This window comes from bacterium, assembly GCA_040755755.1.
Classification (GTDB): Bacteria; SZUA-182; SZUA-182; order DTGQ01; family DTGQ01; genus DTGQ01.
The window spans coordinates 173,015-286,156 of sequence record JBFLZW010000001.1; the positions used below are offsets into that span (position 1 = coordinate 173,015).

Below are 113,142 nucleotides of genomic sequence, written 5' to 3' on the forward strand. Positions count from 1 at the left end.
TTTCCGGAACATGGTTGCAACCGAAGATGCCCTGTACGTTGGTACAGCCAGTATGGCCAACCTGGTGCCTGATCCCGACAAACCGCACGGAGGATGGGAATTGATCAGGCTGACACCCAAATCCCCTGTTCCTGATGTGGATCCCCTTCCCGAGGTGATAGCCGAATGTGGAATAACCCTGGCACCACCAACTGCCACCGAATACTGCACGGGGAGAAAAATAACCGCCACGACCAGTGATACTCTCTCCTACACGAAACCCGGCGTCTACACCGTGACCTGGACCTATGGACCGGCCAGCAATCATGCAATCCAGACTCAGCAGGTCATTATCCAGGACAGTCAGCCACCTGTTCCGCTCGTCGATCCCCTTCCTGCGGTCACCGGAAAAGGCAAGGTTACCCTGGTTCCGCCCGCGGCGACCGATAGCTGTGCAGGCAAAATAACTGCCACGACCACTGATCCTACCATCTATAGTGTTCCCGGCACCTACACGGTAACCTGGACCTATGCTGATGGCCACGGCCACTCCATTACTCAGACCCAGCAGGTAACGGTTGACCTTGCCGTTGATATCAAACCGGGAAAATGTCCGAATCAACTGAGCATGACGAGTATTGCACCTTTTTCGGTTGTCGTCCTTGGCAGCAGCGGGTTCGATGTTACCAGCATCGATTTCGCGTCGATCAGGCTTGGCCGGGAGGGTGTGTCAGGAAAAGTCATCCCTGAGCGCCGAAGTTATGCAGACCTGTCTACACTGCCCTCGGATGGGGGAGACCCGTATGATTGCCCGGATCTGCGCAGAGATGGTTACAAGGACCTGATCATGGACTTTAATGCCCAGGAGGTTATCAGAGTATTGCAGTTAAAGGAGGTCAGGGAAGAAATGATACCTCTTGTCCTGAGCGGCTCCCTCAAAGCGGAACATGGCGGCAGCCCGGTCAGGGGTCAGGACTACGTGTCGGTCAACTTTCCCTGGCACCATATTTCCCGGGGTCCGAGTGCCAGAACAACCGGCTGGCAGGAGCGGGGAGGATCGATTCTCCCTGATTCACTGCTTCGTCTGCTGCAGAGAAGGGAAACGCCTTCGTTTCCCTATTGGGATCCTTTCAGACAGTGACTTTGAGATGAAATATCAAGTGCCAGATCGCATACGGTATTGGGTGGGGCGAAAAGCCCCGCCCCTGTAAATTTTTCTTGACAATGTTTTTAATAGTATGAAAAGATAGGAAGTTATAGAAGAAAGTGTATATCAATCAGTATATTGGTCAGTATATCGGTCGCACACTGATTACACTTGGAATGTTTTTTCCGTGAGTTAAATTCAATAACCCCTGTTGCAATATTCTTCTTGTAATGGTATCCTTAAGGGACTGCACCTATTCCGGGCCCGGCAATGAAAGGTCAGGAATATGTTAACTCTTTCCCAGTGGCTATTCTTTCCAGTGCAGTGGGGCTTGAGATGATGAAAGCAGGATTGAGTGGATTTCTTTTGTTAAAAAAATACCGGATTTCAAGATTGATCCGAGCCTCAACGGTTTTGAAGACGATGAATTCATAAAATACTCTGGAATTCAAGCCTGTCAAAATCAGGATAACCATTTATTCGTTTCGGAGGTTTAATTTCTATGAGCGAAGCAGAAAAGATTCAAGAAACTACAAACAATGAAGGGAGTGAGGAGAATATGGCCGAACTCCTGGAAAAAAGCAACACCAAGCCAAAGAAATACTCACAGGGTCAGAAAATCAAAGGCAAGATTGCCCGGATTTCTGAGGAGTGGGTTTTTGTTGACCTTGGCGGGGGTAAAAGTGAAGGAGTTATTGCTCGAAGCGAGCTCGAGGATGAGCAGAGTCAGGTCAAGGTAGCCGAAGGTGACGACATAGAAGCCCAGTTTCTCTACCTGCAGGATGGAGAGATTGTTCTGACAACCAAGGTTGGAGGGCAGGCCAAGGCCAACAAAAAACAGCTTGAGGATGCCTTCCGGGGCCACATCCCGGTAGAAGGATACGTGATGGGCGAGATCAAGGGAGGGCTTGAGGTGAAGGTTTCGGGAGTGCGGGCCTTCTGTCCATCCTCTCATATCGAGCTGCGCCGGGGAGCGAATCTCGCGAAATACCTGGGGAAGCGCATGATGTTTCACATCCTCGAGTACAAAGAGGGTGGGAGAAACATTATCCTGACCAGGCGGGAAATCCTCGAAGAAGAGCAGGGAAAGAAGATTGCCAGTCTCAAGGAAACCTTGCAGGTTGGTCAGGAGATTACGGGAGCGGTACGCTCTATTCAGAACTTTGGCGCTTTCGTGGATCTGGGCGGTCTGGACGGGCTCATTCCCGTATCCGAGATGAGCTGGGGCCGGATCGAGAATCCTTCCGAAGTACTGAAAGTCGGCCAGCGGGTTCAGGCCAAGGTAACCTCCATCGACTGGGATAAGCAGCGGATATCTCTTACCCTGAAGCATACGCAGGCTGATCCGTGGCTGACCGTCAGTCAGCGGTATCAGGAGGGAGCATGGCTCCAGGGCACGGTAGTGCGGTTGACCGAATTTGGCGCTTTTGTCGAGCTTGAGCCCGGAGTAGATGGCCTGGTGCACATTTCCAATTTAAATGCCGAGCAGCATGTAAAACATCCCAAGGAAGTCGTTGAGATAGGCCAGAAGGTGGATGTTCGTGTTCTTAAAGTGGACGAACAGGGCCGGAGGATATCCCTGACGATGGAACCGGAGCGGATAAATCCATTCAAAAAGGAAGACCTTGGTTTTAAAGAGGGTGACGTGCTGGAGGGCACTGTGGAATCGGTCAAACCCTATGGTGTGTTTGTTAAATTGCCCAGCGGGCTTACCGGCCTTGTCCCCAATGAAGAAATGGGAACTTCCAAGGGAACCAAACATGCTCAAATGTTTAAGGCGGGAACCCCTATGAACGTCGTGGTCCTGGGTATCGACCGGGAAAACGAGAAGATCAGATTGAGCCGGAAGTCTGCCCTGGAAACCGTGGAAAAGCAGAATGTCCAGGAGTACGTTCCTTCCAATGGGAAAAAAGGCAAAGAAGAGCCTCCTCTGGGATCTCTCGGAGTTATTCTCAAGGCAAAGCTCGAAGAAAAATGGGGTAAGAAACTGTAACACCAGAGGGCCTTTGGGTATTTTTTACACCCTGGTTTGTCGTTCGCTATGCTGGCAATATCCTGGGGTTAATTTTGGGCTTCGTCAATAAAAATATCTGACCTCAATAATTCAGGCCGCTTTCTATCTCAAAAAAACAACCTTTCTGTTCCTCATCTTCAGGACGATTTCACGAACATTCGGAACGGATAAAAACCTATACCTTATCTGTGTCCCTATCCAGAACAAGCCGGAAAAATAGCCTTGTTCACCTTGAACGAGATGACCGGAAACCAGAAGATGCACAAGAGCTCCAGGCTTTTTCTCAGGGCAAAGTCGATAAGGTGTCAAAAACCGATATGGTATTACAGAGGGAAAGGAGTACTCAAGGGAGGTCATGAATCATGAGTGAATTGCAGGGAAAGGACAATCTGCCCGCGAAGTTGAAATCGAAAGGAGAAATGGTCTGGAACCGCCTGAGCGAGCAGGACCGGCAGCAGGCTGCATCTTTTGCCCAACAGTATATCGACTTTTTGAATATCGCAAAAACGGAGCGGGAAGCGGTTGACAACATCCGAAAGCAGGCCAAAGAGCAGGGATTTCATGAGCTATCCTCCCCGGAGAATGGTACCAGATTTTATCAGGTCAATCGTGACAAGAATATTGCTCTCTGCTCACTGGGGCAGGAAGACATCCGTCAGGGGATTCGAATTATCATTTCCCATATCGATTCCCCACGGCTTGACCTGAAGCCTAATCCCCTTTATGAGGACCAGGATCTGGCCTTGCTGCGCACCCACTACTATGGAGGAATTAAAAAGTATCAGTGGGTGGCTCTTCCTTTGGCTCTCCACGGGATGGTGGTCCGTTCCGATGGCAGTAAGATTGAATTTCGCATTGGCGAGAACCCGCAGGATCCGGTATTTACGATCAGCGATCTTCTGCCGCATCTGTCTCAGAGAATTATGGATGAGAAAAAATTGAAAGATGCGATCGAAGGAGAAAAACTGACCATTCTCTTCGGTCATCACCCCATAGCCGGGCATCAGGAGGAGAAGGAGCGGGTCAAGTCGAATATCCTCTCCCTGCTGCACGAGCGGTACGGAATCATCGAGGAGGACTTCATCAGCGCGGAGATAGAAGCAGTCCCTGCCTGGCCGGCCCGCACAGTCGGCCTGGACCACAGCATGGTCGGCGGATATGGGCAGGATGACCGTATCTGCGCTTATACTTCCCTGCAGGCTATCCTTTCCCAGACCGCTCCCCCCCGGCACGCCTCAATGGTTTTCTTTATGGATAAAGAGGAAACCGGCAGCGAGGGGAACACCGGCTCCCAGTCCCGGTTTGCAGAGCTTGTGGTCAGCCAGCTTCTCCAGAAAGCCGGAATCAAGCCGGAAGAATACCTTGTGCGGGACCTTCTGTTTCGCTCCAAAGCCCTGTCAGCGGATGTAAATGCCGCACTCGACCCCAATTATCCGGATGCTTTTGAAAAACAAAACGCCTGCCGGCTCGGTTACGGCATCAACCTCTGTAAATACATCGGATCCAGAGGGAAGTACGCCACCAACGATGCCAGTGCAGAGTATATGGGGGAAATCAGGAGGCTCTTCAATGAGCACGGCGTGATCTGGCAGGCCAAGGAACTGGGCAAGGTGGATGAAGGAGGCGGCGGAAGCATAGCCAAATTTCTGGCTAAATACGGCCTGGACATGATCGATTGCGGCCCGCCCCTCCTGGGCATGCATTCCCCCTTTGAAATTGCCAGCGTTGCTGACCTGTACGAGACCTTTAAAGCCTACCGGGTCTTTCTGGAGAAAAGTTAAAGAAAAAAATTGCCGGTGGTTATCTGCGGGAGAAATACCAAGAAATAACAAGACTGCCATCTCATCTTTCCCCTAAGAAAGATCAAAAGAGATTCAGGGAGGGGGGCCTGCCCGGAAATAGTCGTCATTAATTGCTCATTACCAGCCCGGAGCAATATTTTTTCCCTGAGACATCTTTATCGGGCAGGCCCTTGGTGCGGGCAAAGGTTAAGGGAAAATCCTCACACTTCCAGCAGCCCGGTCAAATACCAAGCAAAAGCAGCGTCGAGGTTGAAACCCCTCCGCCAAGCAGCAGGGCTGTGGTTGTTCCAATGGTCGGCGTCGTGGTGACGGTCGGGACCGTCGTGGTAACGGGAGTAGTAGGCGCTGCCGCCGCCAGCAGGGCCAGGGTTGTAGTCGAAACTCCGCCGCCAAGCAGCAGTGCTGTGGTAACACCGACCGTTGTGGTTGGTACGGTGGTCGTAGTCGGAGCAGCAAGGGTGCTTGCCAGAAGGAGGCTCGTCAAGGTGACATCAGCGTGTCTGCCCGGATAACCATAAAAAGGCGGCGCTCCAATCGGAAAGCCTCCATAATAAGAGCAGGCAAAGGGAACAGGAAAGGCAGGGGGATAATACGGCATAAACTGAGCGCTGCCAGGCTGGGGGAAGAATGCTGCCAGCAGCAGAATACTGAAAATCATAATAGCTTTTTTCCCTGATTTGATTCCCGGAGAGTGGGTTTTCATGACTACACCTCTTTTCTTGATTTACAGGCTGCCATGAACCTGCCCAGCAGGTCAGGCTCATGGCAATCGCCGTTTACGGGGATACTCTTATGAATGCATGGTGTGATACGCTGTCTAAATCAATGTCAGCCCCGCGATGGCCCCGGTGGTCAGCAAAGGGGCGAATTGCGGGTAGGTGGTATAGTAGGTACTGTTTCCCACCGGAACATTTGCCTGGAGCCAGGTTGTGCTGGTCGGCAGCAGGGTACTCCAGAGGATCTTGCTCAGGTTGAGGGGAAGAGGCGTCCCCAGAGGGCTCAGGAGATATGATGGCGGCCAGAGATTAATACCGAACAACGGGTCGTAGTACACCATTCCGGAAGGAGTGTTATAGAGAAGCCATGGGTAAGTCTGATTGACCGGATCCCAGGTAAGCCCCGGCTGCACAGGGAGAACGGTATTTTTGGTCAGGCTGCTGACAATCGGAATTGAAATACCGATAGCATTCGGTGGAGAAAGAACAGGTGACCACAATGGCCACAGGGTATTATAAGGAGGCAGAGGCCACCATGTGGGAGTTGTTACTGCAGCAGCGTGACCAAAAGAAATCAGGCCGACAATCATGCCGAGGACAATAATAGTACCGAGTGCGGTTTTTATCAATCTTGGGCTTTTCTTGTAATTACTCATAGCTGTACATCCTTTTCCTTATATTTATGGTGTTGTAAGGTTGAAAACTACCCTGATAGAGATATCTTTATGCCTCGATCACTATTTCTATACGGGATATCCCTCCTTTCACAATTATATTGTCAAAGATAAATAAATAAGGTTAATGGTATAAAAACGAAATGTGCTATTCGATATTCGATAGTATTGGCGAAAGAGTTTGTGCGTGATCAGGAATTATGGAGAAGCGTTCTTCCCTGAATCGGCAGCACAGGAAGCTTTAAGCGGATTTACATCTACCGGCCATTGACTGTTGGCCATTTACTCCGATAATGGTGAATCCTCCATGACTCTGGAAAAGTACAGGGCTTTCTGATCCCGAAAATGAGATCAGACTGCCCTGTTGCGCAATAAGAGCATTAGTTTTGAGTTCAGTTCTCTAAGGAAGCATAATTTGTGCCACATGATCTTTTCAGCGAACCGGAGATTCAACTATGCCTGAGTGAGGCTGCTTGAGGCCATCCAGCCTGTATCCTTCAGGGCGGCATATCATTGCTGCCGCAAATTGCCTTGCCTGGAGAAGTAATGCCTCAGTAGCGAAAACGGACGCCATTTTTGGATCTTAGAAGCGAAAATAGACACTAGCCTTTCCATGTGCTCCTGTGGATACCCTGGAAGCACTCATAATCGAGAAAATACGGGGGAAGGATCGGCCAGGAACAAGCAGAATGACCAGGACCGACAATGTGATGATCTTTATGGTTGTCGCCTATTCATCCTGGTCATTCTGTGTTTCAAAAGTCAGGCCGCAGGCTTGAATGAATTCATCCAGTCAGATGGTCTCAAATTCCGAGCAGGAGGAGGGTCGAAGTTGAAACTCCTCCTCCGCTCAAGAGCAAGGCCGTGGTCGTCCCGATGGTTGGGGTGGTGGTGACCGTGGTGGGAACCGGAGTAGCTGCCAGAGTGGCCAGCGTGGTGGCCGAAAGCGAAGTTCCCCCCAGGGTAGCCAGAGTTATGGCCGTACTGACCCCAATTACCGGTGCTGCTGTGGTTGTGGTTGTCGGAGCAAGAAGAGTCGGCAGAAGGAGAGCGGTTGCCAGAGTAGTTGCGGCGGTTCGGGTAACAGGGTAACTATAGGCCGGATAGCCATAGAGGGGCGGTACGGCCACAAATGGCGGCACTATGGCCGCGAATACCCCGGTGTAGGCATAAGCAGGGGGATAATACGGTACGATCTGCGTATTCCCCTGCCTGACAAAGAGGATAAATACCAGTGATAGTGTACTGAGGGTCAGAATAAGCCCTCGGATAATTCTCATCTGATCGATTTTCATGGCTGAAAACCTCCTCCTGATTTTCGGATGGTCGTTCTTTACCCGCTGAGTTCTGGATGCTCCTAAATGAGCGTCAGTCCGGCGATCGAACCGGCAGTCAGGAGAGGAGCAAACTGCGGGTACGTAGTATAATAGGTACTGTTTCCCACCGGAACATTTGCCTGGAGCCAGGTTGTGCTGGTCGGCAGCAGGGTGCTCCAGAGGATCTTACTGAGGTCAAGAGGCAAAGGAGTTCCCCAGATAGTCAGAAGGTAGCTTGGCGGCCAGAGATCAATGCCAAACAGCGGATCATAGTAGACCATGCCTGAAGGAGTGTTATAAAGCAGCCAGGGATATTTCCTGTTGACCGGATCCCAGGTCAGACCGGGTTGTACGGGCAGAATAGTATCTTTGGTTAAACTGCTGACGATGGGAGTTGGGATTCCCAGTGCATTCGGCGGAGACAGGACTGGCGACCATAACGGCCACAGGGTGTTATAAGGAGGAAGGGGCCACCAGTTTATGGTTGTTGTGGTGGTTGGTACCAGGGCGGCCTGAGTCAAGGGAATTACGGCAAGGAGAACAATCATGAGAGCGATGATGCAGGATACAGCTTTTCTTACGGATACAGCTTCCTTTTTCATGGTTTGATTCCTCATCCAACAATATATATAGGTTATCAATGGCTGGGGAATGTCTCAACAAACAATGCAATATTCTCATCCCTCCTTTCAGACAGTTAATGATTGATCAACCCACAGCTACAGGGCATTGCTCGCCATCTGTAGCTTGAATAATGATATCACGTGAAGATCCAGGGAAAAAATCCACTCGGAGAATATGGCTGATAAGGCAGTTATCCTGATTGTGCGTTCTCAGGTCAGTTTTCGCGGAGAAATCGGAGTTTCTGAATTTCTGAAATTATAATTTAAGCATAAATCATGCCAAATAACCAACTTCGATCAGAGTTTCAAGAATCAATATTTTTCAGTATGATATCTGCGGCAAGGGAAAAAGCGGGGAAGATATTCCGGGTAAGAATAGTATCCTCATGTGCAAAAATTTACATGACCCAGAAACTCTATGATATAATACCTTGTTTATAAAAATATATCTACAGTTTAAGACTGTGAAACAGAATGCACCCTCAATCCGGTTTGATCTTAACTATCGGGAGAATTCTGGCACATCTCGATGATTAAATTTTCAAGGATTAACCGCGGGTGACAACTGCTTGATTTCAGGGTCAGGTCTGTCTCCAGGAGCCTGCCATACAGTTCTTGCAGTCTCTGGTAGCTGAAGAACCTGGCCTGTTCAGCTATCTGGCGGGCGAACATCGGCGCAAGGCCGAGAGCACGGTTCAATTCAGTCCCCCCCTTCCCCTGCTCCAGCAGAGACCTGGCCAGGTATATCTGACGGAATTGCCGGACAATCATGGCCAGGAGGAGAATCTGGCTGGTTCCCTCTTCCATCAGTTTATCGAGAATTTTCAGGGCAGGTTCAACATTTCGCTCTCCAAGGTTTCTGACCAGATCGAAGACGGAAAAAATCCGTGATTCTCCGGAAACAACTACGAGGTGCTGCCGGGTGATCTGGGTATCCTTCCCCATATACAGATAAACCTTGGTCAATTCCCGTTCGATCCGGTAGAGGTCATTGCCCAGCATCTGGGCCATGACCTGAGCCAGGGGGAGAGGAATAGTTCTGCCGCTTTCCCTGACTTTTTGCACAATCCATCCGGGAAGCCTGTCCTCGAACAGCCGGTAAAAATGGACCGCTGTGGCTTCTTTTTGGGTAACCTCACCCAGCCTGGTCCGCTGATCAATTTTTTCGGCCACCAGGATCAGGCGCACCGAAGGCTGTTTTTTTTGCAGGAGCTGCGCCAGACGGTCAGCATCCCCTTTTTTGATTTTTTCCGGCCCTTTCAGCACAATCAGCCGGTTCTTTCCCGAAAGAGGAATTGTTTGAACCAGAGCACGGAGGGTGTCAAAATCAAGATCATCACCGGAAAGAGTATGAAAGTTCCCCTTTTCTTCCTCTCCGGTCAAGGCGTGGCTTCTGACAAGGCTTACTGCTTCTTCAATAAAGTAAGGCTCATCCCCGGTGAAAAGGTAGAGATGGTCCACCGTCCCCTCTTTCAGCCGTCTGGTTAACTCTTCGGGTTTCAATTGCATGGGCCTTCAGGATCCTCCCCGGAATCGCTCATCCAGCAGTTTCCTGGCCATGTCCCGGGCAGCTTTCTGCTGCGCCCGGTTTTCCTGGGCACGGGTTGTAGCCAGATCGTTCTGAAAAAACTGGTAATCTCCCTGGATGGTAATGTCCTTTGCCTGCCAGAAAATTTTCCTGGTTGCGACCTCTTCAAGGTGCAGGTCCAGGTGAATGGTTAACCGGTATTCCCCGACGTTTCGGTCCCGGTCAAAGGAGAGCGGCTCATCAGCCCCGTATCCGGTGATTACTCCGGACAGGATGGCCTGGGCTTCCGGGCGGTTGACGATTCTCACCCTGTCCCAGTGCCAGAATTCCTGGATCAGAGCATTGGTTATCGTCTTATCCAGGCCGGGTTCGGTGGTCTGGTTGCTGATAGTCTCGATATGGACCCTGCGGATGCCCTCCGGCCAGGCAGGATATTGGTTTAAAATCCGGTATCCGCAGCCGCTCAAGGCCCCTATGGTCACCAGGTTAAACAATGCCAGGATGGACCACTGAGCAGCCAGCAGCTTCTTACTCCTTACTCCTGACTCCTGACTCCTGGCTCCTGGCTTCTGACTTCTGATTTTTTCCATCTTTCTCCCTGATTAAAAGGAAGTCTCCTACCGAAAAGAATTATAGCAAAAACTCCTGCAAAACCTCAAACTATTATTTGGCGTACCATCACAGCGCTCTTTCAGCAACTTGACCAGCCTTTCATGAAAGATTGTCAATTTGAGACAGTCATGTTTTCGAGCAAGGAGGCTTTTCATGGCTAAAGACCCCATATCCAGAACCAAGCGTGCTTTTTCCCTTACATCGATTCTCTTGCTGGCTGCAATACTTTTTTTCCCTCACCAGGCCAATGGCGTCAACCAGCGGCTTGAGGTCGAAAAGAGCCTGCCCTGGACAGTCCAGGTCATGTTTGGAATCCGCGGCCCCAAACCCCTGATCTGGGATGGAAAGGCAGAAGTGAGTAAAGGGCGGATCGAAGGAATCAAGGCCATCAATTTTACCGAACAGGATAGTCTCAAGGCTGATGAGAAGCGGTGGAAGTGCAGCATTGACCGGCTTCGCGGCAGTGAAATCGCAGATGACCTGGGAAAAATATCACCACGGGAATACCTGGAGGAGCGCGTGGCCAAGGGGATTATCCTCGATCTGAACACGGCACCCACCGACAGGGTGTCCATAACTACCGAGGGCGGTGTTTTTTCCTTCACCCTGGCTGACTTGAAATTCGGGAGCCCCCTGGAGAAGCTGGATGGAAATATCAAACTCCAATTGCTTCCGCGCTCATTTATCTTCGGCTCCAAAGGACAGATGAATAACTATCCAGCCATAGCCAAGGACAGCATGGAAAATGTCTGGGCCATCTGGACCAGCTATACAGGGGGCAAGGAGCGGCTGGTGATGCGTAAGTACGATGGCCAGCGCTGGGGTGATGAGATGGTGGTGGCAGACGCAGGCTGCTATCTGCAGCCCTCTCTGACTGGAGACAATGAAGGCGGTTTATGGGTTTGCTGGCCTGGCCGCGTTAATGACAACTGGGACATCTACCTGCGGTATTATAAAGATGGCAAATGGTCCCAGACGAGCCGCCTTACCGAGCACCCGGCTCCGGATACCGATCAGCAGATTTTTGTGGATGCAAGTAACCGCCTGTGGGTCTGCTGGCAGAGCTTTCAGTTCGGGAATGCCGACATTTTCATGAAATACCGGGACCAGGGGCAGTGGTCTCCGATCATCCGGGTTACCGATTATCCGGGGAACGACTGGCAGCCGGCCATTACCGTGGACAGGGTGGGGAATGCCTACCTGGCCTGGGATACCTACCGGAACAAAAAACATCTTATTCTTCTTCGTAAATTTACCAGTGAACGCCTGTGGCCGGAGGTTGAAGTGGAGTCCACGAATAATTACGTGGCTCATGCCAGTCTGGCCTGCGATGAGCACGGCAGGGTGTGGATTGCCTGGGATATTTCGGGTGACAACTGGGGGTTTGGCGAGGATGAAGAGAACCGGACCATTTCACTGAACAAATTTGAAGCTGTCGAGACGCAGATCAACTATGACAAAACGCCGATGGAGGGAAGACGCGGCCGGTACAATTCCCGAAAACTCGGCCTGGTGTGTTATTCCGGAGAAAAATTTTACCAGACCTACGAGGATTTCTACGCCAGACTTCCCGAAACCATGAAGATGTATTCTGACCTGCCGCAACTGAAGATCGACTCCAGCGGACGGCTGTGGTGCTTTTTTCACCACTATATCGGGAAGATTCCCTTCTACATTCACGATAAGCTCATGGAGGTGTGGAAGGTTTACGGAGTCTTTTACGACGGGCATTTGTGGTCATCTCCAATCGAGTTCTCGCAGACAACCTGGCGGAATATCTTTGCTTCGTCAGTGTGTGTCGGCCAGCAAAAAGGGGATGTCTGGATCGCGTATTCCGGAGACAACCGCCAGAGCGAATCCCGCGATCTCGATCCTGCAAGCATCTGTGTGGCTACCCTGACCATGGACAAGATATCGCCCCATAATATGGACCTCTTGCCCTGTGCTAATCAGCCCAGGGTCATTGATCAGGCATCGTATACCGAGTTTACGCCGGTGCCCAAAAAGCGCTATGAGTCCACGCTGGGCCTTGAGAAGTATCAACTGTTCTGGGGAACCCTCCATGAGCAGCATGATGTCCGGGGCCGGATGGCCATGGATGGCTTCGTGGTCGATGCCTTCAAGTATGCCCTGGATGACCAGCAGTATGACTTTTTAGGGATTTCGGATTATGCCTTCCGTCACAAGGGCTGGATCAACTCTGATAATTATCCCCTCTGGGAAGCCAACAAGGCTACTTCCCGCTATTCCAATGGGAAAGACTTTCTCTCTTTCTATGTGCCGGCAATAAGCCCCTATAAACGGGCCCCCGGACATTCTCTGCAAAAGAAACCCATTCCGAAGGGAATGCCGGTCATTACCGCCGTCTATGCCAAGGATTTTACGGACAAGTCCTTTAACGAGGCCCTTGAGAAAAAACGAAACTACGTGGCTACGGACTGGATTGTTCTCGACTTCACGGTTGAAGGCCACCCCATGGGCGATAAATTCCCCAGCCGCAACCGCTATCCCCGGATGCTGGCCAAAATTCTCGGCACCGATGATATTATCCAGGTGGACATTGTCCGGAATGCCAAGTGCATTTACAGCTCGACGAACATTAAAGGAAAAAACGCTGATATCACCTTTGTGGACATGGACCTGCCGATGGACAAAAAGGATGATTACCACTACTTTATCCAGGTGACACAAAAGAACGGGGCCATGGCCTGGACCCCGCCGATCTGTTACCATTTTATACCGTAACGACTCGGGTTGATAGAAGGGAAAAACCTGCATGAACAATAGCCTGAAAGACCGGAGAAACCTGAAGGACCGCTTGAATTACCGAGACTTTTTTACCAGGAGAAAGCAGCATATCCTGATTCTGGGTGCCGGAATCGTCTGCGGTGTTCTTTCTCTCTGGGTGTTAAACAACTATGTTCTGGACCGGCCCTCTTTTTGTATCACCTGCCATATGATCAAAAGCGCCAATGATACCTGGCAGAAAGCCAAGCACAAGCCGGAATACACCAAAAACAGTTGTAATGCCTGTCACGTCGAACCCGGTCTGACCGGCTCGATCAAAGCATCCATCTACGGTCTGGAAAATGTCTATGTCTTTTTATTCGGCCCCGGAGAGGATGACATTAAAGCCTCAAGGCCTGTCTACTGCACCCAGAAAGGATGCCATGATCGGATGGAAAAATCCATGCTCGGAAAGAATATCCGGGTGAATCACGGCATGCACATGAAGCAGGGCTATGCCTGTGTCATCTGCCATGATCGGGTGGCCCATGAAGAATTTGCCATGGTCAGTAATCTGTCCATGATGAAGGATTTCTGCTTTGCCTGCCACAATGACGAGGTAGCGCCCCGCAAGGATTGCAGTGTCTGCCATGTCTATCAGGACCGGATGATGAAAGGGACCGAGACGCCGGATAATCTGGTGGGGATTATCTCACCGCACGTGCAGCCGGATGAAGTCACCTGCCAGAACTGCCACGTTGACCTTGAGGAATCACCCCAAAAAAGCTGCATCAACTGTCACGATGAGACTGTCCTTCCCCAATACCGGCAGGATAAAGCGGATTTCAACCAGCGGCTTGCAAAAGTCAAAGCCCAGATTGACGAGATCCAGGACCTGCTGGCGAAAATCAAAAAGGCGGAGCCTGAAAAGTGGGCGGGATCAGGGAATCTGGGGAGCTCAGCAGGGAATACCGGCAGTTCCGGTGGGAACCCAGGGAGCTCAGGGGAGAATCCAGGGAATGCTGGGGGGAATATAGGAAACCCTGGCCAGAACGCACAAAGCTCAGCAGAATCAGGAGGGCCGGATCCTGCCTGGAACCAAACCCTTTCTCTCCTCCAGACGGTCCAGAAAAACTACACGTATCTTATCCAGGATAACAGCCAGGGTGCTCATAACAGAAAGCTGGCAGCGGCGATTTTATCCAAACTGGAAGATGATGTCCAAAGGGTGCGCTACTTCATGTATGGCTACCAGAGATTATGATCATGAGCAGAACATGAAGGGTGGGGCTTCTTTTTTGCCCCACCTGTTCCTTTTTCTCCTGTGTGCGCACATAACGATGAAAGACATCAACCGCTCGTGTTACTTCATCCTCAGCACGGACACGTTCACCCATGGTGAGGGCAGATCATATCTGAGTTGCGTAAGCTTATCGCCTTCAAACTCTCTGCTGATGGCCGTCTTTCCGGAGGGAGAGCTGCAAGGCTGGCCGGAATGAGCAGAATTCACTTCCTCATGGAAGCCGGGGCACAGACGATCATCCCAAAAGCATAAAAAGAGCATAGATTCACCCGCCCAATTGGTTTCGCTCACCGCACTATTAATCAACAAGTTTCCAGCCAAATCTTTCGCTGTGATTACTGACGAGCAATCAAAGATTGATTTTACGACACTATTTTGGTTATACTGGTACCTCAGATAAGCTATTGTGGAGATAAGCTGCATGAAGGCAATCGTAAGCTATATGGAGATAAGCTATCATGAAAGTCGCAATTACGGGACTTAAAGGGAGTGGTAAGACAACCATTTTTAATTCATTGACCGGGCTGGCTGCCAAAACGGGGGGATACTCCTCGGAGCAGGACATTAACCTGGGGCTGATCAAGATCCCGGATGAGCGGCTTGATGTTCTGACCCGCGTGTTCGAGCCGAAAAAAACCACGCATGCGGAAATCACCTTTGCGGACATTGCCATGCCTGCGGAAGAGAAGTTTTCGGCCAAAATACTAGAGAAACTTAAAACTATGGAGGCGATAGTCCTGGTCATCAAGGGATTTGATGACGGGAAGGGCGATTTTCACCCGCTGGAAGACCTGGCTTCTGTGGAGAGCGAGCTGCTTTTTTCCGATTTTGCCATTGCCGACAAGTCGCTTGCCGCTTTCCGAAAAGAGCGCAAGGATCAGAAGCTGATTCAGACCGTGGAGAAGGTTCATGCCTGCCTGGACGGGGAAAAGCCGCTGCGCCTCCTCGATCTGGACGAGGCCGAGCTCAAACAGCTTGCCGGGTTTGCCTTCCTGAGTATCAGGCCGACCCTGGCAGTGGTAAATATCCCGGAATCCGGGTTCGATCCCGGTCTTTATGCCTCCATCCAGGAATATTGCCAGACTCATGGGCTTCGGGTCATGCAGATCATCGGCTCCCTGGAGGAGGAAATCAGCCGGTTGCCTGCTGGCGAGCAGATAGATTTTCTGCGGGAGATGGGGCTTGAGGAGTCGGCCAGGGATAAATTCATCCGGGAAAGCTACGCCATGATGAACCTGATCTGTTTCCTGACCGTGGGCAAAGATGAGGTCCGCTCCTGGACCATCCGCCGGGGCACACCGGCAGTGAAAGCAGCCGGCAAGATTCATTCCGATATCGAGCGGGGCTTTATCCGGGCCGAAGTGGTTTCGTATGAAGATTTTATTAATTGCCAGAGTAGCATGGCCGAGGTTAAAAAAAGGGGGCTCATGCGGCTGGAAGGGAAAGATTACGAAGTGAAAGACGGCGATATCATTAACTTTCGGTTCAATGTATAGATGTCTTCTATCCACTTTATTTCTGTTGACTTAAGTGAGGGGTATCATGACACGTTCTTTTCAAACCAGGGGTATGATCAAAGACAGAACCAAAAATAGAACCAAAGATACAATCTTCGGCATGATCAGCGGCATGATTAAAACCAGGGTATTGCTCATTGGTCTTCTCGGTGTATTTATCCCGATATCCGGATGCCTGCGGACTGGCAGCGGTTTGTCCCGACAGGCAAAAGCCCCCCAATTCAATATCGTGCTGATCAGCATCGATACGCTGCGGGCTGATCACCTGGGGTGCTATGGCTATAAGGGCACCCAGACGCCGGTCATTGACCAGTTGGCCAGGGAAGGTGCTCTTTTCTCTCATTGCCTTACGCCTTCTCCGGTCACCATGCCTGCTCACCTGTCCATGATGACCGGTCTTTATCCTCTTTCCCATGGGGTGCGCAATAATGGAACTTTCGTGGCCGCTCCGGAGCTTGTGACCCTGGCCGAGGTGCTCAAGGATCAGGGGTATCAGACCGCCGCTTTTGTGGGCTCCTTTGTCCTGGACCGCCGGTTTGGCCTGGATCAGGGCTTTGATGTCTTTGATGATTACATGAACAAGGACCAGGAGCTGACGCTCCTTCTCTACAATGAGCGAAAAGCCGAGAATGTAGTCTCCGAGGCTGAAAAGTGGCTGAAGGCCAATGGCAGCAATAAGCCCTTTTTCCTCTGGCTGCACTGCTTTGATCCGCATGCTCCCTATGAGCCTCCGAAGCCCTTTGCCGATATATATAAGACTAATCTTTACGACGGTGAAATCGCCTATACCGATCAGACGCTGGGGAGGCTGGTGGTCTCGCTGAAGGAGATGAATCTCTGGGATCAGACCCTGCTTGTCCTCACTGCCGATCATGGAGAAGGGCTGGGAGATCATGGCGAAAAAACCCACGCTATCTTTATCTATGATTCTACTCTGCATGTGCCCCTGATTATCCGCTATCCAAAACTCCTCCCCCAGAACGTGGAAATTTCCCAGGAAGTAACGCTCCTTGACATTTTCCCGACAGTCCTGGAGCTTGCGGGAGTGGAAAAGGAAATGGATATTCACGGGAAAAGCCTGGTGGGACTGCTGAAGAACGGCAAGGAGGATAAGCCGATACGGCAGGAGTTTTTCTGCGAGACCTATTATCCTCTTTATAATCACGGATGGAGCCCGCTTGAAGGCATCAGGACCAGCGAGTGGGTTTATATCCGGGCACCGAAACCGGAGCTTTATCATATGATCGAGGACCGGGGGCAATTGAAAAACCTTTATACCACCCAACAGCAGGTGGCTGACAATCTGGACAGGCAGATGGAGGCGTTAAAAGCCAGGATCGCCCGCGTCAAGAGCCAGCAGTCGAAGAAAGTGGCTATGGATCAGGAAACAGCCCAGCGTCTGCGGAGCCTGGGGTATGTGGCCACCGTGCATGAGGCGTCGGGAAAAGAGCTTGCAACCACTTACCCTGACCCCAAGGACATGATCAATACCCTTGATTTTCTCAATATGGGTACCTATTATTTTGGCAAGGGAGAAACCGAAAAGGCCATCGAGCAGTTTCTGTCGGTGTTAAAAGTCAATCCCAACGATGTATTTACTCATTTCGTCCTTGGTTACATCTACGATCAGACCGGAAAAACGGACCTGGCCATAAGGGAATTTGAGGAAACCCTGCGCCTCGATCCCCGCTATGTAAGCGCCTACAATGACCTTGGCACGGTGTATAACCGGCTCGGCCAGTATGATAAGGCCCTGGAGCAGTTCCGCAAGGCGCTGGAGGTAAATCCGGAATACGCCGAGTCGGTCGAGAACATGGGGGTGGTCTACTTTGCCCTCAAAGACTATGACCAGGCACTGAAATATTTCGAGCAGTCATTGCAGATGAATCCGAAAAGTCATAAGGCTTACAATAATATCGGCAGTGTTTATCTGGCCTGGGGAGATTATCAGAAAGCCAGGGAATATCTTGAAAAATCCCACCAGATGGACCCCACCTATATCGATGCTTATAATAACCTCGGCAGTGTACTGATCAGCCTGGGTGAGTTTGACAAGGCCATCGAGAAGTTCCAGGGCCTGCTGAAGCTGAATCCGCAGCACCTCGAAGGCAGGGTCAATCTGGCCTCCGCTTATATCGGCAGGGGAAAGTATGATGAGGCGCTCAGGGAGCTGGAAATAGCCCAAAAGATCAACCCGAACATGCCAAAGATTTATAACTGCCTGGGGACCCTGTATGTGCGAAGCGAAAAGTTCGCCGAGGCTATTCCGCAATTTGAAAAGACCCTCTCTCTCGATCCCAATTCGTTCGAAGCCCACTATAACCTTGGTATTGCCTATTTCCGTCTGGGACAGTTGGATATGGCCGTGAAGGAATACCAGGAAGCTCTGCGTCTCAGCCCATCCAATGCTCCCTGCCATGTCAACCTGGGCATAGCCTACTTTAATCTGCAGAAGGTTGATGAATGCATAGCCGAGTACCAGAAAGCCATCCAGCTCGATCCCCGGAACATCGAGGCAACCATCAACCTGGGAGTTGCCTATTATACTCAGGGAAAATACGATCTGGCCCTGGAGAATTACCTCAAGGCGGAAAAGCTGAGCCCCAACAACCTCCAGGTGCATGTGAACCTCGGCATGACCTATTTTGCTCAGGGATTATTGGACCAGGCTGAGCAGGAATATAAGAAGGGCCTGGAAATTGCGCCCACCTGCCTGGAAGCGCTGGTCAATCTGGCTATCCTCTATGCGAACCTGGGCAAATACGATCAGGCCATCAGCTATTATCTGGAGGCAGTAAAACACTATCCCCAGAGCCACCTGGGCCATTACGGGCTGGGCTATTGCTATTTCCTGAAGGGAGAGATGGACAAGGCTATCGAATCCCTGCAGAAGGTGATTCAATTACAGCCAGGCTATCCTGACGCGCAGATGCTCCTCGATAAGGCATTAGAGGCCAGGGGCAAGAAGTAGGGGGAGTGGGAAGTGATGAGTGGTCGGTGGCCAGTGGCCAGTGGCCAGTGGTCAGTAAAAACTGTCAGCTTTCAGATATTCCTGAAGATGAGTCAGAAGTCAGGGGCGGCTCCTCGTGCCGCCTTGAGGAGCCAGGAGAAACATGAGGATGAGCATAACGGCCAAAAGCAGGAAATCGATATCCATCACCTTGTGCTGGATACTCATCGGCCTTTCGTCAGGCTGCGCCCGTCGAATCCGGCCGCTGAATATCGCCGCGGCGCGCGGAACAGTTGACCGCAGGCCCCATGTACTCCTGATCACCATCGACACGCTCAGGGCCGATCATCTGGGATGTTACGGATACTCCGGCGTGCAAACCCCGAATATCGATAATCTTGCCCGGACCGGAGTGCGGTTCACCCATGCCTATACCCCGGTGCCGATCACTCTTCCTTCTCACACCACCATCATGACCGGCCAGTACCCGGTACAGACCGGAGTGAGGGACAATGGCACTTTCCGGGTATCCGGGGACAGCACCACCCTGGCTGAAGTATTCAGGCAGCAGGGCTACCGGACCGCTGCCTTTACCAGCGCCTATGTCCTTGACTCCCGGTATGGGCTTGACCAGGGCTTTGAAGTGTATGACGATACCCTGGATTCAAAGGGACATATGACCTTCCTCGACAGCGAACGCAGGGCAGAGCAGGTGACCGGCTCTGCCCTGTCCTGGATCAGCAGAATGGCTGCTGCATCGCCATTCTTTGTCTGGGTCCATTATTTCGATCCCCATGCCAGCTATCACCCTCCCAGCCCGTTTGCCGAGCAGTATGCCGGGCATCTCTACGATGGAGAAATCGCCTATACTGATCACTGGATCGGGGTCCTTCTGGACCATCTGAAAAGCCTTGGCCTGCTCGATAATACCCTGGTGGTCCTGACCTCCGACCACGGAGAAGGACTCGGCGAGCATAACGAAAAGACCCATGCTATCTTTATCTACGACACTACCCTGCATGTCCCCCTGATTATGCGCTATCCGAAGAGGATTCCTTCCAATCGGAGCATTGCAGGGCTTGTCAGAACCCTGGACATTATGCCTACTATTCTGTCCCTGGCGGATATCCCCGCACTCCCATCCTGTGCAGGGATCGACCTGACCAAAGTCATCCGGGGCGAAGAAAATACTCCTGAGCTTTCGCTCTACTGCGAGACACTCTATCCCAGGATCAACCATGGATGGAGCCCCCTGGAAGGAATCAGAACCGGAGAGTGGAAATATATCCTGGCACCAAAACCGGAGCTTTATAATCTGGCCGAAGACCCGGCAGAGGTGAATAACCTCTGGGCTGAGCAGGCCGGGAAAGATTCCTCCCTTCCCTGGCCGATGCGTCTCGATGAATTGAGAAAACAGCTCGGCAGCCGCAAGTCTCCCCAGGGCACACACCTGGCACTGGATCAGGAGGCACGGGAAAGGCTTCGAAGCCTCGGGTATGTATGGACCAGGAGCCAGGAGTTAGAAGAAAGTAGTCAGCACCCCTCTCCTCCCCTGCCCGATCCCAAGGATATGGTTCAGGTGCAGGGGGAGATCGACCAGGCGGCATTCTGGATGAACGATGGGAAATATGAGCAGGCCAGAGAGATACTGGTGCGGATTGCCGGGGAAAATCCCGATGACCTGTTTGTGCGGTTTCTTCTCGGCCAGGTTTATATTTCTCTCAGGGAGTGGGATCATGCCAGAGAAGAACTCCTCCAGGTTATCGCCAAAAGTCCGGCGGATGCCGGTGGTGACTCATCGGCATCCGCCGGATATGCGGATGCACGGGTTTATCTTGGCATTGTCTATCTGGAGCAGGGTGAATATGAGAAAGCTGTCAGGGAACTTACGGAGAGTCTGCAATCAGATGCCGATCAATATCAGGTGTCCTATAACCTTGGCCTTGCCTATACCCGGCTTGGCCGGTTGGATCAGGCCCTGAGCTATCTCGACCAGGCCCTTTCCCTGAAGCCGGATCAGCCCGATATCCAGAATAACCGGGGAGTCATCCTGGCGCGGCAGGGCAGAATCAGGGAAGCGATCGAGGCTTACAGCCAGGCCGTCCGGATGGATGAAAAAAATCCCAGGCCCTACCAGAACCTGGCCGCTCTTTACCAGCAGGAAGGGGACCGGGCAAGGGCCAGGGATGTGCTGAATCAGGCACTCCTTCATAACCCCGATAATGCAGACCTGTACAACTACCAGGCATATCTGGCTATTCAGGCGGGAGAGGACGAGGAGGCATGGTCACTGCTGGACCGCGGGCTGGCTATAGCTTCCGGGCATGCGGCTCTCCATAATAACCGTGCTGTTCTCTACCTCAAACAGCAGCAGTACGGGCAGGCCCGGCTTGAGCTTGAGCAGGCCATCCAGAGTGACCCGAATTATATGGAGGCCCGCTACAACCTGGGCCGGGTTTTCGAGCAGGACTGGGAGAGGACCAAAGATCCCGGCCTGGCCCGCAAGGCACTGGATTGCTATGAGCAGATCACCCGGACTGACCCGAACCACACTCAGGCCCACCTGCAATTGGCTGGCCTGCGATGCCGTCTGGGGGAAACCGACGAGGCCATCAGCATCTACCGCACGCTCCTCGATCAGGACCCCAACAATATCAAGGTCAGGCTGAACCTGGGAATTGCCTATGGCCAGGGGGGGAGAATCGATGAGGCCATTGGCGAATACCGGCGCATCCTCCAGCTTGACCCCAGGAATGCTGAAAGCTGCTTTAACCTGGGCGTGGCCTATACGCAAAAAGGGGATTTCGCCAAGGCCACAGATGCCTGCCAGCAAGCCGTCCGACTGCGGCCCGACTACCCTGAGGCATCGTTGAACCTGGGCGTTCTCTACTGGCGGCAGGGACTGATAGACTCGGCCCGCAAAGAGTGGGAAAAAGTCCTGCACTATGATCCCCACAATGCCAAAGCCCATTGCAATCTGGGTAACCTCGCCCTCAGCCAGCAGGATTTCACCAAAGCCGGGGAGGAATACCGGCAGGCTCTGCAAACCGACCCGGACAGTGTCGAGGCCCACTTCGGCCTCGGAGCCGCCTGCATCAACCTGGGGAAAGAAGCGGATGCAGTCAGGGAATGGCAGGAAACCGTGCGCCTTGCTCCGGACAACATCCAGGCACGGATGAATCTTGCTGTGGCCTACATCAACCGGAAAAACCTCGATCTTGCCCGCACCATGCTGTCTCAGATCCTGCAATTGGATCCTGGCCTAGCCGCAGCCCATCAGCTTCTGGAAAAAATCACCGAACTTGAGAAAGACGGCAACAGCCGGTTATGACTCCATCTTTTCCATCTCTTTCTGGCAATCGATGCAGTACCGGACAAAGGGAAGAGCCTCAAGTCTTTTTTCCGGTATAAAATGGCCACACCTTTGGCAGGATCCATATTCCCCCCTGGTCAGCCTGAGCATGGCATCCTCGATATTTTTTACCCTCTCATTGTAGGTTTTGGCCAGAGCCCAATCGGTCGATTTATTTTCATCCAGAAACGATAGATCCGCATCATCAACTGCCATATCTGTGATGGTAGTTCTGATATCGGACACATCCTTATTGAACAGGCGGGCAATTTCCTTTATGGCCTTTTCTTTTTCGTTAGCCAGTATCTGGAGCAATTTCTGTTCACGATCCGTTAGTTTTCTTTTGATCTGCATAATCAATTTCCCTTAAAAAATACTCCATGACTATCTTATCAATCATCCTCTCCACCCCCTTTGCCCTTCTCCTCCCCACAAAGGAAGAGAGATGGGATAAGAGAACGGTCAGGAAATTTCGAATTCCCGGATATGATTTCTTAATAAGTCGGACTAAGAGGAAATAATACACTTGCCGGACTGTGGAGAATACAGGAATTTCGAAGGAAAGATCAAGTTCGGACGGGAGAGGATCCTGGCTGTTGATTCCAGCCGTTATATTCTTGATCGGTTTTCTACCCAAGGGCCAAGCCTACACTTCTGATACTGCTTAAACCTCGTCAGGCTGAAAAAAATCCCTTATCAAAAGTGTAGACCTGACCCTTCCCCTGGCCTCTCTTGGGCCGGTTTGACCTTCGGTTCATGGCCAGGAACAAAAAATGAACATCTCATTTCAAAGCTCGAGTAATTATAAGTGGTCAGGTCTTGAAGTGCAAAGTGCCGACTCAAGACCTGACCATTATTGTTTGTCACTAAGAATAATACCAGTACTGGTACTCAGGCTTAGTGTCCTGCCGGAGCTTCTGCCGGAGCCTCCGCTGGGGCTTCTGCGGGTGCCGCTGGGGCTTCTGCTGGTGCCTCTGCGGGGGCTGGAGCTTCTGCTGGTGCCTGAGTACCCTCAGCAGGTGCCTGTGCGCCACCTTCAACTGGAGCACCGGTCACGTTCTCGTCTGGTGCGGCAGGTGTCTCAGGTTGCACAGCCTCCGGGGCTGGAGCCTCTTCGGCAGGTGCCGGAGCAACAGCTTCTTCCTTAACCTGCTCCTCCACCTTGGGCTCCTCCTCAGATTGCTTGTTTGGGAGATTGCAACCGGTGGTTCCGATCAAGATCAGGCCTGAGATTACTAAAGCCGGCCAAAATTTCCTCATAACTAATTCACCTCCTTTCTTCCTTTGCCTCGCCTCAATCCATTTATCATAAAATGCAGGCGAGTTTTTTGCAAACTTCCTGCCTGTCAGCTTTCAGCCAATATCCCGTGGTTTGCTTGACAGGTACTGAATTATTGAGATTTTCTCTTATTACCCTCTTCTATATCCTGTTTATAATCTTGTTCATCTATTTAAAAAGCAATTTCTGTACCTGATCTCAAAAATTCCTGCTTCAGGACGTGCACACCAAACAAAAGTCTTTTGCCTATGAACTAATATATGATATTATTGAAAATTTCACCACGGCCTCTTTTTTATCCAATCCCAGGTTTACCACTCAAGACAGTTCTCGATCACTCTGGTGAGCGATCTCTTGATTAAGGTCAGTTCATTTTGTGACTGCCCGTGTTCAAATTCTGATCATTACGTCGGCCCGATAAAAGTTGTTCCATCATCCCCCTCTTACCGGCCATCTACCTTCACAATATTTAACTCTAAAACTTTGGTAAATAACTAAACAGATCGGTCACTTGCAGAAAAAGGCTCGCAGTTATTCTAACTAATATAGCCAAATTAATGACAATTGTCAAATGATCATTCGATTTTAGCGCATCGGAGCCATTTTATCAAGAGAATGTGTGATAGAGAAGCTTGACCACGGATCACCGGTCCTCTTCCCTGGTGATAGTGGTTTGCGATTGGACCAGGCCGAGCAAGGTGCATAATATACCATTCTTTTGTAAAATGCGAGTAAAAAATACATAACTGCTCAGGCACAGAGGCAAAGGCAACTTTGTGCCTGAGGCATTTTAGCCCCACCCTGCTGTTGCTGGAAATTTGTGACCATGTTTCAATTTTTCTGAAAAAAAGATTGACGGCAATATCCTGGCAAGTATACGATTACAATACTGCAAACGGGCTAAAACTTTACTTTTTGTTGAGAATTCAGGAGCCAAGGAGTCAGGAGCCAGAATAAAGGCTATCTTTTCTTCTGACTTCTGACTCCTGACTTCTGACTCCCAAACTGTTATTTTAACCCTTATCGGGCAAAACTCATGAGTAAGAGAAGACACGGTAAAAACAGGGCAGGATCAAAGAGCCAACCTCTTGCCGGCGAGAAAATTCCCACCCTATTTACTCCAAAATACCGGGACGGGATTTCCGGGGAAGAAAGGCAGCTCTTCCTGGAAGCGGTAGAATCATTAAAAGAGTATCAGGGTGATTTAATCGGCGAGAAATTCGATTCTTCTGAAACCCGGCCCCTCCTTATCAGGCCAAAAAGAAAGTCTTCCTCCCGGCAGCCAGGAAGCCAGGTAACCGCTACCCTGGACCTGCACGGCTTTGCCCGCCCGGAAGCCATAAGGCATCTCGAGCGGTTTTGCCGGCTGGCAGCCTGTCGGAGCATTCACACTCTGACGGTCATTACCGGCAGAGGCATCCATTCCCGGAGCCGGAAACCGGTCCTGAGAGAAGAAGTAATCCGCTGGCTGAATTCCGACCGGGGCCGAAAACTGGTGGAAGCCTATCGGTCAGGCTTTCCGCAGGAAGGAGGAGAAGGAGTCCTGATCCTTTACCTGCACCATCCGGTCGGTTGAGAAGGCATTCCCCAATCTGCATTTCAAACTCTCCCATTCTAATGGCATTTTTTCAAGTTCATAAATTTTTTTAGTCATTCCCCTATTTTTTTGTAGATAAATTTTTTATTCAAGCCGAATAGAATATCACACTTTTTTTAACATCAACTTTTCGATATCTGCACCTTGAGATTGTGCACCCTTAAGTTGTAACACCCGATTTAAAATTCTACCATGATAAATTTTTCTCTTTAGTTGTAATCGCCTGACCCAGGCGAAGAGCACTATCCACAAATAAAAACGATCAAATCAGCCATTCCGGTATTGAAGAAGGGAGGGAGGAGCCAGGTAACTATTAAAAAACCCGCTGCGCTTCAAAAAATCCATTTGCTTGTCTTCTATGATAGACCAGAAAGGAGCTAAAAAATATGACCAATTTTCACCGAAAGATTTGGGGAGTTTTTTTCACCGTCAGCCTGTTTTTTCTGCTTTGCTCCCGCATTTGGGCAGACACGATAACGGCAGGCCCTTTTTCTTATTTTGGCACTCCCTACTTTGCCACTTTTGCCGGAACCCTGACAATCGATGGACAGGGATCACAGGCTGGCGATATTATTGGTGTGTTTGATAACAGTGTCGGTGCATACGATGGCTGTATCGGAGCTGCAGAAATTACCCAGGATATAGCAGGAAGCTATCGCGTAGATACTTATGGAGATGATAATCCCAACGATACGGAAAAAAACGGTGCTACGGCTGGTGATACACTGACTTTTAAACTGTGGCGCCCGAGTACGAATACCCTGTATATTCTTGGCCCGGTCAACGGGAACTCTACATGGCCTGGTCAGGATATAAACACAGTGCTTAACCTTATCTCCACGGGAGTCGAGCCGGGTGATGCTCCGGTAGCCCGCTTCACCGCTTCCGCCGCCAGCGGCTGTGCCCCGTTGACCGTTCAATTCACCGATAGCTCGCTCAACAATCCCACAGGCTGGAGCTGGAATTTCGGTGATGGCTCATCCGCCAGCCAGGAGCAAAGCCCAAGCCATGTCTTCAGCCAGGTAGGTACCTATACCGTCAGCCTGACCGTAACCAGTGCCGCCGGCACAAGTACCCCCTATACCCAGACTATCCAGGCGCTTGCTCTGCCTGATGCCAATTTCAGCGTTAATACAACCAGTGGACACGGGCCGCTCGAAGTCAGTTTCACCGATCTTTCCACCAATAATCCCACCAGTTGGGAATGGAACTTCGGTGATGGCACGGCCACCAGCTCCATCCGCAATCCTGTTCATACCTACTCTCGGTCGGGGACTTATACCGTAAGCCTGAAAGTCACGAACGGATGTGGCGAGGACACTATGACCAAAGCGGATGCGGTTACCGTCACTGCTCCTGCCTCAAGTCTGCGGGCTGCATTTACCGTTGCCGCCGGCGTCCTGCTGGAGGGATGTTCCCCCCTGGAGGTATCCCTGGTGGACCAATCGACAGGCGACCCAGTCAGTTGGGAATGGAACTTTGGTGATGGTGAAATCAGCACTTCCAGAAACCCTGCTCATACCTTCACCCGCTCAGGCTACTACGACATCACCCTGAAGGTGAAAAATGCCGAGGGAGATGAGCATAGCCGGACCGAAAGGAAATGGATTCACGTTTTTTCCAAGCCCCTGGCTGATTTCCGGGCAGATAAAAATGTCGTTTGTGCAGGTGAGACCGTGAAATTTACCAATCTCTCGACCGGTGAGCCCACGATGCTGAGATGGAATTTTGGAGACAACTGGATCAGCAGCAAGGAAAATCCGGAGCATACGTATGAGAAGCCTGGTATCTACATGGTCCGCCTGATTGCAACGAATATGTGCGGATACAGCATGGAACAAAAAACGAGCTTCATCCAGGTACGGGCACCCGAGGTAGACTTCGATACCCGGCAAACCGGCAACTGCTCCCAGTTAACCATGCAGTTTACCGCCAAATCGACCCAGGGCAGCGTCAGCAACTGCCGATGGACCTTTGGCGGTGCCGGTGCCGGCGGTACCAGTAATCAACCGAACCCGACCTATGTCTATCCCAGTCCGGGAACATACACGGTCACGCTGACTGCCGATACTCCCTGCGGCCAGGCCACAAAAGAGAAGCAGGTGGTAGTCAGCGGCACACCGGTTGCCAAATTTGCTCCATCGCTCAATCCGGGCACGGTCAATCAGAGTATCAAGTTTACCGACAGCTCAACCGGCGGACCGACAGAATGGCAGTGGGATTTCGGAGATCCTGATCAGGGAACCAGCACGCAGAAAAGCCCGACCTACAAGTTCAAAACAGCAGGTGAATACCGGGTAACTCTGACGGTCAAGAATAACTGCGGAAGTGCCACCACCACCCGAAACATTATCATCGTCAATGCAGGCGACAACGTCAACCCGATTTTTACTGCGGATAGCACGGCCTGTGCCGATGCGCCGGTCAGTTTTGTCACTGCCGCTCCTTCCGGTGTCACCATCAACGAATGGCAGTGGGATTTTGGTGATGGTCTGGCAGGTACCGGAAGCAATCCCACCCATACCTATCCCTCCTCTGGAACGTATGAGGTCACGCTCACCGCTTCCGCTGCCAGCAAATCCTACAGCCTCGTAAAATCGATCGAGGTTCATGATCCACCGGCTATCAGTGCCGATGTAACCAGCGGCTGCGCACCTCTGACCGTTCAGTTCCACGATAACTCCTCTCCTGACGATACCTCCACTGCCTGGCACTGGTCTTTCGGCGACGGGAACCAGAGCACCGTGCATGACCCGGTTCACACCTATGCCCAGGAGGGGAATTATGTCGTACGGCTCACCAACGAATGCGGTGAAGCTGTCCCGGTTACCATCGAGGTCAAGAAACCCCTCAAGGCGGATTTCACGATCAGCCAGACATCCGGCCCGGCTCCCCTGGTGGTAAACTTCCAGGACAAATCAACCGGGGCGACCGATCTGACCTGGGACTTCGGGGATGGCGAGACTGGCCAATCTCCGGATGGCTCCCATATCTACAACCGTCCCGGCTCTTACAAAATCCGCCTGATTGCCGGTAACAGTGAATGTGAGAGTGAAAAAAGCCTGCGGGTCGATGTCTATACCCTGAATTCCATCCAGGGAAAGGTTCTGAATTCAGCTACCAACGCGCCGATTTCCGGTGCACGGATCAGAATTCTGGGAGAGAATCAGGATTATTGGTCAACTCCCAGCGGGGATTATACTATTTCCAGCCTTCGCCCCGGCCTCTATGCTCTCCTTGTTTCGGCGAGCGGGTATGAAGAAACTCTCATCCAGCAGATCCGGGTAAGGATGGGCAAGGATACGACCCAGAACCTTGCTCTGAACAGAAGCCTCGGTACCATTCACGGACACGTTACCGGACCCTCCGGAAGCGGACCGGTTGCCGGGGCGAAGGTGGTAGCCGTAACCCTGGATGGAGGACTACTTCCGTATATTCAGCAGGCGACTACGAATAGCGAGGGGGAATACACCCTTTACCTTGGCCGGGAAGGGAACTACAAATTGATGGTTTCAGGCGAAGGTTATCTGCCCAGGGTGGAAACCAACCAGGGTGCAGGCTACGAAATTACCGATAACGCAAATCAGCAGGTAGACATTGTCCTGGAACGAAGATCCTGGCAGCCGAAAGTGACCATCTCCTCACGGGAAACTCTCGGCACCCAGAATGACAAGCGGATGGAAATATACATCTATGCGGATCAGAATGTCTCGTCGATATCCATCGATTCGGACGACCAGGCAGGCAGTTTCAGCGCTCCGGAGCCGGTGACCGATCCCGGAAACCGCCCCTGCTATAAAGTGATCTATTCAGGCTACTCTGGAGAGAACATCGACAAGCTCGTAGCCCAGATAACCTTCAACCGGCGAGGTCAAGGTGTTGCCACGCTGCCCTGTGCTTTCACTATTCAGCCGAATGGCCTGCCTGGTCAGGGCAAGTGCCTGAAGAGCACCAGCCAGTTGATTACCCCGGCTGCCGGCGGCAGGATCAGCGGCCTTGGCTGGATAGACCTGAATGGAGACGGTGAAGAGGATTTGTGCGACAACAGCTTTGTCGATATCCCGCCTGGCTTCATTTCCGAAAGTCAGGGAGCCCCTGGTTCTGCATCCTCTCTGATAGCCAGCCTGGAACGGCGCTCGGATCCGGTATGGAGCTCGTTGTTTGCCCTCTACCGGCTTAATCTGATGGATGAGACCGGAAACAGGATTGAAAGCGAGGATATAGCGATTAAAGAGGACAATCCTCTCGTTGTTCATCTGCAATTCGATCCAACCACTTTTGGGGGAAGCCTGGGGGATCTGGTCATCAACTACCAGGATCAGACCGGATCCTGGAAGAGCGGCCTGAAAAACGTCCACCTCATCGGCAACACCCTGGTCTTTACGGCTACCGATCTGACCAGCTTTGCCCTGCTGTCGGGCAATTCTGCGCCTTCCCACCTTCTGGCTAACCAGGACATCTCCATTCCGACGCGATTGAACCTGATGTGGGATGATAATGCAGATTATGAGCTGGCTTACGAAGTCTGGCGGTGCGTCGATGAGTCGGATCCTCGAAGCGATATCCGCTACGCCCTCCTGACCACGATCAATCCTGACGCTACGCAATATACCGATGCCACCTGCCAGCTCGACAGGATGTATGCCTATAAAATACGGGCAATCACCGACCTGGGGGCCACCGATTACTCCGATTATGCCAGCATGAGAGTCGTTGAGTGCGGATCCGTGCCCGTGACTCCTGCAAATCTTCAAGTCCAGTCGGTGTCGAAAGATCAGGTGACCCTGGTATGGACCGATATGTCTTCCTGTGAGAGCGCTTTTGCTATCTACCGCCGGGATGGAGACACCGGAGAATACCGGATAATCAATACCAGACCGGAAAACAGCTATATAGACAGGGCAGTAAAACCAGGATGCAAATATTTCTACAAGGTCACGGCCAGGAGCAACCTGGGAGATTCGGGACCCTCAAATGAAGTAGTCATCACCACAGCCCGAAAGAGCAAAAAGAGCAGCGGAATGTGCTTTATTTCCAGCATCTCCTCCTCATGGTCAGCCTTTGTACAATGGATAACGGGTAAATGATAACCGTTCTCGCTCCCCTTTATTCTGATCCCTCTCTCCCACATGGGGGAGAGGGCGGCGGGGTGAGGAAGAGTGGAGATTCGAGATAAAAATGAGGATTGGAATGAATGACATAAGGACAGGAAGGTCGGCATTTTTCAACCAGGGCATGCGTGTTCTGATCATGATCATGGGAGCACTGATCATTCAGGCAGTCTGCATTTTCAACTCCTCCGGCGACTTTGTCAGCAGGGCTGAAGGGGCGGACAGCGGTTCCTGGGAAATCCAGTCTCCCCAGATGAATGCAAACTGGCTGAATGATATCTGGGCCACCTCTGACAGCAACGTCTTTGCAGTGGGCTTTGGGATGAATGGAGCAGTTATCGGGCATTACGACGGCCAATCCTGGAAAACCATGGAGGCATATCTTCTGGAAGAGCAGGCAGCGGAATTGACGGGCATATGGGGAAGTTCCGCACAGGATATCTTTGCCGTTGGCGGCACTACGGGTCAGGAGGATGGCCAGACTCTCATCTATCACTATAATGGAGCTGCCTGGTCGATAATGAATGCTCCTTTTTCCGGGTGTCTGCTCGATGTCTGGGGAAGCGGACCGGGCGATGTTTTTGCTGTCGGCATCGCGGGCCTTGTTCTCCACTGGAACGGAATATCCTGGACTGAAATGAGCCTGAGTCAGGCCATCGGTGCCGCAGACCCCCTGCCTGACCTCCAGAGCGTCTGGGGGAATGGGCCTGATAACGTATTTGCCGTTGGCATTTATTTGGACGCCGGCACCCAGCAGCCGGTATCTACCATCCTGCATTACCAGAACGGCCACTGGACCCTGATGCTGGAAATACCTTCAGTCTGCCTCTACGATATCTGGGGAGCACCGGGAGGAGATATCTGGGCTGCAGGCGATCGCATTTTCCGGTACCGCAACAGTGTCTGGCAGGATGTAACACCAGATGATCTTCAGGAATTTTGCCTGAATAAGATTGCCGGAAGGTCCGCCAGTGACTTCATAGCTGTGGGAATAGCTGACCTGGCCGGAGAGAAAGGAGTCATACTCCGTTGCGACGGCCAGACCTGGAGACATGCCGAAGGCCTGGTCGCACCCGGCTACCTCTGTTCAGCCTGGGTCGGTCAGGATGGCAAAATCCTGGTGGTCGGCGGAAACTTCCTGTACGATTACCCCAGCCTGGGAATTGTCCTGGCCTACGACGGGACTTCCTGGTCCAGCCAATCGGCACGGGCATATGAGGGAACCTGCCTTCAGGTCTGGGCTGCCAACAGCCAGAACGCCTTTGTAGTAGGTGGACATCCATCCCCGATGACCGAGGAAATGGCCAGGGTTTTTATTGCCCGCTATGACGGTCACACCTGGACTCCCCTTGACGTGCCGGAACAAGGCGTTCTCTTCGATATCTGGGGCAGCGCCGGCCAGGAATTGTTCGCGGTAGGGGGGAACTGGTGGAAAGACGATAATGACCAGACAATTACCGAATCCCTGATCCTGCACAGCACGAATGGCACTGACTGGACCAGAATGCCGGATTCTCCGGGGATCGAAGATATCCTTGAAGGTGTCTGGGGCTCTTCCTCAAGTGATGTTTATGCAGTCGGAAACAGCATCTACCACTATAATGGATCGGGATGGTCGAAAATGAGCTCGCCCCCCGCCGGAAGACTCCGGGGAATCTGGGGATGCGATTCCCTCAATGTATTTGCTGTCGGAGACTGGTCGGAAATCGGGGGACAACGGGCAACCATTTTACGCTATAATGGCCAGACGTGGTCAGCCATGAGCCATAATATCCAGGATAACCTGTTCAGGGTCTGGTGCAGCTCACCCTCCCATGTTTTTGCTGTCGGAGAAAACCATATCTATCATTATAACGGCACAGGCTGGTCCACCATGGATTGTCCGGCTGTCAGCGGATATTATGACATCTGGGGAACATCGGCAAATGATGTCTATGCCACCTACGATGTAGCTACCGAAAGACAGTCAGCCAATGGTTCAACCGGTGTTTATTATCAGTGCGGAATACTTCATTATAATGGACAATCCTGGCAGGACGAAGGTTTTCTCCCCGCCTGCGGACCCCTTTTCGGGATCGGAGGAACTTCCGCCCGGAACCTCTTTGTAGCCGGTGAGCTGGGAACCATCCTCCACCGGGAAACCCAGGGGCCGGCCAGCATGCAGAAGATCCCCTTGCGGCAGGGATGGAATCTGATCAGCTTTCAGGTCAATGTCTGTATGCACAGCCAGCAGCAGCCACCTTCGGATATATTCTTCCCGCCGGGAATTGAATTTCGCCGCACGGGTGATCTGTGCACCTGGCTTTCAGACAGGACCAACTCTCCGATCCGGGATGCGGCCGATCCGACCCAGGCAGGCGACTGGCAGCGGATTACCTCTTTCGATAATAGAGCGCACCTTTTGGATAAAAGTGCGCCAGCCATTTTCAATAACCTGACGTATATCTCGGCAGGGTATGGTTATTGGATCAAAATGAACAAACCGGGATACCTCGTCCTGACCGGCACTCCGCTTCCCTCATCTGCATCCCTGCCTCTTCAGAAGGGATGGAACCTGGTGGGAGCCGTTTCTCCCGATTCCTGTTACTACCAGGGGGCGGTGCCTCCCTGCCCCCTGCAGGAAACACCATCGGTAAACTTTATCCCGGTAGCCGGTCCGGTCATTCCGGAGCTTTTCTCTTCAATTACCGGAAAATATCTCCGGGTAACCAGTTTTGACTGTAAGGGGGGCAAGGTCTATGATCCCTATGCAGATCCCATTTTCTGCAACCTGAAATATTTTGCTCCAGGATGCGGCTACTGGATAAAAATGTCCGAAGAGGCGTATCTTACTCTTCCCTGACCTTGCTCTTGATACTCGTGGGGGGATTTTGGGGATGGCGCATCATGCCTTCCCCAGAATCCCCGCTTTCTTTTCGAAGCTATCCCTGATTCTGCCGGTTCCTTCATTCAGCAAGCTGTCAAATACTCAATCGATGTACTAAATTTACGTGAATCTTGACGATTACATTCATAGTCACTTATATGGGATAAATGGCATACATCTGATGGCACGCATGTATTTAAGGATAGAAGAATGATCTCCCGCAGAGGCGCAGAGGCGCAGAGAATGACCGAAAATAATATCCTCTGCGTCTCAGCGTCTCTGCGGGAGAAATACAACACTCCCGTGTCGTCTTCCCATAAGAGCGATCATAGTATTGCCATATCCTGAAATATGAGGGTATGGTCTTTAATCTTGATCTTGTTGGCTGAATTTTTCGGAGGATACCGATGGATACGCAAAATCTCAGGAAAAAAAGAATGACCCTTGCTTTTAACGGAGATCTCCAGCTCATTCCCAGGCTTGCCGCTTACCGGGATGTAGAAAGCATCTTCGGCAAATTGACTCAGGATATACTGGGAGGGGGCCGGGCATCAATGTATCTGGCCAATATCGACTTTGGCCGCATCAAGGAAACCATTACCGAAGCCCATCGTCATGGGATCAAATTTATTTACCTCTTAAACTCCATCTGCCAGTCTAACAGGGAGCTCACCCGGGATTACAATACGAGGCTTACCCGGTTCATGGAGAAGATTGTCAATGCCGGTACGGATGAAGTCGTCGTTGCCGCTCCCTATATGTTGAGGCTGACCAAGGAAAACTTCCCCCATGTCAAGGTCATCATATCGACCTTCTGTCTGATCAATGCCGTAAGCAAGGCCAGAAAATGGGAGGACCTTGGGGCAGACCGGATCATGCTGGGCTCTGACATCAACCGGAATTTTCGCGTCATTCGCAAGATCCGGCAGGCGGTCAAATGTGAGATCGAGATCTTCGCCAATAACGTCTGTCAGAGATACTGCCCCTACAGCGTGCCCCATGTATGTTCCATGGCCCACTCATCATCTTCGGAGGACAAGAGCAAGGGATTCGTCATGGACTATCACTCGTGCTTATGTGCCCGGACCCGCCTGACAAACCCGGCGGAGTTCATTTCCATGGGCTTCATCCGACCCGAAGATATCCAAACCTACATCGATTTAGGGATCGATGTCTTCAAAGTGGCAGGACGCACCAGGTCATCTGACTGGCTTTTACGAACTGTCAAGGCTTATTCCGAGGAGAAGTTCGACGGAAATCTGGCCGACCTGATCGTTTATCCCTATATCATGAGTAAGGATGAGGGCCTTCTGGCAAATGCCGAACAATGGATTTTGCGGCCCCGGCATGTCAACTTACGGGTTCTCTCCATATTCCGCCAAATGGAGAAAAGGAACGGAATAGTCTACATTGACAATCGCAAGCTTGACGGCTTTCTCGATTACTTCAAAAACCACGACTGTGAGGGCTCGATTTGCGATGTTGACTGCAAATATTGCAGCACAGTGGCCAAAAAAGCGATCACCTTCGATCAGGAGAAATTAGCCCGGCATATCGAGGATCTGGAAACGCTGATTCGAATGTTCGAAGATCGAAGCGCTTTCAGGAAAAATCCATTGGGTGTGCAGATCGGGGCCAGTATCTGGCGGCTGCTGGCACCAAGGAAGACCAACTTTCGGCAGCACGGCCCCAAAGAGGAGATGTCTGACCGGTTGTTAAAAGTTCTTTTCAATGATACAATGGACCGCAGGGAAAGTCAGAATAAGGAGAGCTTAAATCCCTAACAGAGAATTGCCTATATTGCCCTTATCCCGGATACCCCAGGGTGAACCGATATCCTTTTCTTTTGTGGCTGGTTATTGCTATTATGTTGTTCGATCTTCAGGGGAGTGTCACTCGCTCTGCGATGAGCCCCTCTGCCCCTGCGTCCTTTCCTTTTCAGCTCGTGGATGCCACCGGAGAGTCGGTCTCCTTCCCCGCCTGCCCTGCAAGGATTATCTCTCTGGCCCCTTCAATCACCGAATGCCTGTTCAGCCTGGGCCTGGATAAAGAAATCATTGGAGTAACCACCTACTGCGATTATCCGAAAGAAGCCGGAAAAAAGGAGAAGGTCGGCAGCCTGCTCATCCTGGACACGGAAAAAATCCTTTCACTGACACCCGACCTGATTCTGGCCATTAAGGAGGGAAACCAGGCAGCACAGGTCTTTCGGCTGCGCAAACTTGGCCTTCGGGTATTTGTCCTGAACCAGGCCAAAGAGCTGGGGCACGTCTATCGGGATATCGGGCTCCTGGGCTGCCTGAGCGGCCGGAAGACACAGGCTCAAGAGGTGATCAGGAATATGCGGATCAAAGTACGCGAGGTGGAGCAGGCCCTTTCATCCGTCAGAAAGAGGCCGCTCTGCTTCTGGCAACTGGGTATCAACCCCCTGATAACAGCCGGGAAGAATACCCTGGCCCATGACCTGATCCGCTTGGCTGGAGGGGAAAATCTGGCTGGCGGCCAGCAGGGGTACATCCACTACAGCCTGGATGAAGTGATTGCCAGAAACCCTGAGATAATCCTGATGATCGGCATGGGGGAAGCCCTCCAGGGATACCAGGCTCTGTGGGAGAAGTTTCCTCAGCTTGCGGCCAGAAAAAATGGAAAAATTCTGGCTCTCAATCCCGATCTGGTCAACCGGGCATCCCCCCGCATCGCCGAAGGCTTAAAGAGCCTGGCAGAGGCTTTGCACCCGCAGGCCTTTGTTTCGCCGGGACGATAGAACTGCCTGGGTTCAAGGACTTTTAAGGAAGTCCTCCCTTCCTCATTTACACTCAATATGAAGCTCTTTATCCTGTCGGATCTGAGGAGTGTAGCGCACGGCCCGCATGATATCCTGAAACCTCCATATCTCCTCATAGCCCAGGACAGCCACGTAATCACCACCCTGCTGGTAAGGATCCCAAAAGTAAACCGAGTAAGTACCCGGTTCCTTCAGCATCTGATCAAACTTCGGTCCCTCATAATAGCTCTTTCCCCCAAAAGGCTCATAAAAGCTCGTCCGCTCCTGTCCGGGCTCCAGGTTCTTGACCACAATCGCTCCCTGCCCCTGGGGGAGAGCAAAAGGCAGGCTATCATACTCCGGCTCCGGCAATCCGGGGCCAACGACGGCAAACCAGGGCAGAAAATTCTCGTAACCGGAACACTCCGGCACCAGAGATTGGACAAAGACCCTGCTCGGTTCAGGGAGGTTGAAAGTATAGACATCGACATCATCTGAAAAACCGTTTTCGAATTCCAGCCAGGCATAGACCGCGATTGACTGCTCGATTGATCCCGCTACCCGGAAGGGCTGTTCTTCTGAAAAGTCGGTTTCCTCCAAGTATGGCACATGAGAAAAAGCCTGGCCATAGCAGAAAGAAATTACCACAAAAGCTCCTATCCCTATGAAAAATAACCTCTTCATTCTCTTCTCCTCACTTGCTGGATGTTCCTGTATCGAGGGATTTCCTAAGAATCCCCTATCTGTCCAGAGAAAAGATTCGGATATTTTCAGGAATGGAAGTACATCAATTGCTTCTGTCTCTGTAACTGCTCAGGTACAGAGGGACAAAGGCACAAAGGGGGAAAAGAAGATATGATGCATATTGAGCACGGTAATCGGGCAGTTGAGCATCGAATAGCCAAAGGTAACTTTGTGCCTCCGTGTTCCCCTTCGTGCTCTTCGTGTCCCCCTTCTTAATTCCACCAACACCGAGCAACCCTCAGAATCCAAAACCATAAAAGAAGTATCGTAGAAGGAGGCAGGCATCCGGCGATGCCTGCCTCCTCCTTGAACGGTGGTGATTCACCCTGCTTTACATTATTAAATAATCGGCACGGTGGTCAGTGTAGGCAGTAACGTAGTTGTAGGCAGCAGAGTAGATGCACCCAGTGTAAGGTCGAAGGTACCATAATCGAGCTTGGTATAAAGCTGATCGGCAATCATCCAGTCACCGGTCATGGTCGTGTCACTGGTCATCACGCAGTTGAGCTGAAGAACGTAGGTAATCAGGTTGATGACGTCATAATATGTGCCGGTGAGGGTAAAGGTACCGGTTCCGGGATTCGGGCCGGACACGGTGACAGGCGGAATCTTGTATTGATTAAGAGCCAGGAAAGCAGGGCCGGACAGGGCAAGGGTCACGGGATCTTCAACCAGATTAAGCGTCATGAGGCCGCCTTTGAGTTTCAGCAGGCTTAACCAGTAACCGCTCCAGTACCCAGCCTGTTCGGCAGCAATAGCAGTAGCAGGGGCAGGGGCAGGAGTTGTGGTACTGACAGCCGGGGACGACAGGCCGCCCAACAGCCCGCCTAAAGAGCTCAGGCCAAGGAGTCCGCCAAGGCCGCCCATGCCGTACAGGCCACCCAGTCCATAGAGTCCCATGCCGTACAGGCCGCCCAGGCCATACAGACCCATGCCGTAGAGGCCGCCCATCAGGCCATAGAGTCCCATGCCGTACAGGCCGCCCATACCGTAGAGACCACCCAGGCCATAGAGTCCCATGCCGTAGAGACCACCCAGGCCATACAGACCCATGCCGTAGAGGCCGCCCATACCATAAAGACCCAAGCCGCCATACAATCCTCCCCAACCCATTCCATACAGTCCGCCGTACATCCCATAGTAAGCATTGCTGTTTTTTACATTACCGAAAACGAAGGTGAGGCACAATAAGGAAATAATAAACAACAGACAGAAACGGCTTTTCATTTTTGACAAATACATTTTTTCCTCCAACATCTCCCATTCAATCCTAACCCAAGGTAATTAAATAAAAAATGACACACATAACCTCATACTTCTTCCTTGCTCATTTCCCCTTCCGCTTTTCACCTCCTTAAGATTCACAAAATAGCGACTCCTTAACGGAGTGCTGCTTCCTGCCAATCAATTCCCCAAAGAAATACCATAAGAGCCGTTACGGCCCGTGATACGGGCCGCAATCGAAGATGAGCATGGACGCAGGAGCTGGAACTGCTATTGGGAAGCATCAGTAAAACAACTGGACCGCGAGAGAACGTGATTCCTGGTTTCTATCAATATATCAACATGGTTCTTGCCTTATACCTGACAGCATTGACTATCGAGCAAAGAAGATGCCAAATGGGTATCAACCTGCAAAACTGGTTGATATCATTGCACTATTGTTCAACCAATACTATCAATATTGGTGGTTTTTTCTCCTTTTATCCATAAAGATTGAGATCATGAGCGGACATTTCGGGCAGGGTATAAACTTAAAGCACCCCTGTGTAATACTTATAACACGGGAGATAGAGCGATATCGCGGGCTGCCGGACAGGGAGGTAATAAATATTATACAGGGCTCCATAGAGTATATGGACTTGAGCCATCGCCGGGCCTGTTACGGGCAATAGAGCTCTGCGGAGGAATCTCATTTTTTATGGAGGCTCAGCCTGAAACCCGGCACATGAACTCCGAAATCTGATATGTGAAATAGGTACTAAGTTAGTAGTAAATATTGTAGTGGTTTTACTGCATTCTCTCGATATTGTAGTATGCAAAAGAATACAATAATGAACCCCAAAAGAGTAAAAATTATCAGGATTCAGGAATTTGGAAGCCCGAAAATGGTTTAACAATCAGGAGGAGGCACCATGAAGCAAAAACCCTGGAAGCAGAAACTATTGCCTTTGAAAATTCTCGTTTTCTCCCTCATGGCTCTATTACTCTCGATAGACCCCTCGCCAAGCTATGCCGGCGTTGCTCTATTTCCAGTCAGGAACGACTATATCGTCGTTCTGAAGGATGATATAGAAAGTCCTGAAACTGTAATGGCCGAGATAAAAAAGATGTGCACAATCAAATGCGGCTTTCTCTACAATCATTGCCTTAAGGGTTTTTCAGCGATCATACCTGCTCCGGCTATGGCCAAGATCAAGAATGACCCAAGAATCAAGTACATCGAGCCCGATGCCATTGCCTATGCTCTTCCGCAGACGCTGCCTCCGGGAGTTGGCAGAATCAAAGCCAATCGCAATAGCATAGCCATGATTGACGGGACTGACCAGCGGGTCGATGTTGATATAGCTATTATCGATACAGGCATTGATCTGACGCATCCAGATCTCAATGTAGTCGAGAATGTAAGCTTTGTCCCACGGGTCGGCAGCGGCAATGACGATAACGGTCACGGCTCGCATGTTGCCGGGATTGCGGCGGCCATAGACGACGGTGTCGGGGTGGTGGGCATTGCTCCGGGAGCCAGACTGCATGCAGTCAAAGTTCTGGACCGCAGGGGAAGTGGAAAAATCTCCTGGATCATTGCCGGTATCGATTGGGTGACACAACATGCTGATGAAATCGAGGTGGCCAATATGAGTCTTGGCAGCGTTGGCTATCTGCAATCCTTGAGGGATGCTGTTATCAACAGCGTCAACAAGGGGGTTGTCTATACAGTGGCAGCCGGTAACGAGGAAGATGATGTCTATGGGCCGGATGGAGCATTCGGCACCGATGATGATCATGTTCCGGCAGCCTACCCTGAGGTGGCTGCTATCTCGGCCATGTCCGACTTTGATGGCCTGGCTGGCGGGAGGGGCGGGACAAGCGGCAATGAATCCGATGACACCCTGGCCACCTTCAGCAATTTCAGCACATCGGTCATCGAGGAAAACCCGGTCACTTCACCTGGTGCAGCCATCGATTTTGCCGCTCCCGGGGTCGATATCTTCTCTACGTATAAGAACGGTGGATACAAAACCTTGAGCGGGACCAGTATGGCCTCACCACATGGGGCCGGTTGCGCGGCCCTGTATATCGCCGGGCATGGAAGGGCCCGCAATGCCGCCCAGGTGGCTGCCATCCGGCAAGCCCTGATCGATATGGCCGAGCCGCAAACTTCCTGGGGTCCATCGAATACCAGAGATCCTGACAGTAACCGGGAAGGGTTGGTGGATGCCGAGGCTATCGATCAGCCAGATGCACATGGTCCTCTGAATCTGATCGTGATCAGGCCTGAGGCTGTCTTCATCCGGAAAGGAAAGACACAGGAGTTTACTGCCACGGGTCACTATGCTGATGGAAGCGTCAGAAACATCACTGCTTCGGTTATATGGACCAGCTCTGATCCTTCAGTGGCCACCATAGACTCTCATGGTCTGGCCACTGGTCAGGGAGAGGGTAGCGTCCAGATCACCGCGACCTTCGGGGAAGTAAGCAGCCTGCCTGCTGCCTTGACCGTCATCGAACCGGCATGGCGATCGATCTCCATCACTCCGGTGCCGGTCTCGATCCGTATCGGGGAAACCCAGCAGTTTACCGCTCTGGCCATTTTCTCCGACGCAACGAGCGAGGATGTCACCAACTCGGTGACCTGGACCAGCTCTGACCCTTCGGTAGCAACTATAGACTCTCATGGCCTGGCTACCGGGAAAGGAGCCGGAACCACCATTATCACCGCCAGCTCAGGCGAGATTATCAGCCAGGAAGCTGAATTAACGGTGACCAGAACCAGGACTTGGATCACGTTCATGGATATCTTCAAGCTGGTGAGGAAATAGCCTTATGAGAGTCGGAGCACATTACCTGGGCAAGGGGAAGAGTGAGTTTGCGGTCTGGGCCCCCTTCCGGAAAAGTGTGGCTGTGAACATTGTCTCGCCAGAGGCACGGATTATACCAATGGACAGAGACCTTCGGGGATACTGGAAGGCACTGGTTGAAGGCGTCCCCCCCGGAGCCCGCTACCTTTTCCGGCTCGATGACCAGATGGACCGGCCTGATCCCGCTTCCCACTTCCAGCCCGAGGGAGTTCATAAGGCATCTTTACTCGTTGATCACCAGGCCTTCGAGTGGGAGGACACGTGCTGGAGGGGAATAGAGCTTTCAAAGATGATTACCTATGAGCTTCACGTCGGAACATTCACTCGGGAAGGGACCTTTGAAGCCATCATCCCCCGGCTTGACGAAATTCGGGACATTGGCCTCAATACGATCGAGATCATGCCGGTTGCCCAATTCCCCGGTGAAAGAAACTGGGGGTATGACGGCGTGTATCCCTATGCTGTCCAGAATTCGTACGGCGGGCCGCACGGGCTGAAAAAGCTGGTGAACGAGAGCCACAGAAGGGGAATAGCTGTCATTCTCGACGTTGTTTATAATCATTTTGGGCCTGAAGGGAACTATGTAAGGGATTATGGTCCATACTTTTCAAGCCGGTACCGGACTCCCTGGGGTGATGCGATTAATTTTGACGATACCTACAATACCGAAGTAAGAAATTTTTTCATTGAGAATGCTCTGCACTGGTTTTTAAACTACCATATCGACGCCCTTCGCCTTGATGCCATTCATGCCATCTTTGATATGAGTGCCCGGCCTTTTCTTCTGGAACTGGCAGAAAAGGTTGAAGAATTGTCGAAGCAGGCCGGAAGAAAATTTCGCCTGATTGCTGAAAACGATCTCAATGATCCCAAGGTGATCAGACCGAGAGAACTGGGAGGGTACGGACTCGATGCCCACTGGTGTGATGACTTCCATCACGCTCTCCATACCCTCCTGACTGGAGAGAACAGCGGGTATTATCTTGACTTTGGCCGGATGGAGCACCTGGTCACATCCTTACGGGAGGGGTTTGTCTACTCTGGGCAATATTCCCGGTACCGGCATAAGAACCACGGCAGTTCATCACTGGATCGAGGCGCGGATCAGATGGTGGTCTTTGCGCAGAACCACGATCAGGTCGGAAACAGGATGCTCGGAGAACGGCTGAGCACTCTTGTTGATTTCGAGTCGATGAAACTGGCCGCTGGGGTCCTTCTCCTTTCCCCGTATCTCCCTCTCCTGTTCATGGGAGAAGAATATGGCGAGACTGCCCCCTTTCTCTACTTTATCAGCCATTCAGACCCGGCGCTTGTCGAGGCGGTGAGGAAGGGCCGGAGAGAGGAATTCGGGGAATTTACCTGGCTGGAAGAGCCTCCTGATCCGCAGGACCCCCGGACGTTTGTAAACTCAAAGATACACTGGGAAGGGAGGAAGAACGGAAAACAGGGGATACTGCTGAACTTTTATCAGGATCTGATTACCCTTCGCAGAGAAGTTGCAGCCTTTTCCAACCTCGACAAAAGGAGCATGGATGCATTCGGCCTTGAAGAGGATCTTATCCTCTTCATGAGACGATGGAAAGATGAAAGCCATATCCTGGGCATCTTCAATTTCAACCTGTCTGATAGGAAGCTTTTGGCCTTTCCATACCGGGAGGAATGGAAAAAGATACTGGATTCCTCGGATGAAATTTGGCTTGGTCCGGGTGCACTCCTTCCGGAAAAGATCGTATCCGGTCAGGAAACCATGATCAGACGCCGCAGCCTGGCTATTTACGCCAGGGAAGAAACCGCCGTTTATCTTGCGAGGCATTCCTGATGCGAATCCCGGTATCCACCTATCGGCTGCAATTGACTCCCTCCTTTGGCTTCAAGGAAGCCAGAGAGGTGGTAGAGTATCTTTCACAGCTTGGGATTTCAGATATTTATGTTTCTCCGATCTTTAAGGCCAAAAAAGGGTCTCTTCACGGCTATGATGTAGTCGATCCTCATCAACTCAATCCTGAGCTTGGAAGCATGAAAGATTTCGAGGAGCTTACCCAGGAGGTCAAAAGGCACGCGATGGGCTGGATCCAGGATTTTGTCCCGAACCATATGGCCTTTGACAGCGAGAATCAAATGCTCATGCATGTCCTGGAGAATGGCCAAAGCTCGGAATACTTTGACTTTTTCGATATCGAATGGGTCCATCCCTATGAAGCGAGCATCAGTGGCCGGATACTGGCGCCATTTTTGGGAGGATTATATGGCGTGACCCTGGAAAAGAGAAAAATACAGCTCAGATATGATGCGCAAGGTTTTACAATTAATTACTACGACTTCAAATTTCCCCTTCGGATAGAGTCATACGCACGGGTGTTGACTCATGATCATGGGCTGGGAAAGCTGAGAAAGAAACTTGGAAGGTCTCATTCGGATTATATCAAGCTCCTTGGCGTTCTCTATGTTCTCAAAACCATCTCCTCGAAAGAGGATGCCGGTGAGCGATCCGACCAGGTCACCTTCGTTAAAGGAATGCTGTGGGAAATCTATACCCAAAATGCAGATGTCAAAGAGGCTATTGATAATAATATCACGGCCTTGAATGGAAAGAGCGGAGATCCTGAAAGTTTCAATTCCCTCGATGATTTGCTTTCAGAGCAATTGTTCAGGCTGTCCTTCTGGAAAGTGGCTAATGAGGAAATAAATTATCGAAGATTTTTCAACATTAATGAACTGATCTCCCTGAGAATGGAGGAAAAGCATGTTTTCACCCGCTTTCATTCACTCATCCTGGGCCTGCTGAAGGATGAAAAGTTTACCGGGTTGAGAGTGGACCATCTTGACGGCTTATACGATCCGGCGCATTATCTGGAGAGATTGAGAGAGGAGAGAGGGGATACTTACCTGGTGGTCGAAAAGATTCTTAGTCTGGACGAGGAACTCCTCTCCTCCTGGCCGATCCAGGGAACAACAGGGTATGATTTTCTGAATCATCTTAATGAGCTTTTTTGCGATAGGAGAAACGTAAATAAGTTTCAGGAGATATACTCTGGCTTTACCGGCTTGAACATCCCGTATGAAAAGATCCTCTATGAAAAAAAGCGGCTGATCATCGAGAAAAATATGGCCGGGGATGTGGATGGGCTTGCCCGGCTCCTGAAGAGAATTTCCATTAAGGATAGATATGGAAGTGATATCACCCTTAACAGCCTCAAGAAAGCCATTGTGGAGCTTCTGGCCCTTTTTCCGATTTACCGGACCTACATCAGCTACCATGTTTTTAACGTAACCGATCGCCGGTACATCAGTGAGACAATCAGCAAGGCACGGAAAAAAGAGCCTGACCTTGTGTATGAATTTAATTTTATTGAGCAGTTTCTCCTTCTGGCTTTCAGGGATTCCCAGACCGATGAGGAGAAGAAGGAATGGATCAACTTTACCATGAGATTTCAGCAGCTGACTGGTCCACTGATGGCCAAGGGTCTCGAAGATACCACCTTTTATGTCTATAACCGGCTTCTGTCCCTCAATGAGGTCGGAGGCGATCCAAGCAGATTCGGTATCACCAGAGAGGAATTTCACAATTTTGCCGGTAAGAGGGCTCACCTTTGGCCTTATTCGCTGAATGCCACTGCGACCCATGATACCAAACGGGGTGAAGACGCCAGGGCGAGAATCAATGTTCTGTCCGAAATACCCGATGAGTGGGAAAAGAAGATCAGGGAATGGAGTAAGATCAATAGATCCAGGAAGTGCCGGTCGAGCAACGGCCATATCCCTATTCCCGACCGAAACGACGAGTATTTTCTCTATCAGTCCCTCATCGGGGCCTTTCCCTTTGACAGCAATGAGTATCCGAACCTGGTCGAGCGGGTAAAAAACTACATCATCAAGGCCATCAGGGAAGCCAAGGTCCATACCGCCTGGATAGAACCGGATACCGAGTACGAACAGTGTTTCTGTTCCTTTATTGACCAGATTCTGGAACCATCGGAGCAGAACCGGTTCCTGGAGGATTTTTTGGCATTTCAGAAAAAGATAGCTTTCTATGGGGTATTCAATTCCCTCTCGGAGACGCTGATCAAAATAACCTTTCCTGGCGTACCTGACTTCTATCAGGGAACGGAACTGTGGGATTTCAGTTTTGTCGATCCCGATAACCGCCGGCCTGTAGACTTCCAGAAGAGAAAGAAATTTTTACAGAAGATCAGGGAGGTGAGGGAGAATGACAGTCTGGACTTCATCCATGAGCTCCTGGCAGCCAAAGAGGATGGAAGGATCAAGCTCTTTCTGATCTTCCGGGCACTCAGGGCAAGATGGCAGATGCGGGATGTCTTCCGGCAGGGGGAATATCTTCCCCTGAAGACGGGAGGGAAATTGCAGGACCATATTGTGGCTTTCGCCAGGAGGGTGCCACCACCTGAGGACGAGCCCGAAACGGTGAATAATAGTGTGCCACGGAAAGCGCATCCCTGGGCCATAACTGTCACCCCAAGGTTCTTGACTTCGCTGGTCGGTGAGGGGGAATTCCCCTTGGGCTGTAGGGTGTGGGATGATACCTATCTTACCTTTCCAAAGGGGAGCCCATCCTTATGGAAGGATGCCATAACCGGCCAGATAATCAAAAGCGGGCAAAACCTGCTGATAGGGGATATCCTTCAGCACTTTCCCGGAGCTCTGCTCATCAGCGGGGAGGAAGGATAAAGAACAGGGAAATGATTTCAAAAAGGCTTGCCTCGACCGGCATTCTCCTGTTCATGTTTTTCCTTCCGGCACGGCTGCCCCTGTCTGCTGAATCCAGCCGGAAACCTGATGAACCCAAATCCGGACAGCAGGACCAAAAACCCCAATACTGGACACTGCGGTACGATCTTGAATACCGGAAGGACACTGGTAATACCAGCAGCTTTGACCTGCGGACAGGATTCGACCTGAGCATGAAAAGGCCAGAGGATGATCTGCACCTGACTTCCTCCTATGCCAAGGGAAAGACTGACGGTGAGATATCAGCGGACAGGATGGACCTTCAGGCCAAGTACAACCGCCTGGTCACCAAGAGCACCTATGTGATGGCTTTTCTCCTGTACGAGCAGGACAAAACCAGGGATATCGGGAGACGATGGCAGATCGGCCCGACTGTCGGGAAAAGGTTTTATGATACTCCAGAGCTTTTTTTATCCAGCGATGTGGGCCCTATCTGGGATGAAACCAGGAGCGCACCGAATGGCCACGTGGACCTGGAAGCATCATTAAAAGGCCTGTGGAATATCGACCTCTCCTATATTCCCTTTGCTGATGTGAAGTTTGAGCAAAGGATCCGTTCGACTATTGGTTTAAAGACAGCCGATGATTCGGAGGAAACCGGTGATTCAAAGGAAACCGCTTTCGAAATCAATTCGGAAACGAGTGTTTATATTCCAGTCTATCAAAGACTGTTCCTGAAATTGAGCCTGATTGACCATTATAACAGCCAGCCTCAGCCGGATCTCAAGGAAAACGACCTGTCTCTCGTCACTTCATTCTCATACCTGACCCATTTTTGAATCAAGGATTATGGTGTAAGCTCAGACTATGGCTGCACCCAATACCCTGTTCATAATTCGCAGGGCTGCCTCATGGTCTTCCGGAGCAAGGCCGGCCACTCCCCTTCTGACCACTTCGACAGCGTAGCCCCGAAGCACTGCATCCGAGGCCGTAAACATGACGCAGATATGAGTAACACATCCGGTGAGCCGAAGGGTATCCACGCCAAGGGTTTTCAGCATGTTATCGAGTCCGGTGTTATAGAAGCCCGAATAGGTGGTTTTTTCGACAATCAGATCACCGGAGGAAGGCTGTAACTCATCGACCACCTGAGCCCCGGCTGTGCCTCTGACAGCATGTGCAGGCCAGCCAAAGCGTTTAAACTCCTGATCATCAGGCTCATGAGAATCACAGACATAGATTACCGGATACTCTTCCCGATGAGCTTTTGCTGTCTCCTCCTGAATCACCGGTATTACTCTTCTGGTTTCAGGAACCTCAAGAGGTGCTCCCTCTTTCACAAAATCATTGAGCATATCAATGATCAGCAATGCTTTTCCGGCCATAGTCAACTCCTTTTCAGATCAATTCACGATCTCTGTCCCTACCCCCTGTTGGGTGAATATCTCAAGAAGCAGACAATGAGATATCCTGCCGTCTACGATATGGATTTTTTTTACCTGACTGTTGACGGCTTCAACACAGGCCCGGATCTTGGGTATCATTCCCCCGGAAATTGTCCCATCCTGAATAAGCTTTTCTACCTCATTCTGCTTCATGGTCGAGATAATCTTTCCTTCCTGATCAAGAATTCCGGGGACGTCGGTCAGCAGAATCAGCTTTTCAGCCCTGAGAGCCGAAGCAAGAGATGCAGCCATATCATCGGCGTTGATATTCAGGGTCTGTCCATCATCACTCACCCCAACCGGCGCGATAACCGGGATGAAACCATTTTGTTTGAGGTTGATAATAACTTCAGGGTTCACCCTGTTCACTTCACCGACATAGCCAAGATCGATGATTTCTTCATCGCCGGTTTCCAGTGAAGGTCTTCTGATAACCTTCTTGACCGCTCCGACAAGGCCACCATCTTTTCCGGTCAGCCCTACGGCCTTTCCGCCGTGACGGTTGATCAGGGTAATAATTTCCTTATTGACCAGACCGCTCAAGACCATCTCAACAATATCAGCCGTCTCTCCGTCAGTAACCCGATGCCCATGAATAAAATTGGGCACCTTGCCCATTTTCTTCATCATTTCGGATATCCGGGGACCGCCGCCGTGAACGATGACGGTATTGATACCAATGTAGTTGAGCAGGACCACATCCTGAGCAAAGGTTTCTTTCAAGGCTGCTTCAGTCTGGGCAGCACCGCCATACTTAATGACAAAGGTTTTCCCATAAAAATTTTTGATGTAAGGCAGGGCCTCAATCAATATTCCCGCCTTCTCAATCAGTTTTTCCATGATTACCCCTGACTCCCTAACCTGAAACCGTTTCCACCAGTACCTAGAGCAAACTCTCTATGTCCTCTTCAATCCATTCCTGGATTATGTCTGCTTCCTTGATCATCTTCATCTCCACAGTTCCTCCTTTCCGCTCAATTATAAGCTCGCTCTATCACTATCGCAGAGTGATACACTCATAATTATATATGAAATTTTGAACTGAGCCAAGGATAGAATGATTATCCTTCAGGCTGAGAGGGAGATTCAGAAGCCGTGTATCATTTTTTGACTTATTATGGTATTATGTTATGCGTATAAGCTAGACCTAATTTCATTATATTGAGATATGTATAGAAAGACTATGAGCTACAAAGAACAAAGCTACATTAAAATCATTTCCGCCCGCCAGAACAATCTGAAGGGTTTCCAGGTCGAAATTCCCTGGCACCAGATTACCGTGATTACCGGCGTGAGCGGGTCGGGTAAATCGAGCCTGGCCTTTGACACCCTGTACGCTGAAGGGCAGCGCCGCTATCTTGAAACCTTTTCTCCCTATGCCCGGCAGTTTATGGACCGCATGGACAAACCGAGGGTGGAGAGAATCGAGGGTATCCCTCCAGCCATTGCCATTGAGCAGGGAAGCCCGGTCAGAACCTCCCGCTCTACGGTCGGGACCATGAGCGAGCTTACCGACTATGCCAAACTGCTCTTTGCCCGGATCGGCGAGCTGCACTGCCGTCAATGCTCCCGGAAGGTGGTGCGCGACAATCCCGAAACCATCTTTCAGGCCCTGAGCAAGGAGAAGCCGCAAAGCCGCATGATCCTGACTTTTCCCTATCCGCAGGGTGGTGATCTTGATCCTGAGGCCGTGCGGCAGGAACTTTTACGGCAGGGCTTTTTCAGGGTTCTTGAAGGCGACCAGGTTCTGGAAATCGGTGAGGATGCTGACAGGGGAGAAAGGTCAGTGATCGTTGACCGATTTATCCTCCGTCCGGAGGATAAGTCACGGATAATCGATTCCCTTGAGCAGGCCCTGGGGTTTGGTCAGGGCCATGTCATGGTGCGGATTCCGGGTGAAAAGACCCTGCGGTTCAGTTCTCATCTCCATTGCCCGTATTGCGATCTTGCCTACCGGGACCCGGTGCCGAACCTTTTCTCCTTTAACAGCCCCCTTGGGGCCTGCCCGACCTGCCGGGGCTTTGGACGGATCATCGAGCTCGATCTTGATCAGGTTATTCCGAATCCCGGCCTGTCGATCGAGCGGGGAGCGATCAAACCCTGGGATATAGATCGGGAAGAGTATCATGACCTGATCCGCTTCTGCCGTAAAGAGGGTATTCCGACCAATGTGCCTTTCGAGCGCCTGCCCCGGGATCAACAAAAGGCGATTATCGACGGCGGAGGTGGATTTTACGGCCTGCGGGGCTTTTTCAAGTGGCTGGAGAGCAAAAGCTACAAGATGCATGTGCGGGTCTATCTGTCCCGCTACCGCGGCTATTTCACCTGCCCGGATTGCCAGGGCAGCAGGTTTAAGCCCGAATCGCTCCTCTACCGGATCAGGGGGCTGACCGTGGCACAAATCTATGCCCTGCCGATCGGTGAAGCCCTGAGATTCTTTACGAATCTAACCGGCTGTGCTGCCGGTGAGCGGCAGCCTGATCAGGCCACCATGATGATCCTTCGTGAGATCATCAGCCGCCTGCGGTATCTTGACGAGGTGGGCCTTACCTACCTCACCCTGGACCGGCAGTCCAGGACCCTGTCGGGGGGAGAGGTCGAGCGCCTGAGTCTGACCAAGGCCCTTGGCTCCTCCCTGGTCAACACCCTCTATGTTCTCGACGAGCCCAGTGTCGGCCTTCATCCCCGCGATAATCACCGCCTGGTGAGCATCATGAAGGAGTTGGCCAGACAAAATACCGTGGTTGTGGTCGAGCATGATCCGGAGATTATCACCGGCGCAGACTACCTTCTCGATCTTGGCCCCGGCGCAGGGGAGGAAGGAGGCAGAGTGGTTTATGCCGGTCCATTTTCTGAAATTGACCGGGCTGAAGGTTCCAAGACTGTCAACTACCTGCTTGGCCGGACAAAGATTCCGGTTCCGGAAGTCCGCAGAAAGCCTGACCCTGAAAAGCTGATCCGGGTGAAGGGGGCCAGGGCCCATAACCTGAAGGGGATTGACCTGACGATCCCTCTGGGACTTATGGTCTGCCTGACCGGTGTTTCCGGATCGGGCAAAAGCACGCTGGCTGAGGAGATCATCTATAAGGGAATCAGGAAGAAAAAAGGGTATTCCACGGATAAGCCGGGAGCATTCGATTCCCTGGAGGGAATTTCGGATATCGAGAATGTCATCCTGGTCGATCAGAGCCCCATCGGCAAGACCCCGCGCTCTAATCCAATCAGCTATGTGGGGGCCTTCGATCCGATCCGCAAGCTCCTGGCCGGGACACCTGTGGCCAAGGACCGGGGATATACGCCCGGCATGTTCTCATTCAATGTCCGGGGCGGCCGGTGCGAGACCTGCGAGGGTAACGGCTTTGAAAAGGTGGAAATGCAGTTTTTATCCGATGTCTACATCACCTGTCCTGACTGCGGTGGGCTGCGCTACAGGGAAGAGGTCCTTGAAGTTACCTATAAGGGAAAAAATATCGGCGATATCCTTCAGATGACGTTCTCTGAAGCCAGCAGTTTTTTTCACGACTCACCGGAGATTACCAGCCTCTTTCAACCGCTGATCGAAGTGGGCCTGGGATACCTTCGTCTGGGGCAGCCGGTCAATACCCTTTCGGGAGGTGAAGCTCAGCGGCTCAAGCTCACGAAACATCTGGCAGTGCGCACCCGCCGGCCTTTTTTATTCATTTTCGATGAGCCGACCACAGGACTGCATTTCGAGGATATCCATAAGCTGATGTCAGCCTTCCAGAGGCTCATTTCGGCTGGCCACACCCTCCTGATCATCGAGCATAACCTCGAGGTGATCAAATGCGCTGACTTTATCATCGATCTTGGCCCGGAGGGAGGAGATGCGGGCGGATATCTTGTGGCCTGCGGCACACCCGAAGAGGTGGCCAGGGTTTCGGATTCCCATACCGGAAGGTTCCTGAAGAGAGTGGTCAGTGGTCAGTGGCCAGTGGTCAGTGGAGAGGAGAGAGTGGTCAGTGGTCAGTGGCCTGACTCCTCAAACATAACTATCAGCGGGGCCAGAGAGCATAACCTGAAAAATATTACCGTGACCATCCCCCGCGACCAGGTGGTGGTGATTACCGGGATCAGCGGATCGGGAAAGTCGAGTCTGGCCTTTGATGTCCTGTTTGCCGAAGGGCAGCGCCGCTACATCGAGAGCCTGCCCGCCTATGTGCGCCAGTATCTCAGGATCATGGAGCGGCCGGACCTCGATCTTATTACCGGCATTCCACCTACCGTGGCCATCGAGCAGCGAATGAGCAGCCTGCAGCGGCGATCTACCGTGGCCACGATCACGGAAATCTACCATTACCTGCGCCTTTTGTTCAGCAAGGTCGGTGTGCAATACTGCCGGTGCAGCCAGCCCATTTCCCCTCAATCCGAGGTGCAGATGCTCAGGAGGCTGAAGGAGGGCTTTTCCGGCCGCACGGTTTTTCTTCTGGCACCCAAGGTTTTCCGGCGGAAAGGTATCTACCAGGATCTTTTCCGGCAGGCTGTCAAGAAGGGCTATCACCAGGCCAGAGTTGACGGGCGGATCATCCCCCTTGAACCAATGCCGGACCTTGCGCGCTACCGGGAGCACTCCGTCGATCTGGTCATCGGGAAGATCGACCCTGGCTCAGCCACCGAAGACGAAATGACTGCGGCCATCAGCACGGCGCTTCAGGAAGGCAGGGGGACATTCTCTGTCCTGAGTGCCGAGGGTGGTGCACGGGCAAAGGAGATGCGGGAGGAAATTTTCAGCCGCATGGGCTATTGCCCGCACTGCGAGACAGCCTTTGAGCCGCTCGATCCACGGCTTTTTTCCTTCAACAGCCGCTACGGAGCCTGTCCGGCCTGCGAGGGGCTTGGAATCGTGCCCGAAACCGGAGCAGCCTGCCCCCGATGCCCCCAGTGCCAGGGAAAGCGGCTGAATGAAAAGGCCCTGTCCGTCAGGGTCGCCGGATATACTCTGGCTGATATAACCGCTTTCAGTGTGGAGGAAGCCAGGGAGTTTTTCCCTTCGCTGAGACTGAACGACAGGGGCCAGGTTATCGCCGGGCTCCTGATTCCGGAAATCATGACCAGGCTGGAATTCCTGATCCGGGTCGGACTCCCCTACCTCACCCTCGATCGCAGCGGGGATACCCTTTCAGGCGGCGAAACCCAGCGAATCCGCCTGGCCGCGCAACTGGGATCAAACCTTCAGGGGGTGTGCTACATTCTCGATGAGCCGACCATCGGCCTTCATCCCCGCGATAATGACCTGCTCCTCGATACCCTGTGGCAGCTCAAGACGCGCGGCAACAGCGTGATTATGGTCGAGCATGACGAGGAGACCATCCGGCGGGCGGACTGGGTCCTCGATCTTGGCCCCGGAGCTGGCCGGGAGGGAGGATATGTCATTGCCCAGGGGAGCCCTGACCACATCCAGAGAGAACCTGCCTCAGTGACCGGAAAATGGCTCCGCGAAAGCAGCCGCTTTCAGATCACTTCCCGGAACCGAACGGCAAAGGAAGGAAAGTGGCTGACAGTCAAAGGCGCCACTTTGCACAATCTTCAGGATATCGATGTTGCTGTTCCGCTTGGCACCCTGGTTGTTCTGACAGGTGTATCCGGCTCAGGAAAAAGCACCCTCCTGCGGGAGATTATCCTGAAAGGTACCAGGGCGCTGCTGAACAGAGAAAGCATCCCTGATGACCCTGATGCCGGTGGAACCTTCCGGGAGATTGACGGCTGGCAGCACCTTGACCGCATCCTTGAGGTGGACCACTCACCGATCGGAAAAACTCCCCGCTCCACGCCGGGAACCTATGTCGGCTTTCATGATGAGATCCGCCGTCTGTTCGCCGGGCTTCCCGAGGCGCGGATACGGGGCTTTGGGCCGGGCCGGTTTTCCTTCAATGTGAAGGGTGGCCGGTGTGAGGCCTGCGGCGGCGAGGGAAGGGTCAAGGTGGAGATGAGCTTTCTGCCCAATGTTTATGTTGACTGCGAGGAGTGCTCCGGCCAGCGGTTCAACGAGGAGACGTTGAGTGTTACTTACCGGGGGAAGAATATCGCCCAGGTTCTTGCCATGACCATCGAGGAAGGGGCCGAGCTTTTTGCCAGAATCCCCCGGATTGTCCGTCCCCTTCGGCTCCTGACTGACCTTGGCCTGGGTTACCTCCAGATCGGCCAGCCGAGCAATACTCTTTCGGGCGGCGAGGCCCAGCGGATCAAGCTGACCTCGGAGCTTGGCAAGACGAGCCACGGACGAACCCTCTACATTCTCGATGAGCCGACCACCGGCCTTCATCTGGCTGATGTCGAAAAGCTGATGCAGGTTCTCCAGAGGCTGGTTGATCTTGGCAATACGGTGGTGGTTATCGAGCACAACCTTGAGGTGATCAAGGAGGCAGACTACATCATCGATCTTGGCCCGGAAGGAGGAAAGCGGGGCGGTAAGCTTGTGGCCAAAGGCTCACCGCGGGAAATCCTGGGGTGCGTGGACAGCTCCCATACTGCGCGGTTCCTGCGCAAGTATCTGGAGGGGGGAGTATCCTCTCTCTGAATCAGTTCTTTAAGGGAGCATTACCAGATTGTTACAACCGGGTCCCTATGGAGTATCCTTGAACAAATTTGCAAAATTGCCAATTTTAGCATTTTTGCAACAACAAAACTGCCATTTTTCCGATATTCACCTGTTGAGAGCTGAAAGTTGATTTAGTAATTGTTTGAAAAATAATGTCCGAAAATAGAACAAAGTTTGGCATCCAAGTTGCAATGTTAGAAAAACAAGAATCCACTAATAAAAGGGGGTGAATTTAATGACTATCTTTATGTTATTATTTTATCTTTTTATCGTGCCAATGGGATCGGATATTATCGAAAAAGCTGCTCATGGTGATAAGTCCCTACTGAATCAGAACAAGAAAAGTCTATGGTGAAAGGTGCTCATGGTGCTGGAATATCAAAGTTGTTTATCACTTTCTCTGGGGGGGAGCAGGAGTCAGGTTGAAGGGTGGAATATAAATCCCGTTCCATTATTTCCCACAACATACCTCACTCAACTCCTTCAGGTTAGAGGGCTTGGCTACTACTCCCCTGGATCTGTATGTGCGCTATTCAGAATTTAATCAGGACCACCTGATTATCCTGATTATCCGCATGAAACAATCTCCCTAAACTTCGGGGAGACCATTTTCCGAAGGTTGCGGATAGCGGCATCAATTCGTATCCTGCCTGCTACAGCATTTCCCTGATACTTGACAAGGCGATCAATGCTCTTCCGTGATTGTATTGTATAATAAATAATCATCTTGCTCATTTTTTTTACAATCCAGCAGGTGTTTCCCATCAGTCCCCTCATACCCTTTCCTGATTTCAGCCGAGATAGTCATTGTCAGGAAGTAGAGTTTCACTTTTACTTACCGACAATTATTACTCAGCGAGTAAAGAGAGGTTAGGTGACAGTATGGACAAAAAACTCAAATCAATCTTGATATTTATTTGTGTCTGGGGCTTGGTGGCTTATCCGGTTTTCGTGGGTTTCGCCTGTGCCGACAGTGATGGAGGGCCGGTAACGTCAGGGAGGAATAAAGCTTCCATCTTCATGAACATCCTGTCGCTCGAACAGACTGTTACACCCGAAGAGATTGTACCTATTCCGGAAGTTGTTCAGAATATGATTGAAAATTTGCCAGTGGACATGGAAACTGCTGAAAAAATTAAGGATGATATAGCTGCCTGGACGACAAGGCAGAGAAACCGCATGACGTGGTGGCGGGCACATACGATGATCGATTATTAACTCCATTCATATCCTGCAGGCCGCCACTCATTTTTCCCGGCATGCCTCGACAGCCTTTCCGCCATGAATTGCTCATTGGACAATGAACTGATGACGAATGGCTGTCGAGGCACATTTTCAAGAGCCTTTGCCCGATGGTTCCGGGCAGGCTCCATCAACACCGGCACCAGCAAGTTCATCTCACCGCAAACACAGGGTATAAAGGCAGTATACATAATTATGGGATTACTGTGCATAAACCGTATGACAATTTTTCGCACAACACGAAAGCTCAGAGCTTAATTTTTTTGGAGGAAACCCATAAGGATAAAATTTCAGATACTACTTCCCTCAGCCTGTCCATCCAAAGGAGGGAACATAACTCTTTGTAAAGGCTTGACCTTGACTTTTCCGGGGATGATCCGGAGAGTCCTTTTGGCAGTTGTGAACATTTTTTTAAGGTGTTTGAGTCAGGAAATATTCAATCATTCTCCGGCCTCAAAAAGGTTGGCATCGAAATTGAAATATAAAACATAAGGCAAAAAGCAGCCTAAAATATGACCGAGGAACATTGTTCAATCCTATTTACAGCAGGAGTGTTTATATATTCTGGTACAACGTCGGTGAGTTATTAATTTAAGGAGGTGAACAAATGGCAGGTCAGATGGATATCTTTGTTCGAAGAGCAAAGACGGAAGAAGGTTTGAAACGGGTTTTTGATATTCGTTGGGCAGGATATAAAAAGTATGCGAATAGCAAGGAGGAACTTATTGATAAGTATGATTTCGCCCCGAATGTTACTCTTCTCCTCGCTGAGGATGGATTTCATGAGCCGGTGGGGACGATGAGGATTCTCGATCGACGACACGGGAAAATAGAGCTTGATGAATTTATCGAGGTTGACACGCTCATTCCTGAAAATGAAAAGCCATGTGCAGAAATAACCCGCTTCTCATTTTCCAAGCACCTGAAATCAAAATTGATTAAATTCCTGCTCTGGAAGGCAGTTTTCCGGTATTGCCAGGACAACCAGATCAATACATTGCTGATCTCAATGCCTCCGTCCGCTGCCCGTGACTATCAGCGACTTTTTCTCCTGGAAGATACCGGCCCTTCAGGGGTGTATCATCACCGCCTCTTGGGAAATACAGAGCATCATACCTTTAAGTGTGATGTTCCCCGGACAATGGAGTTTTTGAGGTCCAGTAAACATCCACTATATGATTTTTTCTGCACGGATAATCACCCTAATATCAGTATGGACTGATAAAGGTTCTTTCTATCAATATCTTGACACGGGGAAATATTACCCGTACCACTTCAGGCATGGATGTGGTCAGCATGCCTCGGCTGTGTCGGTGTATGCTGCATGCCTCTTGAGCCTGGAGTTGAGAATTCAGGAGTCAGGAGTCAGAAGCCGGGAGTCAGAAGAAAAGATAGCTTTTATTCTAGCTCCTGACTCCTGACTCCTGCGCAGTATATCTTCTTTCCAGCTTCTTGCCTTGTCGCTGTTTTTCTCCGAAAAGACCGATACCGATGCAGAATCATTCGAGCTTAAGCTGTCGTATGAAGGTGGATATTGGAACCGCTGCCCCGGTCATAGATATCCATGAGCTATAAGCCAGAGTTGAGCTTGCGCCGCAGGTATTTGTGGTGCGTAAAGTCTAACCATCCATAAGCAATCTGCTGGTGAGGAGATATCAGATGAAAAAAGAAATCCCTATTGAACTGGCAAACCGTTTGATTAATCACGGTCCGCTTGTTCTGGTAACTTCACTCTACAAGGACAAAGCCAACATCATACCCGTTGCCTGGCAGACCCCGGTCAGCATCTCTCCCGCGTTGGTGGCCATTTCCATTAATCAGAATTCATTATCAGCGGAGCTCATTGACGCAGCGGAGGAGTTCGTTATCAACGTGCCACCTATCAGTCTGCTGGATAAAGTAAAGTTCTGCGGGGCCCAGTCAGGGCGGGAAGTGAACAAATTCGACCAGGCGGGATTGACGCCTCTCAGGGCCAGGGTAGTTAAACCATCGCTCATTGAAGAATGCATTGGACATATTGAGTGTCAGCTTTTCGGCAGACAGAGCGTGGGTGACCATAAACTTTTCATAGGCGGGGTGGTTTCAGCATCCGTTGATGAGGATAAATTCGATAACTTCCTGAAAGCTCATATGGATGGGTGCAGGACACTCCATCATCTGTGGGGGAGTTACTTTCTGTCTTCAGGAAACCTGATGCCGCTCGACTGACCTGGTTGCGGGTTAAGGATAAGCCAATCTACCCCCTCCCCCTTGAGGGGGAGGGGGTAAGTTAGGGGGGAGTCCCCTTATTGCATAGCCGCCAGCAGATCATTGCAGACCTGGGCACAACGGGCGCAGGTATCGGAGCATATCTGGCAGTGCCCATACTGCTCGGCATGTTTCTCGCACTCCTGAGTGCATTCCAGGCATGCCACTATGCACGTCTGGAGCTGGCTGCGCACGACATTCATTGGCGTTTCAGTCAGCCGGGAAAGCAGCCTGCCGGTTGTGTCGCAGATATCCGCACAATCCGTGTTCAGCCGAATGCATGCGGCGAGCATCGGATCTTTTTCACCCACACAGGCATCAGCGCAGGCAGTGCAGGTCTGACTGCACAGGGAGGTTTCATCAATAGCCGCCACCAGCTTATCCCTGTACTTTTCTACCGTCTGCCGATAAGGATGAGCGTCCAGCATCGCCTCAACATGGTGGCTCGTCACTTCACCATCTTTAGCCTCTGCCGGTGACCATGTGCTGATTCCCAGAAAAACACCAGCCAATATCAGCGCTATCCAGCCAATAACCGTCCATCTTCTATTTTCCTCTCATATAATCCTCCTTATAATCCCTTCTTCAGGTATTATTATCGAATAATACTACGCTCGCGGGAAAAATGTAACCTGAAGATGTATTCGACAGAAATGAATAAAAGTATTGCCGGGAGGATATGGATGCAGATCAATACACTGCTGAATGATATATAGATCAGCGGGGCTTCAGGGTGGACAGAAAGCAGCCAAGCTGCCATTTTCCCTCTTCACCGATAGTGATACCGAATGAGGGCGAGCCGCACTCTTCCAGACAACTCTCTCTTCCCCATCCGACGCTCTTTCCAAACCGGACGTACCACCAATAATGTCCATCGGTGAATTGACCGTTATTTGCCTGATCAGCCACTTCTCCCTTGCTTCCCTCCAGCAGGGTGGTTATCAGCCGGCAATCTTCTCCCGGCCCGCTGCGCAGCTCCAGGCTATGGCCGGACATGACTTCCACACACTCACCACTACTGAATCTGGAGGAAGGAGGGTCAGGAGGTATGTCCTGAACCATAGCCCCAGGGTAGTAATACTCGAGGATCCGGCGGTAATCAATGCCCTGATTGGCCATGGCCTGAGCACCTCGCTGGCACAAGCCGACTCCATGACCATAGAGGGAGGTATAGCCGCAGCCGCACCAGACGCTCCGGCAGTAGGGGAGGTAATTGATCCAGACTTCCTCGACATTGCGGGTATGCCCATCGCAGTGAGCAAAGTAGTAGGCTTCGATAATGCTGCCTGCATAGGTGGCGACCACCCGCTGCGTATCGACGACTGCCTGATCCGTATCGCCATAATGCAGCGGCGACCATGCCTGGCAGTGGGTTGTCGTGCAGACATCCGCTCCCTGATCGGCGTGTCTGCACTGGGTGGCCGCATAGCAGCGGGCTGCCACAGCCTGGGCCCTCAAAGCCTGCTGTGGCCATCCGGTAGCCATTTCCCGCGGAAGAACACCTTTCAGATATTCGTCCATGTCCATGACCTCGACATGGCCATCCGGCATCAGAACCCTGATTGCAGCCGGAAGGTAATCTCTCTCCCTGGAAGGAAGGCTGAATCCCCGCTCTCTTGACCAGTCATCAAGTTTTTCTATCCTGGCCAAAGACTGCTCAGGGAGCATAAGTCTTGAATCTATGATTTTTCGCTGCCAGGGAGAAGGATTTTTCAGCACCATCTCAAAATCAAGGCGGGTCACCTTTCCCTCGAAAACCCGCTGCAGCGTGTTCGACATACCGATATAACCCACAGCCTGAACACTAACCTCATACCTGCTGCCGAAAAGGGTGCTTGGCGGAGCGCTCAATTGGTACGTCCCATCAGAGCCGGTGATTACCGAGCGGCCAAGCGCCTTGATGCTCACTACGGCTCCGGCGATGGGCTCTTGTGAGCACAGGTCGGTCACTCTGCCCTGAAAGCCGGTTTCAGAGGCCAGGCCCATGCTGCATCCGCCTAAACCGGGGAGAGATAAAGGAGGAATGACCATGACCAGGGAAAATGTCAGGGCAGCAATAGTCAGAGACATGGTAAAACAGGACGGACCGGGTAATGCCGATGCCTTTTGGGGCATGGTCAACACTCCATAATCATACGGTAGTGTAGCATTGTCATGGTATGAACCGCAGCGTTTTAAGCATCAAATCGAAAATGTCCGCGTAAGCGTGCTGTCGGGACGGCTCACAGGAAAACACCTGATAGGTATAGCCATTATTGGCCACCCAGACATGAATATAAGAAGCATTGCCCGAAGGCTCGTGCCATACGGCTTCCCGGTCGCCCTCGGTCACGGTCTTGCCTGCACGCAGTGCCGGATGCTCCGGATTCTCCTTTCTCAGCCAGTCCTTGATCGAAAGCCTGTCCGGATTCTCCCAGACGATGAGGCTGCAAAAAAAAGCCTTGCTCTGCGGCTGATCATAATCCCTGGCCGGGCTGAAGTCGGTATGCTGCAGGGTATGCCGGACCGGTATCCCCGGGGTATGCGGATTATCCTCCCGAACATGCCAGGTGTTCGGGTACTGTATCTCATACCCGTACTGGGCATTGGTATACACCTTCCAGCCGGAGGCGGGAGCATCTGCCCCCATCAGCGGGGCAGGGGCACTGGTTTTCGCTTCAGCAAGCTCACCGGCAGCATGCCGCGCGGGGGGATGGCAGCTTCCTCCCAGACCTGCGATGAGCGCGGCAAGGATGAACAGGGCAAAGGCATAAGCCGAAATCGGCCTTTGTGGCAGGGGAGGGCGCATTATAGGTTTGGCATGAGTGCTATTAAACATCTATCCTTTGTACGTAACTCCTGACTTCTCCGGAAAAGTTCAGCACATGTAAGGTGGGGCTGCTTTTTTGCCCCACCAAATACCGCGCCCAAGTCAAAGCGGGTGATCCCGGAATTACATTGCTGCTTTGAATACCCTAGAGCGATGGGAAGCCGCCAGGTATCAGCAATCTTGAGCCTGGAAGTTAATATAATCAACTAAACGTGTTTTGTCAACTGCCCCAAAGGGGCCATTTTTCCCAGCGCAGCCTTGGAAAAAGGCTGTAGAGTCTTATTTAGTGGTGGAAAATGCTGGAGAAAGTGATATAATAAATATTTTTCAGGTGAGTTCTTGCCAGGAGTTTTAACCAGCCGAAGGAATAGACCTATTGCAGCCAGCCATGCCAGGCTCATGCTGGTTACCGTCGATATCTGGCCAGATGGCTTTGGTTGTTTTAAGCTGCCTGGACTCGATATATATCCAAGCCTTGTATTCAGCTTACAAGGTCAAGCTCAAAAGACAGCTTTATCGCCGATAAATTTATTTTATATACAGAATATACAGGAGTATTTAGATGGCAGAAAGAAAAAGCCAGCATTGGGGAGATCAGGTTGTAAATCAGATTCTTGCTCAGCCCAGGGCGGAAGATCATGTTTACCGCATCGTCACCGGAATCACTCCCTCCGGACGAATTCATGTCGGGAATCTGCGCGAAGTGGTAACGGCAGATGTGATTTACCGCATTTTACAGGAGCGGGGAAAGAAAGCGCAATTGCTCTATGTGGCTGATGATTATGATCCCCTGCGCAAGGTCTATCCCTTCTTGGACCCGCAGAAGTATCAGAATTTCATCGGTCACCCCCTGAGTGATATTCCCTGCCCCTGCGATCGGCACACAAGCTATGCCGAGCACTTTCTGGAGCCCTTCCTGGCCTCCATGAGCCAGTTGAAGATCGATTTCACGGTTTTGCGCGCCAGTGAGCTGTATAAGTCCGGCCAGTACAACGAGGTTATATTTCAAGCTCTCGAAGCCAGAGACACCATCGCCGATATTCTCTTCCGGTTGACCGGCAAGGAGATCGATGAATTCTGGTCCCCCTTTGTACCGATCTGTGAAAGCTGCGGCTCTATGGCTGAAACCAGAGTCACCGGCTGGGACAGGGAGAGAGGGCCGGTGAGCTATTCCTGCCAGCAGTGCGGCAGCCAGGGATCCATGCCGGTTCAGGGCCACGGCAAGCTGACCTGGCGGGTTGATTGGCCTGCCCGCTGGAGCTTCCTCGCGGTGGATATCGAACCCATGGGCAAGGACCATGGCAGCAAAGGGGGCTCGTATGATACGGGCCAGGAGATTGCCCGGCGGGTATTCCACAAGGAGCCGCCTTTTCCGATTGTCTATGAATGGATACGTCTTGAAGGCATGGGCGATATGTCCTCCAGCAAGGGGAATGTCGTGGCCATTGAAGACGTGCTCAAGGTAGTCCCGGCGGACATCCTTCGCTATCTGATCATCAAGGCTCAGCCCAAACAGCGGATCAATTTTGATCCGGTGAACCAGTTGCTGAATGTCTTCGATGAGGTGGACAATGAACAGGCCAAATACCGTGATCCGAGGTCTCTGGAACTTTCCCGGGCCAGCGGCTTTGTACCGATCGGAGTCCCCTTCAATCACCTGATCAACATCGTCCAGATTGCCGGTGGCGATCCTTCCAGGGTTTCCGCCATCCTCCAGCGGGGTGGATATCAGATCCCCGATTCGACAGCCAGAGAGCTTGAGGAGCGCTGCCAATACGCTCTCAACTGGCTGGAACATTTTGCGCCTGCCGAGTACCGCTTCGCTGTAGCCGGGGCTGTCCCCCAATCGGTTCAGTCTCTTACTTCCAACCAGCGCAGGGTGCTGGGAAAACTGTCCGCTCTGCTGAGCACCATGCTTTCCCAGGGAGGCGATATATCCGCCGAAGAGATCCACCGGTCATTCTACGAGGCGGCCAGGGAAGAGAAGGATTTATCGATTAAAGAAGTCTTTCAGGCTTTTTACACTGCTCTTATCGATAAGGAGAATGGCCCGCGGGCAGGATGGTTCATTAAAACCATTGGGGTGGAATTCGTCCAGAAGCGGCTCCATGAGGCATCATTGGCGGGGTAGCTTGTGATTGTGCCCGATGGATAGGAAAGGGAGGAGATTGATGCCGGTTCAATTACCACTTATTATTCCGCAAAAAGACCAGGCAGATCTAATACAAGAGGTGTTTTCTCACGAAAACGTTTGTCCTCAGCAGGAGCGGATTGCCCTTGAAAGAAAATATGCTCCACTCCTTAAACAGACTGATAAGTTCAGCCGTAAGCTGGTTAGCTACCAGGGCAATAAAGGTGAGGTTATCCACGGATGGATTCAATATAAGGAAGGCTTCTCATCCCAACTGGTGGAAATTTTAATCCGCAGATTCGGAATACAGCCAGGAGACACTATCCTGGACCCCTTCAGCGGTTCGGCCACTACTCTTCTGGTAGCGAAATTTCTCGGTATCAACGCCTTTGGCATAGAGATACTTCCGCTTTGCCACCTCGCCTGGGAAGCTAAGTCGCATGTCCTGGATTATGACCTTCAAGAGCTCAGACAAGTTTATCAGCAGCTTACTCAAAGTGTGCCGAACAAAGCCTCAGAGCAATTCCCTCATATTGTCATCACGGAGACGGCCTTTCCGCCGGAAACTGAAAACGACATCATGTTTTATACTCAATGGTTTGAAAATCTGGCTATCAGCGATCCGGCCAGAACACTTTGCAGGCTTGTCGTAACGAGTATTCTCGGAGAGGTGAGCTATACCAGAAAAGATGGCCAATATTTACGGTGGGATTATCGTTCCGAGAAAATCCGGAGTCGGAATGACACGAAAATTTCTCTCGGTAAAGAGCCTATTAAAAAGGTAGATAAAGGGCCATTGCCATCAGTGAAAGAGGCACTTCTTCGGTCGTTGAAGGGTATCTTATCGGATATAGAGAAATTCCAGCAGATCCAATCCAGAAAGAGTCATCAGGAGGATAGCCAGCAAAAATTGATTCAGGGAAACACCTTAACGGTTTTGCCCGCCTTGGCGGCAGATCAATTTTCCGGTGTCATCACTTCCCCACCATACTGTAACCGCTATGATTATACAAGGATTTACGCTCTGGAAATAGCTTATCTTCAAAGAGGCCAGGATATTCGGGAATTGCGGCAGAATCAGCTTTCCTGTACGGTCGAAAGCCATTCAAAATTGAACATATTGCAGAAATGCTACCAGTCTCTTGGCCAGCAAGATAATTACGATAAGATCCTCAATACTGTTCAAAATCATCCTGTTTTTACTGAAATCAATGATGCCTTACAGGCAAGGTGGCAGCGTGGGGATATGAATAATAAAGGTGTTCTCAGTATGGTAGAACAGTATTTCACCGAACTGACCTTTGTATTTGCGGAGCTTTTTCGCACATGCCGAAGCGGAGCTCATGTAGCCTTTGTGAATGATAATGTAAGGTATGGGGGTGAAGTGATTCCTGTTGACTTACTGAGTACCAGCCTGGCCGAGAATTTAGGGTTTGAGCCGGTTACGGTGTATGTTCTACCCCAAAGAAAGGGTAACAGCAGTCAGCAGATGGAGAGGTTTGGCCGCCAGGCATTACGGAAAAGTATTACTGTCTGGAAAAAGCCATAGAGTTAATAATCCAATCCATACAGGTCAGAAGGTTAAGGTGTAAAAATGGCCCCGCCAAGTGAAAAACAGATATGGTCAGTGGACCAGATAGCGAAAAGCGAATTCTTTCATCAAAAGCTTCATGAATGGGAACTGCTGGAAATTGCTGACCAGCTTGACAAAATAATGGGTGAAGAGCTGGCGTGGAACAAAGCGGAAATAGAAATTTCAGATGGTGCCTGGAATAAGGTAATCCATCGGGGAATTAAACCCGTCATGGTCTTTGCTCATCCGCAAATTCTGAGAGATGTACCATGTTCAACCAGGTATTATCGAATGCTGGCTATGGTTTCCCAAAAATCTATGCACAGGGTTGGACTTTCGAGTAAGCGGCATGAGGATGGGTGTATTCCTGATTATGAAGCATCTTGTGCTATAGCTAAACACTTAAACAAAATTATCAGTAATCTGGTCGAGTCGGACGAGAAGATAGATGCGCGCGAATTCGATCTCTGGCGAGGAATGGCAGCAGGATCACAAGCTCAAGGTTCTTGGCAAAATGCGAAAGGCCAGAAAATGGAGCTCACGATAAAAGGTATCATCCGCCGCAGACTCTTTGAGAAGGGCTGGGTCTTAGCGGAAATAGATGATACACCACGGGTGGTGTTGAGTGATAAGAGGATAGCAGCCTTTGCCGATGAGCCGGATGTTGGATTCTATGAGAATGATAGAATCATAGCTGCTGTTGAAATTAAAGGGGGAATAGACACGGCTGGTGTTTTGGAGAGACTTGGAGCGGCAATCAAAAGTCTGCGACGAGCCAAAGAAGAGAATCCGGATTCAGTTACCATACTTATCTTACAGGGTATATCCATGACTCAGCAATCGATGGTTGACCTTAAGACCAATCGAGAGGCAGTGAACTACTGGTTTACCATTGAAGAAGTACTCGATGATGAAGACAAGAGAAAGGAAATATTCAGCCTTCTCAGGATTTGAATCCGTGTTTGGCTTTCATAGTTTTTCCTGTTATCCTCAATAACAGTATGAAAGATTTTAGAGAAAGTGGAGAGTAACTCATGAACCCTGAAATTCAGACCATCGTGGCTGAGTTACACCGGCACTTTGAAGCGATTTATGGTGACCGACTCGTGCGGATGATACTTTTTGGTTCCCAGGCCCGTGGTGACGCCGAACCGGGGTCAGATATTGATATCATGGTAGTCCTCAGAGAGTTGGCAAGTCCAGGAAGGGAGATCTCCAGAACAGGCGAAATAACGGCTGAGCTCTCGTTGAGATATGATGTTGTAATTTCCTGCACCTTTATCTCTGCTGATTGTTATGCAATGGAGCAAAGCCCATTGCTTTTAAATGTGCGCAGGGAGGGGGTGTCCGTATGACTGTGGAGCAGACTGCGCTTCTCCAAAAGTCACAAGAGAGTCTTCGGGCCGCAAGATTGCTTGCAGAGCAGGGATTTTACGATTTTGCCGTATCTCGCGCCTATTATGCAATGTTTTATGTCGCTGAGGCTTTTCTCTTAGGTGAGGGCCTTGCTTACTCCAATTGAACGTGCAGAAAAGTTTTTGGAACTACCTCCCCTCATCCCCCATCACCCTGTGCAGCTTCTCACTCAGCTCCTCGGCTCCGTACGGCTTGGCAACCACTTCTTTGAAACCATATTTTTTGTATTCCGACATGATGGGGGCATTGGAGTATCCGCTTGAAACGATGGCCTTGACCCCGGGGTCGATTTCCCGCAATATCCGGATAGCTTCATCGCCTCCCATGCCACCGGCAATGGTCAGGTCCAGAATGACGCAGTCGAAGGGCTGCCCGGACTCCAGGGCTTTCCGGTAAAGCCTTACCGCTTCCTCCCCCTCGATGGCAAATTCCACCTCATAGCCAAGAAAACTGAGTATATTACCGGCAACATCCCTCATGCTTTGCTCATCATCCATGAGCAGGATCCTTCCCTGGCCGGGTTGCAGTCTCTTTTTTCTAATCTCTTCCCTCGCCTTCCTGCTGATTTCCTCCCTGATCTGCTCTTCGACTGCTGGTTTTTCCTCCGGTACCGGCAGATAAAGAGAAAAGGTTGTTCCCGCTCCGGGACGGGATTCTGCGCTGACATGACCCTGGTGTCTTTTCATTACGGAATAGACAACCGCCAGTCCGAGACCGCTTCCGCCGGGTTTGGTGGTAAAATAGGGATCGAATATCTTCGGCAGGATTTCAGCCGGTATACCTGGCCCCTGATCGATGATTGAAACTTTTACGTATCTTCCCGCCTGGAGCGGCAAACCGGCCTCCGGCCCGACAGTCACATTTTCAGCCTGTATCCTGATTACCCCGCCTCTGGGCATAGCCTGGGCAGCATTGATTATGATGTTATGGATTGCCTGGCTGATCTGGTCCTCGTCAATCTCTGCCAGCCATAAATCTTCCGGCAGTACGAATTCGCTCCTGATTCTGGAGCCGCTCAGGGAAAAGTTGACTGCGTCCCTGAGCAGGCCGGGAACAAAGGTGGTCTTCCTGATCGGCGCTCCGCCTCTGGCAAAGGTGAGTAATTGATGGGTCAGCCTTTTGGCCTGATTCAAGGATGCGTCTCCTACTCTGGTCAATAATTTAAAATCTTCGGTTCCCGGCATAATATGCCGCTTGGCCAGAAACAGGCTGCCGCTGAGGACGGTCAGGATATTGTTGAAATCGTGGGCAATGCCGCCAGCCAGAATGCCGAGAGATTCCAGTCTCTGGGCTCTCTGGAGTTCCTCCGCTATCCTTTTTCGCTCAGTTATGTCCTTGAAATTGATGACTATGCCAATCAGCCGGCCATCGGATTGCCGCAGAGGAGTGGCGGTGAGGATGCAGGGAATTTTCCTCCCATCACGGCCTGTCAGTTCGGTATCACACTCGATACGCTGCTCGCCAGCCAAAATCCTGGGTACCGGGCAGTCAGGGCTTCCACAGAGAATGCTGCTCAATACGTCGGAGCATCTTTTACCCACCGCTTCCTCGCTGCTCAGGCCAAGCATGAAACCCAGTGTCCGGTTAAAGCGGATCACCCGAAGCTCTCGATCGAGCACACACATTCCATCGCCTGAGGCATCGAATATCTGATTGAGCTGGGTGGAGGCGGATTCGGCTGCCTCTTCAGCCCTCCCGCGCTCGGCTATCTCCTGCCTGAGCTGTTCGTTGGCTCTGGTCAACTGGCCGGTACGCTCCCTGACCATTTCTTCGAGATGACCCCGATATCGCTCCAGTTCCTCCTCTGTCTGCTTTCGCTCAGTGATATCCAGAGTAATTCCCAGGAAAGCGGGCTTCCCGCGAAAGGGAATGGAAGCACCCCACAGGTCCACCCATCGGGGTCCATATCCACCGGGGATTACAAGGCGTATCTCACAGCACCTTGGTGCTGCTTTTCCTGCTTTCAGGTCATTCAAGTAGGCACGCACCATTTCCCGGTCATCGGGATGGACCAAATCCACGAAACACAGCTCAGTCACTTCTCCGGAGGATCGGCCAACGGTTTCCCTGAAGATGGGATTGGCATAAACCAGGAGATCATCCTGGGCGATGAAGATGCCGGACGGGCTGTTCTCGGCCAGCGCATAATACCTGCGCTCTACCTCCTGGGAGAGTCTGCGCGCCCGCAGCAGAATCTCTACCCGTGCCCGCAGCTCTATTGGAATAATAGGCATCAGGATCAATTCATCCACCGTGCGCCACAGGTGCCGGGTGATCATTCCCACATCGGGCCGGGAGGTGAGCAGCAGAAAGGGCAGATAGACCGGCTGCTCGGAATCTCTCCTGGCCTGCACCTGGTTCCAGAACCGGTCAAGGGAAAGGCCGTCCAGAATGCCGAGATCAAAAGGGCTGCTTAATTCCTCCTTCTCCTCGGCTAAAATCACCTCATATTCCCTGCTGAGCAACCCGGCCAGAAGGCGGCGGTTCTCCCTGTTTTCCATAAAAAGAAGTATCCGGTCCATGATCACCGTCCGACCAGGCTGCGGATCAGGGTCAGCAGTTCCTTAACCACCAGGGGCTTGGTCAGTACTCCCCGTGCGCCGTGGCTCAGGCTCTCCTGCTGGAGGGCGTGGCTTGTTCCGGGAGAGATGATCAGAAAAGGAATCGAGGATTTTCGCAACCGCTCGCACCGGTCCCAGATGTTCCGGTCGTAACCGGCCAGGTCGAGCAGCACCAGGTCCAGGACTTCCCCCCGGTCGAGGATTGTGTCCAATTCCTCCAGGGCGCTTACTCCCGTGACCCGATAGCCCTCTTTTGCCAGGAACTGGCTGAGCAGCTCAAGGTTGCGGGGGTTGTGGTCCACAGCCATGATCAGAGGTTTATCCTCCATCCCTCAGCCCTTCTCTTCTGGCGGTTTCACCCATTCCGGGGTTCCGCTCAAAATATTACGCAAACCGGTCAGGGGTTTGCCTACCTTGATCCCATAGCGGGTGATCTCGAATTCCCGCAGCCTCTTTTCAAAGTCGCTGACCCTCTTTTTCAGCACTCCAATAGCCTTGCGAAGCTCTCCATCGATCTCCAGGTAGCGCAGAAAGAGAACATTGTCCACCAGATAACTGATACTGCCTTCGCTGACCTGGAACTCGCCGGTTATATTTTTCATCTCGTCAATCAGAAGGAGGGTGACACCCATATTCACCAGGTACTTCTCAAGAGCATGGATGTTATCAGCCAGATTCTCACCATGAAGGGAAATGCAGTAGCCGCCGATACTGTCGACCATGACCAGTTGGGTTTTCATCTCCTCCACTTCGCGACGCACCAGAGAGGCGAATTCATGAGGTGTTACCTTCAGCGGCTCTATCCTGACTATCGAAAGCGTACCATGCTCGATCATGGACCGCACCGGGATATTGACTGACTCGCTGCGATAGATGATCGTTGCCAGCATCTCCTCTCCAAAGACATAGATCATCGACCGCTCGCCTCTTCCGGCAGCCTCCTTCATGAATTGAAGGCCGAGAGTGGTTTTCCCCACCCCGCTTGGGCCGCTGATCAGGGTACTCGTGCCCCGCTCCAGCCCGCCGTGCAGCATCTCGTCCAGTTCCGGCACCCCCGAAGGGACGGTCCCGGCAGTGAACTCCCGGATATACTTTTCGGGTAAAAGGATCGGAAAGACCTCTATCCCCCGGTCAGTCAGCTTCAGGGTATGGCGGCCGGAGCGAAAGCCGGAGCCGCGAAATTTGGTCACGCTGACAGTCCTGGCCCCTTGTTCGAAGGCCAGGGTAATAACACCATCACTGATGAACTGCAGATCATCGTCAGGGGCCTGAACACTGCCCTCGGAGGTAAGAAGTACGGTAGCTCCGTTATCAATGAGAAATCGCAGGAAAGAGAGCACCTGTTTCCGAAACTGAAACGGATCGGCGGTCAGATACCGGAATTGAGTTATGGCATCCACAAAGATCCTCTGGGGCTTGAGCTTTTCAATGCTGTCGATAATAACCTGGGTAGTAGGTACCCGCTCCACCTCGGCGGGGGAGAAAATGTCGTAGGCCTCCACTTTGGCAAAGAATTCCGGCTGAGGGCTCAGGTCCAGGAAATTGACATTTTCCAGGTTAAAGCCCATAACTTGCGCATTCTTGCGGATCTGGGGTTCCGGCTCGCCCAGGGTGATGAATAACACTTTTTCCCCCTGCTGCACACCTGCAGTGAGGAAATACAGGCCCAGGGTAGTCTTGCCATTCCCCGGCCCACCCCGTACCAGATAGGCACGCTGAGGAATCAGGCCCCCCTCGAGGATTTCATCGAGTCCCCTGATGCCGGTGGATAAACGGTCAGATAACTTGGTTTCCATATACAACCTCATATTAAAATAACATATTATTAAATATAGCACTTTTATCGCCTTGGTCTCGCTTTTATACATTTGTCGGACAAATTGCCATAAATCGATGAGATTATCCATATTGGGAGGGATCATGGGCATGACAAGGACAAGAGTTAAGTTATTTCATGTGACAATAAAATAGCCGGTCAATGCAGGAGGACATTGACCGGCTGCCTACAGGAAGTAGAGAAAAACATGTCTATATTATTGATCGAAGAATTAACGCTATTTCTTCGCTATTTTTTTACTCTTTTAGCACTTATTAGGGGCATTTTTTAATACAATTTTCAGGCTATACGCAGCGCCTGAAAAAGCATATCGGCTGCTATAGAGGCGGGCCTGTCATAACCAATTTTCTCTACTGCAAACGGCTATGAACAGATTCGATGATCCTGTATTCTACGTAATTAACTGTACCCCTCTACACAATTCGAAACAATAAAGGGGTTAGCGGGAGAAATACCAAACTGGAATTATGAAGCTTTTATTTGATTATGTGGAGTTTTCACATAATCCTCGATTATGGATGCTAAAAAGTACTTGAACGGAATCCAATTAATAGCTATCATATAATTATGAAAACTACAATTGATATTCCAGATGATGAGTTAATGGAAGTGCTCAAACACACCGGAGCTAAGACTAAACGGGAAGCCGTTGTATATGCCATTAAAGACTATAACCGAAGACAACGGCTTTCAAGGGTTGCCGAAATTCTGGGTACTTTCAAAGAATTCATGACCCAGGATGATCTTGAAGAAATGCGTGAAGATGATAAATGGAACAAAGAGAAGTAATACTGATAGATACGTCCAGTTGGATTGAAGCTTTGCGAAATAATGGAAGAACAGATATTCGCGAACGGGTGAGAATGATGTTGATCAATGGTCTTGCCGTATGGTGTGATATGGTTGCCATAGAGCTTTGGAACGGTGCGAAAGGGGATTACGAAAAGAGAAAATTAACTGAATTGGAAAATGTAATAACCTCTCTCCCTATGACGAAAGAAGTGTGGAATTTTGCCCGTGAATTAACAAAGAAATGTCGAAGTGCAGGTGTGAGCGTTCCCGCTGCTGATTTAATAATAACTTCATGTGCTTTATTTTATAATATCGGAATTGAACACTGCGATAAGCATATAGGTAAAATTTTAGAAATTTTTAAATGCGGCCATGAAACTCTAGGAGGCCATATTTCAAACTGTAAAAAGTAACAACTACTCAGGCACAAATGCATAGAGAGATAAGGGCATAAGTGGATAGAACAAAATAAGGGGTTAGATCGTATGACCTAACCCCTTGCTTTTTATGGCGGGGCCGACGAGGCTCGAACTCGCGACCTCCGGCGTGACAGGCCGGCGTTCTAACCAAACTGAACTACGACCCCGTTTTTTTTAATTTTTTCCTCTGGGCTCCCGGCACAGAGTCCAAATATGGGCGGAACAGGATTCGAACCTGTGACCCCCGGCTTGTAAGGCCGATGCTCCCCCGCTGAGCTACCCGCCCGGCTTGCTTGATAGCAGTAATTTATATCATGGCTTACAGACTCTTGTCAAATACTATTTTCACTACCCATGATTCTTTGCTCACGGGAGCGTCGCCAGGTTTGAGCGAGGTGATGAGGGCACGAGGCATTTACCGGGAGCCTGAACCGGTAACTGCGGCCTGTTGTTGCCTTCGGTATCGGACAACGTGTGCCTAATAAGCAATCGAGAATGAGGAATAGTCACCGCTGTAATTTTCCCATTGAATGTCAACCTTCCTCACATGCGCTCCAACAGGACCGCGATGGCACCAGGCAACCAGTCTCTCGACATCCGCCTTTTCCCCTTCGGCCACAACTTCCACGCTGCCGTCACTCAGGTTCCGCACCCATCCTTTTACACCTAACCGGCTGGCCTCGGATTTGGTTGAGGACCGGAAAAATACTCCCTGCACCATCCCTGAAATGAACAGATGAGCTCGAACCTTCATGATTGTTGCTCCCTATTGTCTTCCTTATCTTCCAGGAGCCTTGCTCCCTGGAGGTAATTTACTGGCTATTTGACTTCCGAAATCCGGTTGTTTGAGATTTCCTGAAGCTCGCTCATGAATTGCTTGATATCCTTAAATTGCCGGTATACTGAGGCAAACCGGACATAAGCAATCTCATCCAGGTTGTATAACCAATCCATGACCATTTCTCCAAGGTCATTACTTTTGATCTCCTTGCCGCTCAAGTCCTGAACCTTCTCCTCGATCCGGTTCACGAATCCTTCCAGAACATAAAGACTTATCGGCCTTTTTTCACAAGCTTTAATTAATCCGTTCAGCAACTTGTTCCGGTCAAAAGGCTCCCGGCGGTTATCCTTTTTTATCACCATACAGGGAATCTCTTCCAGCCGCTCGTAGGTGGTAAATCTTCGATTACAGCCAAGGCATTCCCTCCTCCTGCGTATCGACAACCCCCCTTCACTGTCCCGGGAATCCAGAACTTTACTTTCCGCGGATTTACAATATGGGCATTTCATACGGCAACACCCCCATCGGCAATCACTCCATTCACCGAAAAAATGAACCACCGGGGAGAAAAAACATCAGCTCTCTAATTATATTATTCTTCCAATAAAATATCTAGCAGATTCCGTTTAATTGAGCGAAAGATATGTGCTATCTTCCGGCAGGGGAAAACACCTTATCCAGAGGAATCTCAAGGCCGGGAATAATTCCTGCCTTCAACACCTGGCTGCGGGAATGGATCTCAGAACCAGGAAATCTCCCTGCCGATAGCCGGTATATCTCTACCGTCTCTTTATCAGGATCAATTATCCAGTATTCCTTCACCCCGAAAGCTTCATACAGATCCTTCTTCAACACCTGGTCATAACTTCTGGTAGAGGGTGAAAGAATCTCCACGATGAGATCGGGTGGCCCCTGGATGTTATCTTCGGTAATAATACCCTTATTTTGATTTGAAACATAAATCAGATCAGGTACCACGATATCGTGATCGGACAGAATAACATCACAGGGAGCATAAAAGAGCTCGCCCAGTTCCTGTTCCCTTAAGAAGGATGCAATTATTATTGCCAGATTTCTTGAAATCCGCTGATGCCGGGTGCTTGGTGAAGGGCTCATGAAATGATCTCCATCGATTATCTCATGCCGTTTCCCATTATCAGGAAACAGCACATAATCCCGATAGCTTAACTTCGGGCGATTCTCCCTGTTTTTTAAGCTCAGTGATTTCATAAGCTCAGCTCCTGTCAGTTAATACGGGATTACTGCTTCTCAATATCATTAACTTGGCACTACTTACCAAAAGGCCCCTCACCCCAGCCCTCTCCCCCCAAAGGGGGGCGAGGGAGTGGAGGAGGGCTATCCCCCATGAGAAAGGCATCGACCACAGGTAGGGTGGGGCTGCTTTTTTGCCCCCCACCCAATACCGCATGCGATCTCATCGCCAATCCTAACTGGTCGAGTAATTCCCCTGTAGTGCGCTCAGCTTTCATCTTTATTTTACTATGGTTATTAACCATAAGCAACGAAATAGGAATTTCACGGGAATATTGGGAATATATCGGTGAGAAGTATCAAGAGCGGGAAGGATGATATATGGAGGGATTGCAGGCTGGCTGCTCGATCAATCCATAGGCATGATTTCCTGGTACAGAAGTTCGAGCTGCCGGATCATATGATGCAGATCAAATCCCTGCACCAGGAATCGCTGAGCTTTTCCGGTGTATGCCAGTTGCTCCGGATGTTGCAGCGCGGATATGACCCGCTCAGCCATGGCCGCTGGATTGCGGGGCGGCACCACATATCCATTGATCCCGTTCCGGACAATCTCCCGGTTTCCGTCAATGTCGGTGGCGACAATGGGAATTCCGGCTGCTGTGGCCTCTACCAGGACCAGGGGCAGCCCCTCCCAGAGGGAGGTGAGGACCAGCACGTCAAGCTCAGGCAAAATCCGCTCGACATCTTCTCTCCAGCCGGCAAGGACAAGGCGGTCGGAAAGGGACAGCCTCTGAGCCAGACTGCGGATTTGCGGCCGCAGTTGTCCATCGCCCACCATCATGAAGCGGGCTTTCGGGAAAACCCGGCTCACCCGCTCAGCCATCCGGATAAAGTCCAGGGGAGATTTCTGCGGTTTGAAGCAGGCCACCATGCCGATGAGCGGTGAGGAATCCTCTTTCATGGCCCCCTGCTCCTGCATCACCTGATCACGGTCCCGGAAAAAGCGGTGAAGGTCAATGCCGCACCTTATCACCCTCCCGTGCCCGATCCTTCGGCAGATGCCGAGCTTTTGGGCCAGCTTCAGATTGGCACGGGAAACAAAGATGATCCGGGTGCTGACCCTGGCAGCCGCCTTTTCCAGAAAGATATAGAGCTTTCGCGCCAGGGGCCGCTGATAATCATGGAAACCGAATCCATGGACCGTATGGACAATGCAGCCAATCCCGGCGGCAGCGGCAGCCATTCGCCCAAGAATCCCGGCTTTTGAGCTGTTGGTGTGGACGATGATCCTCGGATTTTCCATCTTTTCCCGGTGCAGGATCAAAATAAGGTGAACCAGGGCGAGAAAATCCCACACCGGGTGAACCTGGCGGTGAAGGGCTGGAACGAAAATGCACTTCACCCCTTTCAGGGACCTGGCCTTTTGCACAAGAAGGCCGTGCTGACCGCTGATCAAAACAGGCTCGAATCTGCTCCGGTCCAGATTCTCCACCGTAGACAGAGTAGCTTCCTGAGCCCCGCCAAGCTCCAGCTTGGTGATGATCTGAACGATCCGGATTTTCCCGGTTTTTGTATCCGGCATGTTTCCCCCTGTGAGAATGTCTTCGGGAAAGATTATGCGGCTACCAGGGCATTCACTGTCCTGGCCGTTTCCATCCCGGCTACAAGTGCCTGTCCCATCGAGGAATATTCCCATCCGCCGTAGCGGCCAACCGAGTGGATGTCCTGAGTCTGCAGATACTGCCGGATAACGGGCAGGGATTTCTGGCGGTGTGAATCGAAAGTTACATAAGCACAGGGAATATCGAGAAAAGAATGTGAAATGACCAGATCGCTTTCCCGCAGCAGGCCGCAGTCGATGAGTTTGGACAGCGTCAGTTTCAGCATCCTGTCAGGATCGATCTGCTCGCCGGGCAGGTGGGAAATTTCCACATAGAGTGAGCTGGACCCTGAAGGCGCTACTCCGGAAGAAAAATTGGTGGGGAAACCCACCCGGTAGAAGGGATATTCTGATTCCGGGAAATAAATCCAGTGCTGATCCGAGACTTTCTCGCGGGCTACACCGAGATTGAGACAAAATACCGAGGTGGAGCGCAGGTTTTCAGCCAGGGATTTTATCTGCGCCGGGGCATCGCTGATTATCCTGACAAGCTCCGGCAGAGGGATGGAAGAGATAAGCTGCTGGTAGCCGATTGATTCCCCATCCTGAAACCAGACCGCCTTTTTCCGGGTTTCGATCCTGACTGCTTCCATGCCGGTCCGGACCCTGTTAATCGAGGGCAAAAAACTCTTGCCGAGAACCTCTATCCCCCCCTCGGCAGGATAGTAAAAGGTCTGATTATAACCATATTCCTGCTCGTTCTGGTTAAAACAGCCCTTCACGACCTCCTCCAGATTGGGGACGGGAATCATGGACAAGGCCCAATCAAAGGTCATCTCCGCTGGATCGATCCGCCACATCTTCTGATTGTACGGCAAGAGAAAATGTCTGGCTATGCCCTGTCCGAAATTCCGGACTACCCAGTCTTTGAAGTTTTCCGGCGGCTGGGAAGTCGGAGATTGCTGATGAGTGCGTAAAAGCTCCAGCAGGCATTCGCAGATGACTTTCTGCGGCAGGCCGCTGAGATGGGCCTGAAACGGATACGGCAGATAGGTCTTATGAGTGTGAATACTGGCTTTCCGCTGATGGGAAACCCAGAAAATGTGGCCGATAGCTTCAATCAGATTCCTGATCCGGTTATCGTGAAAGTGAAGCAGATGGCCGGTGAAGTCAAAGGTAAAACCATCGCGGCAGACAGAGCGGCAAAGCCCTCCTGCCTCCTGCTCTTTTTCAAACAGCTCATATTCCTGCTTCAGATGATAGGCAGCGCTCAATCCGGTCAGACCTGCTCCAAGAATCACAACTTCAGTTTCATACGGCATACGATCCTCCCACATGCATTGCAAGGCTATGAGTTAAAAGTACTTCACATGGTCATATCAATCTTTTTCAAGAGATATCCAGCCAGAAGGAAGAAGGCGATGACGAGAAAGACAATCAGTCCGGCCCAGGCCGTCGTTACGCTGATCAGGATCAGGCTGCACACTCCCAGAACCACCGAAATCCCATAGGCCAGAAGAACGGTGGCCTGCTTGGATAAAGCCCACTTGCGCAGCCGGAGGGCAAAATGATCGTTGCTCCCTCTCAGGATCGACATGCCGCGGCGGTAGCGGATATAACTGACAAAGATCATCTCAAACAGCGGAACTCCCAGAATCATGAGGGGTGCAACCAATCCCAGGCTGGACCTTTCGGTATATCTGCCGATCATGGCCATGGCCCCCAGCAAAAGGCCCAGCAGGAGACTTCCGGCATCCCCCAGATAGATTTTGGCTGGGAAAAAATTATACCGCAAAAATCCCAGCAGGCTTCCGGCCAGAGCCAGAGTGGCTACGGCAATGGCCTGGTTATGATTCCACTGGGCAATGACAAAGAGAAAGAAACAGGAAACAAACGATACTCCTGCCGAGAGCCCATCCATGATATCGATCAGGTTCAGGGCATTGGTCATGCCGACCAGCCAGAAGAAGGTCAAAGGAATGCTGATCCACTCAGGGATAAAGGACAGCCGGATCATGATCCCGCATTTGATCATGGCCAGGGCTGCAATCACCTCCCCCATGAGTTTCACCTCAGGCGGCAGGTTCCCCACATCGTCAATAATGCCCAGCATGACCACAATGCTCCCCCCAAGGAGCAGCCCCATGACCTGGGGATCGAAGTCCGAAAAGGTGAGGGCCAGAGAAAAGAGAAAGGAGATAAACACCGCTACACCCCCAAGGTAGGGAATCGCGGTCTCCTGATTCTTCAGCTTTCCATCGGGCCGGTCAACAATATTGAGCTTGATCGCCCCCGTCCGGATGAGCGGCGTGATATGCCATGATAGAGCCAGGGCAATGACAAAGGAAAGAATGGCGGAGAGCATTGACGCACCTATATTAATTGACGCACCTATGGCAAATGGACTATAGTATAAAGGGAGGTGATAATTATGAGTAATGATAACGATGTCTATGATGTAGCAGCAGCAGGGGCAAAATTATCTGCTCTTATCAGCGAGGTTGAGCATCAGCAGAAGAAAGTGTTTATTACCCGGCAGGGGAAAAATATTGCCGTCATTATACCGTTTGAGGAATTCATCAATCAGCAAAGCAGGGAGCAGGCAAAAAATGGCTTTTGCCTGGCTCAGGGTGATTTGGCGGATATGAATACGGAAGATTTTGACAGGTTTCTCGACGATATCTATCAGGCACGGGAAGAAGCCTTCGAGAGGAAGGTTGATATTGATATGTAGTAAGAGTATGTGCGTTGGAATTTTTTGCCCGGCCTGTCATCCTGAGAGGGCTGTGAGATGGTCCAGTGCAACATCTTTTTTGAGTTGCCTGATGAGCTTTTTGATTGTCTTGGCTGTTGAATCAATAACAATTACTTCAGGAGGAATCGAGAACTCAAAGTAGAGTTTAAAATCCTCCTGCGTGGCAATGAGGATCATCGCAGAAGCATGTTTGGTCTTTGAAGCTTCATACAGTGAGCAGGCAGCTTCTACCAGTGATTCATTCCGCCGTTGTACTCTGACCGGAACCGGTCCCCCTCTATATTCAATCTTGAGGAGGGCATCTATCCCCTTATTCCTGTGGACAGGAGTAATATCCAGTCCGTAAAGGTGAGCAAGGGCATACTCGCTCACATTCTCGTATGCATCCCTGCCAGCCTGAAGAAGATAAGAATTCGTTTTTATTGGATTGTTCAGGCGATCCCTGGTAATTTGAATCGCATCGGTGGAGATATCTATCCCTATTGAATTGCGTTCAAGCAATTGAGCTGCCACGAGGGTGGTTCCGCTGCCGCAGAAAGGATCGAGTACCACATCCCCACGGTCTGTTACCAGTTCGATGATTCTTTCGAGCAGAAGGATGGGTTTTTGGGTTGGGTATCCGGTTCTTTCCGCTGCTTTTGGATTTAAAAATGGGATATCCCATACATCACCCAGAGGAACACCTTTCTTAAAACCATTCGGTATGGTTTTCCCCTGTGCATCCCTGGCATAAACCGCTTTTCCAAAGCTATCCCGCCGCCTCCGTTGAAGAATCTGGTCAACATTAGTGGCGGAGGAGTAATCCTGGAGTATCTCGTTGAATTTATAATTCTCTGTTTTTGAATAAAATAAAATATTCTGATGGCAGGGCAATAAATTTTTTTGAGAATTCGACCATCTGCGGTAATACCAGATAATCTCTGCCCGAAACATCTGGGGGCCAAAAATTTTATCTAATAAGAATCGCGCAATATATGAGGCATTCCGGTCGCAATGGAAAAAAATTGAACCGGAAGGACGAAGTAGCCGGTGCAATCGTTGCAGGCATTTATGGATAAACTCTTCGTAGGCATCAAGAGATTCCCAGGTATCAGAAAATTGGAACTCCTTTGTTCTATCTCTCGTGCCCAGTTTTTGTATTTTTTGGGTAAAAAATGGTGGGTCTAAATAGACAAGGTCTATACTTTCATCCAAAATATTTTTCAAAACCTCTAAACAATCACCTGGATATACTTCGGCTTTCATTTTATCTCTAACTTCTCTTCTGCGAGTTGTTCTAATATATGCTTAAAATCCACGTTTGTTCGATTGAGAACATACTCCCATGCAGCATCACCAAAATAGTAGTGACCACCCAGCCCATGATAGAGTGTTCTTAGGGTTTGTTGGATCCTCATCGCCTGTTTTCTATTGGGATAGCAAAACATGACCCTTACAGGAATATATCCTGCTTGAGCTACAGCCTTTAGGCGAGTATGTTCTTTGGTAATGTGATCTCCATCTGTGGTTGCATCACGCCACTTGATTTCTATAGCGTCATGGCCAATAACACAATCTATCTGAAAAGTCTTTGGACGCTGCCCCTCTGTATTGGGAATTTTTATCGATCCTGAATCAGGGTACTTGTATTTAAAGCACAACCTTGCTGCTTCTTCAAGGAATGAACCTGCATACTTATACAGGAAACGACCTTTGTTCTGATATAGATCAATAAGCCTTCCTTCCTCATCCGTAACCCCCAGAACTCTATATATAAGCAAATGAGATACATCATCATTGTCCATATCCTGAATACGCTGATCAATTCGGGCTTTTAACTCCTCAGCATACCGCTTCGCCAACTCTCCGATATCATCTTTAATACTCATTTCTGACCTTCTATGCAAGCTTTCCTGCTCTCACCTCGCAGGCTTTGTATCCCTCAATCTTGTTTACCATATTACAAAATAGCCACTGGAATTACAAGGGGAAAGTAGCCTTCACCCCTCATACAGCCTCTCAATCTGTTCAACAGTCTTCCGAAAGGAAAACTGATTCCGCACCCGCAGTCTCCCTGCTTCGCCGAGCTTTCTGGCAAGGGCAGGGTCTTGGATCAGGGTTGATATCGCCCTGGCCAGTTCCCGAGGAGAGTGGTCTGGCACCAGGATGCCGGTCTGGTTGTGGAGTACGATTTCCGGCACTCCCCCTACCCGTGTGGCCACCACCGGAATTCCAAACGACATGGCTTCCAGCACTGACATCGGAAGCCCTTCTTCCCTGGAGGGAAGAACAAAAAGGTCAAAGGTCTGGAGCAGAGAATCAACATCATTCCGAAAACCGAGGAAAAGAATCCGGGACCTGACCCCAAGCCTTTCAGCCAGTGCCTCAAGGGGCTTTCTCTCCGGTCCATCCCCAGCCAGGATGATCCGGAAATTGCCGCTGCCCAGTTCCAGGGCAGCGGCAGCCCGCACCAGGTCTTCCACTCCCTTGTCTGGATGCAGCCGGGCCACACAGCCGATAATCTGCTCATGTACAGATAATCCAAGGTTGCACTTCAGCCGAAGGATATCCTCCGGGTTAGCGCCCCGCTTCGTATCGACACCGCTGTAAATCACCCGGATCCTGGCCGGGTGAATCCGCTCCCGGACCTGGAGCTGTCTGGCCACAGCCTCGGAAACAGCCAGGGTATACCGGCTTAAAGGGGCCGTGATCCGGTCCAGCCACACAGCCACGGGGTGCTTATGCCGGGTCAGGCCGCGCTCCGAAGATATGATGAGAGGAACACCGGCCAGGGTCCCGGCTATCCGGCTCAAGATATTGGCCCGGTACAAAAAAGCATGGACGCAAGTATACTCTCCCTTCCTGATGAGGCAGGTCAGGCGGATAAGCCCCAGGAGGCAGCAAGCCGGAGTCATCCAGTTGACCTCTTCCGGCATGTTGAGGCTGTAGACCGGAATGCCCCGCTCCCGCAGACGCTGGGCGTAATAGCCTGTCTTTTTCAGGCTGCACACTTCCGGCTGAAAGCGGGAAGCATCCAGATGAGTAACCAGTTGAAACAGGAAGTTTTCAGTTCCGCCAATATGGGAAGAGGTAATCACGAAGAGAATGCGCATGGTTTTAGAAGGGAATAGGCCATGGCCTCATCTTCTCCGGTTACCCGGTCATCGATGAACATCCGGTGCCACAGCTCCAGCACCAGCAGGGCCCAGAGGCGGTAGCTGTGGTCCTTTGTCCCGCTGACGTGGCTGTCCAGAAGGTGCCTGACGGCCTTGCGGTCGAAGTAGCCGCGCTGAATACATCGCGGGTCCAGGAGAAGATCATAGGCCATCTCCCGCAGGTCCTTCCGGAGCCACTGGTCAACCGGCACTCCGAATCCCATTTTGGGGCGATATAGAATCTCTCGGGGAAGAAGTCCGCGAAAGGCTTTCTTCAGCAGAAACTTGGTCTGCAACCCTCGCAGTTTCAGGTTGATTGGCAGGGAAGCGGCAAACTCGATCAGCTTGTGGTCCAAAAACGGGGACCGGGCTTCCAGAGAATTAGCCATGGTAGCCACATCCACCTTGACCATCAGATCATCCGGCAGGTAGGAGTGCATATCGAGGTACAGGGTCCGGTCAAGATGGGTATTTCCCCGCGCCTGGCGGTACAGCCTGGCCAGGAGGTCTATCGAGTCCAGATTTCGAAAGCGATCCCGCCAGTCCTCCGAGTACAGGAGCTCCTTCCCCTCATTGTCGAAGTAGCAGATCCAGCGGGCATATCGGCGCTCAGGAGCATCGCCTGCGGCAGCCAGAAACCGCTTCAGCCTGCGGGTAAAGCTCTTGTACCTGGTCCCTCCGGGCAAAATCCTGGCCAGTTGAGGACAGGATTTGCGGGAAATGAACCGGGGGAAAAAGTCCATAGGGGCAGCCATGCGCTCGGCCAGATGGCGCTCATACCCGGCAAAAGACTCGTCTCCACCATCACCGTTCAGGACAACCGCTACCTTCTGACGGGTAAACCGGGCCAGGTAAAACGTGGGAATGGCCGAGGAATCGGCAAAGGGTTCATTGTAATACCAGATCAATCTGGGCAGAATCTCTATCGCTTTTGGCCGGACGATGAATTCCTGATGGTTTGTCTGATACTGCCGGGCAATCCGCCGGGCATAAGGCAGTTCATCATAAGCCTGCTCGCTGAATCCGATGGAAAAGGTCTGGACCGGCTGGTGAAGCAGGTGGCACATTACGGCCACCGTGGCACTGGAATCAAGGCCGCCACTCAGAAAAGCGCCCAGCGGCACATCACTCCGGAGCCTGATCCGCACCGCCTCCTTGAAAACCTCCAGGAACTGCTCCTCATAAGCCTGCTGGGTCGGCAAAACCAGTTTCTGCTGATAATCAAGGTCCCAGTAGCGGCGGACCTTCACATCCCCCCTCTGCACGGTCAGGATATGACCGGGCGGCAGTTTGGCAATGCCCCGGAAAATGGACCGGGGGGCCGGAACATATCCATAGGTCAAAAAGTGATGAATGGATTCAAGGTCCACCTCCCGTGGAATATCCGTATCCTGAAGAATGGATTTTATTTCCGAAGCAAAGAGGATTCTCTCATTGGTCAGGGAAAAAAAGAGGGGTTTTTTCCCTACTCTGTCCCTGGCCAGCAGGAGGCGCTGCTCGCGGCTGTCCCAGATGGCAAAGGCAAACATGCCCCGCAGGCGGCAGACGCAATCCACCCCAAATTCCTCGTAGAGGTGCAGGATGACTTCGGTATCCGTGGCTGACCGGAACCTGTGGTCCAGATGTTCCATGTCCTCCCGAAGTTCCCGGTAGTTGTAGATTTCGCCATTGAAGACGATCCAGCAGGACCGATCCTCATTGGCCATGGGCTGATGACCGGCGGGACCAAGGCCAATGATGCTGAGCCTTCGGTGCCCCAGGCCGGCATTACCCTGCACCCATACTCCCTCGTCGTCAGGCCCCCGGTGCTGCAGAATCCGGGTCATGCGACCGATAAGGTGAGGATCTGCCTGCTTGTGGTGATCAAAGTTTATTTGTCCGCAAATGCCGCACATGTGGCTTGGGGTCGGACCAAAGCATCATATTGTTTTATTTATGATAGACATCCTAAAAGTAGGTGTTTTCATGTCTTAGAAGGCCATTTTGGGGGACAAAATCATTACTGTAAGGTCTCTGTGGTTCCCGAAGCTCATACCCATCATTTGTCTCTCCCAGTGCGCCCTGCGGCCTTAATCCAGGCTTTGTCTGTATTTGTTCCTTCATTTTCTTAGAAGGTGAAATTTTAACCCAAAATTGCCCTTCTAAGGCCAGAATTGAATGGCTATTTTGGGATTACCTATTTTAATACCATATACTTACCGTGGTCCGACCCCGCAGCCAAGCAGCCATCCGGGCACCGGCTTTTTCCGAGGAATAGCAATCGACAGCACGCGCGCGGGCAGCCTGGCCCATCCGCTCCCGCAGCTCCCGGTCATGGATCAGAGTTAAAAGCCGTGATCGCCACTCATCCTGAGTCTTGACCACAAATCCTACAACGCCATCGATGATAATCTCCCGGTTTGCTCCCACATCAGAGCAAATGACCGGTATTCCCACAGCCAGGTATTGAAGAAGCTTGATGCTGAACTTTCCCCTGGCCCAGGGCGAATCCTGGAGAGGGCAAAGGGCGATATCCATCTGCTGCAGGGCATCTATCTCCCTGTCCTGCTGCCAGGGCAGGTAATGGACACCGATCCTCTGTATTTCCGCTGGCGGCGGGGAGCCGGACTGGATAAGAATCTCGATCCCGGTATCCACGGTATCCTGCTTTATTTCGCCGAGCACCCCTGCAAGTTGAACCAGGTCCGGATAATTCCAGGGACCGCCTGCCCAGCCTACGGTTATCTTCTCCTTCTGCCCGGTTCCCCTGTCTTTCTGCCGGTCCACGCTATTTTCCCGCCTGTCCGCACTGGCCGGGACAAAACGATGAGTATCAATTGACAGGGGAAAAAGAGAAACCGAAAAGTTGAACCGCCTGGCGTATTCTGCCAGGTACTCGTGAGAGACGATCACCCGGTCAGCCATCCGGATGATTTCCCGGATCTTGTGCTCTATGGGCTTGCCCAGATGAGTTCTGGCCAGCCAGAGAGCATCGTCGAAATAAAAGATCATGCACCGGGAACGGGCCCGGAACAATCTTTCCAGCCAGGCGGTAGTATGGTTTTCGTCAAGATCACGATGGACAAAAACGATATCGTACCGGCCAGCCCTCCACAGGTCGAAAAATCGCACCAGCAGCGAGAACGGATAGCAGATCAGGCAATAGACCGCGATCCGGAAAACCCGGTAATTCAGGCACGGCAGATTGATCAGGCCATACTTTGGCGGCCTCCGATGGGCAATGGCACAGCGGATGCCCGTGCGCTCAAGATACGGAATGAGCGAACAGACAGCAAACCGTGCGGAAGGGCTGTCCTTCCCCTCGGTCAGAAATAAGATGGATGGAGATTTCAAGGGTAGTGGTCAGGGTACAGACGTTCTCCATCTTGTATAGGGGCCTCCCTTACTCTCCTCTTCCTAGAGGGGGGAGAGCTTTCCCTCCACTCCCCCCCTTGAGGGGGGAGGCTGGGTGTGGGGGTGATGGTTATTACCACCCTCCCCATCGAAAAACAGGGAGCCCCTCTGACAAGAAAATGGGGAACATCTGGTTAGTCTGAGCTGTGATTGGCAGTTAGCGGGCTGTTGCCAGTATTTATATGGTCAGTAGTTCGTCCTTTGAATTACCAGGTTTTTACTTCCTTCATTCTTCTCCAAGAGATTCCAGGTCTGCGAGGTCTCTCTTTCTTCCTGTCTCCCGCTTGTTTAAAACGAGCTGCTCACGCCCAATATAATGAACTGGAATATCCCCATACTTTCCTTCTACCCGTCCAGCAAGGGCGTACTCCCATGATACCCCAGTAAGAGAAGTTATAATATCTACTCGGACCGGAGGGACCCCAAGCTGAACAACCTTGTCCGGGCTTTCAAAGTCTGATGGCGTTAATCCGATAGACCCGAAACCAAATTCATCAAGAGCTGCCAGAACTCGCTGAGCATTCACTGCATCAGGCTGAACAAGGATATCCAAATCACCGGTATAGCGCGGGACTCCATGAAAGGCTAAGGCATAACCTCCCACGATCATGTACTCAACGTGGTGTTCGTTGAATAACGCGAGCAGTTCTTTGAAGTCCGGGTAAATTTCCATGACGTTGCCTTCGTAAATAGTCTACCGCTGCCACCCGTTCTTCGGGTGTTTTACTGAGCCAGTAGGCTAAATCCTCCTTCGCGGAGGAAGAATCTTTCAGGCTCATTTTCTTTACAACTTTCTGGATCATAGTTTTGGGATCCGGATCTCCGGGTCGGACCAAGAGAACATATTGTTTTATTTACGATAGATGTTCCAATAATAGGTATTTTCATGTCTTAGAAGGCTATTTTGGGGGGTAAAATCGCTGCTGTAAGAAATCTGCTGAGGTTCCCGAAGCTCATAGCCATCATTTGTCTCTCTCGAAGTGCGCCCAGCGGCCTTAGTTCCAAGCTTTGCCTGCACATCCTCCACAAACTGCCTGCTGCCAACGGCGAGGCTGTCCGTCCATTTACTTTCCCGCGTTATCTGCCCGGCTGAGAGAGCATAGTCAACCTGGCTGCGATACAGCTCCTTCAGCTCATCCCTGCTTCCACAGTTGAGCAAACCCATTAAGCACTGGCAATCTATCAGTGTTATACCTTTGTCGAGGACTCTGTATCTCACTGTATCCGCTGAAGGGCCATTCTGAAGGGTGCCTGACGACGCCAGCTCTTACCATATTCATAGCAATATAGATCATGCAGTGCAGGAGGTGAGTATCACACTCTATGGCTGTCGCATGGTAGCGATCCTCCCAGTATGCCCCTTTACGATCTTTCCTTTGATTATACTCCTGGGCCGTCCGCCCGGCTATGAGCTGCATCGTTTTGGGTATTGCCTCACGGCAGCCGCCATCCATCACCAGCAGGTGGATGTGATTGGAGGTCACTATGTAGTTCAATATCTGGACTCCATAGCGCTTTTTTGACTCAAACAGCCACTTGAGCCAACTTCGCCGATCGTGAGCAAACTTTAGCAGGAACTCTCTCTCATGGCACCTGTGGGTAATATGCCAGATATAACCTGGCAGATAATGCCTGTTTGCTCTTGGCATTCTTCACATCCCACCCTCTCTCTTCCTTCATTTTTCTTAGAAGGTTGATTTTTAACTCAAAATTGCCATTCTAAGGCCAAAACTGAGTGTCTATTTTGGGATTATCTATTTTAATACCATATACTTACCGTGGTCCGACCCGGTAGTCCGGTAGTCGGGTAAATTATAGCATCCCAGATAAAAATGAGCAACTTCACCACACTGGATTCAGGTTCATAATATATTAGCCATCAGATTTATTCTTTATCGCCGCCTCACTTCTCCAGCACGAAATTCCCCAGAAACAGCGCATCCAGGCCGGTATCGAAAAAGCAGCGTATTGCTTCTCTCGGATGATTAATGATCGGCTCTCCCTTGATATTGAAGGAGGTGTTGAGGAGGATATATTCACCAGTGAGTTTGCCAAACTCGTGGATCAATTCCCAGTACAGGGGGTTTGCTTCCTTTCGCACCATCTGGGGCCGGACCGTGCCGTCGACATGGACCACAGCCGGGATACGGTCTCTTTTTTCCGGTTTGACATCAAACGAGGTGATCATGAAGTATTCGTCCCGAAAGTCTTGCAGGTATTCTCCCGCCTTTTCCCAGAGGAGGGAGGGACAGAAGGGGCGAAAGCTCTCCCGAAACTTTACCCGCTGGTTGATGATATCTTTATTTTCGGCCTTTAAGGGGCTCATCAGGATGGATCGGTTCCCCAGCGCACGCGGGCCGCTCTCCATCCTGCCCTGAAACCAGCCGATGATCTTGTTCTCGGCCAGAAGGCTTGCGGCCACCTGGCCCGGGTCTTTCACGAAGGTGTAATTGAGCTTTCGCTCTTTCAGGAGCTGTTCGATTTCCTGGTTGGAAAATTCCGGTCCGAAGGAGAGGCGGTCGAAACTTGTTCCCTGAAATTCCCGGTATTGATAATATACATACAGTGCCGCGCCCAGGGCGAGCCCTGAATCACCACAGTTGGGAAAGATGTGCTGCTCCTCGATCAGGTCTGCCCGTTCGTTCCAGATCCGCTGATTCAGCTTGACATTCAGGAACACCCCGCCGGAGAAGGCCAGCCGCCTGCACTGCTCTTTTTCCGCCCAGCCGAAAATGTACTGCTTCAGGCAATCCTCGAGCTTATATTGGGCTTCGGCAGCGATGTTTTCCCGGCCAAATCCTGCCGCCAGGCGCTCAACTTCGTAGGCTTCGTCGAAATGAAACTGCGTGGAGCCGTTTTCAACCCAATAGTAGGCCGGACCAAGCCTGGTGGGCCGGATCAGGCTGGTTCCCCGGAATTGCGGGAAAAGCCAGTCCAGAGCACCGGCACACCGCGAGCGATCCCCATAGGGGGCCAGACCCATGGTCTTTCCTTCACCGTCTCCGTGCCACCAGTGGAGGGCCTCGGTCACGATGCTGTAGGCCCAGCCTATGGATGCCTCCCGGTAGAGCTGCTCCAGGGGCATTATTCTGTTTCCCTCACCCAGCCAGACCGCGGTCGAAACCTCATCCCCCGCGCCATCCACGGTGAAGATCAGGCATTTTGTGTTCGCTGGCCGGGTAAAGTAGGCTGAGGCTGCATGGGCCAGGTGATGTTCGACGTTGATCAGCTTTCCCTCATTCCAGAGCCTGAAGTCCGGAAAATAGAGAGGAACCTGAAGGCATTCGGAAGGAATGCCAAAGCCCAGAAAATCCATCACCATATGCCGCAGGGGGGAGCTTTTATCGATTCCCAGCACCACCCGAAGGTCTTTCGGGGTCCTTTTCCAGGGGAAGGCGATATAATCCACCTCATTGATATTTTTGAGACCGGCTGCCGACAGGCAATAGCTCATGGCCTGCGTTGGCACATGGTTACAATGCTTGAGCCGGGTAAATCTTTCCTCAGCCGCATCAGCCAGAATTTCTCCATCCCGTAGTATAGCCGCGCTGGAATCGTGACCGCAATGAATGCCAAGGACGATCATTGGCCTTCCTCCCTTCCTTTGTGGTTATATCGATTGACTACATCCTGATATATCCGGAGCAGATTATCAGCCACCGCTTCAGGGTTATTGATCCGTTGCGCCGTGGTCCTGGCTGCCTGGGAAAGCCGGGCAACCAGGTTATCATCGGTCAATACCTGCTCCAGTGATTCGGCCAGAACCGCAGCATCTCCCCGGGGAAACATCAGGCAGGTTTTATCATGCTCAGCCAGGGAAAAAAGCCCTCCGACAAACGGGGCCACGACCGGGGTTCCCACCAGCATGGCCTCCTGCAGGCTGTTTGAGCTGTTTTCAAGATGAGAGGCTATGGCCAGAACCCGGACCATCGATAATACTTCAGCCAGTTGTCCTGCATCCTTGAAGCCGCAAAAAAGGACTTTATCCTGCAAGCCCAGTTGCTGTACTTTTCTTCTTAAAAAAGCTCCATAACCCTTGTGCGGAAAAGATCCATAGATGGAAAGGGTAACTTCAGGAATTTTCCGGCTGAGCAGGGAAACCGCCTCCACAAGGCAATCGACCCCTTTATATGCAGAGCAGGAGGAAACACAGGCAATGGTTGCTGGCCGTGCCGACTCAAGCGACCACTCCACCTCGGAGAATTCTTTTCTCATCACCTCATGGCTTTGATAATAGACATATTCACCATTTCCAGCCAGGCTCATTAAGTGGCTTTTATCCCAGAGAGTCCGACCGATAAAGAAGCGGTTCATACGGAATATCCTGCGCTCGGTTTTAGTCTTCCTTTTCACTATCAGGTAGGATTTCATGATTCCCGGCGAGCGGAGGATATCCTTCCAGCCCATGCTGCCGAAATACACCTTAACCAGGGCGGACAGGATACCCTGAAGGGAAACCACTACGGGTTTATCAACCAGCCCGGCGATGAGCCCGTAGAACTCTTCAGTCCCATGCACATGGATAAGATCGGGATTGAACTCCTCGACGACCCCCAGACAGTCAGTCAGTTCTTTCCCGTACGATTGCAGATACTCGCAGATCCTCGATTTGGGAAAACAGAAGTAGGTGACCCCATCGAAATCGAATCTCCGGGATTCTGAAATCCCTGCAATGGCACAGGCAATACCAAGATGATTCTCCGTGCCTGGCCGGAATTCCGGAAAGTTGATCAGGGCCTCCTTTAAAGCAGGCATCCAGCAGCCCATGTAATCTCCCGCAAGCCCCAGGTGCCGGACCATCTCCGGGAACGGGGTGTTAACGAGCCAGAGAATTCTCATTTTTTAAGAATTCAGGAGTCAGGAGTCAGAATTCAGGAGTCAGGAGTCAGGAGTCAGAATTCAGAATAAAGACTTTCTTTTCTCCTGACTTCTGTCTTCTGTCTCCTGACTCCTATTGCCTTACCAGCCATTTTCCTTCCACATCATCCGTGCCGCGCGCCCAAGGCCATGCGGGCCGAACAGGGCCAGAGGCTCCCTGAGAGCCGCCTGGCTCAGCCAGCGCAGTGCCTCCCAAGGCGCACCATTGACCCATGCTTCGTAAGCCAGAGAAAGGCAGGTTTCAGCCAGGCACCTGCTGCTGATTCCCGGAAGGCGGGAAAGCCAGATGCGCTGAACGCGCCATTTTGCCCGCCAGACCTGGTGAAGGTGCCTGCCGGTCAGCGACCGGCTGTGTCTGCGGTAGAAATAGAGGGGCAGGTTGAGCGGCTTCATGGTGAAGCGGCCAAGCACCCGCAGCCAGTACTCGTAATCCTCAGCCAGAGCGCACTCCGGATTATAACAGCCCAGGACCTCATAGACCCGGCGGTGATAGAGAAAACAGGCCCCGACACCGTTTCCGACCAGCATCCGTTCAGGCGGCGGTACCGGCACGGATTGCAGCACATGACCATATTCATCGACCAGCGAGTAGTCGGCATAGACAAAATCAACCGCCGGATGCGCCTCCAGAAAGCGCACCATACACTCCAGGGCTTCGGGAGCATAGAAGTTATCATCCGAGGTCCAGGTCAAGAGACCACCCGCAGCCTGCGCAAAGCCAGCATTCAATGCCCGTGCCAGCCCCTGGTTGGCGGGCAGGCTGATCCGGGTAAGGCGCTCGTCCCGATATTCCCTGATGATCGCTTCCGTGCTGTCCGTCGATCCATCGTTAACGATAATCAGCTCCAGATGAGCATAGGTCTGATCCAGACAGGACTGGATAGCCTGACGAAGGTACCGGCGTCCATTGTGCGTAGGCAGAACAATGCTGACCAGTTTTCCCTGCCGAGTGTTCATGATGGTGTCTCTGTTCGGACTTTGATTTCGGTATGCACCCTGGTATGCTCAAGGAGAATCGAGACGATTCTGGCAGCAGCCCTGCCGTCACCATAGGGATTTCGCCGGGCAGCCATAGCCGTACGGGCAGCCGGATCACGCAGGATGCGTCCTGCTTCGGCCACAATCCTTTCCTGCCGCGTACCCACCAGCCGGACCGCACCGGCCTCGACACCTTCAGGCCGCTCGGTTTTATCCCGCATCAAAAGGACCGGCACGCCAAAACTGGGGGCCTCCTCCTGGATGCCGCCCGAGTCAGTGAGGATCAGCGATGACCGCTTCATCAGATGAACCAGGGAGAGATAGTCCAGCGGCTCGAGCAGGCTGAGGTTCGCCACCCCCGACAGGATATCCTGGACAGGCTGGCGCACATTCGGATTCAAGTGCACCGGATAGACGAAGTGTACGCCGTCATCGGCAAACATTCCGGCCAGTTGACGGACAGCCAGGCACAATTGCCGCAAAGGCTCACCAAAGCTCTCCCTCCGGTGAGCAGTGATCAGGACGAGCCTTCCTTTGCGCGGCAAGGCAGCCAGGGGGCCGCAGGACCAGTCATACTCTCTGGCCGCCACTTCGAGCAGGGCATCGATTACCGTATTGCCGGTAACGAAGATATTCCGGGCAGGGCAGCCTTCAGCCAAAAGCGCCCGCCGGGCAAACTCGGTCGGAGCAAAGTGGATATCAGCCAGAAGGTCTGCCAGCCTGCGGTTGATCTCTTCGGGAAAGGGCTGGCAGCGGTCCTGAGTCCTTAAGCCCGCCTCGATGTGGCCGAATCTGACCCGGTGGTAAAAGGCCACCAGACCCGCTACCAGCACGGTGGTCGTGTCCCCCTGCGCCAGGACCCAGTCAGGCCGGACCTCCCGGATAACCGGATCAAGCCCGGCGCAAAGGTCTGCGGTCAGGCAGGACAGGGACTGGTCCGGTCTCATCAGGTTCAGATCGTAATCAGGCCGCAGTGAGAACAGCTCCAGCACCTGATCGAGCATCTGCCGGTGCTGAGCGGTGACGCAGAGCACTGAGTGAAAATATTCCGGATACCGCGCCAGTGCCTGAATCACCGGAGCCATTTTGATGGCTTCGGGGCGGGTGCCCACAATGCTCAGAATGGTCAACATGGAACACAACACCGAACGGCGGCAGTGGCCACATTATTGAATATGGCCCTCATGATCGCATGGATCTCCTGCCTGCTCTTTTCCCGGAAATCGAGCAGATTCTCCCTGATTCCGGAATATTCTTTTTTCAGGTACCCAATGCCTGGCGCCAATTCTGCAAGGTTGAACAAATCAATGGATAGCTGCTCCATACCTGCCGCCTTGCAGAATTCTGCATTCTTGGGCTGATACGACAGCGAAAGAAAAGGAATCCCCATCTGGCAGGCAAAGATCAGAGAATGCAGCCGCATTCCCGCAAAGTAGCGGCAGGGGAGGTAGGAATCGGGTGAAAACACATCATCCACCTCGTCAAAAAATGGCCTTAAAAACTCTGAATCCGTTTCCCCACCAGCCTCGGTGTACAAAGGAACCGGAACCAGCCGGGAAAAGTTATCTTGCAATATCTTCACAATCCCCTCTGGCTTCCATTTCTGGAGGGGGTAAATCCGCTCCAGAATGGGAAAGCGATGGTTGAGGCGCTGCATCCAGCGGTCATACCGCCCGCCGTGCTCACCTCTCCAGTATGGCCACGGTCTGAGATTTACACCGCAGGTGTCAGATGAGACCGGATCGATGATTTCAAAAGGGTAGAGGAAGCTCACATCAGGGCCGACGATGACCTTGAAGTGACAGCCAAAGAGTTTCCGGCTCGCCTCATCCCTGACCAGGATGAATTCCGCCCTGTCCTTGATTACTTCGATGAGTCTCAGGTTATCCGAGTGGCAAGCCTCGACGCTGATACCCACACACCCAAACCGTGCTTTCAGGCGTTCGATCAGAGGGGCATAAATGCCAAATCCCCGCAGGATCAGTCCGCCTCCCCCGAAAAGGACATAGTCGCAGCGGTTTAAGTCCTCGATTCTGGCCAAGGCATCGTCAAGCCCTGCTGTAACGAGAAAATCGCTCCCGCCAAAGAATTGCCGGAGGCAAAAGAGCATTCGCTCATCACCGGCATTTTCATGCCCGTACCAGCCGATGAGTCCAAGGCGCATCACTGCTCTCCATAGGTCCAGAGCATGTCAAAGGGCATATCGATAACCGCTCCTTCTACCCTGCCGGAAAACACCCGGTTATACAGTGAGTAGAAAATCTGGGGAACCGCAGCCACCGGGTACTCTCTGGAGCCCTCCACCCCCGGAACCATGTCGGGCTTCCCCCCCTCTGTCCTCTTCAGTCCGCTGTCCGTATCAGGGTAAAAGAGGAGGAGCCTGTCAGCCAGCCTGCGGGCATGGCTGATCAGCCTGACCTTGCCATCATCGTCGAAACACTGAACCAGACCACTGTTCCAGATCAGGTCATAGCGGCGCGAGTGAGAGAAGAAATCCTCCACCAGCAGGTCCGCCGTCAATCCATACCGGCGAAAGTTTCTGGCAGCCTGAAGAATCGGCTCCTCACGCACATCGAGAAGAGTGATCCGGTATCCTTTTCGAGCCAGCCTGAATGAAATGTGCCCGGTGGAACTGCCCGCTTCCAGGATAGAAAATCCCTGATCGAGGAACTTCACCAGGATCTGATAAAAAGCCTGGCTGGTTTTGCTCCACTCGTAGGGACTGTGCCACCTTTTCAGCCACAATCCGACCATAGCCGCTCCAGTTGACAGAAATACTTTGTCCCCCAGGAATTGATTTCGGTGTGAACATGATGATCGAGATTCCCTTCGGCATCCGCATATTGAAACAATCCGCCGCTGTCATGACGGGACTGAACGCCCCTGGCCCAGGCCAGGATTTGGCCTGATTCCTCCTTAAAGCCGGCCTTGAAAAGAAGCATGGCCATCTGAACGCTTCCGGAAACATATGCATAGGGCAATTCGGGAGAATAGGCTAAAAATCCGCTGGGGTGAAGCCGGGGGAGGATTTTATCTTTCAGTTGATCGCGGACAAACTCCATTTCTCCGATCGCCGCCAAACCTTCCAGGCAGTAAGCCATGGGATGAGTCAGGTGAATCGTGCAATTTCTCCGGCCAAAGAGAGCCAGTTTTTCCGCCGCCAGCCGGTACCGTGCCTCACCGCTCAATTCACTGAGCAGGAGCAGTCCCTCGATATTTTTAACCTGAATAGGGGAGAGGGACGTTCCCCAGGTTCCGGTTTTTTCCGCATACCGTGCCCTGGCGCGAAGATCATAGACCGGAAACATGCTGCCATCGGGCAGTTGCATGCTGCACACGAACCCGGCACATGCAATTGCCCTGTCAAGATAGCTCTCTGTGCCTGTCCGTTTGTACAGGCTCACCAGGCCGTGCATGATCTGTGCGGTGTCAAACGTATAGAGCATGTGCCGGTTGGAGAAGCTGGGAAAGCCTCCGCACGGATCCTGTATCCTGATCAGCCGCGCCGCAGCTTCCAGGATTTGAGCCGGAACATCGCCATTGCGGGCTTCATCGGCGAAATAGCTGAGCAGGTATCCGGTAACCTCCGGATAGGGTTTGACCCATCTGCGGCTTGTAACATCATACGAATGGGCCAGCCCGCTCCGGATGCAGGAAAGCAGGAATTTTTCAGCGGATGCGATCGAGCTTCTCGCTTCCCCGGGCACGATCCGGTTCTTAATTTCTGCTGTGCACGATATCATCAAGGACCCTCTGCCATCGGCTCTGCCACGTGTGCTCTGCCAGACACCTCTGGTATGAGTTTTGGGCCATCCATGCTCTCAGGTGCTCTTTTTCCCGATACCAGGATATGATCTGCGGCAATTCACTAGCCCGCAGGTATCCGGCCAGTTCCAGGCCGTACCTGAAATACTGCTCCATTTCAGGGAAAACCTGGCTGATCAGGAGCGTCCGGCAGGCTGCTGCCTCAAAAATCCCCACCTTGACATTCGTATAACCGGCACCGGTTTGAGAGAAAGAAAGATACATTCTGCCTGAGTTAATTGCCCGGACATGATCCTCTCCATGAACCGGGAGAATGCCGCTTCCCCATCCCTTTCCAAAGAGCCCGACGGAGAAGCGTCTTTCGAGCGCTTCTACGATCTTTATCCGGTCAGGACGGGCATGCCCGACTATTACCAGGTCAAACTTCTTTTCAACCTCCGGCAGCGGCCTGTGCAACCTGGGTGAGGCAGCGAAAGGCAGATGATGGATATGGACATCGTGGCTTCCTGTGCCGCTCTTGCCATATTGGTTCTCAAGGGAAAAAGCCGAATTGGTATAGTACAGATCATACAGGTGTGCGTAAATCCTCCCATGATAGGGAAAAACATCAGGATCTGACAGCGAAATACCGATGCAGGTTACCTGCTCTTTTCGAAGGAGCCTGATCGTTTCCGGATCAAGGGACAGTCCGCCGGAATTGACGATGACAAAATCAGCCCGGTGCTCATGAACAATAGATAGAACCCGTTCATGATCAAGCCATTTGACCGGGTTTTTCGGGTTTACCCGGCCATCTTCCCGGTACCAGTTGCCTGGTCCCGAGCCATCGTAAATGCCGGGATCGACAATTTTCAGGTCGCAGAGCTGGGCAAGCTCATGGGCCATGAGAAAGACCACATCGTTTTCTCCCATCCAGTAGCTTCCAAAGTGAATTCCTCTCATGGTCAGTGGTCAGTGGTCAGTAAAGACAGTTGCCGGCGGCCAGTATTTCGTGGGTGCTTCAGGCTATGCACTAATCAGTTCACCCTTTGGTACTGGTACCCCGCAACCCTTCACCCGGGAATCCATGAAGTTCCATACTTCCTGAGAAACCGAGTCCCTGGTAAAAAAGGACCTGGAATGGGTATCGACCGCAAGTTCGGGGATCAGTCCCCAGCACAGGTAGCTTGCGCACACGCAGTCACGGAAGGGGCAGGTGCCGATAGGTTCAAACCGGATCGGTGATTCCGGATCGGCGAAGATATTGCCTGTAGCCCAGCCCTGGCCATTCCGAAGTTTCCTCATGGCCTGATCATAAACCTGAAATGGAGAAAGCCACTTCCACCACCATCCCGGCCAGCCGCTGTTGCCCCAGCATTTTGAATAGCTTCCGGACCCAAGATCGACATTTATGGAGTATTCTCCAGCATGGCAGATTTCGGTTCTTTTCTGCCCGTAAATTCGCTTTTGCAGCTCCCACTGCCTGAAATCACAGGTTTCCTTAACCAGTGCATCCTTTTCCGGAGAATAGGAACCTGATGTTATGGCCCCCTGCTTATCATATCGCCTGGTCATTCCGGCGACGGGCAATAAACCGATCTCTTCCCGGCAGCGTTCGCTTATTTCCCGAAGATACGGAAGATAAGCATCCGAGATGCAGAGGAATAAGGCTATCGATATCCCGGCGGATTTGAGCATCCGTAAATTGTCAAAATAGATATCCAGCGCCTTTTTCTGCTTGAGCTCCAGGTAGTGCAGCGAGGCGTCGAGCTCAAGTCTCGATCTCAGGTCGGGCGGAAAGTCGCAGAATTTTCTGATGACCGGGGTCAGGGTCATATTGGTCGTATAGGAGACCACATGGCCATGAGATAACATCCCGTGCGTAAAATCGATGATTCCCTCCCAGAGGAGGGTCTCCCCCGATGAGGCTGCTCCGAAGAATATCGGCCCGCCGAATCTCGCAGGTTCAAAGCACCTGATCATATGATCGACCGGGTAGGCAAATTCCCCCTTTTTCCCCTTGTGAGAGCCTACATAGCAGTAAGCGCAGTCCAGATTGCAGATGCTGCCGGGGATCCCTGCCCAAACGATTTTGCTCGGTCCCATTCCTCCTGGTTCTTTATCCATATTTTTCGTATCCCTTGGTCCTTTATCCATGATTTATCCTCTCCAGCTTCCAGTCGAAGTTTCCGAGAACACAGCCATAGCGCCAGGCATCCTTGATATTTCTCAGCCTTGATCCCGTGTCTACAATCATGAAACTGACTGCATCCTGATGAAAATCCTCTTTGGAAACAGCAGGGATGTGGGCTTCAACCAGGATTTTATAGCCGTCAGGCACCAGAAAATTACCGGGAACACGCAGGCTGCACAGGTATTTCCCGGGCTCAAGCGCAATGATGCTGCCATCGTTTGAATCCGAAAGATTGGTAAAGCAGACTCTCGATCCGTGAACGCTTTCGATCAGTACGCCAATGTCAACATCACGGACAGGAACACGAACCTCTATGGCCAGGTTGATCAGAAAAGGGTGCTTGACATCGAACTCGGAGAGAACCCTGCCGTCGCAGGACGAAACCCATATCCGCCGGAAGCCGACCCTGGCTGTCTTAGGCGGCTCAAGGATGGTGTCGGAGCCTGAAGCATCCGAACTGGTGAGATAGCTCTGAACAACCGGTTCCGTTTCCCCGATCTGCCGGATATGCCCTGCATCCAGCCAGATACAGCGGGGGCACAGGCTGCTGATGGCTCCCATATTGTGACTGACAAACAGCACGGTTCTGCCGCCCCTGGCCACATCGTTCATCTTGCCCAGGCATTTTTTCTGAAAGGCCGCATCCCCGACTGCCAGAACCTCATCCACCAGCAGGATCTCGGGCTCAAGGTGGGCGGCCACGGCAAAGGCCAGCCGCACGTACATGCCGCTCGAATAGCGCTTGACCGGCGTGTCGAGGAATTTCTCAATTTCGGCAAAGGCCACTATCTCATCGAACCTGGACCTGATCTCAACCCTGCTCATGCCCAGGATGGCCCCGTTCATGAAGATATTCTCCCGGCCGGTAAGTTCGGGATGAAAGCCGGTGCCAACCTCAAGAAGACTTGCCACCCGGCCCCGCAGCCGGATTTCACCTTCGGTCGGCTCGGTGATCCGGCTCAGGATTTTCAGCAGGGTGCTTTTCCCGGCACCATTGCGGCCAATAATGCCGATGACCTCACCCTGCCGGACGTCAAAAGAGATATCCCGCAAGGCCCAAAATTCCCTGACAGGACCGCTGCTGCTGCTGTTCGACCACCTGGCCTTGCCGCCGCTGAAGGGTGCCTTGAAAAAATCGGCTACTGTGTCGCGCAGCGTCTTGTACCGCGGCCTTGCGTGACTCATCCCCAGCCGGTATCGCTTGCCGATGCCGCATACTGAAATAATGGGCTTACTCATGGGAAGAATACTTACTGCTCTTCACTGACCACTGGCCACTGACCACTCTCTTCTGGCTTCTGACTCCTGGCTCCTGACTCCTGACTCCTGACTCCTGTTTAGATGACATCGGCAAAAGTCTTCTCCATCCTCCTGAAGTAGGCCGCACCGCTCACCATGAGCAGGAGGGTCACCAGCGAGGACAGGACCAGCCCTGGCAGATAGAGAGAGACTTTTTGCCCCAGCAGGCACCAGCGGAATCCGTCAATCGCGCCCACCATCGGATTCATCGAGTAGAGCAGCCGCCACTTCTCCGGCACAACACTGCTGCTGAAGCCAACGGGCGAAATATAGAGGCCGGCCTGCACCAGGAAAGGCACGACATAGCGCACATCCCGGTACTCGACATTCAGGGCGCACAGCCAGAGTCCACAGCCGATGGAAGTCCCAAGGGCCAAAAGGAAAAAGAACCCCAGCCAGAGCACGGCCAGGCCGGGCACAATCCGGTACCAGACCATCATGCCGATCAGAACGGCCAGCGAGATGAGAAAGTCAGCCAGTCCTGACAGGACCGCGGACAGGGGAATGATGAGCCGGGGGAAGTAGACCTTGGAAACCAGGCTGGCATTGGCGATCAGGGAACTGCTGCTTTCAGTCAGGGTATTGGCCAGAAACTGCCACGGCAGCAGGGCCGTAAAGGTCAGGACCGGATACGGAACACCATCGGATGGCAGGCGGGCGATCCGGCCAAAGATGACCGAGAATACGACCATAGTCAGGAGGGGCCGGATAAAAGCCCAGGCAATGCCGACTGCCGTCTGTTTGTAGCGGACCAGGATATCGCGCCAGGCCAGAAAGCCGAAAAGCTCGCGGTACTCCCAAAGCTCCGCCCAGTCAATCCCGACCCAGCCTGATGAAGGCTTAATGATGCGTTCTCCGGCAATCACCCCTTTGATCCTTCCCGGTCCGGTCTCACGCTCCCTGGCCCTGGCCGGCGCCAATGGTTGAGCCGCGCCTGGTTGCCTCAAGTTCCCTGGCCCTGGCATAATGGATTGCGGCTTCCTGCTCTTTTCCCTCCCGGGACAGAATAATCCCGAGGCTGTAGTGGGCACGGGCATAGCCGGGATTGAGTTGCAGCGCCCTGGCATAATGGGCCTTGGCCTCTTCGAATTTCCCCTGGGTGGCCAGAACAACCCCAAGGTTGTAGTGCGCCTTGTCCCAATCGGGTTTGATCCGCAGGGCCTCACGGTAGTGGGTTTCGGCTTCCGTAAGCTTTTCCTGCCTGGTCAGGACAATGCCGAGGTTATTATGGGCGCAGGCATAGTCGGGCTTGATCCTGGTGGCCGCAATATAGTGGATTGCGGCCTCTTCATATCTTCCCGCATCGGCCAGGGCAACGCCAAGATTATAATGGGCCAGATAATTATCGGCGGTCACTTCGAGGGCATGCTGAAACAGGGTAAAACTGCTCTTCCAGTAACCTGTCTGACGCCAGGTAAAGATCATCAAGACCACAAGAACACCAGCGGCTGATGAGGCCAGAAACACCCTGCGGTATCGCCAGGCGGATAAAAGGCCGGGAATGGTCCAGGCAGCCATGATGAACAGCCCGATGACCGGCACGTAAGTATAACGGTCAGCCATGCCCTGCCGCCCGACCTGCACCAGCCCGATAACCGGCACCAGGGTGCCGAGATACCACAGCCAGCCTACGATCAGACAGGGGTGGTTTCGGACTGTGCCGATGGCCAGAGCAGTCAGCCCCGCCAGCAGCAGGCCGGATGCAGCCACGTGCCACAGCGGCCAGGTCACCGGGTGCGGATAGAAGACAGCCAGATTGTGCGGCCAGAATACCCTGGCCAGGTAGGAGCCGTAAGATACGACGGCATTGATCAGCCGGGCCGTGAAGGGAATGGCTTCCAGGGAGGCTACCGCCCCTGCCTGATGCTGCGCGGACAGGGTCAGTAAACTCCAGAATGCCGAAAAGGCCAGGAGAGGGACTTTTTCCAGAAGCAGGCGGATTAAACTTCGAGGCATTCCTGTCGTCTGGAATCGGTGCAGCGGCCAGTAATCGAGCAAAAGCAAGACAAACGGCAGGCTCACCAGCATCGGCTTGGCCAAAAGACCGAGGCAAAACAGGAGGAAAACCGAAAGATACCTGCCGAGCGCAGGCCTGCGGACGTAGCGGACCCAGGCCCCCAGGGTCAGCATCCAGAAGAACGTGCTCAGAACGTCCTTGCGCTCAGCAATCCAGGCCACCGATTCCACATGCAGAGGATGCAGGGCAAACAGCGCAGCTACCAGGGCACTTGGCCAGAGCGAGCCGGTTGCAAGATTGAGGACCCAGAACAGCAGCAGGGTATTGAGCAGGTGAAGAAGCAGGCTGGTCAGATGATGGCCGCCCGGATTCAATCCGTAGAGCTGGCAATCCATCATGTGTGACAGCCAGGCCAGGGGATTGCAATTGCCTCCATGCCGGGTGGTAAAAGCCCATTTGATTCCCTGGAAGGTCAGACCGGCCCGGACATGATGATTTGCAGTTACAAACTGATCGTCGTCGAAGTTGACAAACCCGCAGCCAAGCACCTGCGCAAAAGCGAGGTAGGTAGCCAGAACGAGAAGCAGGCTGATGAGAAGATGCCAGATACGGTGGTTCATGGATGAGTTTTCCGGGGACGAGGTTAGAGAGCAATCATCATTAAGCTATAGACAAAGCTTCGCCCCGTCAGTTACATGGCGCGGGAATTCCGCGGCCGGCTAAATAATCCTTCCCCTCACCTTATCAGACCAATTCCGATCCGGGAGTAAACATCTTGACAGCACGGGTTAGATCCTGCGGGGTATCGACATCAACCCAACGGCGCTGACCGATCAGCACAGGATTGAACCTTACCGCACCCTCGGCCATGAGATCCCGGATCAGGACCTCGTAACGATCGTCAGTCTTGCCAAGGTTAAAATGCAGATTGAGACGGGGCATAAGATGTTTGCGTAAAAAGTCGAAAGATAATTTGTAGGCATTGACGGTTTTATAAACCTTTGCCGGATCAGCGGCCGGATATTTCTCCTGCTCCCCATCCAAAATCATCCGATCCACCAGACCGCTGCTATCGAGAGAAACCAGCGGACCGTTCATGAATTCAGGGTTAAGCCGGTCAATAACCATGGCATTACGGTGCGGACAGGTGATCAGGTCGAGCAAAATCCCTTCCTCCAGAAACGTGTCACCTTCAAGCAGCAGGACATCCGAGTAGAAGAACCCCTGAGCATACCATAGTGAAGCAATGTTATCGGTATAGCCATACAGGGGATTCTCCAGAAAGGTGACCTGAATGCCCTGGTAGTTAATACCGATTCTCTGGCGAATAGCGCTGCCCAGATAGCCAACCACAATGACCACATACTCGATACCGGCATTGGAGAGATTTTGCAGAATGTGATCGAGAATAGTGGTCCTGGCAATGGGAATCAGACTCTTGGGTATGGTCTGGGTCAGGGGGAACAGGCGCTTCCCCTGGCCTGCCGCTAAAATGATAGCAGTATCAACAGCCATTTTTTCCCCTCTCATACTATTTTTATCGTCCCGCCCAAAGTTTTCACCAGTCCAAAACGAAGAAAAAGTGTGATCTCTCAAAGCCGGGCTGTCGTGCTCCGAACAACCTGCCAAAATTCAGCAGTCCAATTACCCATGAAAGGTCGCGGAGAAAAGAAGCCGAAGAGATAACTTTCCAGCAAAAAGGCGGTAACTATTGCCGATTTCAAAAAATTCAATGGGGGAAAAATGAAAAAGAATCACCTGCTTCTCTTCTGCCTTACCGGATTGAGTTTTTTCCTGTTTGTCACAGATTCTCCGGCTGTTATGAGGAAAGTCACCCTTTCGGACCTTATCAGCAGGGCCAGGCATATCTGCTACGGCCAGGTCGCAGACCTCACCAGCGAGTGGAATGAAAGCATGACCGCTATTTCCACAACTGTCAGACTTTCAGTTTTCGAGAATCTGAAAGGAAAAGCCCCTGCCTCCCTCAGCTTTACGGTAGCAGGGGGAGTGGTAGGAGAGATCGGCCAGAGGAATTCCAATAGCCCGCTCTTTTGGCCGAATGAACGGGTGATTGTGTTTATCGATTCCCAATCCCGGCTGGTGGAGGAATTTCAGGGCAAATTTCAGGTGTATGAAGGCCTGGTCAGGGAACGGGGCTTGCTGCTCAAGGCATTTTTTGATGAAATCAGAAATGTTCAATCCGCTCTGATGGAAGGAAACTTCTTTCCCCGGCCCGCCGAGCAGGCGGGGAATAATTCATCTTTCTGCGATTACTCGATTTCCGGCTACCGATGGTGTGAGGAAAACCCGATGGGAGAGAATTTTTATTTCAATACCAGGATCACCGAGAACCAAAGGTCTGCCTGCATGAGTGCAGCTTTAACCTGGAATAACAGCGGAGCCTGCTTTCAATTCTCCTATGGTGGAATCACGCAAGTCACCGGGACCAGTTATGATGGAACCAGTGTCATCTACTGGGGCAGCCAATTGTCTGAGCAAACCCTGGCCCAGACTACCTATTGGTATACAGCCTCCACTGGATGCCTGCTGGAAGTTGATTGCGGATTCAATGCCCAACTGGCCTGGAGCACGACGGGCGATGGATCAGCCTATGACATAGAAACCTGCATGCTGCATGAATTCGGGCATTACCTTTCCCTGAACCACAGCCAGAATCCTGAGGCTGTTATGTACCCCTATTATTCAGGCATCAAAAGGTCCCTGAGTGATGACGATAAGGCAGGAATTATTCGCCTGTATGGCACGTGCGGGGTGGGAGAGGAGCCTGCCTGGGATTCGACCTATCAGTTGTCGATCGGGTCCCCGGAAAGCCTTGCCCTTCTCAGAAACTACCGGGACCAGGTTCTGCGCCGCAATCCAAGCGGAAGCCTTGAGGTTCGGCGACTGTATTCCCAGTCATCGGAATTACTCCGGGTGCTGGCTTCAAACCCCAAGCTTATCCTCCAGGCGCACCACCTTATCGAGGAGAACCTGCCTGAAATTCAGAAGGCAGTCAATCATCAGGATGCCGTTTTACAGGACCAGGAGGGAATCTCTGCCTTTATGGACAGCCTGGCCTCTTCGGGGTCCCGCAGGACACGGGCCTGGCTCGGAGGGCTGAAACGGGACATGGTGAGGTGTCAGCGGACCGGGCGGAAATTTCATGGCTTCCGGATCGAGCGGTGATCGTCTCCCGTCTCCGGGTCGGATCAAGGCATCGTAAGGTATGAGCGGCCAAAGAGAGAAAAAACATAAAGCAAAAATTGGCTGAAAATTATTGAAAATGAACTCAAGTCGAAATATTCAAAGAATAAACCAAAGGCGGCCACACGATGAGCACTATTACACATGGAGTAGAATTATTCAATAAACCTACGGCAAGGAAAAAGCTCAAATTGCAATAAGAGATAGCGAGGAAATAGCTGATGTCAAAAATAAGGAATTGACAACAAAAGGAGACCTGCGGGAAGTGGAATTGAAACTGACCAAAGAGATTGAGCAGGTAAAAACCAGCACAATCAAACGGGTTGTGCCGGGCTTTCAGCGGCTCAGGCAGCGGCAATTATCGCCGCCGGTATCGCGTATAGATTGTTTCGCCCGCCAGGATCATTTCCTTCCGCTCATTACAATTCCATACCTGCCCTGACATAGACTGTCGTGTTCCGGTAATCATTGACCTCAAGGCTTGAATCGTTTCTGGAATATCGGAATCCGACTGCACACTGGAGAGGGGGAGATATCTTCCAGAGGATGCCGCTGCCTGCGGAATGGGTCTTGAGATGCTCATCTTCAGGTTCAAAATCGCTGGCTGTCCATCCGCCGGACAGCGTAAGATCGACTTTCTTGTGCAGGGGGACCGCCAGGGAGGCATCTATCCCCCATGACTCATCCGTCCAGTCCTTTTCCCGATAATTTTCTTTCTGGCTGAACATCGTCCAGCTAATCTGTGTCCGCCGCTGATAATTCCCCGCGAGGCTATGCCTCCTGAGCCTTACAGCACCGCTGTCAAGGCTGTTTTCATAGGAGTTAACAAAGCTGTAGGAAAGGGCCGGGACCTTCATCAAAGGAAGTGTTCCATCCAGATCGATGCTCCAAAAAGCCCCCGCATCCCTGGCACCGCTGGAATAGGTGAGCCAGTTATATCCACCAGTTCCGGTCAGCTTCAGTGAGCGGCCAAGCTGATTGGACAGGCCAAAACCTGCTTCCCGGCTGATATAGTCGTTGAGCGCACTACCTGAGGCAACCTCTTTACTCAGTCGATAGCCGACATTCCCCGAAAGCCGCCTTGAAAAAGCCTTGCTCAAAATCATTGCACCGCCATAGGACTCACGATCCGTAGCCTGGGAAGCACTATATGCGGTATTGGTGTACTCATATCCCAATTCCAGGTCGCTGGTCCTGCGCAGTCTCTTTTTAATATAGGGATGGACCCGGAATTCGTTTTTGGTAGTCCGCCGTACAAAAAGGTTATCATCTTCCCGTGTCTCTCCTTCCCGTGTTCTTCCTCCATCTGTTACTCCTGCTCCTGTTACTCCTTTCCTTGCTTCCTGGCGGCTGAAGTAATGCCCGCGCCCTATTTCATCCGAAAGGTCGAGAAAGACCAGGTCCCGGATCAGGGTTATTCCCCTGTCAAGGCCAGTGCTCACAGAAGCGCTGAATTCATGGCTCAATTCGTTTTTATCAGAATTTCGTGAAAAGAGTAACTGCTGCGGCTGATAGCTCAATTTTACATCCCCTAAAGTTCCTGATAAACTTGAGTCCACAGCCAATCTGATCCGGGTGATAAAGTCGGAAGTCATGATATTGGCATCCCGATAAATATTATCGTTATACTCCTCCTCAACCGAGAGGTTCAACGATGATGACAGGCCCCTGAGAGGACCGCCGATATGCAGGATCGATGTGGATTCTATCAGAGTATTATCTTGGGCCCGAAGGTCTCCTTTCGCTCCGGTATCTTCTTTTATCCTGGTGTTTTCTCTCCTTTCTTTCGTCTGGACATCGACTTCCACCTGTTCAGATGGTGGTGGTAAAGGTCTGGTGGATTGCCCGTGTTCCGTTGCTTCAGCGCCGGCAATCATGGAGAATACAGTCGTCAGGATTGCGGCTGCCGTGAGGATGAAGTGAAAAACCCCTGATCCTCTTTTTTTTAATGCCTTGCGAAGCCGCCAGATTTCCAGAAGGTAGATTGCCATCAGGGAAGTAAAAATAAAGATAATGATGACCAGCCCCAGCATGGTTCCCCGTCTCGAGAAGTGGGCATCCAGAAATCCGTGGAAAAAGAATATATCCGGCCAGCCCGGCTGATGGGCTTCCGCAGAATAGGCATAGGGCAGGTGAAGCACAGCACAGAAAAGGCGCAGCCAATCAGGGCCGAAGGCCCAGAATCCGCAAAACAGTATGGAAACAGGCATTACGACCAGATGCCGGAATGTTGTCCGGTAATGCCTTATCCGATAAACAGTAAGGTTAGCGAGGAAGGCAAAAGAAGCGCCTACGGCAAAATGGCCACTCGGCAGCATTATAACTCCCTTTCTACCAGGAAAAAATTTCGTGACGTTTTGTCTTGAAATTATTATTATCGGAATATTGTAAAAAAACAATGATAAATTTAAAGATTAACTCTCGGCAACCAGATCGCGTTTAAATATTGGCATGTAATTTGCTCATATTTATATATTATTAATCATTCGTATCTTGATTGCTTTTAATTGTGTAAGTCATTTTTACTTATTTTTATGGAGGCTAAAGGGATATGACTCAGATGGAGGCTGCCAAAAGGAGAATCATTACTCATGAGATGAATTCCGTAGCAAAACAGGAAGGAGTTTCACCGAAATTTATTCAACAGGGTATCGCATCAGGGAAAGTGATTTTACTTTATGATACCACGGGCCGGTTTAATCCGGTTGGTATTGGGCCTGGTTTAAGAATAAAAATAAACGCCAATATTGGAACATCCTGTGATTATTGTGACCCGGAGATGGAAATTCAGAAGGCCAAAGAGGCTGAAAAATGGGGGGCTGATACGCTGATGGATCTCAGCGCCTATGGGGACATAAGAAAGATACGGACGCAGATCATAAAATCTGTCAGGGTCCCTGTTGGAGTCGTGCCTGTGTATCAGGCTGCGTCGGAAGCCATCCATTGCGCCGGTACGCATTTATCCATGAAAGAGCATAATTTCTTTGAGGTTGTTATAGAGTCAATACGAGATGGATGTACCATGCTTACCGTTCATTGCAGTGTGAATAAAGGGATCCTCCATAAGCTTTCCAGGAGCAATCGAATCATTAAAATAACCTCCAAGGGGGGAGGTATCATTGCTTCCTGGATGAAGGCCAATGACGCCGAGAATCCTTTTTTTCGCAGATTCGATGATCTGCTGGATATCGCCAGACGACACGATACCATCTTAAGCTTTGGTGCTGCATTTCGATCGGGCTGCGTATCGGATGGGGCTGACAGTATTCATAAAGAAGAATTGGCCACTCTCGGGAAACTGGTGAAGCGGGCCAGAAAAGCAGGTGTTCAAATAAAGGTGGAAGGACCGGGACATCTTGCCGCCCATCAGATCGGACCATTTATCAGGAAAGCCAAAAAGCTGTGCAAGGGTGCCCCGCTTGGCGTTTTAGGTCCAATAGTTACCGATATTGCTCCGGGATATGATTATATAACCTTTGCCATTGGGGCTACGCTTGCCATTTTACATGGCGCGGATTACCTCTGTACAGTCTATCCAAGCGAACATCTGGGATTGCCCATTCTTGAGGACATTCCCCTGGGTATTATAGCTGCCCGGATCGCAGCTCATGCCGGAGATCTTGCTCACGGAAGTTCGAATATTGCCTGGGATAACCGCATGGCCAGAGCACGGGCATCTCTCGATTGGGCTTCTCAACTGAAAGAAGCCATTGATCCTTATCTTGCCAAGTCGATACGGGAGAGGATTCCGACGAAGGGGGCCGGATGTTCTGTTTGCGGGCATCTGTGTCCGCATAAACTTTTCGGGGAAGTTTAGCCGGTTTGCCTGGCTCTTTCGTAACTGTCGTTTCCGGCTTGAGTCACATCTGAAAATTGGCTATAATCTCTCGCATCTTTCCGTGAGCATATGCTGGCGCTTTTCGCGCCAGGGGTATCGGGGGGGCGGAGGAGATACCATAGCACGAGGTTCGGATGGCACGTTTTCGGGTTTTTGTCAGTAACCGGCTGGAGGTTCTGGTTGACTGCCTGGCTGAAGCCATCAGCGAGCCGCTTCCCTCTCCCCTGGACCAGGAACACATTGTCGTGCAGAGCAAGGGGATGGAGCGCTGGCTCTCCATGAGGCTTGCCCGGCGGTTTGGCATCTGGGGCAACTGCCGGTATCCGTTTCCCAATATCATTATCCATGACCTGATCCAGTCAGTCGTGCCTGATCTTCCGGACAGCACGCCCTTCGAACCCGGGATCCTGGCCTGGAGAATCGCCAAACACCTTCCCGCGTGCAGCCTGCGGCCCGGGTTTGAGAGCCTGCGCAATTACCTGGGCGGCGAGGAGGAAAACGGCAGCCCGAAGCAGGGGACCGGCAGTCTGAAGCAGCTCCAGTTGGCCGGGCGACTGGCCAATGTCTTTGACCAATACACGATGTTCCGGCCACAGTGGATACATGACTGGGAGGATGGAAAGGAAAGTCACTGGCAGGCCCGGCTCTGGCGGGAGTTGACGAACGAGGCATCGGGCACTCACGCGCAGTCCGGCCACAAGGCAGCTATCCTGCGAAAGTTTCAAAAAACGATCAGCGAGCTCAGTCCTGAAGAACCCCTGCCCGGCAAAGCTCCCAAGCGCCTCTCCATTTTCGGCATTCCCAGCCTGCCGCCCCTCCACATGGAGGTTTTTTCCGCCATGTCACGCCACATCGAGGTGAATCTGTTTCTTATGAATCCCTGCCAGGAATACTGGTTCGATCTTGCTTCGGAAAAGGATGTGGCCAGGGTGCACCGGAAAATCAGCAGGAAATTCAGCGAAAAGGCCATCCCCTCTGCCGGGGCGATTGACGAGGAGAGCCCCGATACGCTGGCGGCCAGTGAAGAGCTTCATTACGAAACCGGGCATCCGCTCCTTGCCTCCCTGGGAAAGCTGGGCGCGCATTTTTTCGACTCCCTCCTCGATCTTCCCTTTATCGAGGAGGAGCGGCGGTTTGAGGACCCCGGCGAGGGATCGCTCCTTTCCTGCCTTCAATCCGATATCCTCTTCCTGAATGACCGCGGGAGCGGGGGAGGGAAGAAGAAGATGATCGCTCCCGACGATGACTCCATCCAGGTTCATGTCTGCCACAGCCCCATGCGGGAGGTCGAGGTTCTGTACGATCTCCTGCTCGATCTCTTTGAGCGGAAGCCGGACCTTGAGCCACGGGATATCCTGGTCATGATGCCTGATATCGAAAGCTATGCGCCGTATATCGGTGCGGTGTTCGAAAGCTGCCAGGACCATCCGGGCAGGAAAATTCCCTACAGCGTTGCCGACCGAAGTGCCCGGCGGGAAGGGCAGCTCATCGAGGTATTTTTGAAAATCCTTGGCCTGTGCGGGAGCCGCTTCGGTCAGACCCAGGTCCTGGACATTCTGGAAGCGCCTCCGGTTCAACGGCGTTTTGGCCTGGAAGGGGAGGGGATTGCCAGCATCCATCGCTGGGTCAAGGACACCCGCATCCGATGGGGAAAGGATGCCAGGGGCAGAAGCCGCTTCGGGGTGCCGGATTTTCCGGAAAATACCTGGAAATCGGGGCTCGATCGGCTTCTTCTCGGCTATGCCCTGCCCGGCGGAGGAGAGCGGATGTTTGCTGAAATCCTCCCCTATGACGGCATCGAGGGAGATGATGCAGCTATTCTGGGACGGTTTCTCGAATTCACCAACCAGCTCTTCGACCAGGCGACTGAGCTGGAACAGCCCCGGCTTCTTGCCGGGTGGGTGCAGGTCTTCCAGGGCGTCATGGACCGGTTTTTCAGGCTCGATGAGGCCGATGAAGCCCAGCGGCAGGTGATCCAGAAGGTTTTCCAGGAGCTGAAAGAAGCCCAGGATATGGCTGATTTTCAGGACAGGATCGGCATCGAGACTATCCGCGCCTGGCTGGCCGACCGTCTGGACCATGAGGAGCTGGGAACAGGGTTTCTCACCGGCGGAGTCACTTTTTGCACCATGCTCCCCATGCGCAGCATTCCCCACCGGGCAGTGGCCCTTTTGGGCATGGGAGACGGCATCTTTCCCCGGACAGCACGGCCCCCGGGATTTGACCTCATGGCCAGGGCACCGCAGCGGGGTGATCCCTCGAAGCGGGACGAGGACCGCTACCTGTTTCTGGAGGCGCTGCTCAGCGCCAGAGAGCATTTTCTGATCAGCTATGTCGGCCAGAGCATCAGGGATAACAGCCAGATTCCTCCATCAGTGGTTGTCAGCGAACTGATGGAGGCCATCGAGCGGGGATTTGAGCACCCTCAGGGAAAAATCCTCGACCGGCTGATCATTACCCACCGCCTTCAGGCCTTCAGCCCGGCCTATTTCCAGCCCCAGGGTCCGCTTTTCAGCTACTGCGAGGAAAACTTCCAGGCCCTGTGCAGTCATGCCGGGAATGGCCAAAAGGCATGGTCAGTCCTGAATAGGCCTTTTATCAATGCCCCTCTTCCTGAGCTGCCTGAAGAGAAAAAAACACTCAGCCTCAGTCAACTGGCCCGGTTTCTGGCTAATCCGGCCCGGTTTTTCCTGATCAACCGGCTGGGAATCAGGCTCGATGAGGCCGCTGTTTCCCTGAATGAGCGGGAACCTTTTGAGGTTTCCGGCCTCGACAGGTATCTGGTCGAGCAGGAGATGGTACGAAAAAGGCTCCGGGGAGGAAACCTGGAGGAGCATTATCCCGTGGTCCGGGCACAGGGCATTCTGCCGCCCAGGGTCATGGGCATGATGGCCTACCAGGACCTGTGCACCGGGGTAGCGAAGTTTACCGACAAAGTCCGGCAGCATGTTCACGGGGATGAGATGGCCCCTGTGGATGTGGACATCGAGCTTGCAGGATTCCGGCTGACCGGCAGGATAGGCGGCATCTGGCCAGGAGGGCTGATCCGCTACCGGTGCGCCAAGATAAAGGCCAGAGACTGCCTGGAAGCCTGGATCGATCATCTGGTGCTCAATTACCTTGAGCATGACGGATACCCCAGGAACAGCCTGCTTATCGCCAGTGATGAGCAGTGGGTCTTCCCTCCCGTCCCGGACAGCGGAAAAATCCTGGAGGCTATCCTCAAGCTCTACTGGCAGGGAATGCAGCTCCCGCTTCCCTTTTTCCCCGTCACCTCCCTTGATTATGCCAAAAGGATCATGGACGGCCAGGCCCCCGGGGAAGCTCTGCAGAAGGCCAGGCTTGTATGGGAGGGACATGACTTTAGTCCGGGCGAGAAAGAAGAGCCCTATCTTCGTTTGTGCTTCGGCAAAGCCGCCGATCCCCTGGACGGGGAGTTTGCAGTTGTGGCCCAGGATGTCTATGGGCCGCTGCTTGGCTGTGTTAAAGACAGTGGTCAGTGGTCAGTAGGCAGTAAAGACAGTGGTCAGTAGGCAGCCGTAGTGTTCCTGCTCCCTCGCCCCTTTGGGGAGAGGGCCGGGGTGAGGGTCTTGTTGGTTAGTAGCATAAGGTATGACATTAGCCTGAATGGCACTTACAGAAGCCAAGTTGGAGCTCATCCACCGCGGCGGCACCCACAGTGTGGGGCTGCCGCAGAAGGCAGTAGCATTATCTTTGAGGGTGTAAGAGCATCATTGCCCCCAGAGGGAGATTAAATAGGGATAGACGAAATGAATTGCTTTGACCTGCTCGACAGTCCGCTTGAGGGCCGCACCCTGATCGAGGCCAGTGCCGGTACCGGCAAGACCTACACCATTGCCGGGCTGTATCTTCGCCTGCTTCTGGAAAAACGCCTGTCCGTGGACCAGATTCTGGTCGTGACCTTCACCGTGGCTGCAACCGAGGAGCTGCGCAGCCGGATCCGCCGGAGGATCCACGAGGCATTGTCAGCCTTTGCTACTGGAAGCAGTGATGATGATTTCCTTGCCGGTCTGGTCAACAAGGTGGAGAACCGTCGTGAGGCCCGGCTGCTCCTCACCAATGCGCTGCGCTGCTTTGATGAGGCTGCGGTTTTTACCATCCACGGATTCTGCCAGAGGGTTTTGCAGGAGCGGGCCTTCGAGTGCAGCTCATTGTTCGATACCGAGCTGGTCACGGATCAGAGCGCTCTGGTGCAGGAGGTGGTGGATGATTTCTGGCGCATCCACGTCTATAACGCTTCCCCGCTGTTTATCAGCTTTGCCAGGGAAAGAAAGAAGGGGGAATGGAGTCCCGATGCCCTGGCTGCATTCGCAAGATCCCATGCCGCAAAGCCCAACCTGCGGATTATTCCTGACCTCGACCTCGATCTGAGTGAAACCAGAAGTCTGGAGGATGCCGCAGGCACAGCCTTTGATCGGTTCCGCATGGCCTGGCCCCAGCATCGGGACCAGGTGGAAGAGCTGCTTTCAACCAGCCGGGAATTGAACCGGAAACAATACCCGCCGGACAGTATCAGAGAATGGGTCGAGGGAATAGACAATTACCTGGCAGCAGGCAATCTGCTTCCCTGGTATGAAAAGCTCGAAAAGTTCGGGATATCGTCCCTGGAGAATGCAGCCAAAAAGGGATGCCAGGCCCCCCGGCACCCGGTTTTCATTCTGGCTGACGAGTTGTGCCGGAAGCTCAGGGAGCTTGAGGCTGCCTGTGAGCGGCAACTGGTGATCCTCAAAAAGCAGCTTCTGGCCTTTGTTTGCGAGGAGCTTCCCAAAAGAAAGCAGGAGCTGAATATCCGCTCCTTTGATGATCTTCTCCTTTCCCTTCAGGACGCCCTGCAGGGGGGAGAAGGGTGTGATCTGGCCAGGGTGATTCGGGAAAAGTATCAGGCTGCTCTGATCGATGAATTTCAGGATACTGACCCGGTCCAGTATGCCATTTTCAAAACGATCTATCCGGATGGGAAAAATACCCTGTTCCTGATCGGTGACCCGAAGCAGGCCATCTACAGCTTTCGCGGTGCAGATATTTTTGCCTACCTTGAGGCGGCCAAAGACGTGGAGGCACGGTATACCCTTGGCACCAACTGGCGATCCTCGCCCGGTCTGATCAAAGCGGTCAACACCCTGTTCTCGAACCGGGATAATCCCTTCATCTTCGAGGATATCCCCTTCCATCCGGTCAGTCCTCCTCCGGTCTGGAAGAACGAAATGTCATTGATGCCAGAATCCCGGCCCGATTATCCATGCAGAGGCCATCTGGCCAGTGAGCCGCTTCAGCTCTGGTTTCTGGGCCGTGGGAACCAGGGCAGGGCGATCAACCGGGGAGATGCGGAGAGGGAATTGCCCGAAGTTGTTGCCAGTGAGATCGGGCGGCTTCTGGAGGCCGGACAAAAGGGTGAAGCCCTGATTGAAGGCCAGCCGGTGGCCCCCGGCGATATCGCTGTTCTGACCAGGACGAACCGCCAGGCCAGGAGTGTGCAGGAAGCCCTTCAGAGGCGAAAGATTCCCAGCGTGCTCTATAGCTCGGAGAGCCTTTTTGCCTCCCGTGAGGCAGCGGAGCTTCTCGGTGTCCTGAATGCCGTGGCTGAGCCGGGCCATGAGGAGAAAATCAGGGCTGCCCTGGTCACCGATATGATGGGTGTCTCCGGCAGCGAACTGGCCACTATGCTCGATGACAGTACGGCCTGGGGAATGTGGCTGGACAAATTCAGAGCTTATCACGAGCTTTGGGCGCGGCGCAGGCAGGGATTCATGATCATGGCCAGTACCCTCACGGCCAGAGAAAAGATCAAAAGCCGCCTTCTGGCTTATCCGGACGGCGAGCGGCGGGTAACGAACTTTTTGCATTGTCTGGAGGTTCTCCACCAGGCAGCCCTGGAGAACAGCTTCGGGATCGAGGGACTGTTGAAGTGGTTTGCCCGCCAGCTCAACGATCAGCCGGAAAAGGAAGAATATCAGATCCGCCTGGAAACGGATGAAAAGGCAGTCAAACTGGTTACGATTCACAAGAGCAAGGGGCTGGAATATCCGATCGTTTTCTGCCCGTACACCTGGAGCGGATTGCGGGAGGAAGAGGATGCGGCCTTTTTCCATGATCCGGAAAACGGCTGGCAGCCAACGCTCGCTCTTGGCTCCCAAAATTGTGAGCAGGGCAGGTCACTGGCCGGGCAGGAAATGCTGGCCGAGAACCTGCGCCTGCTCTATGTTGCCCTGACCAGGGCCAAGTACCGATGCTACCTCGTCTGGGGAGCGATCCGGGGTGCCGAAACTTCGGCTCCGGCATACCTGTTCCACCCCTGCGGGAATGATGGGGGGGCTGGCAAGCCGGTCGAGGCCGCAGCAGCCCGGATGTCCTCGCTTGACTGGGGCAGGCTGGATGACCGCAGGATGCTCGATGACCTCGACGCTCTGGCCCAAAAAGCGGGATCGGCCATCAGGGTTTGTGCTGTGCCGGATGCTTCCACGAAAAGTTTCGAAGCGGTTGATGTCCAGGAGGCAGCACTCTCCTGCCGCACCTTTTCAGGTACTATTTCGGATGACTGGCGCATAGCCAGCTTTTCCTCACTGGTAGCCGGCAAGGAGGAATGGTGGGAGAGTCCGGGCCTGGATGAGAATCATCCCCCTGAGGAGATTCAGGAGAGAGAGGTAGAGGAGATGGAACCGCTCGCCATACCTCACGGGACAGGTCAAGGCCCTTCCTCTGCCGGTGATTTTCCCACCGGGTCCAAAGCCGGAACCTGTCTGCATGATATCCTGGAACACCTGGATTTTGCCGAAAGGACCCCTGATGCTACCGAAAAGCTGGTCGGGGAGCGGCTGTCTGCCCACGGCTTTGACCTGACACTTGTCCGTCCGCTCTGTTCACTGCTTGAGCGGGTGCTGGCCACACCGCTCGTCGATGGCCGGAGAGATTTTACCCTTTCCTCCCTGCCCCGGTCCGACCGGGTGGAAGAGATGGAATTCTACTTCCCTCTGGAGCGTATCACTGCCCAGGGACTGAGTGAGATTTTTGCCTCGCATGGCGGTCCCGAACCCCCGGGAGAATTTCCCGGACTGATCGGGAAGGTCGGATTTACTCCGACTCGCGGGTTGCTGAAAGGGTACATCGATCTGGTGTTTCGCTTTGACGGCCGGTATTACCTTGCTGATTACAAATCCAACTATCTCGGCCCCCGGCTGGAGGATTATGCAGCCCCGGCCCTGGCCGAGGTCATGAAGCGGGAGTATTATATCCTTCAATACCATCTCTATGCTCTGGCACTTCATAAGTACCTGGCCCGAAGGATGCCGGACTATGATTACCAGACCCACTTTGGCGGCGTCTTCTATCTTTTCCTGCGGGGGATGAGCCCGGCTCACGGTCCCCGCTTCGGCATTTATCAGGACCGTCCGTCTGAGGCGCTGATCAATGGCCTTGACCACTATCTGTGCGGCCAGGGGGAACTGCCTGGTCAATCCGACTGAATCATTCCCCCTCTCAAGGGGCAATGCCATGAGCTTATAAAAACAACGCTACATCTTATCCAAATCAATCCCCAGTTGCCTGAATGCCTCTTCTATTTTATCCTCATAGTCCTGGTCGGAAATTGCCCCTTCCTGAGCGGTGAGTTCCATTGATTGTGATAATCTAAAATTCCCCCATTTTAGGGGTTTGTGACAACGCAAAATTCCCCCACCCCTGACTGAAGTTTCCGGTATTATATGGGCAGAAAAAAACTAAAGACCATGATACCGGAGGCAG

General features: G+C 52.0%; 85 protein-coding genes, 2 tRNA genes and 1 pseudogene (1 of these 88 running past the window's edge). 40 read left to right on the plus strand and 48 right to left on the minus strand.

The window, feature by feature from the left end; translation table 11 throughout:
• The 3 genes from AB1611_00795 to AB1611_00805 form a co-directional block, all read left to right on the plus strand.
• Positions 1–1,120: the 3' portion of a hypothetical protein gene (locus AB1611_00795; protein ID MEW6378122.1), read on the plus strand. Its footprint begins 1,592 nt before the window's first position; 1,120 of the gene's 2,712 nt are visible here — the last part of the coding sequence; the start codon falls outside the window, past its left edge; its stop codon occupies positions 1,118–1,120.
• 508 nt (positions 1,121–1,628) lie between these two features.
• Positions 1,629–3,119, plus strand: coding sequence for a 30S ribosomal protein S1 (gene rpsA / locus AB1611_00800; GenBank protein MEW6378123.1), 1,491 nt, complete (start codon positions 1,629–1,631; stop codon positions 3,117–3,119).
• A gap of 383 nt (positions 3,120–3,502) precedes the next feature.
• The gene (locus AB1611_00805; protein ID MEW6378124.1) at positions 3,503–4,921 is read left to right on the plus strand and encodes an aminopeptidase; all 1,419 of its coding nucleotides are present in this window, start codon (positions 3,503–3,505) and stop codon (positions 4,919–4,921) included.
• Between the two features lie 241 nt (positions 4,922–5,162).
• On the opposite strand, the gene AB1611_00810 is transcribed toward AB1611_00805, so the two are convergent.
• Complete coding sequence (locus AB1611_00810) at positions 5,163–5,645, minus strand: hypothetical protein (GenBank protein MEW6378125.1); 483 nt, start codon at positions 5,643–5,645, stop codon at positions 5,163–5,165.
• Positions 5,646–5,759: 114 nt separating this feature from the next.
• Entirely contained in the window at positions 5,760–6,314 is a 555-nt protein-coding gene (locus tag AB1611_00815) for a hypothetical protein (GenBank protein MEW6378126.1), read from the minus strand.
• A gap of 641 nt (positions 6,315–6,955) precedes the next feature.
• Here AB1611_00815 and AB1611_00820 point away from each other — a divergent pair.
• Entirely contained in the window at positions 6,956–7,111 is a 156-nt protein-coding gene (locus AB1611_00820; GenBank protein ID MEW6378127.1) for a hypothetical protein, read from the plus strand.
• Between the two features lie 24 nt (positions 7,112–7,135).
• Here AB1611_00820 and AB1611_00825 read toward each other — a convergent pair whose 3' ends face one another.
• The 4 genes from AB1611_00825 to AB1611_00840 form a co-directional block, all read right to left on the minus strand.
• Positions 7,136–7,627, minus strand: a complete 492-nt coding sequence (locus tag AB1611_00825; protein ID MEW6378128.1) for a hypothetical protein — start codon at positions 7,625–7,627, stop codon at positions 7,136–7,138.
• Between the two features lie 62 nt (positions 7,628–7,689).
• Positions 7,690–8,250: a hypothetical protein gene (locus AB1611_00830; GenBank protein ID MEW6378129.1), complete on the minus strand. Its 561-nt coding sequence runs from the start codon at positions 8,248–8,250 to the stop codon at positions 7,690–7,692.
• A gap of 519 nt (positions 8,251–8,769) precedes the next feature.
• Positions 8,770–9,780 carry a DNA polymerase III subunit delta gene (gene holA, locus AB1611_00835; protein MEW6378130.1) on the minus strand — a complete coding sequence of 337 codons (1,011 nt, stop codon included), beginning with the start codon at positions 9,778–9,780 and terminating at the stop codon, positions 8,770–8,772.
• A 6-nt stretch (positions 9,781–9,786) separates the two neighbouring features.
• Positions 9,787–10,389 carry an LptE family protein gene (locus tag AB1611_00840; GenBank protein ID MEW6378131.1) on the minus strand — a complete coding sequence of 201 codons (603 nt, stop codon included), beginning with the start codon at positions 10,387–10,389 and terminating at the stop codon, positions 9,787–9,789.
• A 175-nt stretch (positions 10,390–10,564) separates the two neighbouring features.
• Between AB1611_00840 and AB1611_00845 the strand changes: the two genes are divergently transcribed.
• From AB1611_00845 to AB1611_00875, 7 genes are all read left to right on the plus strand, one after another.
• On the plus strand, positions 10,565–13,156 hold the full coding sequence (locus AB1611_00845) for a hypothetical protein (GenBank protein ID MEW6378132.1): 2,592 nt from the start codon (positions 10,565–10,567) through the stop codon (positions 13,154–13,156).
• 31 nt (positions 13,157–13,187) lie between these two features.
• The gene (locus AB1611_00850) at positions 13,188–14,402 is read left to right on the plus strand and encodes a cytochrome c3 family protein (protein MEW6378133.1); all 1,215 of its coding nucleotides are present in this window, start codon (positions 13,188–13,190) and stop codon (positions 14,400–14,402) included.
• Between the two features lie 156 nt (positions 14,403–14,558).
• Positions 14,559–14,693, plus strand: a complete 135-nt coding sequence (locus AB1611_00855; GenBank protein ID MEW6378134.1) for a UPF0175 family protein — start codon at positions 14,559–14,561, stop codon at positions 14,691–14,693.
• Positions 14,694–14,899: 206 nt separating this feature from the next.
• Complete coding sequence (locus AB1611_00860) at positions 14,900–15,937, plus strand: DUF933 domain-containing protein (protein ID MEW6378135.1); 1,038 nt, start codon at positions 14,900–14,902, stop codon at positions 15,935–15,937.
• Positions 15,938–15,983: 46 nt separating this feature from the next.
• Positions 15,984–18,929, plus strand: a complete 2,946-nt coding sequence (locus tag AB1611_00865; protein MEW6378136.1) for a tetratricopeptide repeat protein — start codon at positions 15,984–15,986, stop codon at positions 18,927–18,929.
• A 5-nt stretch (positions 18,930–18,934) separates the two neighbouring features.
• A complete protein-coding gene (locus tag AB1611_00870) occupies positions 18,935–19,075 on the plus strand; it encodes a hypothetical protein (protein MEW6378137.1) in 141 nt (46 codons plus the stop codon).
• A gap of 2 nt (positions 19,076–19,077) precedes the next feature.
• On the plus strand, positions 19,078–22,239 hold the full coding sequence (locus AB1611_00875; GenBank protein ID MEW6378138.1) for a tetratricopeptide repeat protein: 3,162 nt from the start codon (positions 19,078–19,080) through the stop codon (positions 22,237–22,239).
• On the opposite strand, the gene AB1611_00880 is transcribed toward AB1611_00875, so the two are convergent.
• Entirely contained in the window at positions 22,234–22,614 is a 381-nt protein-coding gene (locus AB1611_00880; protein MEW6378139.1) for a TraR/DksA C4-type zinc finger protein, read from the minus strand. The genes AB1611_00875 and AB1611_00880 overlap by 6 nt on opposite strands.
• Positions 22,615–23,120: 506 nt before the next feature.
• Between AB1611_00880 and AB1611_00885 the strand changes: the two genes are divergently transcribed.
• The 6 genes from AB1611_00885 to AB1611_00910 all read left to right on the plus strand — a co-directional run bounded on the left by AB1611_00885 (position 23,121) and on the right by AB1611_00910 (position 35,877).
• Positions 23,121–23,408, plus strand: coding sequence for a hypothetical protein (locus AB1611_00885; GenBank protein ID MEW6378140.1), 288 nt, complete (start codon positions 23,121–23,123; stop codon positions 23,406–23,408).
• 1,167 nt (positions 23,409–24,575) lie between these two features.
• Positions 24,576–25,115, plus strand: a complete 540-nt coding sequence (locus tag AB1611_00890) for a Smr/MutS family protein (GenBank protein MEW6378141.1) — start codon at positions 24,576–24,578, stop codon at positions 25,113–25,115.
• A gap of 407 nt (positions 25,116–25,522) precedes the next feature.
• A complete protein-coding gene (locus AB1611_00895) occupies positions 25,523–30,223 on the plus strand; it encodes a PKD domain-containing protein (protein ID MEW6378142.1) in 4,701 nt (1,566 codons plus the stop codon).
• 103 nt (positions 30,224–30,326) lie between these two features.
• Positions 30,327–33,089, plus strand: a complete 2,763-nt coding sequence (locus AB1611_00900) for a hypothetical protein (GenBank protein ID MEW6378143.1) — start codon at positions 30,327–30,329, stop codon at positions 33,087–33,089.
• Positions 33,090–33,520: 431 nt separating this feature from the next.
• On the plus strand, positions 33,521–34,897 hold the full coding sequence (locus AB1611_00905) for a peptidase U32 family protein (protein ID MEW6378144.1): 1,377 nt from the start codon (positions 33,521–33,523) through the stop codon (positions 34,895–34,897).
• A gap of 83 nt (positions 34,898–34,980) precedes the next feature.
• Positions 34,981–35,877, plus strand: coding sequence for a helical backbone metal receptor (locus tag AB1611_00910; protein MEW6378145.1), 897 nt, complete (start codon positions 34,981–34,983; stop codon positions 35,875–35,877).
• A 42-nt stretch (positions 35,878–35,919) separates the two neighbouring features.
• Here AB1611_00910 and AB1611_00915 read toward each other — a convergent pair whose 3' ends face one another.
• Complete coding sequence (locus tag AB1611_00915; GenBank protein MEW6378146.1) at positions 35,920–36,561, minus strand: hypothetical protein; 642 nt, start codon at positions 36,559–36,561, stop codon at positions 35,920–35,922.
• Between AB1611_00915 and AB1611_00920 the strand changes: the two genes are divergently transcribed.
• Complete coding sequence (locus AB1611_00920; GenBank protein ID MEW6378147.1) at positions 36,542–36,736, plus strand: hypothetical protein; 195 nt, start codon at positions 36,542–36,544, stop codon at positions 36,734–36,736. The two genes, AB1611_00915 and AB1611_00920, sit on opposite strands and share 20 nt — an antisense overlap.
• 224 nt (positions 36,737–36,960) lie before the next feature.
• Here the strand turns inward: AB1611_00920 and AB1611_00925 are convergent, their stop codons facing one another.
• Positions 36,961–37,848: a hypothetical protein gene (locus tag AB1611_00925; GenBank protein MEW6378148.1), complete on the minus strand. Its 888-nt coding sequence runs from the start codon at positions 37,846–37,848 to the stop codon at positions 36,961–36,963.
• A gap of 908 nt (positions 37,849–38,756) precedes the next feature.
• On the opposite strand from AB1611_00925, the gene AB1611_00930 reads away from it, so the two are divergent.
• Genes AB1611_00930 through AB1611_00945 form a run of 4 tightly spaced genes read left to right on the plus strand, consistent with a single transcriptional unit; the run spans position 38,757 to position 46,225 of the window.
• Positions 38,757–40,661 carry a S8 family serine peptidase gene (locus AB1611_00930; GenBank protein ID MEW6378149.1) on the plus strand — a complete coding sequence of 635 codons (1,905 nt, stop codon included), beginning with the start codon at positions 38,757–38,759 and terminating at the stop codon, positions 40,659–40,661.
• Between the two features lie 4 nt (positions 40,662–40,665).
• Positions 40,666–42,519: a malto-oligosyltrehalose trehalohydrolase gene (gene treZ, locus AB1611_00935; protein ID MEW6378150.1), complete on the plus strand. Its 1,854-nt coding sequence runs from the start codon at positions 40,666–40,668 to the stop codon at positions 42,517–42,519.
• Entirely contained in the window at positions 42,519–45,386 is a 2,868-nt protein-coding gene (gene treY, locus AB1611_00940; GenBank protein MEW6378151.1) for a malto-oligosyltrehalose synthase, read from the plus strand. Before treZ ends, treY begins: the two co-directional genes overlap by 1 nt.
• Positions 45,387–45,397: 11 nt before the next feature.
• A complete protein-coding gene (locus AB1611_00945; protein ID MEW6378152.1) occupies positions 45,398–46,225 on the plus strand; it encodes a DUF481 domain-containing protein in 828 nt (275 codons plus the stop codon).
• Positions 46,226–46,246: 21 nt separating this feature from the next.
• On the opposite strand, the gene AB1611_00950 is transcribed toward AB1611_00945, so the two are convergent.
• Together AB1611_00950 and argB are read right to left on the minus strand one after the other, a co-directional pair.
• Positions 46,247–46,771, minus strand: coding sequence for an isochorismatase family cysteine hydrolase (locus AB1611_00950; protein ID MEW6378153.1), 525 nt, complete (start codon positions 46,769–46,771; stop codon positions 46,247–46,249).
• An 18-nt stretch (positions 46,772–46,789) separates the two neighbouring features.
• Positions 46,790–47,671, minus strand: a complete 882-nt coding sequence (gene argB, locus AB1611_00955) for an acetylglutamate kinase (GenBank protein ID MEW6378154.1) — start codon at positions 47,669–47,671, stop codon at positions 46,790–46,792.
• Positions 47,672–48,014: 343 nt separating this feature from the next.
• On the opposite strand from argB, the gene uvrA reads away from it, so the two are divergent.
• Complete coding sequence (uvrA, locus tag AB1611_00960) at positions 48,015–53,366, plus strand: excinuclease ABC subunit UvrA (protein MEW6378155.1); 5,352 nt, start codon at positions 48,015–48,017, stop codon at positions 53,364–53,366.
• A gap of 588 nt (positions 53,367–53,954) precedes the next feature.
• On the opposite strand, the gene AB1611_00965 is transcribed toward uvrA, so the two are convergent.
• On the minus strand, positions 53,955–54,122 hold the full coding sequence (locus AB1611_00965) for a hypothetical protein (GenBank protein MEW6378156.1): 168 nt from the start codon (positions 54,120–54,122) through the stop codon (positions 53,955–53,957).
• A gap of 147 nt (positions 54,123–54,269) precedes the next feature.
• Between AB1611_00965 and AB1611_00970 the strand changes: the two genes are divergently transcribed.
• On the plus strand, positions 54,270–54,605 hold the full coding sequence (locus AB1611_00970) for a hypothetical protein (protein MEW6378157.1): 336 nt from the start codon (positions 54,270–54,272) through the stop codon (positions 54,603–54,605).
• Here AB1611_00970 and AB1611_00975 read toward each other — a convergent pair.
• Positions 54,602–54,820 carry a hypothetical protein gene (locus tag AB1611_00975; protein ID MEW6378158.1) on the minus strand — a complete coding sequence of 73 codons (219 nt, stop codon included), beginning with the start codon at positions 54,818–54,820 and terminating at the stop codon, positions 54,602–54,604. The two genes, AB1611_00970 and AB1611_00975, sit on opposite strands and share 4 nt — an antisense overlap.
• Positions 54,821–55,236: 416 nt before the next feature.
• On the opposite strand from AB1611_00975, the gene AB1611_00980 reads away from it, so the two are divergent.
• Both AB1611_00980 and AB1611_00985 read left to right on the plus strand, forming a co-directional pair.
• A complete protein-coding gene (locus AB1611_00980; GenBank protein ID MEW6378159.1) occupies positions 55,237–55,851 on the plus strand; it encodes a hypothetical protein in 615 nt (204 codons plus the stop codon).
• 437 nt (positions 55,852–56,288) lie between these two features.
• Positions 56,289–56,837 carry a flavin reductase family protein gene (locus tag AB1611_00985; GenBank protein ID MEW6378160.1) on the plus strand — a complete coding sequence of 183 codons (549 nt, stop codon included), beginning with the start codon at positions 56,289–56,291 and terminating at the stop codon, positions 56,835–56,837.
• A 77-nt stretch (positions 56,838–56,914) separates the two neighbouring features.
• Here AB1611_00985 and AB1611_00990 read toward each other — a convergent pair whose 3' ends face one another.
• From AB1611_00990 to AB1611_01000, 3 genes are all read right to left on the minus strand, one after another.
• Positions 56,915–57,388, minus strand: coding sequence for a four-helix bundle copper-binding protein (locus AB1611_00990; GenBank protein MEW6378161.1), 474 nt, complete (start codon positions 57,386–57,388; stop codon positions 56,915–56,917).
• 205 nt (positions 57,389–57,593) lie between these two features.
• Entirely contained in the window at positions 57,594–58,991 is a 1,398-nt protein-coding gene (locus AB1611_00995) for a SpoIID/LytB domain-containing protein (GenBank protein MEW6378162.1), read from the minus strand.
• 37 nt (positions 58,992–59,028) lie between these two features.
• Positions 59,029–59,694, minus strand: a complete 666-nt coding sequence (locus tag AB1611_01000; protein ID MEW6378163.1) for a hypothetical protein — start codon at positions 59,692–59,694, stop codon at positions 59,029–59,031.
• A 553-nt stretch (positions 59,695–60,247) separates the two neighbouring features.
• Between AB1611_01000 and lysS the strand changes: the two genes are divergently transcribed.
• From lysS to AB1611_01025, 5 genes are all read left to right on the plus strand, one after another.
• Positions 60,248–61,816 (plus strand): lysine--tRNA ligase, encoded by a 1,569-nt coding sequence (lysS, locus tag AB1611_01005; GenBank protein ID MEW6378164.1) that lies wholly within the window; start codon positions 60,248–60,250, stop codon positions 61,814–61,816.
• Positions 61,817–61,856: 40 nt separating this feature from the next.
• Positions 61,857–63,365, plus strand: a complete 1,509-nt coding sequence (locus AB1611_01010) for a DNA methyltransferase (protein ID MEW6378165.1) — start codon at positions 61,857–61,859, stop codon at positions 63,363–63,365.
• A 45-nt stretch (positions 63,366–63,410) separates the two neighbouring features.
• On the plus strand, positions 63,411–64,343 hold the full coding sequence (locus tag AB1611_01015) for an XcyI family restriction endonuclease (GenBank protein ID MEW6378166.1): 933 nt from the start codon (positions 63,411–63,413) through the stop codon (positions 64,341–64,343).
• Positions 64,344–64,423: 80 nt separating this feature from the next.
• On the plus strand, positions 64,424–64,744 hold the full coding sequence (locus tag AB1611_01020; GenBank protein MEW6378167.1) for a nucleotidyltransferase domain-containing protein: 321 nt from the start codon (positions 64,424–64,426) through the stop codon (positions 64,742–64,744).
• Complete coding sequence (locus AB1611_01025) at positions 64,741–64,911, plus strand: HEPN domain-containing protein (GenBank protein MEW6378168.1); 171 nt, start codon at positions 64,741–64,743, stop codon at positions 64,909–64,911. Before AB1611_01020 ends, AB1611_01025 begins: the two co-directional genes overlap by 4 nt.
• 22 nt (positions 64,912–64,933) lie before the next feature.
• On the opposite strand, the gene AB1611_01030 is transcribed toward AB1611_01025, so the two are convergent.
• From AB1611_01030 to AB1611_01040, 3 genes are read right to left on the minus strand one after another with little or no spacing between them, the layout of a single operon-like run.
• Positions 64,934–67,327, minus strand: a complete 2,394-nt coding sequence (locus AB1611_01030) for a PAS domain S-box protein (protein ID MEW6378169.1) — start codon at positions 67,325–67,327, stop codon at positions 64,934–64,936.
• A 2-nt stretch (positions 67,328–67,329) separates the two neighbouring features.
• Positions 67,330–67,695 (minus strand): response regulator, encoded by a 366-nt coding sequence (locus AB1611_01035; GenBank protein ID MEW6378170.1) that lies wholly within the window; start codon positions 67,693–67,695, stop codon positions 67,330–67,332.
• Positions 67,696–67,698: 3 nt separating this feature from the next.
• A complete protein-coding gene (locus tag AB1611_01040; protein MEW6378171.1) occupies positions 67,699–69,162 on the minus strand; it encodes an ATPase domain-containing protein in 1,464 nt (487 codons plus the stop codon).
• Positions 69,163–69,770: 608 nt separating this feature from the next.
• On the opposite strand from AB1611_01040, the gene AB1611_01045 reads away from it, so the two are divergent.
• Positions 69,771–69,992: a type II toxin-antitoxin system VapB family antitoxin gene (locus AB1611_01045; protein ID MEW6378172.1), complete on the plus strand. Its 222-nt coding sequence runs from the start codon at positions 69,771–69,773 to the stop codon at positions 69,990–69,992.
• Positions 69,974–70,408, plus strand: a complete 435-nt coding sequence (locus AB1611_01050) for a PIN domain-containing protein (protein MEW6378173.1) — start codon at positions 69,974–69,976, stop codon at positions 70,406–70,408. The genes AB1611_01045 and AB1611_01050 overlap by 19 nt, the downstream gene beginning before the upstream one ends.
• Before the next feature lie 95 nt (positions 70,409–70,503).
• On the opposite strand, the gene AB1611_01055 is transcribed toward AB1611_01050, so the two are convergent.
• From AB1611_01055 to AB1611_01075, 5 genes are all read right to left on the minus strand, one after another.
• Positions 70,504–70,581: transfer RNA gene (locus tag AB1611_01055), tRNA-Asp, on the minus strand.
• Positions 70,582–70,628: 47 nt separating this feature from the next.
• Positions 70,629–70,700, minus strand: a tRNA-Val gene (locus AB1611_01060).
• 192 nt (positions 70,701–70,892) lie between these two features.
• Positions 70,893–71,168, minus strand: a complete 276-nt coding sequence (locus tag AB1611_01065) for an acylphosphatase (protein ID MEW6378174.1) — start codon at positions 71,166–71,168, stop codon at positions 70,893–70,895.
• Between the two features lie 65 nt (positions 71,169–71,233).
• Positions 71,234–71,704, minus strand: coding sequence for a transcriptional regulator NrdR (nrdR, locus tag AB1611_01070; protein ID MEW6378175.1), 471 nt, complete (start codon positions 71,702–71,704; stop codon positions 71,234–71,236).
• A 139-nt stretch (positions 71,705–71,843) separates the two neighbouring features.
• Complete coding sequence (locus tag AB1611_01075) at positions 71,844–72,425, minus strand: Uma2 family endonuclease (protein MEW6378176.1); 582 nt, start codon at positions 72,423–72,425, stop codon at positions 71,844–71,846.
• 135 nt (positions 72,426–72,560) lie between these two features.
• On the opposite strand from AB1611_01075, the gene AB1611_01080 reads away from it, so the two are divergent.
• A complete protein-coding gene (locus AB1611_01080; protein ID MEW6378177.1) occupies positions 72,561–72,785 on the plus strand; it encodes a hypothetical protein in 225 nt (74 codons plus the stop codon).
• A 31-nt stretch (positions 72,786–72,816) separates the two neighbouring features.
• Here AB1611_01080 and AB1611_01085 read toward each other — a convergent pair whose 3' ends face one another.
• From AB1611_01085 to AB1611_01095, 3 genes are read right to left on the minus strand one after another with little or no spacing between them, the layout of a single operon-like run.
• Entirely contained in the window at positions 72,817–73,992 is a 1,176-nt protein-coding gene (locus AB1611_01085) for a glycosyltransferase family 4 protein (protein ID MEW6378178.1), read from the minus strand.
• Between the two features lie 32 nt (positions 73,993–74,024).
• Positions 74,025–75,332 (minus strand): FAD-dependent oxidoreductase, encoded by a 1,308-nt coding sequence (locus AB1611_01090; GenBank protein MEW6378179.1) that lies wholly within the window; start codon positions 75,330–75,332, stop codon positions 74,025–74,027.
• A gap of 44 nt (positions 75,333–75,376) precedes the next feature.
• Positions 75,377–76,375, minus strand: a complete 999-nt coding sequence (locus tag AB1611_01095; GenBank protein ID MEW6378180.1) for an MraY family glycosyltransferase — start codon at positions 76,373–76,375, stop codon at positions 75,377–75,379.
• 66 nt (positions 76,376–76,441) lie between these two features.
• On the opposite strand from AB1611_01095, the gene AB1611_01100 reads away from it, so the two are divergent.
• Positions 76,442–76,744, plus strand: coding sequence for a type II toxin-antitoxin system prevent-host-death family antitoxin (locus AB1611_01100; GenBank protein MEW6378181.1), 303 nt, complete (start codon positions 76,442–76,444; stop codon positions 76,742–76,744).
• A gap of 36 nt (positions 76,745–76,780) precedes the next feature.
• On the opposite strand, the gene AB1611_01105 is transcribed toward AB1611_01100, so the two are convergent.
• The 20 genes and pseudogenes from AB1611_01105 to AB1611_01200 all read right to left on the minus strand — a co-directional run bounded on the left by AB1611_01105 (position 76,781) and on the right by AB1611_01200 (position 99,857).
• On the minus strand, positions 76,781–78,010 hold the full coding sequence (locus AB1611_01105) for a site-specific DNA-methyltransferase (GenBank protein ID MEW6378182.1): 1,230 nt from the start codon (positions 78,008–78,010) through the stop codon (positions 76,781–76,783).
• Positions 78,007–78,633 carry an ApaLI family restriction endonuclease gene (locus AB1611_01110; protein MEW6378183.1) on the minus strand — a complete coding sequence of 209 codons (627 nt, stop codon included), beginning with the start codon at positions 78,631–78,633 and terminating at the stop codon, positions 78,007–78,009. Before AB1611_01110 ends, AB1611_01105 begins: the two co-directional genes overlap by 4 nt.
• Positions 78,634–78,744: 111 nt before the next feature.
• Entirely contained in the window at positions 78,745–79,857 is a 1,113-nt protein-coding gene (locus AB1611_01115; GenBank protein ID MEW6378184.1) for a glycosyltransferase, read from the minus strand.
• Positions 79,839–81,794, minus strand: coding sequence for an asparagine synthase (glutamine-hydrolyzing) (asnB, locus tag AB1611_01120; protein MEW6378185.1), 1,956 nt, complete (start codon positions 81,792–81,794; stop codon positions 79,839–79,841). The genes AB1611_01115 and asnB overlap by 19 nt, the downstream gene beginning before the upstream one ends.
• Before the next feature lie 286 nt (positions 81,795–82,080).
• Positions 82,081–83,232 carry a glycosyltransferase gene (locus tag AB1611_01125; protein ID MEW6378186.1) on the minus strand — a complete coding sequence of 384 codons (1,152 nt, stop codon included), beginning with the start codon at positions 83,230–83,232 and terminating at the stop codon, positions 82,081–82,083.
• 286 nt (positions 83,233–83,518) lie between these two features.
• Positions 83,519–83,965 (minus strand): hypothetical protein, encoded by a 447-nt coding sequence (locus tag AB1611_01130; protein ID MEW6378187.1) that lies wholly within the window; start codon positions 83,963–83,965, stop codon positions 83,519–83,521.
• A 177-nt stretch (positions 83,966–84,142) separates the two neighbouring features.
• Positions 84,143–84,941: pseudogene (locus AB1611_01135) on the minus strand (transposase).
• Positions 84,942–85,195: 254 nt separating this feature from the next.
• Complete coding sequence (locus AB1611_01140; GenBank protein ID MEW6378188.1) at positions 85,196–86,878, minus strand: carbamoyltransferase C-terminal domain-containing protein; 1,683 nt, start codon at positions 86,876–86,878, stop codon at positions 85,196–85,198.
• Entirely contained in the window at positions 86,875–88,131 is a 1,257-nt protein-coding gene (locus tag AB1611_01145; GenBank protein MEW6378189.1) for a glycosyltransferase family 4 protein, read from the minus strand. The genes AB1611_01140 and AB1611_01145 overlap by 4 nt, the downstream gene beginning before the upstream one ends.
• Before the next feature lie 120 nt (positions 88,132–88,251).
• A complete protein-coding gene (locus AB1611_01150; GenBank protein MEW6378190.1) occupies positions 88,252–89,127 on the minus strand; it encodes a glycosyltransferase in 876 nt (291 codons plus the stop codon).
• Positions 89,124–90,281, minus strand: a complete 1,158-nt coding sequence (gene wecB / locus AB1611_01155; GenBank protein MEW6378191.1) for a UDP-N-acetylglucosamine 2-epimerase (non-hydrolyzing) — start codon at positions 90,279–90,281, stop codon at positions 89,124–89,126. Before wecB ends, AB1611_01150 begins: the two co-directional genes overlap by 4 nt.
• Positions 90,275–91,312: a polysaccharide pyruvyl transferase family protein gene (locus AB1611_01160; protein ID MEW6378192.1), complete on the minus strand. Its 1,038-nt coding sequence runs from the start codon at positions 91,310–91,312 to the stop codon at positions 90,275–90,277. The genes wecB and AB1611_01160 overlap by 7 nt, the downstream gene beginning before the upstream one ends.
• Positions 91,312–91,902 (minus strand): class I SAM-dependent methyltransferase, encoded by a 591-nt coding sequence (locus AB1611_01165; protein ID MEW6378193.1) that lies wholly within the window; start codon positions 91,900–91,902, stop codon positions 91,312–91,314. Before AB1611_01165 ends, AB1611_01160 begins: the two co-directional genes overlap by 1 nt.
• Positions 91,884–92,891: a prenyltransferase/squalene oxidase repeat-containing protein gene (locus AB1611_01170; protein MEW6378194.1), complete on the minus strand. Its 1,008-nt coding sequence runs from the start codon at positions 92,889–92,891 to the stop codon at positions 91,884–91,886. The genes AB1611_01165 and AB1611_01170 overlap by 19 nt, the downstream gene beginning before the upstream one ends.
• Entirely contained in the window at positions 92,866–93,855 is a 990-nt protein-coding gene (locus AB1611_01175) for a glycosyltransferase (protein MEW6378195.1), read from the minus strand. Before AB1611_01175 ends, AB1611_01170 begins: the two co-directional genes overlap by 26 nt.
• A gap of 63 nt (positions 93,856–93,918) precedes the next feature.
• Positions 93,919–95,049, minus strand: a complete 1,131-nt coding sequence (locus AB1611_01180; GenBank protein ID MEW6378196.1) for a radical SAM protein — start codon at positions 95,047–95,049, stop codon at positions 93,919–93,921.
• Complete coding sequence (locus AB1611_01185) at positions 95,042–96,325, minus strand: ABC transporter ATP-binding protein (GenBank protein ID MEW6378197.1); 1,284 nt, start codon at positions 96,323–96,325, stop codon at positions 95,042–95,044. The genes AB1611_01180 and AB1611_01185 overlap by 8 nt, the downstream gene beginning before the upstream one ends.
• A 98-nt stretch (positions 96,326–96,423) precedes the next feature.
• A complete protein-coding gene (locus tag AB1611_01190; GenBank protein MEW6378198.1) occupies positions 96,424–97,248 on the minus strand; it encodes an ABC transporter permease in 825 nt (274 codons plus the stop codon).
• 28 nt (positions 97,249–97,276) lie between these two features.
• Positions 97,277–98,962, minus strand: a complete 1,686-nt coding sequence (locus AB1611_01195) for a tetratricopeptide repeat protein (GenBank protein ID MEW6378199.1) — start codon at positions 98,960–98,962, stop codon at positions 97,277–97,279.
• A 124-nt stretch (positions 98,963–99,086) separates the two neighbouring features.
• Entirely contained in the window at positions 99,087–99,857 is a 771-nt protein-coding gene (locus AB1611_01200; GenBank protein MEW6378200.1) for a phosphocholine cytidylyltransferase family protein, read from the minus strand.
• Between the two features lie 228 nt (positions 99,858–100,085).
• Between AB1611_01200 and AB1611_01205 the strand changes: the two genes are divergently transcribed.
• Positions 100,086–101,528: a matrixin family metalloprotease gene (locus AB1611_01205; protein MEW6378201.1), complete on the plus strand. Its 1,443-nt coding sequence runs from the start codon at positions 100,086–100,088 to the stop codon at positions 101,526–101,528.
• 283 nt (positions 101,529–101,811) lie between these two features.
• Positions 101,812–101,988, plus strand: coding sequence for a hypothetical protein (locus AB1611_01210; protein MEW6378202.1), 177 nt, complete (start codon positions 101,812–101,814; stop codon positions 101,986–101,988).
• Here the strand turns inward: AB1611_01210 and AB1611_01215 are convergent.
• On the minus strand, positions 101,966–103,864 hold the full coding sequence (locus AB1611_01215; protein ID MEW6378203.1) for a hypothetical protein: 1,899 nt from the start codon (positions 103,862–103,864) through the stop codon (positions 101,966–101,968). The two genes, AB1611_01210 and AB1611_01215, sit on opposite strands and share 23 nt — an antisense overlap.
• 233 nt (positions 103,865–104,097) lie before the next feature.
• On the opposite strand from AB1611_01215, the gene thiC reads away from it, so the two are divergent.
• The 3 genes from thiC to recB all read left to right on the plus strand — a co-directional run bounded on the left by thiC (position 104,098) and on the right by recB (position 112,865).
• Entirely contained in the window at positions 104,098–105,363 is a 1,266-nt protein-coding gene (gene thiC / locus AB1611_01220; protein ID MEW6378204.1) for a phosphomethylpyrimidine synthase ThiC, read from the plus strand.
• A 155-nt stretch (positions 105,364–105,518) separates the two neighbouring features.
• Complete coding sequence (gene recC / locus AB1611_01225) at positions 105,519–108,917, plus strand: exodeoxyribonuclease V subunit gamma (GenBank protein ID MEW6378205.1); 3,399 nt, start codon at positions 105,519–105,521, stop codon at positions 108,915–108,917.
• Positions 108,918–109,154: 237 nt separating this feature from the next.
• Positions 109,155–112,865 (plus strand): exodeoxyribonuclease V subunit beta, encoded by a 3,711-nt coding sequence (recB, locus tag AB1611_01230; protein MEW6378206.1) that lies wholly within the window; start codon positions 109,155–109,157, stop codon positions 112,863–112,865.
• Positions 112,866–113,142 lie beyond the last annotated feature (277 nt).

What these genes read in the sequence shown, in the direction of transcription:
- rpsA (MEW6378123.1), top strand. Translation starts at nt 1,629, where the DNA reads ATGAGCGAAGCAGAAAAGATTCAAGAAACTACAAACAATGAAGGGAGT.
- AB1611_00805 (MEW6378124.1), top strand. Translation starts at nt 3,503, where the DNA reads ATGAGTGAATTGCAGGGAAAGGACAATCTGCCCGCGAAGTTGAAATCG.
- AB1611_00810 (MEW6378125.1), bottom strand. Translation starts at nt 5,645, where the DNA reads ATGAAAACCCACTCTCCGGGAATCAAATCAGGGAAAAAAGCTATTATG.
- AB1611_00815 (MEW6378126.1), bottom strand. Translation starts at nt 6,314, where the DNA reads ATGAGTAATTACAAGAAAAGCCCAAGATTGATAAAAACCGCACTCGGT.
- AB1611_00825 (MEW6378128.1), bottom strand. Translation starts at nt 7,627, where the DNA reads ATGAAAATCGATCAGATGAGAATTATCCGAGGGCTTATTCTGACCCTC.
- AB1611_00830 (MEW6378129.1), bottom strand. Translation starts at nt 8,250, where the DNA reads ATGAAAAAGGAAGCTGTATCCGTAAGAAAAGCTGTATCCTGCATCATC.
- holA (MEW6378130.1), bottom strand. Translation starts at nt 9,780, where the DNA reads ATGCAATTGAAACCCGAAGAGTTAACCAGACGGCTGAAAGAGGGGACG.
- AB1611_00840 (MEW6378131.1), bottom strand. Translation starts at nt 10,389, where the DNA reads ATGGAAAAAATCAGAAGTCAGAAGCCAGGAGCCAGGAGTCAGGAGTCA.
- AB1611_00845 (MEW6378132.1), top strand. Translation starts at nt 10,565, where the DNA reads ATGGCTAAAGACCCCATATCCAGAACCAAGCGTGCTTTTTCCCTTACA.
- AB1611_00850 (MEW6378133.1), top strand. Translation starts at nt 13,188, where the DNA reads ATGAACAATAGCCTGAAAGACCGGAGAAACCTGAAGGACCGCTTGAAT.
- AB1611_00860 (MEW6378135.1), top strand. Translation starts at nt 14,900, where the DNA reads ATGAAAGTCGCAATTACGGGACTTAAAGGGAGTGGTAAGACAACCATT.
- AB1611_00865 (MEW6378136.1), top strand. Translation starts at nt 15,984, where the DNA reads ATGACACGTTCTTTTCAAACCAGGGGTATGATCAAAGACAGAACCAAA.
- AB1611_00875 (MEW6378138.1), top strand. Translation starts at nt 19,078, where the DNA reads ATGAGCATAACGGCCAAAAGCAGGAAATCGATATCCATCACCTTGTGC.
- AB1611_00880 (MEW6378139.1), bottom strand. Translation starts at nt 22,614, where the DNA reads ATGCAGATCAAAAGAAAACTAACGGATCGTGAACAGAAATTGCTCCAG.
- AB1611_00890 (MEW6378141.1), top strand. Translation starts at nt 24,576, where the DNA reads ATGAGTAAGAGAAGACACGGTAAAAACAGGGCAGGATCAAAGAGCCAA.
- AB1611_00895 (MEW6378142.1), top strand. Translation starts at nt 25,523, where the DNA reads ATGACCAATTTTCACCGAAAGATTTGGGGAGTTTTTTTCACCGTCAGC.
- AB1611_00900 (MEW6378143.1), top strand. Translation starts at nt 30,327, where the DNA reads ATGAATGACATAAGGACAGGAAGGTCGGCATTTTTCAACCAGGGCATG.
- AB1611_00905 (MEW6378144.1), top strand. Translation starts at nt 33,521, where the DNA reads ATGGATACGCAAAATCTCAGGAAAAAAAGAATGACCCTTGCTTTTAAC.
- AB1611_00910 (MEW6378145.1), top strand. Translation starts at nt 34,981, where the DNA reads ATGTTGTTCGATCTTCAGGGGAGTGTCACTCGCTCTGCGATGAGCCCC.
- AB1611_00920 (MEW6378147.1), top strand. Translation starts at nt 36,542, where the DNA reads ATGAAAAATAACCTCTTCATTCTCTTCTCCTCACTTGCTGGATGTTCC.
- AB1611_00915 (MEW6378146.1), bottom strand. Translation starts at nt 36,561, where the DNA reads ATGAAGAGGTTATTTTTCATAGGGATAGGAGCTTTTGTGGTAATTTCT.
- AB1611_00925 (MEW6378148.1), bottom strand. Translation starts at nt 37,848, where the DNA reads ATGAAAAGCCGTTTCTGTCTGTTGTTTATTATTTCCTTATTGTGCCTC.
- AB1611_00930 (MEW6378149.1), top strand. Translation starts at nt 38,757, where the DNA reads ATGAAGCAAAAACCCTGGAAGCAGAAACTATTGCCTTTGAAAATTCTC.
- treZ (MEW6378150.1), top strand. Translation starts at nt 40,666, where the DNA reads ATGAGAGTCGGAGCACATTACCTGGGCAAGGGGAAGAGTGAGTTTGCG.
- treY (MEW6378151.1), top strand. Translation starts at nt 42,519, where the DNA reads ATGCGAATCCCGGTATCCACCTATCGGCTGCAATTGACTCCCTCCTTT.
- AB1611_00945 (MEW6378152.1), top strand. Translation starts at nt 45,398, where the DNA reads ATGATTTCAAAAAGGCTTGCCTCGACCGGCATTCTCCTGTTCATGTTT.
- AB1611_00950 (MEW6378153.1), bottom strand. Translation starts at nt 46,771, where the DNA reads ATGGCCGGAAAAGCATTGCTGATCATTGATATGCTCAATGATTTTGTG.
- argB (MEW6378154.1), bottom strand. Translation starts at nt 47,671, where the DNA reads ATGGAAAAACTGATTGAGAAGGCGGGAATATTGATTGAGGCCCTGCCT.
- uvrA (MEW6378155.1), top strand. Translation starts at nt 48,015, where the DNA reads ATGAGCTACAAAGAACAAAGCTACATTAAAATCATTTCCGCCCGCCAG.
- AB1611_00965 (MEW6378156.1), bottom strand. Translation starts at nt 54,122, where the DNA reads ATGAGCAAGATGATTATTTATTATACAATACAATCACGGAAGAGCATT.
- AB1611_00970 (MEW6378157.1), top strand. Translation starts at nt 54,270, where the DNA reads ATGGACAAAAAACTCAAATCAATCTTGATATTTATTTGTGTCTGGGGC.
- AB1611_00975 (MEW6378158.1), bottom strand. Translation starts at nt 54,820, where the DNA reads ATGTATACTGCCTTTATACCCTGTGTTTGCGGTGAGATGAACTTGCTG.
- AB1611_00980 (MEW6378159.1), top strand. Translation starts at nt 55,237, where the DNA reads ATGGCAGGTCAGATGGATATCTTTGTTCGAAGAGCAAAGACGGAAGAA.
- AB1611_00985 (MEW6378160.1), top strand. Translation starts at nt 56,289, where the DNA reads ATGAAAAAAGAAATCCCTATTGAACTGGCAAACCGTTTGATTAATCAC.
- AB1611_00995 (MEW6378162.1), bottom strand. Translation starts at nt 58,991, where the DNA reads ATGCCCCAAAAGGCATCGGCATTACCCGGTCCGTCCTGTTTTACCATG.
- AB1611_01000 (MEW6378163.1), bottom strand. Translation starts at nt 59,694, where the DNA reads ATGTTTAATAGCACTCATGCCAAACCTATAATGCGCCCTCCCCTGCCA.
- lysS (MEW6378164.1), top strand. Translation starts at nt 60,248, where the DNA reads ATGGCAGAAAGAAAAAGCCAGCATTGGGGAGATCAGGTTGTAAATCAG.
- AB1611_01010 (MEW6378165.1), top strand. Translation starts at nt 61,857, where the DNA reads ATGCCGGTTCAATTACCACTTATTATTCCGCAAAAAGACCAGGCAGAT.
- AB1611_01015 (MEW6378166.1), top strand. Translation starts at nt 63,411, where the DNA reads ATGGCCCCGCCAAGTGAAAAACAGATATGGTCAGTGGACCAGATAGCG.
- AB1611_01020 (MEW6378167.1), top strand. Translation starts at nt 64,424, where the DNA reads ATGAACCCTGAAATTCAGACCATCGTGGCTGAGTTACACCGGCACTTT.
- AB1611_01025 (MEW6378168.1), top strand. Translation starts at nt 64,741, where the DNA reads ATGACTGTGGAGCAGACTGCGCTTCTCCAAAAGTCACAAGAGAGTCTT.
- AB1611_01030 (MEW6378169.1), bottom strand. Translation starts at nt 67,327, where the DNA reads ATGGACCGGATACTTCTTTTTATGGAAAACAGGGAGAACCGCCGCCTT.
- AB1611_01035 (MEW6378170.1), bottom strand. Translation starts at nt 67,695, where the DNA reads ATGGAGGATAAACCTCTGATCATGGCTGTGGACCACAACCCCCGCAAC.
- AB1611_01040 (MEW6378171.1), bottom strand. Translation starts at nt 69,162, where the DNA reads ATGGAAACCAAGTTATCTGACCGTTTATCCACCGGCATCAGGGGACTC.
- AB1611_01045 (MEW6378172.1), top strand. Translation starts at nt 69,771, where the DNA reads ATGAAAACTACAATTGATATTCCAGATGATGAGTTAATGGAAGTGCTC.
- AB1611_01050 (MEW6378173.1), top strand. Translation starts at nt 69,974, where the DNA reads ATGGAACAAAGAGAAGTAATACTGATAGATACGTCCAGTTGGATTGAA.
- AB1611_01065 (MEW6378174.1), bottom strand. Translation starts at nt 71,168, where the DNA reads ATGAAGGTTCGAGCTCATCTGTTCATTTCAGGGATGGTGCAGGGAGTA.
- nrdR (MEW6378175.1), bottom strand. Translation starts at nt 71,704, where the DNA reads ATGAAATGCCCATATTGTAAATCCGCGGAAAGTAAAGTTCTGGATTCC.
- AB1611_01075 (MEW6378176.1), bottom strand. Translation starts at nt 72,425, where the DNA reads ATGAAATCACTGAGCTTAAAAAACAGGGAGAATCGCCCGAAGTTAAGC.
- AB1611_01080 (MEW6378177.1), top strand. Translation starts at nt 72,561, where the DNA reads ATGAGAAAGGCATCGACCACAGGTAGGGTGGGGCTGCTTTTTTGCCCC.
- AB1611_01085 (MEW6378178.1), bottom strand. Translation starts at nt 73,992, where the DNA reads ATGCCGGATACAAAAACCGGGAAAATCCGGATCGTTCAGATCATCACC.
- AB1611_01090 (MEW6378179.1), bottom strand. Translation starts at nt 75,332, where the DNA reads ATGCCGTATGAAACTGAAGTTGTGATTCTTGGAGCAGGTCTGACCGGA.
- AB1611_01095 (MEW6378180.1), bottom strand. Translation starts at nt 76,375, where the DNA reads ATGCTCTCCGCCATTCTTTCCTTTGTCATTGCCCTGGCTCTATCATGG.
- AB1611_01100 (MEW6378181.1), top strand. Translation starts at nt 76,442, where the DNA reads ATGAGTAATGATAACGATGTCTATGATGTAGCAGCAGCAGGGGCAAAA.
- AB1611_01105 (MEW6378182.1), bottom strand. Translation starts at nt 78,010, where the DNA reads ATGAAAGCCGAAGTATATCCAGGTGATTGTTTAGAGGTTTTGAAAAAT.
- AB1611_01110 (MEW6378183.1), bottom strand. Translation starts at nt 78,633, where the DNA reads ATGAGTATTAAAGATGATATCGGAGAGTTGGCGAAGCGGTATGCTGAG.
- AB1611_01115 (MEW6378184.1), bottom strand. Translation starts at nt 79,857, where the DNA reads ATGCGCATTCTCTTCGTGATTACCTCTTCCCATATTGGCGGAACTGAA.
- asnB (MEW6378185.1), bottom strand. Translation starts at nt 81,794, where the DNA reads ATGTGCGGCATTTGCGGACAAATAAACTTTGATCACCACAAGCAGGCA.
- AB1611_01130 (MEW6378187.1), bottom strand. Translation starts at nt 83,965, where the DNA reads ATGGAAATTTACCCGGACTTCAAAGAACTGCTCGCGTTATTCAACGAA.
- AB1611_01140 (MEW6378188.1), bottom strand. Translation starts at nt 86,878, where the DNA reads ATGATCGTCCTTGGCATTCATTGCGGTCACGATTCCAGCGCGGCTATA.
- AB1611_01145 (MEW6378189.1), bottom strand. Translation starts at nt 88,131, where the DNA reads ATGAGAATTCTCTGGCTCGTTAACACCCCGTTCCCGGAGATGGTCCGG.
- AB1611_01150 (MEW6378190.1), bottom strand. Translation starts at nt 89,127, where the DNA reads ATGAACACTCGGCAGGGAAAACTGGTCAGCATTGTTCTGCCTACGCAC.
- wecB (MEW6378191.1), bottom strand. Translation starts at nt 90,281, where the DNA reads ATGTTGACCATTCTGAGCATTGTGGGCACCCGCCCCGAAGCCATCAAA.
- AB1611_01160 (MEW6378192.1), bottom strand. Translation starts at nt 91,312, where the DNA reads ATGCGCCTTGGACTCATCGGCTGGTACGGGCATGAAAATGCCGGTGAT.
- AB1611_01165 (MEW6378193.1), bottom strand. Translation starts at nt 91,902, where the DNA reads ATGGTCGGATTGTGGCTGAAAAGGTGGCACAGTCCCTACGAGTGGAGC.
- AB1611_01170 (MEW6378194.1), bottom strand. Translation starts at nt 92,891, where the DNA reads ATGATATCGTGCACAGCAGAAATTAAGAACCGGATCGTGCCCGGGGAA.
- AB1611_01175 (MEW6378195.1), bottom strand. Translation starts at nt 93,855, where the DNA reads ATGAGAGGAATTCACTTTGGAAGCTACTGGATGGGAGAAAACGATGTG.
- AB1611_01180 (MEW6378196.1), bottom strand. Translation starts at nt 95,049, where the DNA reads ATGGATAAAGGACCAAGGGATACGAAAAATATGGATAAAGAACCAGGA.
- AB1611_01185 (MEW6378197.1), bottom strand. Translation starts at nt 96,325, where the DNA reads ATGAGTAAGCCCATTATTTCAGTATGCGGCATCGGCAAGCGATACCGG.
- AB1611_01195 (MEW6378199.1), bottom strand. Translation starts at nt 98,962, where the DNA reads ATGAACCACCGTATCTGGCATCTTCTCATCAGCCTGCTTCTCGTTCTG.
- AB1611_01200 (MEW6378200.1), bottom strand. Translation starts at nt 99,857, where the DNA reads ATGGCTGTTGATACTGCTATCATTTTAGCGGCAGGCCAGGGGAAGCGC.
- AB1611_01205 (MEW6378201.1), top strand. Translation starts at nt 100,086, where the DNA reads ATGAAAAAGAATCACCTGCTTCTCTTCTGCCTTACCGGATTGAGTTTT.
- AB1611_01215 (MEW6378203.1), bottom strand. Translation starts at nt 103,864, where the DNA reads ATGCTGCCGAGTGGCCATTTTGCCGTAGGCGCTTCTTTTGCCTTCCTC.
- thiC (MEW6378204.1), top strand. Translation starts at nt 104,098, where the DNA reads ATGACTCAGATGGAGGCTGCCAAAAGGAGAATCATTACTCATGAGATG.
- recC (MEW6378205.1), top strand. Translation starts at nt 105,519, where the DNA reads ATGGCACGTTTTCGGGTTTTTGTCAGTAACCGGCTGGAGGTTCTGGTT.
- recB (MEW6378206.1), top strand. Translation starts at nt 109,155, where the DNA reads ATGAATTGCTTTGACCTGCTCGACAGTCCGCTTGAGGGCCGCACCCTG.